The 84288-nt window shown below is 68.2% G+C and carries 85 protein-coding genes; 49 read left to right on the forward strand and 36 right to left on the reverse strand.

Annotated features, from left to right (window positions below):
- The first annotated feature begins 226 nt into the window (after positions 1-226).
- From OO71_RS38260 to OO71_RS38290, 7 genes are all read left to right on the forward strand, one after another.
- Positions 227-1030, forward strand: a complete 804-nt coding sequence (locus tag OO71_RS38260; RefSeq protein WP_051792758.1) for an acetoacetate decarboxylase family protein — start codon at positions 227-229, stop codon at positions 1028-1030.
- A gap of 27 nt (positions 1031-1057) precedes the next feature.
- Complete coding sequence (locus OO71_RS38265; RefSeq protein ID WP_245633913.1) at positions 1058-2107, forward strand: zinc-binding dehydrogenase; 1050 nt, start codon at positions 1058-1060, stop codon at positions 2105-2107.
- A gap of 38 nt (positions 2108-2145) precedes the next feature.
- Positions 2146-3318 carry an ROK family transcriptional regulator gene (locus OO71_RS38270; RefSeq protein ID WP_084145567.1) on the forward strand — a complete coding sequence of 391 codons (1173 nt, stop codon included), beginning with the start codon at positions 2146-2148 and terminating at the stop codon, positions 3316-3318.
- A gap of 90 nt (positions 3319-3408) precedes the next feature.
- A complete protein-coding gene (locus OO71_RS38275; RefSeq protein ID WP_033294934.1) occupies positions 3409-4680 on the forward strand; it encodes an MFS transporter in 1272 nt (423 codons plus the stop codon).
- A gap of 10 nt (positions 4681-4690) precedes the next feature.
- Positions 4691-6151: a carboxylesterase/lipase family protein gene (locus OO71_RS38280; RefSeq protein WP_051792760.1), complete on the forward strand. Its 1461-nt coding sequence runs from the start codon at positions 4691-4693 to the stop codon at positions 6149-6151.
- A gap of 16 nt (positions 6152-6167) precedes the next feature.
- On the forward strand, positions 6168-7064 hold the full coding sequence (locus tag OO71_RS38285) for an alpha/beta hydrolase (RefSeq protein WP_033294935.1): 897 nt from the start codon (positions 6168-6170) through the stop codon (positions 7062-7064).
- 108 nt (positions 7065-7172) lie between these two features.
- On the forward strand, positions 7173-8048 hold the full coding sequence (locus tag OO71_RS38290) for a thermonuclease family protein (RefSeq protein ID WP_033294936.1): 876 nt from the start codon (positions 7173-7175) through the stop codon (positions 8046-8048).
- Here the strand turns inward: OO71_RS38290 and OO71_RS38295 are convergent.
- The 3 genes from OO71_RS38295 to OO71_RS38305 are packed head-to-tail and all read right to left on the reverse strand — an operon-like array spanning position 7977 to position 11559.
- Entirely contained in the window at positions 7977-10361 is a 2385-nt protein-coding gene (locus OO71_RS38295; RefSeq protein ID WP_084145568.1) for a xanthine dehydrogenase family protein molybdopterin-binding subunit, read from the reverse strand. The genes OO71_RS38290 and OO71_RS38295 overlap by 72 nt on opposite strands.
- Positions 10358-10786 carry a (2Fe-2S)-binding protein gene (locus OO71_RS38300; RefSeq protein WP_033294937.1) on the reverse strand — a complete coding sequence of 143 codons (429 nt, stop codon included), beginning with the start codon at positions 10784-10786 and terminating at the stop codon, positions 10358-10360. Before OO71_RS38300 ends, OO71_RS38295 begins: the two co-directional genes overlap by 4 nt.
- Positions 10777-11559, reverse strand: coding sequence for an FAD binding domain-containing protein (locus tag OO71_RS38305; RefSeq protein WP_033294938.1), 783 nt, complete (start codon positions 11557-11559; stop codon positions 10777-10779). Before OO71_RS38305 ends, OO71_RS38300 begins: the two co-directional genes overlap by 10 nt.
- Before the next feature lie 142 nt (positions 11560-11701).
- Here OO71_RS38305 and OO71_RS38310 point away from each other — a divergent pair, with 142 nt between their 5' ends.
- The 4 genes from OO71_RS38310 (at position 11702) to OO71_RS38325 (ending at position 16830) form a co-directional block, all read left to right on the forward strand.
- Positions 11702-13183: a PucR family transcriptional regulator gene (locus tag OO71_RS38310; RefSeq protein ID WP_033294939.1), complete on the forward strand. Its 1482-nt coding sequence runs from the start codon at positions 11702-11704 to the stop codon at positions 13181-13183.
- Positions 13184-13310: 127 nt separating this feature from the next.
- Positions 13311-14882 carry a purine-cytosine permease family protein gene (locus OO71_RS38315; protein WP_033294940.1) on the forward strand — a complete coding sequence of 524 codons (1572 nt, stop codon included), beginning with the start codon at positions 13311-13313 and terminating at the stop codon, positions 14880-14882.
- Positions 14879-15841, forward strand: coding sequence for a carboxyltransferase domain-containing protein (locus OO71_RS38320; RefSeq protein ID WP_051792762.1), 963 nt, complete (start codon positions 14879-14881; stop codon positions 15839-15841). Before OO71_RS38315 ends, OO71_RS38320 begins: the two co-directional genes overlap by 4 nt.
- Complete coding sequence (locus OO71_RS38325; protein WP_051792765.1) at positions 15841-16830, forward strand: acetyl-CoA carboxylase biotin carboxylase subunit family protein; 990 nt, start codon at positions 15841-15843, stop codon at positions 16828-16830. Before OO71_RS38320 ends, OO71_RS38325 begins: the two co-directional genes overlap by 1 nt.
- Here OO71_RS38325 and OO71_RS38330 read toward each other — a convergent pair.
- Both OO71_RS38330 and OO71_RS47960 read right to left on the reverse strand, forming a co-directional pair.
- Positions 16824-19580, reverse strand: a complete 2757-nt coding sequence (locus OO71_RS38330; protein ID WP_033294941.1) for an FAD-binding and (Fe-S)-binding domain-containing protein — start codon at positions 19578-19580, stop codon at positions 16824-16826. The two genes, OO71_RS38325 and OO71_RS38330, sit on opposite strands and share 7 nt — an antisense overlap.
- Positions 19577-20389: a GntR family transcriptional regulator gene (locus OO71_RS47960; RefSeq protein ID WP_162186165.1), complete on the reverse strand. Its 813-nt coding sequence runs from the start codon at positions 20387-20389 to the stop codon at positions 19577-19579. The genes OO71_RS38330 and OO71_RS47960 overlap by 4 nt, the downstream gene beginning before the upstream one ends.
- Positions 20390-20462: 73 nt before the next feature.
- Between OO71_RS47960 and OO71_RS38340 the strand changes: the two genes are divergently transcribed.
- Genes OO71_RS38340 through OO71_RS38385 form a run of 10 tightly spaced genes read left to right on the forward strand, consistent with a single transcriptional unit; the run spans position 20463 to position 29981 of the window.
- The gene (locus OO71_RS38340) at positions 20463-21692 is read left to right on the forward strand and encodes an aconitase X (RefSeq protein WP_033294942.1); all 1230 of its coding nucleotides are present in this window, start codon (positions 20463-20465) and stop codon (positions 21690-21692) included.
- Positions 21692-22099, forward strand: a complete 408-nt coding sequence (locus OO71_RS38345) for an aconitase X swivel domain-containing protein (RefSeq protein WP_033294943.1) — start codon at positions 21692-21694, stop codon at positions 22097-22099. Before OO71_RS38340 ends, OO71_RS38345 begins: the two co-directional genes overlap by 1 nt.
- Before the next feature lie 29 nt (positions 22100-22128).
- Complete coding sequence (locus tag OO71_RS38350) at positions 22129-22926, forward strand: phosphosulfolactate synthase (protein WP_033294944.1); 798 nt, start codon at positions 22129-22131, stop codon at positions 22924-22926.
- A gap of 16 nt (positions 22927-22942) precedes the next feature.
- Complete coding sequence (locus OO71_RS38355; protein WP_063740167.1) at positions 22943-24412, forward strand: aldehyde dehydrogenase family protein; 1470 nt, start codon at positions 22943-22945, stop codon at positions 24410-24412.
- 27 nt (positions 24413-24439) lie between these two features.
- Positions 24440-25771 carry an MFS transporter gene (locus OO71_RS38360; protein WP_051792769.1) on the forward strand — a complete coding sequence of 444 codons (1332 nt, stop codon included), beginning with the start codon at positions 24440-24442 and terminating at the stop codon, positions 25769-25771.
- Positions 25772-25798: 27 nt separating this feature from the next.
- Positions 25799-26707: an NAD(P)-dependent oxidoreductase gene (locus OO71_RS38365; RefSeq protein ID WP_033294945.1), complete on the forward strand. Its 909-nt coding sequence runs from the start codon at positions 25799-25801 to the stop codon at positions 26705-26707.
- 21 nt (positions 26708-26728) lie between these two features.
- Positions 26729-27562: a ferritin-like domain-containing protein gene (locus tag OO71_RS38370; RefSeq protein ID WP_033294946.1), complete on the forward strand. Its 834-nt coding sequence runs from the start codon at positions 26729-26731 to the stop codon at positions 27560-27562.
- A 6-nt stretch (positions 27563-27568) separates the two neighbouring features.
- Positions 27569-27901 (forward strand): Rieske (2Fe-2S) protein, encoded by a 333-nt coding sequence (locus tag OO71_RS38375; protein ID WP_033294947.1) that lies wholly within the window; start codon positions 27569-27571, stop codon positions 27899-27901.
- Between the two features lie 2 nt (positions 27902-27903).
- Positions 27904-29703, forward strand: a complete 1800-nt coding sequence (locus tag OO71_RS38380; protein ID WP_033294948.1) for an FAD-binding protein — start codon at positions 27904-27906, stop codon at positions 29701-29703.
- The gene (locus OO71_RS38385) at positions 29688-29981 is read left to right on the forward strand and encodes a hypothetical protein (protein WP_084145571.1); all 294 of its coding nucleotides are present in this window, start codon (positions 29688-29690) and stop codon (positions 29979-29981) included. Before OO71_RS38380 ends, OO71_RS38385 begins: the two co-directional genes overlap by 16 nt.
- Positions 29982-30233: 252 nt before the next feature.
- On the opposite strand, the gene OO71_RS38390 is transcribed toward OO71_RS38385, so the two are convergent.
- Positions 30234-30578 (reverse strand): GntR family transcriptional regulator, encoded by a 345-nt coding sequence (locus OO71_RS38390; RefSeq protein ID WP_051792771.1) that lies wholly within the window; start codon positions 30576-30578, stop codon positions 30234-30236.
- 167 nt (positions 30579-30745) lie between these two features.
- Here OO71_RS38390 and OO71_RS50620 point away from each other — a divergent pair, with 167 nt between their 5' ends.
- Positions 30746-30895, forward strand: coding sequence for a hypothetical protein (locus OO71_RS50620; RefSeq protein ID WP_156096771.1), 150 nt, complete (start codon positions 30746-30748; stop codon positions 30893-30895).
- A gap of 28 nt (positions 30896-30923) precedes the next feature.
- Positions 30924-31763, forward strand: coding sequence for a fumarylacetoacetate hydrolase family protein (locus OO71_RS38395; RefSeq protein ID WP_245633914.1), 840 nt, complete (start codon positions 30924-30926; stop codon positions 31761-31763).
- Between the two features lie 781 nt (positions 31764-32544).
- Here the strand turns inward: OO71_RS38395 and OO71_RS38400 are convergent.
- From OO71_RS38400 to OO71_RS38415, 4 genes are all read right to left on the reverse strand, one after another.
- Entirely contained in the window at positions 32545-32922 is a 378-nt protein-coding gene (locus OO71_RS38400; RefSeq protein WP_033294951.1) for a nuclear transport factor 2 family protein, read from the reverse strand.
- A complete protein-coding gene (locus OO71_RS38405; RefSeq protein ID WP_033294952.1) occupies positions 32919-33734 on the reverse strand; it encodes a DUF1684 domain-containing protein in 816 nt (271 codons plus the stop codon). Before OO71_RS38405 ends, OO71_RS38400 begins: the two co-directional genes overlap by 4 nt.
- Before the next feature lie 21 nt (positions 33735-33755).
- Positions 33756-34598 carry a class I SAM-dependent methyltransferase gene (locus OO71_RS38410; RefSeq protein WP_033294953.1) on the reverse strand — a complete coding sequence of 281 codons (843 nt, stop codon included), beginning with the start codon at positions 34596-34598 and terminating at the stop codon, positions 33756-33758.
- An 81-nt stretch (positions 34599-34679) separates the two neighbouring features.
- Entirely contained in the window at positions 34680-35276 is a 597-nt protein-coding gene (locus tag OO71_RS38415; protein WP_033294954.1) for a helix-turn-helix domain-containing protein, read from the reverse strand.
- A 77-nt stretch (positions 35277-35353) separates the two neighbouring features.
- On the opposite strand from OO71_RS38415, the gene OO71_RS38420 reads away from it, so the two are divergent.
- Positions 35354-36952: an MFS transporter gene (locus OO71_RS38420; RefSeq protein ID WP_084145572.1), complete on the forward strand. Its 1599-nt coding sequence runs from the start codon at positions 35354-35356 to the stop codon at positions 36950-36952.
- On the opposite strand, the gene OO71_RS38425 is transcribed toward OO71_RS38420, so the two are convergent.
- From OO71_RS38425 to OO71_RS38435, 3 genes are all read right to left on the reverse strand, one after another.
- On the reverse strand, positions 36861-38189 hold the full coding sequence (locus OO71_RS38425; protein ID WP_033294955.1) for an MFS transporter: 1329 nt from the start codon (positions 38187-38189) through the stop codon (positions 36861-36863). The two genes, OO71_RS38420 and OO71_RS38425, sit on opposite strands and share 92 nt — an antisense overlap.
- A 188-nt stretch (positions 38190-38377) precedes the next feature.
- Positions 38378-39052 carry a peroxiredoxin-like family protein gene (locus OO71_RS38430; protein WP_162186166.1) on the reverse strand — a complete coding sequence of 225 codons (675 nt, stop codon included), beginning with the start codon at positions 39050-39052 and terminating at the stop codon, positions 38378-38380.
- 114 nt (positions 39053-39166) lie between these two features.
- On the reverse strand, positions 39167-39859 hold the full coding sequence (locus tag OO71_RS38435) for an IclR family transcriptional regulator (protein WP_033294956.1): 693 nt from the start codon (positions 39857-39859) through the stop codon (positions 39167-39169).
- A 126-nt stretch (positions 39860-39985) separates the two neighbouring features.
- Between OO71_RS38435 and OO71_RS38440 the strand changes: the two genes are divergently transcribed.
- Positions 39986-41572, forward strand: coding sequence for an FAD-dependent monooxygenase (locus tag OO71_RS38440; RefSeq protein WP_051792774.1), 1587 nt, complete (start codon positions 39986-39988; stop codon positions 41570-41572).
- Positions 41573-41699: 127 nt separating this feature from the next.
- On the opposite strand, the gene OO71_RS50625 is transcribed toward OO71_RS38440, so the two are convergent.
- From OO71_RS50625 to OO71_RS38460, 4 genes are all read right to left on the reverse strand, one after another.
- The gene (locus tag OO71_RS50625; protein ID WP_033294957.1) at positions 41700-42083 is read right to left on the reverse strand and encodes a hypothetical protein; all 384 of its coding nucleotides are present in this window, start codon (positions 42081-42083) and stop codon (positions 41700-41702) included.
- 354 nt (positions 42084-42437) lie between these two features.
- Positions 42438-43394 carry an MBL fold metallo-hydrolase gene (locus OO71_RS38450; protein ID WP_033294958.1) on the reverse strand — a complete coding sequence of 319 codons (957 nt, stop codon included), beginning with the start codon at positions 43392-43394 and terminating at the stop codon, positions 42438-42440.
- 27 nt (positions 43395-43421) lie between these two features.
- Positions 43422-44498, reverse strand: a complete 1077-nt coding sequence (locus tag OO71_RS38455) for a mandelate racemase/muconate lactonizing enzyme family protein (protein WP_051792780.1) — start codon at positions 44496-44498, stop codon at positions 43422-43424.
- Positions 44495-45619 carry an alpha/beta fold hydrolase gene (locus OO71_RS38460; RefSeq protein ID WP_033294959.1) on the reverse strand — a complete coding sequence of 375 codons (1125 nt, stop codon included), beginning with the start codon at positions 45617-45619 and terminating at the stop codon, positions 44495-44497. The genes OO71_RS38455 and OO71_RS38460 overlap by 4 nt, the downstream gene beginning before the upstream one ends.
- A 172-nt stretch (positions 45620-45791) precedes the next feature.
- Between OO71_RS38460 and OO71_RS38465 the strand changes: the two genes are divergently transcribed.
- Positions 45792-46988: a homogentisate 1,2-dioxygenase gene (locus OO71_RS38465; protein ID WP_051792782.1), complete on the forward strand. Its 1197-nt coding sequence runs from the start codon at positions 45792-45794 to the stop codon at positions 46986-46988.
- On the forward strand, positions 46978-47922 hold the full coding sequence (trxB, locus tag OO71_RS38470; RefSeq protein ID WP_033294960.1) for a thioredoxin-disulfide reductase: 945 nt from the start codon (positions 46978-46980) through the stop codon (positions 47920-47922). The genes OO71_RS38465 and trxB overlap by 11 nt, the downstream gene beginning before the upstream one ends.
- Here trxB and OO71_RS38475 read toward each other — a convergent pair.
- A complete protein-coding gene (locus OO71_RS38475) occupies positions 47906-49240 on the reverse strand; it encodes an alkyl sulfatase dimerization domain-containing protein (RefSeq protein ID WP_033294961.1) in 1335 nt (444 codons plus the stop codon). The two genes, trxB and OO71_RS38475, sit on opposite strands and share 17 nt — an antisense overlap.
- A 42-nt stretch (positions 49241-49282) precedes the next feature.
- Entirely contained in the window at positions 49283-50914 is a 1632-nt protein-coding gene (locus OO71_RS38480; RefSeq protein WP_051792784.1) for an AMP-binding protein, read from the reverse strand.
- 79 nt (positions 50915-50993) lie between these two features.
- On the opposite strand from OO71_RS38480, the gene OO71_RS38485 reads away from it, so the two are divergent.
- Positions 50994-52223, forward strand: coding sequence for a CaiB/BaiF CoA transferase family protein (locus OO71_RS38485; protein ID WP_051792787.1), 1230 nt, complete (start codon positions 50994-50996; stop codon positions 52221-52223).
- 6 nt (positions 52224-52229) lie between these two features.
- Here OO71_RS38485 and OO71_RS38490 read toward each other — a convergent pair whose 3' ends face one another.
- Entirely contained in the window at positions 52230-53387 is a 1158-nt protein-coding gene (locus OO71_RS38490; RefSeq protein WP_033294962.1) for a CaiB/BaiF CoA transferase family protein, read from the reverse strand.
- Between the two features lie 96 nt (positions 53388-53483).
- Between OO71_RS38490 and OO71_RS38495 the strand changes: the two genes are divergently transcribed.
- From OO71_RS38495 to OO71_RS38505, 3 genes are read left to right on the forward strand one after another with little or no spacing between them, the layout of a single operon-like run.
- Positions 53484-54272 carry a thioesterase family protein gene (locus tag OO71_RS38495; protein ID WP_162186167.1) on the forward strand — a complete coding sequence of 263 codons (789 nt, stop codon included), beginning with the start codon at positions 53484-53486 and terminating at the stop codon, positions 54270-54272.
- Positions 54269-55897, forward strand: a complete 1629-nt coding sequence (locus tag OO71_RS38500; RefSeq protein WP_033294963.1) for a class I adenylate-forming enzyme family protein — start codon at positions 54269-54271, stop codon at positions 55895-55897. The genes OO71_RS38495 and OO71_RS38500 overlap by 4 nt, the downstream gene beginning before the upstream one ends.
- A gap of 11 nt (positions 55898-55908) precedes the next feature.
- Positions 55909-57180, forward strand: a complete 1272-nt coding sequence (locus OO71_RS38505) for an alkyl sulfatase dimerization domain-containing protein (RefSeq protein ID WP_084145577.1) — start codon at positions 55909-55911, stop codon at positions 57178-57180.
- A 46-nt stretch (positions 57181-57226) separates the two neighbouring features.
- Here the strand turns inward: OO71_RS38505 and OO71_RS38510 are convergent, their stop codons facing one another.
- Genes OO71_RS38510 through OO71_RS38525 form a run of 4 tightly spaced genes read right to left on the reverse strand, consistent with a single transcriptional unit; the run spans position 57227 to position 60317 of the window.
- Entirely contained in the window at positions 57227-58153 is a 927-nt protein-coding gene (locus OO71_RS38510) for an HpcH/HpaI aldolase/citrate lyase family protein (protein WP_033294964.1), read from the reverse strand.
- A gap of 15 nt (positions 58154-58168) precedes the next feature.
- Positions 58169-58627, reverse strand: coding sequence for a MaoC family dehydratase (locus OO71_RS38515; protein WP_033294965.1), 459 nt, complete (start codon positions 58625-58627; stop codon positions 58169-58171).
- Positions 58624-59835 (reverse strand): acyl-CoA dehydrogenase family protein, encoded by a 1212-nt coding sequence (locus tag OO71_RS38520; RefSeq protein ID WP_033294966.1) that lies wholly within the window; start codon positions 59833-59835, stop codon positions 58624-58626. The genes OO71_RS38515 and OO71_RS38520 overlap by 4 nt, the downstream gene beginning before the upstream one ends.
- The gene (locus tag OO71_RS38525; protein WP_033294967.1) at positions 59832-60317 is read right to left on the reverse strand and encodes a MaoC family dehydratase; all 486 of its coding nucleotides are present in this window, start codon (positions 60315-60317) and stop codon (positions 59832-59834) included. Before OO71_RS38525 ends, OO71_RS38520 begins: the two co-directional genes overlap by 4 nt.
- A gap of 148 nt (positions 60318-60465) precedes the next feature.
- On the opposite strand from OO71_RS38525, the gene OO71_RS38530 reads away from it, so the two are divergent.
- From OO71_RS38530 to OO71_RS38565, 10 genes are all read left to right on the forward strand, one after another.
- On the forward strand, positions 60466-61701 hold the full coding sequence (locus tag OO71_RS38530; RefSeq protein WP_051792795.1) for an acyl-CoA dehydrogenase family protein: 1236 nt from the start codon (positions 60466-60468) through the stop codon (positions 61699-61701).
- A 31-nt stretch (positions 61702-61732) separates the two neighbouring features.
- Positions 61733-62923: a thiolase C-terminal domain-containing protein gene (locus OO71_RS38535; RefSeq protein ID WP_033294968.1), complete on the forward strand. Its 1191-nt coding sequence runs from the start codon at positions 61733-61735 to the stop codon at positions 62921-62923.
- A complete protein-coding gene (locus OO71_RS38540) occupies positions 62923-63819 on the forward strand; it encodes an SDR family NAD(P)-dependent oxidoreductase (protein ID WP_033294969.1) in 897 nt (298 codons plus the stop codon). Before OO71_RS38535 ends, OO71_RS38540 begins: the two co-directional genes overlap by 1 nt.
- Positions 63816-64235, forward strand: coding sequence for an FAS1-like dehydratase domain-containing protein (locus OO71_RS38545; protein ID WP_033294970.1), 420 nt, complete (start codon positions 63816-63818; stop codon positions 64233-64235). Before OO71_RS38540 ends, OO71_RS38545 begins: the two co-directional genes overlap by 4 nt.
- Positions 64235-64663, forward strand: a complete 429-nt coding sequence (locus tag OO71_RS38550) for a MaoC/PaaZ C-terminal domain-containing protein (protein WP_033294971.1) — start codon at positions 64235-64237, stop codon at positions 64661-64663. The genes OO71_RS38545 and OO71_RS38550 overlap by 1 nt, the downstream gene beginning before the upstream one ends.
- A 21-nt stretch (positions 64664-64684) precedes the next feature.
- Positions 64685-65797, forward strand: a complete 1113-nt coding sequence (locus tag OO71_RS38555; protein WP_033294972.1) for an acyl-CoA dehydrogenase family protein — start codon at positions 64685-64687, stop codon at positions 65795-65797.
- Positions 65798-65816: 19 nt separating this feature from the next.
- Positions 65817-67700: an alkyl/aryl-sulfatase gene (locus OO71_RS38560; protein WP_033294973.1), complete on the forward strand. Its 1884-nt coding sequence runs from the start codon at positions 65817-65819 to the stop codon at positions 67698-67700.
- 46 nt (positions 67701-67746) lie between these two features.
- A complete protein-coding gene (locus tag OO71_RS50630) occupies positions 67747-67923 on the forward strand; it encodes a hypothetical protein (RefSeq protein ID WP_156096772.1) in 177 nt (58 codons plus the stop codon).
- 103 nt (positions 67924-68026) lie between these two features.
- A complete protein-coding gene (locus OO71_RS50635; protein ID WP_162186168.1) occupies positions 68027-68191 on the forward strand; it encodes an FAD-dependent oxidoreductase in 165 nt (54 codons plus the stop codon).
- Positions 68192-68336: 145 nt separating this feature from the next.
- Positions 68337-68513, forward strand: coding sequence for a hypothetical protein (locus tag OO71_RS38565; RefSeq protein WP_156096773.1), 177 nt, complete (start codon positions 68337-68339; stop codon positions 68511-68513).
- Here the strand turns inward: OO71_RS38565 and OO71_RS38570 are convergent.
- From OO71_RS38570 to OO71_RS38615, 10 genes are all read right to left on the reverse strand, one after another.
- Complete coding sequence (locus OO71_RS38570; RefSeq protein ID WP_051792797.1) at positions 68491-69312, reverse strand: ABC transporter ATP-binding protein; 822 nt, start codon at positions 69310-69312, stop codon at positions 68491-68493. The genes OO71_RS38565 and OO71_RS38570 overlap by 23 nt on opposite strands.
- Positions 69297-70115, reverse strand: a complete 819-nt coding sequence (locus tag OO71_RS38575) for an ABC transporter permease (RefSeq protein ID WP_084145578.1) — start codon at positions 70113-70115, stop codon at positions 69297-69299. Before OO71_RS38575 ends, OO71_RS38570 begins: the two co-directional genes overlap by 16 nt.
- A 5-nt stretch (positions 70116-70120) precedes the next feature.
- Positions 70121-71143: an ABC transporter substrate-binding protein gene (locus OO71_RS38580; protein WP_084145579.1), complete on the reverse strand. Its 1023-nt coding sequence runs from the start codon at positions 71141-71143 to the stop codon at positions 70121-70123.
- 274 nt (positions 71144-71417) lie between these two features.
- Positions 71418-72644 carry a TetR/AcrR family transcriptional regulator gene (locus tag OO71_RS38585; protein ID WP_033294976.1) on the reverse strand — a complete coding sequence of 409 codons (1227 nt, stop codon included), beginning with the start codon at positions 72642-72644 and terminating at the stop codon, positions 71418-71420.
- A 265-nt stretch (positions 72645-72909) separates the two neighbouring features.
- Positions 72910-73734, reverse strand: a complete 825-nt coding sequence (locus OO71_RS38590) for a substrate-binding periplasmic protein (protein WP_033294977.1) — start codon at positions 73732-73734, stop codon at positions 72910-72912.
- Between the two features lie 26 nt (positions 73735-73760).
- The gene (locus OO71_RS38595) at positions 73761-74411 is read right to left on the reverse strand and encodes an amino acid ABC transporter permease (RefSeq protein WP_033294978.1); all 651 of its coding nucleotides are present in this window, start codon (positions 74409-74411) and stop codon (positions 73761-73763) included.
- Positions 74411-75049, reverse strand: coding sequence for an amino acid ABC transporter permease (locus OO71_RS38600; RefSeq protein ID WP_033294979.1), 639 nt, complete (start codon positions 75047-75049; stop codon positions 74411-74413). Before OO71_RS38600 ends, OO71_RS38595 begins: the two co-directional genes overlap by 1 nt.
- A 2-nt stretch (positions 75050-75051) precedes the next feature.
- Positions 75052-75846 (reverse strand): amino acid ABC transporter ATP-binding protein, encoded by a 795-nt coding sequence (locus OO71_RS38605; RefSeq protein WP_281178518.1) that lies wholly within the window; start codon positions 75844-75846, stop codon positions 75052-75054.
- A gap of 25 nt (positions 75847-75871) precedes the next feature.
- A complete protein-coding gene (locus OO71_RS38610; RefSeq protein ID WP_033294980.1) occupies positions 75872-76645 on the reverse strand; it encodes an SDR family NAD(P)-dependent oxidoreductase in 774 nt (257 codons plus the stop codon).
- Positions 76646-76704: 59 nt separating this feature from the next.
- Positions 76705-77631: an NAD(P)-dependent oxidoreductase gene (locus OO71_RS38615; protein ID WP_033294981.1), complete on the reverse strand. Its 927-nt coding sequence runs from the start codon at positions 77629-77631 to the stop codon at positions 76705-76707.
- A 124-nt stretch (positions 77632-77755) separates the two neighbouring features.
- Here OO71_RS38615 and OO71_RS38620 point away from each other — a divergent pair, with 124 nt between their 5' ends.
- The gene (locus OO71_RS38620) at positions 77756-78379 is read left to right on the forward strand and encodes a helix-turn-helix domain-containing protein (RefSeq protein ID WP_211260804.1); all 624 of its coding nucleotides are present in this window, start codon (positions 77756-77758) and stop codon (positions 78377-78379) included.
- On the opposite strand, the gene OO71_RS38625 is transcribed toward OO71_RS38620, so the two are convergent.
- Positions 78338-78928, reverse strand: a complete 591-nt coding sequence (locus tag OO71_RS38625) for a CGNR zinc finger domain-containing protein (protein ID WP_033294982.1) — start codon at positions 78926-78928, stop codon at positions 78338-78340. The two genes, OO71_RS38620 and OO71_RS38625, sit on opposite strands and share 42 nt — an antisense overlap.
- Before the next feature lie 66 nt (positions 78929-78994).
- Here OO71_RS38625 and OO71_RS38630 point away from each other — a divergent pair, with 66 nt between their 5' ends.
- The 6 genes from OO71_RS38630 to OO71_RS38655 all read left to right on the forward strand — a co-directional run bounded on the left by OO71_RS38630 (position 78995) and on the right by OO71_RS38655 (position 82714).
- Positions 78995-79399, forward strand: coding sequence for a carboxymuconolactone decarboxylase family protein (locus OO71_RS38630; RefSeq protein WP_051792802.1), 405 nt, complete (start codon positions 78995-78997; stop codon positions 79397-79399).
- Positions 79396-80283 carry a phosphotriesterase family protein gene (locus OO71_RS38635; protein WP_033294983.1) on the forward strand — a complete coding sequence of 296 codons (888 nt, stop codon included), beginning with the start codon at positions 79396-79398 and terminating at the stop codon, positions 80281-80283. Before OO71_RS38630 ends, OO71_RS38635 begins: the two co-directional genes overlap by 4 nt.
- Before the next feature lie 195 nt (positions 80284-80478).
- The gene (locus OO71_RS38640; protein ID WP_084145582.1) at positions 80479-80808 is read left to right on the forward strand and encodes a helix-turn-helix domain-containing protein; all 330 of its coding nucleotides are present in this window, start codon (positions 80479-80481) and stop codon (positions 80806-80808) included.
- A gap of 37 nt (positions 80809-80845) precedes the next feature.
- Complete coding sequence (locus OO71_RS38645; protein ID WP_033294984.1) at positions 80846-81121, forward strand: hypothetical protein; 276 nt, start codon at positions 80846-80848, stop codon at positions 81119-81121.
- A 212-nt stretch (positions 81122-81333) separates the two neighbouring features.
- Positions 81334-81927, forward strand: coding sequence for an RNA polymerase sigma factor (locus tag OO71_RS38650; protein ID WP_211260805.1), 594 nt, complete (start codon positions 81334-81336; stop codon positions 81925-81927).
- A 34-nt stretch (positions 81928-81961) separates the two neighbouring features.
- The gene (locus OO71_RS38655) at positions 81962-82714 is read left to right on the forward strand and encodes a hypothetical protein (RefSeq protein WP_051792807.1); all 753 of its coding nucleotides are present in this window, start codon (positions 81962-81964) and stop codon (positions 82712-82714) included.
- Between the two features lie 688 nt (positions 82715-83402).
- On the opposite strand, the gene OO71_RS38660 is transcribed toward OO71_RS38655, so the two are convergent.
- A complete protein-coding gene (locus OO71_RS38660) occupies positions 83403-83786 on the reverse strand; it encodes a RidA family protein (protein ID WP_033294986.1) in 384 nt (127 codons plus the stop codon).
- Between the two features lie 289 nt (positions 83787-84075).
- On the opposite strand from OO71_RS38660, the gene OO71_RS38665 reads away from it, so the two are divergent.
- Positions 84076-84288, forward strand: a 213-nt coding sequence (locus OO71_RS38665) for a hypothetical protein (protein ID WP_033294987.1), incomplete at its 3' end; no start/stop codon positions are given.

Here is an 84288-nt window from a genome sequence, read left to right on the forward strand (position 1 = left end):
TCACACGACCCTGCGGCCCCCGGCCCTCCCCGACCCCGATCACGGCAACCCCTGCACAACTCAGGCGTTGCAACAACCACTAGAACCCAAGCAGATTCCCTCGTGGTTCCCTTCACGGACTTGGCTGAGCGCTGCCTGCCAGTGAGGGATTTCCCTCCGCTTTCCCCGGCACTGTCGATCATCGCGGCGGGAGCGGTATGCAGGACGAAGCACAGAGGGGACGAGCATGCGCGAACGAAACCTGGTGCGGATGTCCGACGAGGGCGTCGCACCCGAGGGCGCCCGGCCGAGCTTCACGCTCGCCGAGGGGCTGGCCGACATCAAGCGGCGGCAGAACGCCAGCCAGGTCAAATACCGGGATGCGCGGTTCCTTTCCGCCACCGTGCCGGTGAACCGCGGCCAGTGCGATGCCCTGCTGCCCGCCGGGGTGCGGATGGGCGAGGACTCGACGGCGCTCGTGTTCGTCGCGGATTATCCGTGGACCAACTTCAACAGCGTCTACCGCGAAGCGGCGATCTTCCTCAACGTGCGGCACGGCCCGTTCCGCGCGGCGCACTGCCCGTGGATCGTCGTCGACGACGACACCGCGCTGATCGGCGGACGCGAAACTCTGGGCTTTCCCAAGAAAATCGCCGAGATCGACTGGGTCGAGGACGGCGACGAGGTCCGCGCGAGCGTACGCCGCCGCGGGGTCGAGCTGCTGCGCATGCACGGCACGCTGGGTGCGCCTGCGGTGTCACTGCCGCCGATTTTCAACCAGCCGTTCCGCAATGTGCTCGGGACGCTCGGGCTGTCCATCCCACGGCTGGTCACTTTCCAGACCACCGACGAACCACTCGAACTGCGCACCGCCGAGGTCGACCTGACCGTGGGCGGCTCGTTCACCGATCCGCTCGACACGATCATCGCCGGACCACCCGAGTCCGGGCATTTCCGGCGGGTGAACATGCGGGTCGGCCGCCTGCCGCTGCCGGTCGGGCTCGTGTCGCCCACGTTCCTCCTGCGCACGCATCCGCTGCGCGCCAGCTGAACCGTCCCGACGAAAGGGCCTCTCGCAGTGACGCACGACCTCCCGGGCACGATGCGTGCGGTCCGGTTCGACGCGGCGGCCAAAACCCTTGCCGTGCAGACGGTTCCGGTGCCGCGGCCGGGTCAAGGGGAGGTCGTGGTCAAGGTCGCCGCGTGCGGGATCTGCCAGTCGGACCTGAGCCAGCTCGACGGGCACATCCCGGCGCGGCTCCCGGTGATCACGCCAGGGCACGAGGCGGCCGGGACCGTCGCGGCGACCGGCGACGGCGTGGTCCATTGGAGACCCGGCGACCGGGTGGTGCTCGGCGCCGGCCGGGCGTGCGGGCGGTGTCCGGAATGCCGCGTCGGCGGGGGGACCAACACGTGTGAATCCCTTGAGGTGATGGCGTTCCACTACGACGGCGCGTGGGCCGAGTATGTACTGACCGACGCCGCGAGCCTGGCCGCCGTCCCGGAATCCGTACCGCTGGAACACGCCGCGGTGCTGGCGGATGCGGTGTCCACCCCGTACGGCGCGATCGACACCGCGCAGCTGCGCATCGGCGAGTCCGCGGGCATCTGGGGACTGGGCGGGCTGGGTACGCATTTGGTCCAGCTGGCGCGGATCTGCGGCGCCGCGCCCATCGTCGCGGTCGACCCCCTCCCGGCCGCCCGCGAACGCGCGCTGGCCCTCGGCGCCGACTTCGCCTTCGACCCGGCCGACGAGCGCACGCTCACCCGCATTGCGGAAGCAACCGGCGGCCTGCAGGTGGCGTTCGACTGCGTAGGCCGCGCGACGACGATGACCCAAGCCGACCGGGCCCTGGGCCCGCGCGGCCGCCTCGTGCTGGTCGGAATCACGCCGGACCCGGTGTCAGTCGGCCCGGAGATCCTGTTCGTCCGGAACCGGCACACAGTCGTCGGCCACACCGGGTACCGCATGCGGCACCTGGAAGAACTGGTGAAGCTGGTCGACCTGGGACGGCTGGACGTCTCGGGCTCGGTAAGCGCCGTGTTGCCGCTGGAGGAGGCCGAGGAGGGAGTCCGCCGCCTCCGCGACCACGACGGCAACCCGATCCGCATTCTCCTGCGTCCCTGAGCTGGCTTTGAACTCCGAAGTCATGACACACTGTCCGTATGTCGACTTCCTCCGGGGGTTCCCTTCGGGGGCTCCGCGAAGCGAACCGGGCTCGGGTGCTGCAGATTCTGCAAAGCGGGCCTCGGCCGCAGGTGCAGATTGCCGCTGAGGCGGGGGTCTCGCCGGCGACTGTCACCAGTCTCGTGCGTGAGCTGGTCGACAGTGGGCAGGTGGTGGTTGCGCCCGGGACTTCGTCGGGGCGGCGTGCGACCATCGTGTCGCTCGCGACGCAGCCGCCTGGGTCGTTCGTGGGCGTCAGTCTGCGGCGGGACGGCGTTGACGTCGCGGTCTGGGGCCGGGACGGGGCTCGGTTCGAAACTGCCACGTGGGTCGGTCTTCCCGAGCCGGACCAGCCGATTCGGGAGCGGATCGCCCGGTTTGTGGCGCGGCTGCTGCCGGAGCAGGCGATCGGGGCGACGGTCGCCGTACCGGCTGCGGTGCCGCTGGCGAGGCGGGAGACGATCGTTCTTCCGCCGGATTATCCGCTCGCCGAGTGGCTCGATGACGACGCGATGGTCCCCCTCGAGCAGGTGCTCGGCACGGCTGTCACGGAGAAGAACGACGCGAACCTCGCGGCGCTCGCCGAGCTGAGACTTGGGGCGGCGCAAGGGCTTTCGCATGCGTTGTACCTCGAACTCTCCGACGGCGTCGGCGGCGCGTTCATCCTGAACAATGAGATCTTCGAGGGCGACGGCGGAATGGCCGGGGAGCTCGGGCACCTGCAGGGTTCGGAGCACGGCCCGCGGTGCTGGTGCGGTAACCGGGGTTGCCTCGAACTCCTCGTGGGTGCGGACGCGCTGCTCCCCGGCCTGCGGGCGCTGCATCCGGGGGAGCAGATCACGCTGCGGACGCTCGCCGACGACGTCGCGGCCGGTCGGGACCTTGCCCGGCGGATTGCGGTCGAGGCCGGGCGCGATGCCGGGTACGGCGTGGCGCCGCTCGTCCAGGCGCTCAATCTCTCCACCGTCATCGTCGGCGGGCAGCTCGCTGCGTGTGGTGACCCGCTGCTGTCGTCGTTCACCGAAACGCTCAGTCATTTCTCGACGCTCGTCGGTCCCCGGGTCGAGACCCGGCTGGCGTCGCTCGGGGCTCCGGCGGTCGCGCTCGGGGCCGTCGTCGACGCGGCTGCTCGCACGGGATTGTATTCATTTTCTGAACTCAAACTCGGATAATCTCGCTTTTTAAATTCAAAGCTTGACTTTACGGCCGGTGGCGCCGTTCCATGGTCCTGCCCATCGTCGACGACGACGCAGGAGAATCCGATGACCACCGACCATCCCCCGGCGAGGGAACTCGCCCGGCCCCCGGCCGCCGAGGCGAGACCGCAGCGGCTCGCCGTCCAGTTCACGCTGCTGCTGCCCGCGACCGCGGCGATGTACTCCGTTTTCCAAGGGATGCAAGCGGTTCTGCTTCCCCAGCAGGTGGAACAGCTCGGTGGCGAAAACAAGGTCAGTGCGCTGGCGGTGCTCGCTGCGCTCGGCGCCCTCATCGCCACGGTGTTCGGGCCGATCGCCGGAGCGGTGTCGGATCGCACCCGCTCACGGTTCGGCCGGCGCGCGCCGTGGCTGCTCGTCACGCCGGTTCTCGCTGCGCTCGGGCTGCTTTTGCTTGCCGGGCAACGGCAATACTTCCTGCTCGGCGCGGTGTACTGCCTCGTGATGCTGGTGATGGGCTGCTACCAGGCGGTGATCACGGCCATCGTGCCGGACCGGGTACCGGTGGCGCGGCGGGGTGCGGCGTCCGCGGTGGTCGGCATTGCGCTGCCGGTCGGGGTGCTTTTCGGGGTCAACATGGTTTCGCGGGTGTTCACCACGCCGGTGGCCGGTTACGCCGTGCTGGGTGGCACGCTGGTGCTTTTCGCTTTGCTGTTCGTGTTTCTCACCAAAGATCAGCCCGTTCTCGTTGCGCCACCACGTCGGCGCGGGAACGCGGTCGCCACGTTTTTCTCATCATTCCGGGTCGCCGACTTCAGCTGGGCTTTCGCGGCCCGCGCGCTGTACATGTTCGGGTACTGGGGAATTGCGAGCTACCTGCTTTACACGCTGCAGGATTACGTAGTCAGGGACTCGATTCCCGGGGGCAATCCGGTCGCCGCGGTCGGCACGTTGACGTCGGTCGGCATGATCGCGTTGCTGATCGGGACCTTCCTGGGTGGCTGGCTTTCCGACCTGCTCGAGCGGCGCAAGGCAGTGGTGATTGCGTCGTCGCTCATCTGCGCGGTTGCGCTTGTCATCCCGCTGATGCAGCCGACGTTCACCGGGATGCTGGTCTTCGAGGCGATCAACGGCTTCGGATTCGGCGCTTACCTCGCCGCCGACACAGCGCTCATGACGCTCGTCCTCCCGGGTGCCGACGACAATGGCCGGGACCTGGGAATTCTCAACGTAGCCGCGACGATCCCGCAGGTACTCGCGCAATTCGTCGGCGCGCTGGTGATCACTTTTGCAGGTGGGTACCCGGCGTTGTTCGTGTTCTCGATCGTGTGCTCGATTCTCGGGGCCGCCGCGATCATTCCCATCAAATCAGTTCGCTGAAAGGCTTTCCATGAACGATGCGGTCGAGACCACCAGCGGAAGCGTGCGGGGGATTGCCGCCCCCGGGGTCACCGCATTTCTCGGAATCCCGTACGCCGATTCGTCTCGCTTTGCGCCACCGCGTCCGCGGAAGCCGTGGACCGGCACCCTCGACGCGACCGCGTTCGGCACGGCGAGTCCCCAGAACGATCCGCCGCCCGGAGCCGAGTACTACCAGGTCCTCCGGTTGTGCTATCCCGGCGTCCCGACCCCGCTCGAAGGACGGCCCAGCGGTGAGGATTGCCAGTACCTCAACGTGTGGACGCCAGGTCAGGGGAAACGGCCGGTGATGGTGTGGCTGCACGGCGGGGCGTTCGTGCACGGCACCGGCGCGGAGGGCTGGTTCCAGGGAGACCAGCTGGCCGCGCACGAGGACGTCGTGGTGGTCACCCTCAACCATCGGCTGGGACTGCTCGGATTCCTGGGTCCGGCCGACCACGAGGTGTCGGGAATTGCGGGGATGCTCGACATCGTCGAAGCACTTCGCTGGGTCCGGGACAACATTGCCGCTTTCGGTGGAGATCCGGGCAATGTCACGGTTTTCGGCCAATCCGGTGGTGGGGCGAAAGTCCTGGCCCTGCTTGCCATGCCCGCCGCGCAAGGCCTGTTCCATCGCGTAATTGTGCAAAGCGTTCCGACCGCCGATGCCGTGTCGCCGGAAGATGCCGCCCGGGTGCGGTGGGCGGTGGAAATGCTTTTGACCGCAGCAGGAACGAATCTGCACGACGCTCCGGTACCGGCGTTGCTGGCCGCGCAAAAGGCTGTGCTGCGCGAAAATGGGGTGCTCAGCCTCGGTCCGGTGCTGCATCCGGTGGAACTTCCGCAGCATCCGTTCCGCTGCAGCGCGCCGGAACAGGCGGCCACGATCCCCATGCTGATCGGCACGACAACCCACGAGTTCGCCTTGATGCTCGCGGAGAACAGTTGGTACCACCAGCTTTCCCGGGCCGATTTGCCCGCCCGTTTCGACACCCTGTTCCCGGAAAACGGCGACGGCGAACTCGACCGTTACTCGGCCCTCGAAGCCGGTGAACCGCCGCAGCTCGTCCTCGCCCGAGCCGCGTCGGACATCACCTTTCGCGCGGCCAGCGACCACGTCCGCGCCCGGAAAGCCGCGCAGAAGGCACCGGTTTACTCCTACCGCCTCGACTACCGCACCGAAGTCCTGAACGGAATCCTCGGTGCGCACCACAGCCTCGACCTCGCGCTCGTCTTCCGGAATGCCGACCGCGCCCCGATCACCGGGCAGCGGCCGGAACGGTTTGCCGTGTCTCGGATGATGAGTGCCGCCTGGGCGTCCTTTGCCCGCAGCGGAGCCGCGGAATGGCAACCGTTCACCGCCGAAGCCCCGGAACAAATGGTTTTCGACGCAGTCCCACAGCTCGAACTCGACGTTCCGGTGCAGCTGCCGGACAGCGCGCTCGCGATTTGAACTCAGGAGGTATGTCATGGAATTCGGCTTGCGCCCGCCACCGTTCCTGCCGCCGGTCGACCCGACCATCGACGCGGCCGGGGTCCGCCGTTACGACGGGAACACTTACGCCCAGACCACCGGTTATCGCCCGGTTCTCCTGGACGTGCACGTTCCGCCGTCTGCCGAACCCGTCGGCGCGGTCGTCTGGATCCACGGCGGGGCGTGGCTCGACGGAGACCGGCGTTACCCGCCGCCGACGGTCGATCCGGATGCGCTGTTCGGCGGAATCGTGCGTGCCGGACTGGCGCTCGTGCGGGTGGATTACCGGCACAGCCTCGAATCGCCATTCCCGGCGCAACTGCACGATGTCGAGGCGGCAATCCGGTACGTCCGCGAGTTCGCGGGTGAGTTCGGCATCGACCCGGCCCGGATCGGAGTCTGGGGTGAATCGGCCGGTGGGCACCTGGCGAGCTTGCTCGCCCTCGCCGACGGTCTCGAAGGAACAGTCGGCGTAACCGGACCGTCGAGTGACGTGTCCGCGGTGGTGAATTGGTACGGCGTCGCTGACGTTGCCGCGCTGCTGTCCCGGCTGCATTCCCCGGAACAGCCGGACCCGTGCGAAGCGCTGCTCGGGCCGCGACGGGACCAATGGCCGATGCTCGCCGCGGCCGCGAGCCCGATCAATTACCTCGACCGCGGCCGGGGACCGGTCATTCCGATGTTGATCCAGCACGGTACCGCCGATTCCGTTGTGCCTTTCGATCACAGTGAACGGCTGGCCAAGGCGTTGGCGGCGGCCGGGGTTCCGGTCACTTTCGTCCCGGTTCCCGAAGCTGATCATTGTTTCGCCGGGCATCCGGACGTACCGGAAATCGTCCAACGGGGGATTGCTTTCCTGCGTGAGCACCTCTCACCCTGCGCGCACGATTGATTCCGTTGCGCGACAAGGCCGGGTGATGGATGACGGGTGCGGTGCGAGCCGATGACGGCTTGGCAAACACGCGGCTTTCCGGCCGGTCCGGAGGTTACCGTTCCTGTCGTGCCGCTGAAAATGATCAAAGGTCGATTTCGGATTTCAGGTGCGTCCCCGGACGGGGATTCGGTCCGGTTCTACCCGGACCGGCTCGACGCGTTCCAGGTCGCCGGGCTGAAAGTGCGGACGAATTCCCAGGGCGGGGCGCAGTTGCGGCTCGACGGGATCGACGCGCTCGAAACGCACTACCGCCCGCGCGTCGCCGGGGCGGAGCTGTGGCGGCAACCGGCCGGGCTCGCCGATGCGGCGAGTGCGGAACTGTTGCGGTACCTGGGTTTCACGAAGGTCGAACGCGACGAGGGTGGCCGCGTCACCACGAGCACGCCCGGCGAAACGAGCGGGCACATCCTCACCCGGTTCGCGGACAAATACGGCCGCGCCGTCGCGTTCGCCTTCCCCGGCCAGCGCCCGGGGCGCTCCACCGACGGCGGCGACGTGCACCTGGACGTCAAGGCATTGACCGGGTCGGCGAACTACCGGCTCCTGGAAACCGGCCTCGCGTACCCGACGTTCTATTCCCTGCTGTACCCGGACATCCGGCAGGCCATGGCCGATGTTTCGGTCAAGGCCCGCAATTCCGGCAAAGGCGTGTGGGAACACGACGTCACCCTGAGCGGTTTCCGCTTGCGCAGCCGCACCCAGTTGCGCGACGACGTGGTCATCCTGCCCAAGCTGTTCCGCCGTTTGGTCGATTACCTCAGCCTCGACGAAACGGGTGGTGTGTCACTCGCCGGTTTCGCCCATTACATCGACACCCGCAACGATCGGCTGTTCACCATTTCCGACGGCCATGCGACGGAACTGCACACATTACTGTCGGTCCGCCGCCAGACGCTGAAGCTGACCACGCCCCCGGAGAACATCGTTTTCCAGGAATCTTGAGCCGAGTACATTCGCCCGCCAATCCGGCGGGATGTGCTTGTGCTGCACGGCAGGTACACCGTCGAGCAGTGCGAGTACCTCGGGTGGGGTGAGCGGAATCCGATCGACCGCACAGCCGGTCGCATCGGCGACCGCGCAGGCAATGGCGGCGGCCACATTCAAGATCGGTACCTCCCCGGCGCCTTTCACCCCGAGCGGCCCGATCGACGGCGCACCCTCGAACAGGTCCGCTGTCACCGCAACCGCGTCGGCCGCCAGCGGGACCCGGTAGGTCTCGAAACCGGACTGCGCGACCCGCCCGGAATCCTCGAACGTCACCGTCTCGTGCAGGGCGTAGCCGAGTCCCTGCACGACTCCACCCTGGATCTGGCTGCGGATCGCCCGCGGGTTGATCGCCCGGCCGACGTCCTGCACCACCCGGTAAGCGAGCACGTCCACCTGCCCGGTCTCCGGGTCGACCGCGACCGCGCAGTCGTGCACCGCGAACACCGGGATGTCGAGGGCGTCGATCATGTGCCCGGTGGCGCAGCCGGGAATCGCGGGCGTGCCGGGGCCGGTGAACGCGCCCGACCCGGAGATCGGTCCGGTCGTGGTTTGCGCGTGGGCGGCGACTTCGGCGAGGGTGACCGACCGGCCCGGTACCCCGGTGACGGAGATTCCGTCCCGGTCGATCACGATGTCGGCCGGGGCGGCTTCGAGCAGGTCAGCGGCGACCTCGGCGATCTTCTTCTTCGCATCGTCGCAGGCCGCGCTGCTTGCCGCGCCGAGGGAAACCGTGGTGCGGCCGCCGCCGACGCCCAGGTCGAAGCCTGCTGCATCGGTGTCGGCCGCGCGGACCACGACGTCCTCCGGGCGGATCCCCAGCGCCTCCGCGACCAGTTGCGGCAGTGCCTGCATGGTCGACCCGGACCCGATCTCAACCCCGGCTGTCACGAGCGTCGCGGACCCGTCGGGATTCACGTTGACGGTTGCGGCCGACGGGCCGACGAACACGAACCAGGTACCCACCACCGTCGCCCGGCCGACCAACGCACCCGGTGTTGGCTCAGTACGCAGCTCCGCCATTCGGTCCAGCATCGGGCCGAGGACGTCGCCCTCGAAAACCTGTCCAGTAGCGCCGAGATCCCCGTCGCCGAGCACTGCGCGGCGACGGAATTCGAAGCGGTCCATGCCGAGCGCGGCGCAGATCTCGTCGATGTGCCGTTCGAGCGCGAAGGTGTTGTAAGTGCCGTTGCAGGCGCGAAAGGCGCCGGTCGGGGCGGTGTTTGTGTACACCGCGCGGCTGACCAATCGGACAGAACCGAGCCGGTAATTGCCACCGAGGGTGTGTGCGGTCATCGTGGTGAGGAACGGTTGCTCACCGCCGTAAGCGCCGCAATCCATGAGCACCACGGCTTCGCGCGCGACGATCTCCCCTTCGCGCGTCACCGCCGAGCGCAGCCAGATGTCCGCGTTCTCCCGGAAAAGCGCGAGCCGCATTTCCTCGGCTCTGGTCAGGACGAGCCGCACCGGCCGGGCGGTGGCGCGCGCCAGCAGCGCGGCAATCGGCTCGACCGACGCCTCGAACTTCATCCCGAAACCGCCGCCGACCGCCGGTACCACCACGCGTACCTCAGACGGCCGAAGCCCCAGCAGCCGAGCGGTCGCGTTGCGGACCGCCCAAGGGTTCTGCGTCGACGTTTCCATGACCACGCGGCCGTTTTCTACCCAAGCGAGGCACGCCCGCGGTTCCAGCGGAGCCTGGTTCTGCCGTCCGCTGCGGTACGAGCTTTCCACCACCACAACGTCGTCCCGCACGAAGGCGGCGTCGGTGTCTCCGCGGACCACGGTGGCTTCCCAAGCGATGTTGCCGCCTCGCGCGCCGTCCTTGACCAGTTCTTCGTAGTCGCGCCAGCCGGGATGGATCTCTCTGGAACTGTCCGCAATAGACTGTTCCATCGTCAGGTTCGCAGGCAGCGGCTCGATCTCGACGACAATCGCGGCCGCGGCGGCTTCAGCCTGCTCCAGGGTTTCGGCGGCTACTGCGGCGAGCGGCTCACCGTGGTACCGGATGTCTCCGTCGGCGAAGAGTGGATGATCGGCGACGGCGATCCCATATCGGCCGGGTGCGTCAGCGGCAGTGACAATGCCGTGTACGCCCGGCATCTCTTGTGCGGCAGAGGTGTCCAGCCGGAGAATCCGGGCGGCCGCACAATCGGAGCGACGGATTGCCGCGTGTAGCATCCCGGGCTGCCGACGGTCCACAGTGAACTGGGTCCGGCCGCGCAGCTTGTCCTCGGCATCTCGGCGGGGTACATCACTGCCGATATTCATCGCGCCACCGCCTCGACGATCCGCTGGTATCCCGTGCAGCGGCAGATGTTCCCGCTCAGATGTGCTCGTACGTCCTCTTCGGACGGTTGCGGATTCTCCCGTAGCAAAGCAGTGAGTGAGATCGCCATCCCGGGAAAGCACATTCCACATTGGACAGCGTCGTTGTCCTTGAATGCTTGCTGTACCGGGGAGAGCGGAACGTAGCCCTCGATGGTCCGGACCTGCCGTCCGTCGAGGAGGCCGATCGGAACCTGGCAAGAGGGCACTGCGGCGTCGTCGACCTCGACCAAACATGCGCCGCAGAACCCTTCGCCGCAGACGAGTTTGGTGCCAGTCAAGGCAAGTTCGTCACGCAACACCGCACCCAGTGCGGTCATCGGCGGCGCATGCACCGTACGTTCGACGCCGTTCACGATCAGGCGCATGACACCGCCCGTCCTAACAGGACCGGAAGCACGCGTTCCCGGTACCAGCCAGGAGCATCGACGCCGTCGCGGCCACGCAGCCGACAGCCACGGGCAGCCTCGACCGCAGCCGCCGGATCGACCGGCTGCCCGACCAGCTGAGCCTCCACTTCGGACCACCGTCGCGCCACCGGCTCGACCGACCCGACCGCGACCCGGGCGTCCCGGACTATGCCGTCGTCCACCGTCAACGCAACGCTGACGATCGCCACCGGATAGTCCCCGGCCCGCCGCAGGGGGAGCCGAGCATGTCCGGACAGCCGGTTTCCGTTCGGTACCACCACCTCGGTCAGCAACCCGGGCGGCCGCTCGGCGAGGAAGTCCGCGAGCGGCAGTTCAGACCCGTTGAGCACGACCCGGGCGTCAAGACACAGCAGCGCAGGCACGAGGTCCGCCGCGGGAAAGCCGCGCGTGCACAGGTTTCCGCCCAGCGTCGCACGCTGCCGGACGCCCGGGTTGGCCGAATGCGCGGCGGCTTGGTGGAGCACGCGCAGGTCCGGGTCGTCGCGGGTGGCGGCAGCGAGCTCGGTGTGCGTCAATCCCGCGCCGAACGTTCGGGCGTCTCGGCGGCGGCCGGAGCCTCGCAGGAGTGGCCCCACCGACACGTACCCCGCGTGCCGCAACGGGCGCCGCATCAGCCAGGTCGCCCCGGCGAGTGGTGGGCAGTCGTCCGAGATCAGGGCCAGTGCTTCGGGCAGCGAGCCGGGCCGGTGCAGCTCCGGTGCGATTGTCATGTCGCCGGACCTCCTTCGCAGGCGAACGAAGTATCCGAGGCCGCGGCCGCCGGGCACCATGGTGCGATTCGCGCAGCGCCGTCGCCGGACTGCGCGATCCGGAGATCGGCGAACCACGCCGCCGGGACCGTAGACTCCGGCGATGGCGTGGACTCTCGCGGACCTGGTCAGCCAGGCTGACCTGGGCCTCGTGCTGCGTTCGGGCAACGAGGCGACGCCGGTGCGGTGGGCGCACGCGTGCGACCTGCCCGACCCGGCGCCCGCCGTCGATCGCGGCTGGCTCCTGCTCACCACCGGACTGGCGCTGTCCGCCGAGGACTGCCCGGCTTACGTCCAGCGCCTGGTCCGCGCGGGCGTCGTCGCGCTGGGCTTCGGGATCGGACCGGTGCACCCGGCGATTCCGGACGAGCTCGCCGCCGCCGCACACCGGTACGGGCTGCCGTTGCTCGAGATACCCGAACGCACGCGATTCAGCGACGTACTCCGCGTGCTGACGCAAGATCGGGTCCGGGCCGAGGAGCAGGGCCGGTTGCGAGTCGTGCTGGAACAACAACGGCAGCTGATCGACGCCGCTGAAGCCCGGCCGTCGCGCCGAGCGGTCGTCTCGCTGCTCTCGCGGCACCTCGGCGCATGGGCAATGGTGCTGACCCCGGACGGCCGGTTTCTCGTCGGCGCCCCGGAAACCGCGGCCCGGCATGCCGAACTCGTGGGCATGGAGCTGCGTGCGGGACCGGCCGGGCCGAGAGCGTTCGACGTCGCGGGCAAGCGGGTCACCCTGATGCCGTTCGGGGCCACCGAGCGGACCTGCGCGTGGCTCGCGGTGGGCCGGGCCGAGCCGTTGACCACGCTGGAGTCGGACCTGGTCGACACCGCGCTGACGCTGCTGCGGCTCGACAGCGCCCGCGCGATCGAACTGCTCGACGCCGAACGCCGGGAGCGGCGCATCGTGCTGGACCTGCTGCTGGCCGGCCGGGAGCTGCTCGCCGAGCGGGCGACCGACACGCTCGGCCTGCCGTTCCCCGACGGCGACCTGCGGGTGGCGCTGCTGCAGGAGGACGGCGACGGCCTCGCCCTGCTCGACCTCCTCGAAAACGACCGCAGCCTGCAGGTCGTGTCGGCGCTCGTGGCACCGGAACCTCGCGGGCGCGCGGCGGTCGTCGTACCCGATGTGCAGGGCATCCTCGACGTGCTGCACGGCGTCCTCAGCCAGGTCGCCGGTGGGCACGGGGTGGTCAGCGAGCCCATTGCGATCACCGGTGTCCCGCATGCCTGGCGGCGGCTCGGGATGCTGATCGACGCCGGTTCGTCCACCCGGTTGGCGGTGGCGAGCGACGTTGCGGCGGAGGGCGTGCTCGCGCATCTCGACAGCGCCGATGCCCGCGGCTGGGCCGACGCGTTGCTGAGCCCGCTCGACCAGAGCGGGCGGATCGATCTCATCGGGACCCTTCGGACCTACCTGGCGCACAACTGCAATGGCGAGTCCGCGGCCGCTGCGCTCGGCATCCATCGGCGTACCCTGGGTTACCGGCTCGACCGCGCGGAGGAAGCGCTCGCCCGGTCGCTCACCGACCCGGCTTTACGCGCTGAGCTGTGGATTGCCTTGCGCCTGCGCGATCTTGGCTGACTGTCTTCTCGCCACTGTGCGCAGAAGCGGGTCGCCGATGCGCCACAACGCGCACTACTGCAGGCGTGCGGCGCCGCTCACACTTCCAACTCATCGCGCCCCCTTCCGACGAGTTGCGAGGATCCCCATGCCGATCTCTCAAAAGCCGGCCCCGCTCGACGTCAGTTTCGCCGACGATCCGAGGGTGGTCCGCGCGGCGGCCACCGAGGACTATTCGACCCACGTCGTACCCCGGTCCTGGCGGTCCGGCCGCTGGTCGCTCGCCTCGGCGTGGTGGGCGCTCTTCTCCGCCATGTTCTGGCTCTACCTGGCGGTCGCGTCGGCCGACGCGGTCGGCACACCGAACACGCTCGTCGCAATGGCGCTCAGCGTAGCCACGTACGGCGGTATCAACCTGGTGCTGAGCCGGTACGCCGCGAAGACCGGGCTCACGGTTGCGCTGCTGTCGCGACGGCTGTTCGGCCTTCTCGGCTCCGCACTCGCACCGTTGATCCTTGCCGCGACGGCGATCTACTACGGCGTCTTCGAAGGCTCCATTGTGGCCACTGCGTTCCAGAAGTACTTCGGCGGCGACCTTCGGCTCTGGTACCTCGCAGTGGTCCTGTACGCGCTTCCGCTCGTGATCGGCGGCGTACGCATGTGGCTGGACAAGCTGAACGGCATTCTCCTGCCGTTCTACGCCGTGGGTCTGGTTGCCGTCGTCGTCGCCGCGACCGTGAAGCAGGGGTACCCGGGTAACTGGCTGTCGTCGGCAACCTCGGCGAGCCCGCTGCCCGGCTGGCTTACGGCGTACCTGATCTATATGGGCGTGTGGATCATGATGATGTACACAGTGGACTACGCGCGGTTCGGCAAGGAGCGTGACGCGTCCTTCCACGGCACGGTCACCTTCGGCTGGGTGTTCTACTTCTTCACCTTCGCGATCAACGGGGTCGTCGGGATCTACCTGCTGCGGGCCTGGCACATCGCCGGATCGGAAACCGGGGTCGTCGACGCGTTCGTGAACTCGCTGGGGTTCGCCGGGGTGCTGGTGATCTTCGTGTCGCAGACCCGGATCAACACGGCCAACTACTACCTCGCGTCCACCAACCTCGAAGCGTTCGCCGCCAGGGTGTTCCGGATCCGCCCGCCGCGGATCGTGTGGGTGCTGGTGGCCGGTGTGATCGCGTATCTGTTCATGCTCACCGACGTGCTCAGCTACCTGCTGATCGCCTTGGCGTGGCAGGGAGTGTTCGTCACCGCGTGGATTGCGATCGCGCTCGTGCACATCGCGACGCACCGCACCGGGCAGCCGGAGTTCCGGCCGGGCCGGCTTCGTCCGCTCACCGCTGGTGCCGGGGTGTGGGTCGTCGCGTCGGCGATCGGGATCGTGCTGACCGTGCAGAACTCGGTAGCGGTGCTCTCGCAGCTGGCGCCGCTGGTCACGGTCGCCCTCGCGGCAGCCGGGTACTACCTGGCGGTGCGCTTCGGGCGGACCCCGGTGCTCGCCCGCGGCGACGACCCCCGCACCGAGGTCGACGACCCGTGGGAGGCGCGAATCCGGTGTCACGCCTGCGACCTGTCCTATATTGCGGTGGAGATGGACCGCGATCCGGCGGCCGGCGGCGCGGCGATCTGCTCGGCGTGTGCCGCCGAGTCCCCGGGGATGCTCCGGGCAGCACGGGAGGAGGCCAGGATGACGGGGGACGGGCAGTCTTGAGCGGAATCGTCGCCCATCGCCTTGCGACGGACGGGCATCCGGCGGTCACCTACCGCAGCGCCGGTGACCGCTGCCTGCTCATCGAGTACGGCGAAATCGCGCTCGACCTCGAACTGAGCTTCTTCACGATCGCCATGCGGGCAGCGCTGGCCGAACACCTGCCCGCCGGGGTCGTCGAGGTCGCGCCGGGGTTCCGGTCGCTGCTGGTGAGTTACTCGCCGTCGGTGCTGAGCCGCAAGGCACTGGTCGGCGCCCTCGACGAACTGCACGACGCGCAGCAGCCGGTGCGGTCGCTGGCGCTGCCGAGCCGGTGCCTCAGCCTGCCGATCGCGTTCGACGATTCGGCCAGCCGGGAGGCCGCGCAGCGGTACGCCGCGGTCACCCGGCCGGACGCGCCGAACGTGCGGGATGGGTCCAACATCGGGTACCTGGTGGAGTACAACGGGCTCGACGGGCCGGAAGCGCTCTACGAAACGGTGCTCGGGACGGCCTGGTGGACTGCGTACACGGGGTTCTTTCCCGGCCTGCCGTTCCTGTACCCGCTCGACCCGCGGCACGCGATCACCGCGCCGCGGTACAACCCGACGCGCCGGTGGACGGCCGCCGGTACCGTCGGCATCGGCGGGCCTTGTGTGGCGGTGTATCCGGTCGAATCCGGTGGGAGTTATCAGCTTTTCGGCCGCACCGTGCCGATCTACGACCACCTCGCCCGCCACGACGCATTCGCCGACGACCCGCTGCTCCTCCGGCCGGGCGACCGCATCCGGTTCGAGCGGGTCACGGAGGACGAGCTGATGCATGCGCGCCGGGAGGTGCTGGAGAACCGGTACGCCTATTCGGTCAGCGATGAGGTGTTTGTGGTTGCTGATCATCTTGACCGGGTTGCGCTGGTGGCGGAGGAGGCAGCGCGGTTGCGGGCGGTTCGGGAGGCGGCGGCGTTGCGGACGGTGGTGCCGTGATGGTGCTGGAGGTGCTGACCCCGGGTTTGGAGACGACGATCCAGGATTGGCCGGGCCGGATCGGGGTGCAGTCGCGGGGATTCTTCCCGTCCGGTCCGGCCGACGACCTGGCTTTCCGGATGGCGAACGCGTTGGTGGCCAACGAACCGTCGGCGGCGGCGCTTGAGATCACCATGGGCCGTTGCGAGTTCCGGGTCCTCGCTGACGTCGTCGTGGCGGTCACCGGGGCGGCGGGGGCGGTGGTGAAATGCGACGGCCGTCCGGTGCCGATGTGGCAGACGGTCCGCTTGCCGTCCGGGGCGGTGCTCGAGTTTCCGAACGTCAAGGGGCCCGGGTGTCGCCTGTACCTGGCGATTGCCGGGGGCATCGACGTTCCCCTCGTGATGGGTTCGCGTGCCACGTACACCGCGGGTGGCATCGGCGGGATCGAGGGCCGCCGTCTGATTCGGGGGGATGTGATCCGCCGGTTCCGGCCGCCGGACATCCCCGCCCGGCGAGTTCCGCAGGACCTGCGTCCGGTGTTCACCGACACCTGGGAAGTGGAGGTGATGCGCGGCCCGCACGCCGACGAAACCCTGCTGACCGACGGGGATTGGCACGACTTCGTCACCCGCCGCTGGAAAGTGGACCTCAGCTCGGACCGCAGCGGCGTCCGGCTGAACCCGCACCGGTTCCGCTGGGCCCGGCCGACCGGCGGGGTCGCCGGGGCGCATCCGTCGAACATCCTCGACGGCCAGTTCCCCCTCGGCGGGATTGCCGCGCACGGAGACGTGCTGGTGATTCTGGGTCCGGAAGGCCCGACTTCCGACGGGTTCTGCGTGATTGCCACGGTCGTCAGTGCGGCGCGGTGGAAATCGGGGCAGGCTCGTCCGGGTCGGGATGAGGTCCGGTTTCGGGAGGTCTCGCTGGAGGAAGCCCTGCAGCTGGCCGAACGGACGGATTACGCCACCGATGCCGCGCACTACGAAACTCTCCCGGAGCATTACTGAACCGGTCGCGTGGCTTCCTCCAGTGACACCAGCACCGACCGGTACGGGCGCCCGGTTGCGCTGGTCAGGGCCATTTCGCAGGTACGGTTGGCGGAGAGATACCGGTCGTACGACGCCGCCTTGACCTCGGCGGCCTCCGCGGCGGTCGCCGACGCCGTCAGTTCCGGGTGCAGCAATCCGCGGTCTCCGGCGAACGCGCAGCAGCGCCAGTTGTCCGGGATTTCCACCGTGTCCGCGAAACATTCGGCGAGTTTGCGCAGCGTGTCCACCGCGCCGAGGTGGACCAGCGAGCACGTCGGATGCAGGACGACCCGCTGGAACGGGCGGGTGATTTCCAGCCTCGGCACGAGTTCGGAGTAGGCGAACTGCACCGAATCCAGCACCCGGACAGCACTACCGAGATCGGCCAAGCCGTGGGTGCACGAGGACGCGTCCATCACCGCCGGGAGCTTGCCGTCGTCGGTCCAGGTCTGCAGGCGGCGCCTCATTCGCTCCGCCATTGCCCGGTGACCGGACTCCATTCCCTTGGAATGCCACGGCGTCCCGCAGCAGGAACCGGCCAGGTCGTCCGGGATGCGGACCGGCACCCGAGCCCGTTCGCACAACGTGAGGAACGCGTCGACCACTGACGGCTCATGCGGGGTGTCGGGGCCGAACATCGCGTTCACGCAAGCGGGGAAGTACACCGCGCGGGCGTCGGGTGGGTTCCGGCCGCTGGGGTATTTCGCTGCGGCGGTGGGCATTGTGGACGTCCACTGTGGAATGGGTCCGAGGACGGCGCGGCCTGCTCGGGTGAGGGCTTCGGTCGAGCCTCCCAGCAGGTGTCCGGTGCGGATTCCGGTGCGCGCGGCGGCGGTCACGCCACTCCAGCCGCTGGCGAATCCCCGCCACGCGGCCTTCGCGGGTTGCGAAGCCGACTCCGCGCGCAGTTGCCGCACCAGGTCACCGGTGTTGATGTCGACCGGACAAGCCTGCTGGCACATTCCGTCCACGGCGCAGGTTTGCAGGCCTTCGTACTGGTAATCGGCAAGCAGTTCATCCGACTGCCGTCGCTCGAGCTCGCGGTGGACGACAATCCGTTGCCGCGGCGTGAGGGTGAGATCCGCGCTCGGGCAGACGGGTTCGCAGTACCCGCATTCGATGCAGCGGTCCACGACCTCGTCGACGGTCGTCGTGGTTTTGAGATCTCGCAGGTGGGCTTGCGGATCGTCGTTGAGGATGACCCCGGGATTGAGCACGCCGTCCGGGTCGAAGAGCTGTTTCACGCGCCGCATCACGCTGGTGAGACCGGCGCCCCACTGGCGTTCGAGGAACGGCGCCATGTTGCGGCCGGTACCGTGCTCGGCTTTGAGGGAACCGTCGAGCCCGAGCACCAGGTCGACCACGTCGTCGGTGAGATTCGCGTACTGCTGCACGGCAGTGTCGGTGCGGAAATCCTGGTTCACCAGGAAGTGGATGTTCCCGTCCTTCACGTGCCCGAAGATGATCCCGTCGTACCCGTGCCGGTCGAACAGGCCGGTGAGCTCATCGCACAAAACCGAGGTCGACCCGGTGGGCACGACGACGTCTTCGAGCACCGGCGTGGTGCCGGTCGGCCGGGGACCGGCGACGGCGGTGTACAGCCCGGAGCGCATCTGCCACAGCCGATCGTGCCCGGCGCGGCTCGCGTCCAGCGCGGCCGGGGTGGACAGCGGCAGCCCGGCGAGTGCTTTTTCCGCCTGGAGAAGCGTTTCGCGCAGGGATTCGTCGTCAGTGGTGCCCCATTCGGCGAGCAACCCGGCGGTGGCCGGGCCGACCGTCTCCCGCGCCAGCACCGGATCGGACATCCCGGCGGCAACGCGCAGGGAAGCGTTGTCGAGGAGTTCGAGCGCGACCGCGCCGGAGTCGCGCAAGGCGTCCAGCGCGGCGCAGGCTCGGCCCAGGTCAGGGAAAAGCAGAAGCCCGGTGGCGGTTTTGGGCAGGATCGGGACCGTGCGGAAGGTCCCTTCAGTAATGAACCCCAGCGTACCCTCCGACCCGACGAGCAGGTGCGCCAGCAGCTCAGCCGGACGTTCGTGGTCCAGGAACGCATTGAGGCTGTACCCGAGAGTGTTCTTCATCGAGAACTGGTGGCGGATCTTCCGGACAAACCCAGCGTTGTCGAGGATTTCCCTACGCAGCAGGACAAGCCCGTCGTGCAACGCGCGTTCCCGGGTGTACAACTGGTGGTCCGCGTCCGGATCGCCGGTGTCGACGACCGTACCCGACGGCAGCACGACGACGAGCGACTCCAACGTCCGGTAAGCGTTCGCGACGATGCCGCAGCTCTTCCCGCTGGAGTTGTTGGCCACCATCCCGCCGATCGTGCACGCCACCGCACTCGACGGGTCCGGCCCGAGCTGCCTGCCGTACGGCTTCAACCGCGCGTTGACCTGCGCGATCGTGAGCCCAGGTTGGACTCGCACGCGTGCCCCGCCGTCCAGTACCTCGCAGTCTCGCCAATGCCGTTTGACCTCGACGAGCACGCCGTCCGAAACTGCTTGCCCGGCAAGGGAACTTCCACCGGCCCGGAACACCAGTGGGACGCCGAGCCGAGAACCGGTACGCATCAGCTTCGCCACCTCGTCCGCGCCGGACGCGTGGACCACGGCCTGGGGGAGGAGGTGGTAGAAACTCGCGTCGGCGGCGAACGCGACCCGGTCGATCTCCCGCGAACGCACCCGCGACGGATCGGCAACGCAGGACCGGAGTTCGTCGTCGAGCGTGGTCATGAGTTCTTTCCGTTGACGCGGACCAGCCGGGTCGACGGGGCGGAGAAGTCGTAGGCGGCGCCCTGCAGGTCGGCGGCGTTGATCCGCAGCTGCAGCTCGATGGCGTCCGGTCGCAGGTACAGGTTCGTGCATTCGAGCATCGCGTCGTCCCGGTCGAAAGTGGTGCGCTGCAACACCAGCAGCGGTGAACCCAGTGGCGCGTCGAGTGCTTCGAGGTCTTCGGTGACCGCCAAGCTGCGCACGATCACGTCCGCGTGGTGCGGTTCGCGGCCCAGCTTGTTCTGGATCACCTGGTAAACCGGGTGATCCTCGAGGTCGGCGCGCGTGATGAGCAGGCCGAGCTGCTTGGGCACGAAGATGTCCGCAATGGACGTGGGGACCCCGTCCGCGCGGTAGAGCCGCCGGACGTGCAGTGCTTCCTGGTCGGTCTCCGCAATCGGCTCGGGAAGCCGGGCCGAATCGCTGACCCACTCGTGGATCAGCAGCTTTCCCTCGGGCTCCTGCCCGGCCTCGGTGAAGATCGTGACGAACGGGCGCAGCTGGTCGAGGCCGTGTACCAGGCGGTTGTGCCGGACGAAGGTGCCCTTGCCGCGCCTGCGGGTCAGCAACCCCTCGTCGACCAGGGTGTCGAGCGCGCGGCGGACGGTCGCGCGGCTGATCCCGTGCTCGGTCATCAGCTCCATTTCGGTGGGCAGCTGCCCACCCGGCCCGAGCTCCGCCGCGAGTGCGCGCAAACGCATGGAGAGCTGCTGGTGCACGGGTTCGGCGGACGCTCTCGTCAGTGCGTCCGCGGGATCTGGCCTCGTCACTCGGTCACCCCTAGGTATTGCAATGTCTGGTGTTGTGTGCATACATTACCATACAAATCGCGAAGGGGAAGTCATGAAGCTGACTGATGACGAGCGCGCGATGATCGGCGGCGAAGCAGGTCCGGTGCTGCAGAAAGCCCTCACCTACCAGCTGCGGCTCGCGGAGTTCTTCGGTGCGGACCACTTCGTGCCGGTCACCAACGCGCACTTCACCGGAGACTTCGAGGTCATGGACTCCGGTGGGCTCGCCTACGTCGAGGAGCTCGCCGCCGCGGGAGCCAAGGTCCGGGTGCCGACCACGCGCAATTCGACCTGCGTCGACCCGGCCGCGGCCGGGCAGCTCAAGCAGCGCTGCACGCTGGTCGACGGCGAGCTGCGGGTGGGTCCGATGCTGCGCCGGATGGGTGTGCTCACGGTGAACACCTGCATCGGGTACCAGACCGTGTACACGCCGCGCCTCGGCGAACACGTGGCGTGGGGCGACACCGGCACGGTGGCGTACGCGAACTCGGTGCTCGGCGCTCGTACCAATTACGAGGCCGGACCGGCAAGCCTGTTCGCCGGGATCACGGGCCGCACCGCCGCCTACGGGTTCCATCTCGACGAGCACCGGCGCGCCAACGTCGTCTGCCGGGTGGATGCGCCGATGACCGACCTGGCCGACTGGGGAGTTCTCGGACTCCTGGTGGGCAAACGGTTCCGCGGCTACTGGAACGTGCCGGTGTTCGAGTTCACCCGCGCCGAACCGACGCCGGATGCGCTGAAGCACCTTGCCGCCAGCATTGCGAGTTACGGCTCGATGGCGATGTTCCACGTCGCCGGGGTGACGCCGGAGGCCGATGATGCCGTCGGCGGGCGCGAGGTGCTCGAGCGGATCGTGTTGTCCAAAAAGGACATCGAGGATGTCTATGCGGAGCAAGGGAAAGACGACCAGGTCGTCGACCTGGTGGTGTTCACCGCGCCGCAGCAGTCACTGCTCGAAGTGCAGCAGATCGCCGACCTGCTCGACGGGCGGCGGGTGCATCCGGACGTGGACGTCATCCTCACCACGAACTCGATGGTCGCGAAGGCGGCTGCCGAGGAAGGGCTCACGAATGTGCTTTCCCGGTCCGGCGCCATGCTGCTCGTGGGTACCTGCTGGTATTTGATGGACCCGGCGGAAATGCGCGAAAGCTTCGGATGGAAGCGGCTGGTGACCAATTCCGCGAAGCTCGCGAACATCATCCGGGCGCACGGATACGAACCGGTCCTGCGGCGGACGGCCGAATGTATTGACGCGGCCGTTTCGGGAAAGGTACGGTAATGGAATTCACGGCGAAACAGGCCACCGGGCCGGTAGTTGTCGCGCCCGCGTTGGTCACGCGAATGCCGTTCAGCGCCCGGTACGACCTCGACCGCACCACCGGGGTGATTTCCCGCAACGACCACGAACTGCGCGGCGAATCCATTGCCGGACGGGTGCTCGTCACCCGCGGCGTGCAGGGCGGGGTGGCGGCCGGCTGGGCGCTGCTCGCGCTGGCCGCGCGGAAATGCGGGTTCGCCGGAATGGTGTTCGGGGACACGAATCCGGTGATGGTGCAGGGTGCCGTCGCCGCGGGAATTCCGGTGTTCGCGGGGATCGACCCCGAGTTCTTCGACGTCGTCCGGACCGGCGACACGGTGGAGCTCGACCCGGCGGCGCGGCTGGTGCGGATCGTGCCCGCCGCCTGAAACGCTTCGAAAAGAAAGGTGCATCGAGAATGAGCAACCGAGGATTCTCGGAAATCCCGCTCCCGGTCGAACGGGAGCCGAAACCGCGGAATTCCGCGATGACGATGATGATCGACTGGGCGCTGCCGTTGCGGTACCAGGCCGACCTCGTGGAGATGAACGGCGAATTCATCGACCTCGCCAAGATCGCGGTCGGCCTTTCCGGGCTGCTGGACCGTGACAAACTCCGGGCCAAGGTCGGGAATTATCAGGAAAACGGCATCGAGCCCTTTCCCGGCGGCATGTTCCTGGAGTACGCTCACCACATCGGCAAGGAAGAAGAATACTGGCGGGGCTGTGCCGAGGCCGGATACCGGCTGATCGAGGTTTCCGACAACGCCATTCCGCTCGATGCCGACACGAAGCGTCGCCTGATCAAGGAGGCGGCCGCCCGCGACCTGCGGGTGCTCGGCGAGGTGGGCAGCAAGCACACGGTCACCTCGGCCGACGCGCTCATCGCGGACGTCACGCAATGCCTGGATGCGGGTGCGTGGAAGGTGTTCATCGAGGCCGCCGAGCTCGTCGAGGACGGGAAGCTGCGCACCGACCTCGTCGACCGCATCCGCACCGAGCTCGACGCCGACCGGCTCCTGTGGGAGCTGCCCGGCTCGTGGATTTCCGGTACGCACGAATGCGACGTGCACGACCTGGCCGTGTACCTGCTCGAAAACCTCGGCCCGCACACGAACATCGCCAACGTGATGCCGCAGTGGATTGCCGAGCTCGAAACGCTGCGCACGCGCATCGGGGTCCGCACGCTCGCGGACGAAATGCCGCAGCACGCCTGAAGGGAGATTTTCTCGGATGACCCAGCAGCTTCAGCGACCGCAGGACCGGACATTGCCGGACGGGGACCTGGTGATCGGCGGCGAACATCGCGCGTCGTCGTCGGGGGAGACGTTCGACGTCTTCAACCCCAGCACCGGCGCCAAGCTCTGCTCGGTGGCGAAGGGCACAGCCGGTGACGTGGACGCGGCGGTACGCAGTGCCCGCGCCGCTTTCGCCGGATGGCGCGAGACGACGCCGCTCGAACGCGGCCGGATCCTCGCCAGGGCAGGCCGGATGCTGGCCGAACGCCAGGCCGAGTTCGCCGACGTCGAATGCCGTGACGCCGGAAAACCCAAGCGCCAGGCCGTGGTCGACACCGTGGTCGCCGCCCGCTACTTCGAGTACTACTCCGGCTACGCCGACAAGCTCCACGGCCGCACAATCCCGCTCGGGCCGGATTTCCTCGACTACACGGTCCTCGAACCCCACGGCGTCTGCGGCGTGATCACGCCGTGGAACTACCCGCTGGCCATTGCCTGCCGCAGCCTCGTGCCCGCGCTCGCGGTGGGCAACAGCGTGGTGTTCAAACCGGCGGAGGACGCGCCGCTCACCGGCCTGATGCTGGTCGACCTGCTGCACGAGGCCGGGCTGCCCGCCGGGGTGCTCAACGTGGTGCCCGGGCTGGGTACCGAAGCGGGGGCCGCGCTGGTCGAGCACCCGGACGTGGACCACATTTCGTTCACCGGCTCGGTTCCGGTGGGTCAGCGCGTGATGGCGGAATGCGCCAAGCACCTGCGCCCGCTCACCCTGGAGCTCGGCGGGAAATCGCCGCACATCGTGTTCGCCGACGCCGATTTCGACAAGGCGCTGCCGGTGATCATGAACTCGATCTTCCAGCACGCCGGTCAGACGTGCACCGCCGGTTCGCGGCTGCTCGTGCAGGAATCGGTGTACGACAAGTGGGTGGCGGCGGCCAAGGCACACGCGGCGAAGCTCGTCGTTGGCGATGCATCCGAAGACCTCGACCTCGGTGCGCTCATCAACGAGGCACAGCAGACCCGGGTCGCCGGATTCGTCGACCAGGCACGGGAATCCGGGGTCACGGTGGAAACCGGCGGCCGTCGTCCGGACGGGCTCGCCGGTGGCTGGTACTACGAGCCGACGGTGCTCAGCAACGTCGACCCGCTGTCGCCGATCGCCCAGGAGGAGGTGTTCGGCCCGGTCCTCACGGTGATCCCGTTCCGCGACGCCGAACATGCCGTCGAACTGGCCAACTGCACGGAATACGGGCTGGCCGCAGGGGTTTGGTCTTCCGATGTGGACACGTGCGTGCGCACCGCGGCGCAGGTCCGGGCCGGGCAGGTGTACGTGAACAACTTCGGGGCCGGTGGCGGCGTGGAACTGCCCACCGGCGGGTTCGGCAAGAGCGGTTTCGGCCGCGAGAAGGGCCTCGAAGCGCTGCTGAGCTTCACCAGTGTCAAGAACGTGAGTTTGCGTCTCGGGTAGATCCCCCACGACGAAAAGGTGGCAACAATGTCGTACCACCGGACGGATTCCGGGCCTGTCCAACGCAATCCGTTGCGGGCCTGGTCGATCACCGTGATGGCGATGGTCTTCATGCTCATCAACTTCGCGGACAAGGCCGTGCTCGGCCTGGTCGCGGTGCCGTTGATGAAAGACCTGCACATCAGTCCCGCGCAGTTCGGCTTCGCGGCCAGTTCGTTCTACTTCCTGTTCAACGTGGCTGCCGTGGTCTACGGGTTCCTGGCCACCCGGATGTCGCCGAAGAAAGCGTTGCTGCTGCTCGCGATCGTGTGGACGGTCGCGCAGCTGCCGATGGCGCTCAACGTCGGGTTCACCGTGCTGGTGCTCACCCGCGTACTGCTCGGGATCGGGGAAGGGCCGGCGTACCCACTGGCCAACCACGCGGTCTTCTCCTGGTTCCCGCCCAAGCGCCGCGCCCTGCCGAGCTCGCTGCTGACGGTCGGTGTCGGGCTCGGCGGCGTGGTGGCTGCCCCCGTGCTGGCCTACCTCATCGCCGAGCACGGCTGGCGCGCGGCTTTCCTGGCGATGGCCGCCGTCAGCGGGGTCTGGGCACTGCTGTGGATGGTCATCGGCAAGGACGGCACCGAAGCCGCTCCCGTCGAGGACCGTCCGGCGAGCGACCTGCGCGTGCCGTACCGGAAGCTGTTCCTGTCCCGGACCTTCCTCGGCGGCGTGCTCGGCGGGTTCGCGAGTTACTGGGGCCTGGCCACGATGATCTCGTGGCTCCCGGCCTACCTGGAGAACATCGGCGGCGTGAGCGCGCGGACCACCGGGGTGCTGCTGATGCTGCCGTGGGGCGCGATGGGATTGCTGACCCTGGTGTCCGGCTGGGTCGTGCACCGGTTGCTGCGCCGAGGTGTGCGCGGCAGGCTGGTCGTCGGCGTGGTCGGTGGCGGAATGCTCGCCGCGGGCGGGGTTTTCGTGCTCATTTTCGCGATGCTGTCGTACGGCGTGGTGCAGCTGGTGGTGATGACGGTCGGGTTCGGCACGCTGTCACTGCTGTATGCACTGCAGCAGACGTCGGTGTCCGAGATCTGCCCGAGTTCGCAGCGCAGTGCGGTGCTGAGCACGAGCAATGCGTTGCTGACCCTCGGCGGGATCGTCGCGCCGTTCGTCGCGGGATTGGTGATCGATTCCGCGAGTACGCCCGCGGCCGGGTACCGGTCGGTGTTCGTACTGGGCGGCGCGATCATGATCGTCGGCGGAATCATCTTCGCGGTGCTCGTGCGCCCCGACGCCGACGCGCGCAAACTCGGGACAGCGGCGGAGCCCCGGCCGAGCTCGGACGAAGCGGCGGACCTGCGTCCTTCGAACACCTGAAGCTGTGCAACAGAGAGGAATTGTGACATGACCACACCGCGGATCGGATTCATCGGGCTCGGCGCGATGGGTGCCCCGATGGCGATGAACCTGGTGAAAGCCGGATACGCCGTGACGGTGTTCGACCTCAGCCCGCCGGCGGTCAACCGGCTGCGTGACGCGGGTGCGACGGCGGCGACCACCGCCCGCGAGGTCGGCGAGAACAGCGACGTGGCGATCACCATGCTGCCGCGTTCGGCGCACGTCGAGGCCGCGGTGACGGGCGAGTACGGGTTGTACCGGGGGCTCGCCAAGGGCGCGGTGCACATCGACATGAGCACCATCGAGCCGTCGGCGAGCAAGCGGTTTGCCGAGCTGGCACAGGAAAACGGGCTGCGGATGTTCGACGCGCCGGTCGGCAAGTCCACCGCGGCGGCGGCAGCGGGCGTCCTCACGATCATGGCCGGCGGCGATCCCGCGGTCGTGGACGAATGCCGCCCGATCCTCGACGTGATGGGCGAGATCGTCTACCACTGCGGTTCGGAGGTCGGGGCCGGGGCGGCGGTGAAGGTCGTCAACAACCTGGTGTCCGGCGGGATTCTCGTGGTGGTGGCCGAGGCGATGGGGCTGGGTGTCAAGGCAGGCGTGCGGCCGGAGATCATGGTCGAGGTGCTCGGGGCGACCGGCGCGGCCAACTGGCAGCTGGCGAACACGCTGGCACAGAAGGCACTCAAGCGCGACTACGAACCGGGCTTCGCGATTTCGCTGATCCACAAGGACTGCGGTCTCGGCGCGCAGATGGCCGAGGACCTGAAGGTGCCGATGCCGGTGTCCGGGCTGGTCAAGCAGCAGTACGAGGCCGCGATGGCGGCCGGGCACGCGGGGCTGGACTGGGGTGGCTATCTGAAGGTGATCGAAGCGGCCATCGGCGAGGACGTGGCGTTCGGCGCCGCCTGAGCACGAAGGGAACGAAATCCGATGAGCAATTCAGCAGAGCTCGACCTGATCCTGTCCGGCGAGCGTGACGAACCCATGACGGGGGAGGAGTTCCTCTCCGCGATGTGGGAACGGCGGCAGAACTACTGGTGGTCGAAGCCCGCCGAGGAAAGGACGCACTACGTCGGTTTTTCCACCGACATCGAGCAGGTCAAGGAACGGCTCAAGATCCAGTGTCACGCCGAGCTGTTCGCGGCGTACGTGGCGGGGAACATGCTGGAGATCTGCCCGTGGCAGGATCTGCGCGGGGACCTGGCCAAACAGGCGTACGACGAATTCCTGCACTTCAAGCTGATCAGGGGCAGGCTGCGGCACCTCGGCGGCGAGTACGAGGAGGGATACCGGCCGCCGGTACGGGAATGGCGGGAACTGATCTCGAATGTCACGCTCACCGAGAACCGGTACTACAACGACCCGGTCACCTCGATGATCGCGATGTCGGCGAGCCTGCAGTTCGCCATCGAGGGCTGGGACGAGCTGTTCATCCACCCGCATTTCATGAAGGCGATCGAAACGAAGGACCCGGAACTGTACGAGATCTTCGACGAGCAGATTGCCGCGGACGAGGTCGTGCACCACGAAAACGGTCTGCGGGCCATGCTGAAGTGCGGCGACAATCTCGATTGGCAGCGCACCGCGATCCGGCATTTCGACAGTGCCGCCGACGGTTTGCACCAGGCAGGTCTCGGGTTCCGGAACTATTTCGCCGCGCAGGAAGGGATTCCCGCGTTCTCCGGGGAGGGCGACGACATCGCCGAGTCGATCCAGGAAGTCTCGTTCGAGAAGTTCTTCTCCGAACGCGGCCTGCCGCTGTGAGGGATCATGCGTCTCAAAGCCGCTGACCTGGCACAGCTTGCCGAGGACGGGTCGTGGGTCCGGGTTCGGCACGAGCGCCTCGACGTGCTCGTGGCGAACTCCGGCGGTGACCTCTACGCCATCGACAACCGCTGTTCCCACGCCAATATGCCGATGCACAAAGGCCGGATCCGCAAATGCGTGGTCACCTGCCCGTCGCATCTGGCGCAATTCGATCTGCGGGACGGGTCGATCCGGCGCGGCCCGATGGAGGGAGACCCGGAAAACGTCCGCCCGCAGGCCGTGTTCGCCGTGGAAATCGAGGGCGGCGAGGTTTTCATCGAGGTTCCGGGAGAGTGATCATGCTGGCACGAAACGGTCCGCTGACGGTGGTCTGCATAAAGCAGGTACCCGTTGCTGCCGCGGTGGAATTCGACGCGGAAACCGGGACGTTGCGCCGCGACGGAATTCCGGCGGAGGTGAACTCGCACGACGTTCGTGCCTTGCTTTCCGCCCTTGCCGTGCGGGAGCGGTGCGGCGGCTCGGTGGTGGTGGTCACGATGGGTCCGCCGGATGCCGCCTCCGCGCTGCGTTACTGTCTTGCGCTGGGGGCGGATCGGGCAATCCACTTGTGCGACAAGGCATTCGCGGGTTCGGACACTCTCGCGACCGCTCGTGCGCTTGCTCTCGCGATCGGCCGGGAAGAGCCCGATGTGGTCCTGTGTGGACGGAGCAGCACCGATGCCGAGACGGGCAATGTCGGTCCGGAGATTGCCGAGCTGCTCGGATGGCCGCAGGTCACCGGGGTGTGTGCGTGGGAGCTCGGGGACACCGTCGTCGCCCGCAGGGAGGTCGACGACGGGTTCGAGCAGGTCTCGGTGACCACCCCGGCGGTGCTGGTGGTCGGGGAGGATGTGGCGGAGGAGCGGTTCCCCTCGCGGGAGGCACGGTCGGCGGCAGCGTCGATGCCGCTTGAGGTGGTCGGGGTGACTGACCTGGGTGCCGATCCGGCGTTGTTCGGCGCGGCGGGTTCGCCCACCGTGGTCACGTCGGTGCAGGAGCAGCCGGGGGTCAAGCGCGCCAACGTGATTCTCGACGATTCTGCTTCCGCGCAGGCTGACGCGATCGTCGAATGGCTGTCGGCGCATGGCTCTTCGGGGGGCGATCGTCGTCTCCCGGCACCGGAAACCGTGCGGACCGAGGGTTCGTCGATCGCCGTGTACGTGGAGACTGGGCCTGATGGGATTACCCAGGTTTCGCGGGAACTGCTGGCCGCGGCCTCGGGGCTGGGACGGGTCGATGCGGTGCTGATCGGTGACCGGAAGCATTGCGCCGAGCTGGTCGCGTACGGGGCGGACCGGGTGCTCCACATCGACGCTGCCGGGTACGACACTCTGGTGCACACGGCCTTTGTCGTAGACGTGATCCGGGCGTACGCGCCGCGGGTGATGCTGTTCCCTTCCACCGGGCGTGGCCGCGACCTGGCGCCCCGTCTTGCCGCCCGGCTGGGGCTTGGTCTCACCGCCGATTGCGTCGGGTTGCACTTCTCGCGTGGACAGCTGGTGCAGCACAAACCTGCTTTCGGGGATGGGTTGCTGGCGATGATCACCTCGCGGACGAGTCCTGAGCTGGCCACCGTGCGTCCGGGGGTCTTTTCCTCGTTTCTTCCTCGATGGGACCGGCCGGTTCGAGTGGAGCGGCTCGCTCTTGATCATCGGCCGTCGCGCGGATATACTGTGCTGAAAGAAATTCCTGGCCTGCGGAGGTCCACTGTGGACCTTTTCGGGGCGGACATCGTGCTGGGCGTCGGCATGGGCGCGGCCGGTGTCCTGCCCGAGGTCGAGCGGCTGGCCGGGCTGCTGGGCGCCGGAGTGGCGTGCACCCGCAAGCTGGCCGACACCGGTGCCTTGCCTCGGCATGCGCAGGTCGGGTTGACCGGATGTTCGGTGTCGCCGCGTATTTACGTGGCGATCGGGGTCCGCGGGGCGTACGAGCACGTGGTCGGCCTGAGCCGCGCCGAGCACGTCCTGGCCATCGACATCGACGAGGACTCGTTCATGTTCGACCACGCCGACCTCGGCGTGGTCCAGGATTGCGGGATCCTGCTGCCACTGCTGGCGCAACGGCTTTCGCTGCTGGAGGAACAGTGCACACACGCGTGACGAAGTACCAGCTGAAACCGGGCCGGACCGCCGAAGCCCTCCAGCTGGTCCGCGACCATTGGCTGAACCTGATCACCGGCGCGGAGGGTTTCGTGTCCTTCGAAATGATCGAAACCGACGCCGACGAACTGGTCGGCCTCCTCACGTTCACCACGGCGGAGCAAAGCCTTTCCGCACTGGAACTGGCGCGGGAATGGGTCTTCGAGAACTTCGGCGACCTGCTGGCCAGCCCGTCGGAGATGACGATGGGAACGGTCCGGATCTCCACGATGCGCTGACGCCGGAGGGCGTGGCGGGTCACCGGGTCGGATCGCCGAGGTACTTTTCCCCGGTTGCCTGCCGCGCGTAGGCCCTTGAGACGTCCGCGAGCAAGATCGTGCGGGCGGTCGCGAACGCGGCGGCGAGGCACCCGCCGACCGCGCAGAGCCTGCGCCGCCGAATCGGGACCGGCTGCTAGTCGCCGCTCGGCCGCGGTTCGACCGGCTGCCCGGTGGCCGGTCATCCCTTCCCTTTCCGTTGCGGCCGCCCCTTCACCCGCGAGCGGCGGCTTCGACGAGCTGGTCGTGCGCGCGTGCCCGGGCTGCCGCGATCTCCGCCCGACAGGTCGACCGGGTCGAAAACAGCGTGCTCAGCAGCCGCAGGTCCCACGGAGTTGCGGCTGGGCTGATGAGCAGGGTGTGGAATTCGCGGTGGGAGTCCCAGCGGTGGTCGCCGGGGGCGGATTCGAACGTCTCGCGCTTGAGGGCGGCCAGCTCGGGTTCGATCATGAGCCGGAGCCGGTGGGTCGAGCGCAGGTCGTCGATGTCGAGTGGGGTCACGCAGGCACTGCGGGACGGGCTCAGCACCACGAGCCCCTGCGCTTCGAGGCGGCGCAACGGGATCGACCGCCGACGCCTTGCGGGCCACCACGGACCGGACTCCCTCCGGCTGTCCTGCCACGTCTCGTCTCCCGAAGCCCTGCGCTGCGTCCGGTCTGCGCACTCCTGGTTGACATCATATAGCATATATCCTAGCGTTTCGTCCTGGAAGACGAGGAGGGCGCATGGCTGCACGGCCGGGGCCGGACCGGCGGTTCCGGTGCTGCACGGCGTGCGGACCTCCCTGTCCTGCCGCGATCCGGACGGCAATTTTCGCCGAGCTCCAGGCGGACAGCCTCGCCGTCGGCCCGCTTCAGCCGTTCGCGCACGCCTGACCAGGAGAGACGGAACATCATGCGATTCATGAACCATGCCGGCCGGTTGACTCTCGTGGACCGCGAGGGGCGCGGCATCGACGTCAACCTGGCCAGCGGCGGCAGATTGCCTGCTGCCGTGGCCGAAGCCTTCGATCGGTGGGACGAGGTCGCCGAATGGGCGCGGACGTTTTCCGGTTCCGGGGACGTCGAGATCCGGCCGGACCTCGTCGGGCCGCCGTCCCCCGATCCGCGGCAGATTTTCGGAGTGGGCGTGAACTACGCGTCCCACGCGAAGGAAGCGGGCATGGAACTGCCGGAACATCCGTTGATCTTCACGAAACTTCGCGCGGCGGTGGCCGGTCCGTACGACGAGATCGAGATTTCCACCGATACCGTCGACTGGGAAATCGAGCTGGCGGTGGTGATTGGGGCGACCGCGCGGCGCGTTCCGGCCGAACGGGCGTGGGACCACGTCGCCGGGCTCACCGCCGGCCAGGATCTGTCCGATCGCGGGATTCAGCTGCGTCCCGCGTCGGCGCCGCAGTACACGCTCGGGAAGTCGCTGCCCGGATTCGGGCCGACCGGGCCGCTGCTCGCGACGGCCGACGAGTTCGCCGACCCGAACGACCTCGAGCTGGTCTGCCTCGTCAACGGGGAAGAAATGCAGCGAGCACGCACGTCGGATTTCATCTTCTCCATTCCGGAAATCGTCGAATACCTTTCCGGGATCACGATCCTGTACCCCGGCGACGTGATTCTCACCGGCACCCCGGACGGGGTCGGCGCCACCCGGACACCGCCCCGCTACCTGCAGGCCGGGGACGTACTGGAAAGCCGGATCGAGGGAATCGGCGAAATGCGGCACGTGCTCGTGGCCGCCGGATGAGAAACGAGCTCGCCCGGGGCAATAGCTCGGACGAACCGGTGGGAAGGCGGGAGCGAACACAAAATCGGACGCAGAATTTCACAGTTCCGCTCCGCCTCGGCCGCGCAGCCGCCCCGGCGGCGGCTGATCGCGGACTACCTCGCGCGGGAGGCAGGCGGGCTCACCGGTTCGCGCTGCGCACCGAAGCGATGACGGCCGATCTCGAACGGCTGGTGGACGGCAGTCCTCCTTACGCCGGGCCGATTGCCGCCGAATGAACCCTGGCCGACGGCACGGTCGTGAAACCGATAGCGCTACGGCCCACTCCGCAGCCGTGTCCCGCGATGCTGCCGGTGCCGGTCGAGCAGCACCGCCTGCTGCTCGACCAGACTCCGTCCGGCCCCCGGCCGCGCCTGACCTCGACGAAGTGGCCACCGTCCTCGGCCTGGACAGCACGTGCAGTTCGGTGGTGATCCCGCCGGTTCTCGGCTGCGGGATCCGCATAGTGGTCACCTCTGCCTGACGAAGATGAGGAGATGCCGGTGACCGTCGTCCCCGCCAGGAAATCCGTCACGACCCCGCGGTACCCCACCGGCTACTTCGAATCCGGACCGGCCGACAGTCGCTTTGCTCCATGGCTTACCTCGCCCCGGAACGCTGTCGGGGCGAGGTAAACGTAACCGTCCCGTACTTTCCCGGCGGCTTCAGAACTGCTCCCCGCTTCGGACCGTTGCACCTCCCAGCCGTAAGAACCCGCCAGGTCAGGAAGCGTAATTTCTCGATGACCGGTAGCACGCGTGGTTCACGGGGCAGCAGGTGCGTCCTGGCTCGGTACCCCGGCGTATTCCTCGATGCGCGTGATTCGGCCGTCCTCGAAGCGGAAGTACACGGCCGCGTCGAGGCGGAAATGTGCGCCGTCCTTCATGGTCACGTTCACGACGTGCTGCTGGAGGACTTCGCCGGGCCGGGAGAACTGGCGGATGATGTCGTAGCGCATCGACCGGATCGGATCGATCTGGGCTTTCATTCCCGCGATGTTCTCCTGGATCGTCGAATCGCCCTTTCCGTCGTTGTGCCACACGGTCGCGTGCTCGGTGCACAATGCCTGCGCGTCGGCCCATTCCCGGTTTTCCAGGTGGCGCAGGTAGGTGATCGCTGTGGTTTCGAGGTCCTTGCTCATCGCTGATTCCTTCGGTGTGGCTCGGTGTGGACGAGGGCGCGTTCTCCTGCCTCGACGCGCAGGGGCAGGTGGTTGCCGGGCGGTGGCAGCGGGCAGGTGAAGACGGCCGGGACCAGGTGGTGGTGCGACAGCGTTGCCTGGTTGAAGTCGACCGGCAGGGTGCTGCCGGGTTCCAGGAGGGGCAGGACCAGCCAGCGGCCGATGCCGGGGGTGTCCGTTCCGCTGGTTTCGTCGGTGAAGACCACCAGCCGCTGGCCCGGCATGTCTTCGAGCACGGTCAACACGTATTCGGTGCCATTGAGCGAGACGGCGAGGTCGGCCGGCGCCAGGATGGCTTCCGTGCTGCGGGGAGCCGTCAGGCGGCCCACCTCGATGCGGCGGCCTTCCGGCGCTGCCCGGTACTCGCCTTCGAAAACCCAGTCCGGGTCGTAGGGGTAGGTGTCGATCCCGCTGAGCCCCGATCGGGCGAGAGCTTCGTGGTCCATGACGACCACGCCGTAGAACCCGCCCGCGCCACCGGCGAAACCGACGCGTCCCCCGGAGAACTCGAGGGTGCTCCCGGAAGGTACTTCGACCGTTCCGTCGACTGCCTCGCCGTTGACCTTCACCGAGTCGCCTGCTGCTGCCGACACCGTCAGGGCACCGGCCTCGGTTGCCTGCCATTGCCCGGGTACGCCCGGGATGACCTGGCTGTCCGTACCGGCGATCCGGCCGTTGGCGACGACCTTCGCCTTGCCGTTCGGGCCGGCGATCTCGTCCCACCGCGCCTCGCGCCACGCGAGGTAGCCGGCCGGAATGTTGTTCGTGTCCATGAGAAGTCCTTGGGGTCGAAGTCAGGCGCGTGCGGCCCATACGGTGCGTTCGGTGCGCACTGCGAGGTCGCTGCGGCGGAGGATGCTGTGCGGGCCGGTGGTGTCGAGCAGCTGATCCAGTGCGGCGAGATCCTCGGCCGTGAGCATCTCGGACACGGCGTTGCGCATCCGGCGCAGTGCGCTGAGCGCGTAGCGGCCGACCGCAGCGGAGCTGGATTGCCCGACGTCGACGGTGACCGTCCGTTCGCCTTCGAGCGTGAATCCGGCAGCGGCCAGCTTCACGCCCCAGTCGGCTCCCCGGTGCGGTACGTGGCCGGCGTGCCGGCGATCGCTCGCGGCGTGGCAGCGCTTCTCCAAGCCGGGACGGTTCTCCGGGGCGTCGTCGGGCAGGAACCGGGGGAAACCGGCGAGTTCCACGACGGCGAACAGCCCGTCGTCGCCGAGCGTGTCGCGCACCTTGCGGAGCACGCGGTCAGGATCGGCCAGGTGGTGCAGGGAGGCCGACGCCCACACCAGGTCGGGCTTGTCGAGTTCCGGCCAAGCCGAGTCGAGGTCGGCCTCGACGGTGCGGACGCGGTCGGCGACCGCGTGTTCGCGGGCCTTTCCCCGCAACCGGCGCAGGAGGTCGGCCGAGGAGTCGACGGCGGTGACGTGTGCTTCGGGGAAACGGGAGAGCAGGGCGAAGGTCCCGGCCCCGGTCCCGCACCCCAGGTCCACGATCCGGCGGGGGCTCCGCGCGAGGGGCAGCCACGAGGTGATGGACGCGGTGTGCCCGGCGAGGACTTCCGCGTCGAGCTCCAGGATCTCCGCCTGGCCGTCCCCACCGTCCGGGAGGCCGTGCTGGTGCTGCGCAGTGGGCGTCATGGCAACGACGCTAGAGCGGTCATGCGCGAAATGCACGGGATCTTGCGCATGAGGCAAGTCGATGGTCGCCTGGGCTGCTGATCACGCAACCGGCCGATCCGCGCCCTTCGGGGCGGTCCGGCCGGGATCGTGCCCGCGGCGAGCCTCGCGGTCGAAGATGCCCATGATCTCGCACGGCCGGCCCGCGGCGCCGATTGCATGCGGGAGCATGGTCGGGAACTCCGCCGACTGGTTGGTCTCCACCCGGAAACGGCGGTTGCCCAGCATCAGGACAGCGGTCCCGGAGAGGACGACGAGCCACTCCCGGCCCGGGTGTGCGCGCATGGCGGCCGGATTGTCCGGTGGCGGGTCGGTCATGCGCTGGCGCATGACCGTCATCCCCGGCTCCGCCTTGATCGGCCACCGCATCAGGCCGTGGGTGCCGTCGATCATCGGATTGCCGATCACGTCCTCGGTATCCGTCTCGACCAGCTGGTCGAGCGACGTGTCCAGGGCCCGCGCCAGGGTGACCAGCTGGTCGAGCGCGAGACGGCGCTGTCCGTTCTCGATCCGGCTGAGCGACGACGGGCTCAGCCGGGCCCGCGTCGCCAGCTCGTCCAGCGACCAGCCCTGCGCCACCCGCAAGGCGCGGATGCGTTTGCGTACCAGGCCGTCCAGCCCGTCATCGTCTTGCGTCATAGGCATGACTGTATGCCGAAGTCGCAAACCGTGCTTACCGTCGACGACGGATTTTCCCTGCCTTCCGGAAGGACATCATGAACACCACCCTGGTTTCGGACGGCCGCCAGCGCCGCTCGATCCTCATTGCGGTTTCGATCGCGCTGATGGCCGTCATCGCATCCGTCACCGGGCTGAACGTCGCCCAGCCGGACCTCGCCGTCGACTTCGCCGCGTCGCAGAGCACCGTCCTGTGGATCATCAACGTCTACATCCTCAGCCTGGCTGCGCTGTTGCTGCCGCTCGGTGCGGTCGGGGATCGCTGGGGGCGCAAGCCGGTGCTCCTCGTGGGCCTTGCCGTTTTCGGGGTCGCGAACGTGGCCGCGGGTCTTGCTCCCACGGCGGGGATCATGCTCGCGGCACGGGTTCTCGCCGGGGTGGGCGCAGCGATGATCATGCCGGTCACGCTCGCCGTCATCACCTCGACCTTCCCGGAGAAGGAACGTGGCCGCGCGATCGGCGTGTGGACCGGCGTCGCCGGGGGCGGCGGCCTGCTGGGGATGTTCCTTTCCGCGGTCCTCATCGATGTGGCCAGCTGGCGCTACCTGTTCGTGCTTCCGGTCGCGCTCGTCCTCGTCGCGATCGCTGCGGCGTGGCGGTCAGTCCCGGACTCGCGCGAGGCGTCCTCGCATTCCTACGACACAGCCGGCGCCCTGGCGTCCGTCGTCGCGGTGGCCGGGCTTGTCTTCTTTCTCCACGAAGGCCCGGAGAAGGGCTGGGGCGCACCGGGCACCATCGTCAGCCTGCTCGCCGGTCTCCTCGGCACCGCCGGCTTCGTGGCGTGGGAGCTTCGCCATCGCGCCCCGCTGCTGGACGTCCGGCTCTTCCGCGAGCGCGGTCTGGCGACCGGATCCGTGGCGCTGCTGGCGGTCTTCGGAGTGCAAGCGGGAGTTTCCGTTGTCCTCTACCCGTTCTTCCAGACCGTCTTCGGCTGGTCGGGCCTGCTGTCCACGGTGGCATTGCTGCCGATGGCCGGGCTCATGATGGTCGCGTCCGGTCTCGCGCCACGGCTGGCCGAGCGGGCAGGTGCGCGGGCGACCATGGCCGCGGGGATCGTGCTGGCCGGCGCCGGACTGGCCCTGCTGGCGATTCTCGTCTCCGCCGACCGTGGCTACCTGGCGGTCCTGCCCGGCATGATCGCGATGGGGCTGGGGATGGGCTTGTCGATGCCGCCTGCCACCGAGGCCATCACCAGCGCGCTGCCACGGGAACGGCAGGGCGTGGCTTCCGCGCTCAACGACGTCACCCGGGAGTTCGGCACCGCGCTCGGCGTCGCGCTGCTCGGAGCGCTGCTGTCGGCCGGTTACCGCAGTGCCATCACTCCCCGGCTCGACGGCGTTCCGGCCGACCTCGCCGACACCGCCCGCGAAGGCATCGCCAATGCTGTCGAAGCCGCCCACGGCGCCGGTGACCGTGGGCAGGCTTTGGTTCGAGCAGCGCAGGAATCCTTCGTCGACGGCTGGCGGACCGCGATGTGGGCGGGTGTCGTCATCATGGTCGTCGTGCTCGGCTACGTCCTGGTGCGCAATCGGCCACTGTGGACAGTCAGGAAGCCTTTTCGTAGTTCTCCATGGCCTCTTCGGCATGCAGGTTGCGGTGCCGGGTTTCGCCGAGCAAGGCAATACAGATCAGGCTGACGGCCGACAATCCGACCAGGTATCCGCCGGTGGCCAGCGAGGAACCGGTCGAGGCGAACAGCGCGGTGGCGATGAACGGGGCGAGTCCGCCGCCGAGGACGGCGCCGATCTGGTAGCCCAAAGACGCGCCGCTGTAACGGACTTCGGTGTCGAACAGTTCCGCGAACAGTGCGGCCTGCGGTCCGTAGGTCGCCGCGAGAGACAGCGCCATCACGACCACTGCGAGCAGCATCAGCGGAAGGCTTGCGGTGTCGATCAAAGCGAACATCGGGATCGCCCAGGCCAAGCTCAGTACGCCGCCTGCGACGAAGACTGTGCGTCGGCCGAGGCGGTCGGACAGTGCCGAGAACACCGGCAGCGCGGCTAGCCAGACCACGCTCCCGACGAGCACGACAGCAAGCATGGCCTTGTCGTTGACCTTCAGCACCGTCCGTCCGTAGGAGAGGATGTAGACGATGATCACGTACCCGACGGCGTTGTTGGCCAGGAAGGTACCGCCGGCAAGGAGAACCTGTTTGGGGTGGCGGCGAAGTACCTCGATCACCGGGCTGCCGCGACGCGGGGTTTCCTTGCGCGACGCGGTGAACGCGGCAGTTTCGCCGATCCGCGAGCGGACGTAGAAGCCGACGCCGACGAGGATGATGCTGAGCAGGAACGGAATCCGCCAGCCCCAGTCGGCGAACTGCTTGGTACCCAGCGTGCCGACCACGATGAGGTACACCAGGTTCGCCAGTATCACGCCGATCGGAACGCCCATCTGCGGGAAGCTCCCGTAGAACCCGCGCTTGTGCTTCGGCGCGTTCTCCACCGCGAGCAGCGCGGCGCCACCCCATTCGCCGCCGACGCCGAGCCCCTGCACGAACCGCAGTACCACCAGCAGGATCGGCGCGGCGGCCCCGATGCTCGCGTATGTGGGGAGCAGGCCGATCCCGAAGGTCGCGAGCCCCATCAGCAACAGCGACAGCACCAGCATCGACTTGCGGCCGATCTTGTCGCCGAAGTGGCCCATCACCACGCCGCCGATGGGCCGGGCGAGGAAGCCGATCGCGAACGTGCTGAATGCGGCGAGCGTTCCGGCGAGGCCGGAGTACTGCGGGAAGAACTGGGGCGCGAACACCAGTGCAGCCGCGGTGCCGTAGACGAAGAAGTCGTACCACTCGATCGCCGTGCCGATGAGGCTGGCGGTCGCGGCTCTGCGCAACGTGCGGGGAGGGACGGGGGCATCGGGTGCGGCCATGGCACTACCTCTCCAAAGGTTACCGATAATCGGTCATTGCTACCGATTATGAAGAGGATGCGCTGCGGTCTTGCCGATGTCAACGGATTCACGGTCTCGATCTGCCGCGAAAACCGTTCTGGCGCATGGGAATGCGGACATGCCTCGAAGCGGCGCAAGAGCCTTGCGCCGCTTCGGGATCCGCCGGGTCAGGAGCCGTGGATCTCCCGGATCACCTGGAGCGCCTCGGCCGGTTCCATGCGGGTGCGGTACGCCATCGACACGTGCCGCGCCCGTACGACGCCGTCCTGGTCCAGCACGAACGTGGCCGGGACCGGAAGGCTGTAATGCCCCTCGGGCTGCTGTTTCGCCAATGCGGCCAGGGTGGTGTCGAGCATGTGCTCGGTGACGTGTGGCGGGAGGTCGAAGCGGACCTTGAACGCGGTCAGCACGCGTTGTTCGGTGTCGCTGAGAACGTCGTACTCGAGTTCGTGTTTCTCCGTCATGCTCAACGCGTCGTCGGGCTGTTGCGGGCTGATGGCGATCAACGCGGCGCCGGCTTCCCGGAACAGCGGCAGCGCCTGCTGGTACGCGCGGAGTTCGAGATTGCAGTACGGGCACCAGGATCCGCGGTAGAAGGTGAGGACGACCGGGCCTGCCGCCAGCCGGTCGGCCAGGCGGACCTCGGTGCCGCGCGCGTCGGGAAGGGTGAAGTCCGGCGCGATCTCGCCGACGTCCAGTCCCGGTACGAGCCCCTGCCGCTCGATCTCGTCGAAGGCGTCGTTGATGGCGGCTTTGGCGTTCTCCGGCCGCTTGACCGCCGCCGCGAAGTCGTCGAGCTGCTGCTTGAGGGAAGCCAGTTGGTCGTCGCGCAGGGTGCTCACCCGTACTCCTTCACCGATAAACGAAGATACTCGCCGATAACCGAAGACTACTCGCGCATGATTCGGTGTCAAGGCAGGGCAAAGCCGAGGTGTGCAGTGCAGGGCGGGGAAGGATCAGCCGCTGGCCAGCGAAAGCGCCTCGGCCAGTTTGAGCACTTCGGCGGCCAGTTCGGGTACCTCGTCGCCGCGCGCGGCGGGGATCACGAGGCCCACGCTGGCGGTCGCTTCGCCGCCGATGTACACCGGCGCGGACAGGCCGGTGTAGCCGGGAACGACTTCGCCGGTGGTGGTGGCGTACCCACGCTCGCGAGCCTGGCTGACCAGCGCACGTTCGCCGGGTTGCGCGGGGCGGCCGGCGAGAATGGCGACCCCGTGCGCGGCCAGGTCGAGCGGCCCGCGGGCACCGACCCGCATGCCTACCCGGAAGTTGGCCGACGGCGGTTCGATCGACAGCACGGTGACCACTTCGTCGCCGTCCGCGACATGCAGGACCGAGGTGGCGACGACGCGTTCGGTGGCGTCGCGCAGCATTGGGGTGGCGATGGAAATCAGGTCGCGCGACACCATCCGGGCCAGGCTGAACAGGCCGGTGCCGATCACGTAGCGCCCGTCGCTCATCCGGGTCGCGAACTTGCGGTGCGCCAAGGTGGCCAGCAGCCGCGCCGCAATCGACCGGTGGATCCCGACGTGCTGGGCGACCTCGGTGGCGGTGAAGCCGTTCACCGATGCGCCGAGGAACTCGAGGACCTGCAGGCCCCGGTCGAGCGTCTGGGCGAGCTCCGGCTGCGGTTTTGCCTCTTGAGTCACGGTCACCTCCTCCGGCTTCTCTTGTGTTGTTGTTCTACCAGCAATGCCGCCGGGGCTTGACAACCCGGCTCGCGCGAGCGCTAATACTCATTATACGAACAGGATAACCGATTATCGGAGATTGCCTTGGTTCTCGACACTGCTGTCGCCCCGGTTGTCATTGTCGGCGGGGGTCCGATCGGACTGGCGGCCTCGTTGCTGCTGGCGCGCCAAGGCGTGCGCAGCATCGTGGTCGAACGGCGGGAAACGGCGAGTTGCGGACAGTCCCGCGCGGTCACCATCCAGCGCGACATCCTCGCGCTCTACGACCGGCTGGGCATTGCCGGCGACATCCTCCGCCGCGGCAGCAGCTGGTCGATCGGCCGGACGTACTTTGGTGACGACGAGATCCTCCGGCTCACCTTCGACGACGACGGGTCCAGCGGCTATCCGCCGTTCATCAACTTCGCGCAGTACCGCGTCGAGGAGCTGCTGCACGAAGCGGTCCGGCAGCAGGAATGCGTGGACCTGCGGCACGGCGAGACGGCCGAGGTCGTGCACGACGGCGCCGACGCCGATTACGCCGTCGTGCGCATCACCGACGCTTCCGGGACGGCTCGCCTGGTCCACGCGTCCTATGTGGTCGCGGCGGACGGGGTCGGCAGCCGCACCCGCAAGGCACTCGGTATCGATTTCGACGGCTGGCGCACGAACGGCCGGTTCCTGGTCGCGGATTTCCGGGCGGAGCTGCCGTTTTCGGCCGAGCGGCGGCTGTGGTTCTCGCCGCCGTTCTATCCGGACGGCATTGTGCTGATGCACCAGATCGGCGACGACCAGTGGCGCCTCGACTGGCAGATCCCGCCGGAGCTCGACGTCGACGACGAGGTCGCGGCCGGACGTGTGCACCACCGGATCCGCGCCGTCCTCGACCACGCGGGAATCGGTGCGGTGGAGATCGAAATCCTGCGCTGCAACGGCTGGACTTTCCAGCAGCGCCAGGCTTCCCGGTTCCGGCAGCACCGGGTCTTCCTGGCCGGCGATTCCGCGCACGTGGTGTCGCCGTTCGGGGCGCGCGGGATGAACTCCGGGATGGAGGATGCCGAGAACCTGGCGTGGAAACTGGCGCGCGTGTTGTCCGGGCGCGCCCCGGACGCGCTGCTCGACAGCTATGCCACGGAACGCGAGTCGGCCGCCGCCCAGCACGTACTGGTCACCGGCGACTCGATGACGTTCATGACCCCCTCGACCCCGGAAGGGCTCGACGACCGCAACGCCATCCTCGCGCAGGCCGCCGCAGACCCGGCGAAGGCGCACCTCGTCGACGCCGGCAAGTTGTACGTGCCACACGCATATCCGGACTCGCCGCTCACGACTCCGGGCAGGGTGGATTCCTTGCCACAGCCCGGTTCTCTGGTCCCGGACTGCGTGCTTGTTCGTGGCGGCGAGCCGACGACCATCCGCAAGATCGTGGCCGGGCGGTTCACCGTGATCCAGGTCGACCCCGATGCCCCGGACACGCTGACGTTCTACGCGATCGACGAATCCGGGGTCACGCCGCTGCCACCGGCGCGCACTGCTGGCCTGCCACATCCGTTGAGCCACGCGCAGGCTGCGGTGTACCTCGTCCGCCCGGACTGTTATCTCGCTGCGGTACGGGAATTCGAGGACGACTGGGCGGATCACCTGCGCACCGCCTGGCACCGCGCGACGGCGGTGGCGCAGGTGAGCGCGTGATGATCGGCGGGTGGGCGCACCGGCTTCGCTGAGGCATGCCGGTGGTCACGGCCTGTACTGGGAGGCGGCGGTGCTGATGATCGTCACCCGTGATCGTCCGCACCGCCGCCCTGTCATTGTAGGTCGATCAGACGATCCGGATCTTTTCGATTTTCACTCCGCCAGGGTGATTGGGGAACGTGTAGGTGGTGTTCTTGCCGATCGGGTTGCTCGGCTGCCACCTTCCGTCGCCAAACCACTGAACACGGTTGTTCCCGGTGTGAATTTCGTGAAGCCACCATGTCATCGTCGGCAGCAGTGGGCTGCGCGGAAGGTTCATTTCTCCGCCGTTTGCGTAGCAGTATTCTCTGCGGCCATCCCTGGCTGAGTGCACACTGATCTTTGTGTACTCACTGCTGTTGCAAGGAATCTCGCTGATCAGCGTCGATGCGTCCGCCGTGGCAATAGGGCCGATTCCCATCAAAGCAGCGGCGGCGATCGTCACAACCGCCGATCTCTTCAATTTGGACATGGCTTTACTCCTCAGGCTGTTCGGTCGGGAGAACAAGGCGATTGGTCACTACGTCCGCCATGAATCACCGGCGAACGCGAAACGCTGTGAGTGACCGTCAAGATCGACATTACTGACGAGCGCAGTGCATGTACAGCCACGAGGACCACCCGGGCAAGAATGTTGCACGTCGGCTGAAACCCCTCGGAGAACAGTTCCGGATGTTCGTCGGCTGCACGATCGTCAGTGCGGCATCCACGTGAAGTACTGGCTGACCGGCCAGGTCATCACCGTGGACGGGTGACCACTCGAACTTCGGTGAGAAAAGAAAAGGACCGGCAGCGAATCCGCTGCCGGTCCCTTTCGCTGCACGGTTCAGGAAGTGAGCCGGTTCCACACCTCGTGGTCCCGGTCCACCGTCCAGATCGCCGGGGGTTCGCCGTTGAGTTCGTCCCACGCGCGCTGCACGTCGAACACCATCGCGTGCTCGAAGACCGGCATCTTGCCGTACTCCGCGAGCAGTTCGCTGCGTGCCGCCTGGTATGCGTCCTTGATGCTGCCGCCGCTGTTCTTCACCTTCTCCACCGTGGTGAACAGCCGCCCGATGAAGTCGCGCGTCAGCTCGATCGCCCGCGCGCATTCCTCCCGGGTCTGCGCGATCCGGCCGCGGCCGCCGACGAGTACCTCGGCGTCCAGTGCCGCCACGTTGTCCAGCGTGGTCGTGATCCAGTCGCGGTGGTAGGCGTCGCCGGTGTAGACCGCTGACCCGTTTTCCACCAGGTCTCCGGCGAACAGGACCTTCTGCGCCGGGACGTACGCGACGATGTCGCCGGACGTGTGGCCGTTGCCGAGCCACGACAGCTCGACGGTGCCGCGCTTGCCGCCCAGGTCGATGCTGTAGTGCTGCTCGAACGTCTTCGTCGGCCAGGTCAGCCCGGCGACCTCTTCGCTGCCCTCGGCGAGCCGGGGCATCCGGCCGAACTCGACATCCCAGTCCTCCTTGCCGCGCTCACCGACGAGCCGTTCGGTTTCCGCCGACGCCACGATTTCCTCGGCCTCGAACGCGGCGGCACCGAGCGCGCGCACCGCGTGGTAGTGCGACAGGACGAGGTACTTCACCGGCTTTTCGGTCTGCGTGCGCAGCTTTTCGAGCCACCGCCGGGCCATCGGCGGGGTCGCCAGCGCATCGAACGCGACGATGAAGTCCTCCCCCTCGATCGCGCCGACGTTCGGATCGCCTTCGGCGGTGAGCGCCCAGATCCCGTCGCCGATGACCTCTAGGGTCTCGGTCTTGGCTGCGGTGTCGCCGGAGGAGGCGAATGGCTTGGACACGGGTCAGCTCCTTGGATGTCGTCTCGGTCAGTGACGGTACTTGTCGAGGCCGTCGGGGTCGAACCGCAGCCCGTGCCCCGGACGGTCCGGCGGGACTGCGCGGCCGTCGCGGATCTCGATGGTTTCGAGCAGAACCTCGTCGATCAGCGGGAAATGCTCCACGTACGGGCAGTTGGGTACCGCGGCCGCGAGGTGGATGTTGAGCTCGGGCAGGAAATGCGGCGACAGCACGGCGGACCCGGCTTCGGCGATCGCGGAGATCCGGCGCCATTCGGTGATGCCACCACACAACGGCGGGTCCGGCTGGAGAATCGACGCCGCACCGCGCTGGAGGTACTGGGCGAATTCGAACCGGCCCAGCAGATGTTCGCCCACCGCAACCGGTAGACCGGTCTGTGCGGCGAGCTGGCGGTGCCCTTCGACGTCGTCCGAGCGCAGTGGCTCTTCGATCCAGTAGACGTCCAGCTCAGCCAGTTTCCGCGCGAACCACAGCGCGGTGGGCAGGTCGAGCCGTTCGTTGCAGTCGACCATAATGCGCACGGAATCGCCAACCGCCTCCCGCACGGCAGCGATCCGCGCGACATCGGTCTCCGCGGAGAAGGCGCCAGCGCGCAGCTTCACCGCGCGCAGGCCTTCTGCCACATACCGTTGGGTACCCTCGATGAGCTGGCTCACGTCCATCTGGTGCGTGGCCCGCCCACTGCCGTAGATCTCGACGGAATCCGTGTACGCGCCGAGATGCCGGTACAGCGGCAGGTTGCGGCGCTTCGCTTCGAGGTCGTGCACCGCAAGGTCCAAAGCGGACAGTGCGGGGAGCGCGTGGCCACGGCCGAGCCGGTGCGTCTTCGCCCACACCTTTTCCCAGGTCGACGGCCAATGGTCCAGCGCGGTCCCTGATGCGAGCGCGGTGAGTTCGTTGTCCAGCAACGACTTCACCGCACCCGCGCCGCCGGTGAGTCCGAAGGTGAAGCCGAGCCCGGTCGCGCCGTCGCTGTCGGTGATGGTGGTCAGCAGCAGGTCGACCTCGGTCGCCCCGGACCCGCCGCGGCCACTGCCCAGCGGGATCTGGTGCCAGGTCGTCTCGATCTTGTCCACGACGCTCATCCGAGCTCCTCGATCCAGCCGACCAGGACGTCGGCCATGGTCTCGGTGAGTTCCGGCTGGCCGTTCAGATAATGCTTGCCGCCCTTGATCGCGCTGAGCTTCTTGCGCTCGTGCGGCACGGCGTCGTACAGCTGCTGCGCGTGTTCCGGGAAACACGCTTGATCGGCGGTGCCGTAGATGACATGCACCGGCACGTTCGTGCGCGTGAGCCGTTCCGGCCCGTTCCCGTGGCTCGTGCGCAGCGACCACTGCGAAAGCCACGACTGCGCGGACGTGAAGTGGCCGAGCGTGGTCGGGATGAGGTTGGCGACCGCGGCCTCACCCCAGAGCGTGCCGGGCTCGCGGTCTGACGGATCGATGGTCAGGTCGAGGTTGCGCGGGTCGGCGCAGGTCGCGTGGACGAGCATCGGGACGTCGTTGACCTGGCCCTCGCTCAGCTCGCGGACCTGTTCGATGCGTTCCAGCGCCAGGTTGGTGAGGCGGTCGTTGCGGGCGAGCTGAGCGGCCCGGTACTGCGCCAGCCAAGCCGGGTCGTACGGCGGGCCGTTGTCCTTGGCGAACATGTCGAGTGCGGGATCGCGCAGCGCGGGCGTGCTTTCGTCCACGATCGCCGGGTCGAGCATTTCCGCCAGCAGGTTCGCGCGGCCCGGGTGGGCCATGAGCGTGACCAGTGCGTCGACCGGGGGTAGCACCGCCTGCGTCAGGTCGGGACCGATGCCGCCCGGGGACGCGGTGATGGTCGCCCGGGTGGCCTGTTCCTGGTACAGCGCAACCAAACCACCGCCGCCGGAGTTGCCCACGAGCACGACTTGCTGGTAGCCCTCGTTCCGCAGGTGGCCGACCACTGCGGCGACGTCGAGTACGCAGTTCTCCAGCAGCAGCGCGCTGTCGTTGCCCAGGTAGCGGGTGGTCATCGCGATGGCATCGACGCCGCGCCGGGCCCAGGCGTCCAGGGCGTAGTGCCCGAGGAAGTTCGACGACGGGTGCACGACCACGACCGCGGTCGACGCCGTTTTGCCCGGTACGGCGCGGGCGCGCGTGCACCAGAGCACGCCGGCCATCCTCGCCACTCCCGAGTAGACCTCACTGGCCTTGGCTCCCGTGCCCATCGGGACGGTCATCAGCTCTCGCACTGCGGGCCCTCTCGATAATCGAACGTCTTTACCGTTAATCGGCTACGACGCTAACGCGCTGGTAGCGGGTTGTCAATCGACTCCGGGGCTTGACAGCGGCTCCGATTGCTCGCAAGCTTCACCGTTATACGAGCTTAGCGACCGACTATCGGAGGCAGACGTGTTCTACCGGAGGCTGGGCGAGGTTCCTCGCCGTCGGCACACCCAGTTCCGCGACGCGGCGGGAAACCTGTACTACGAGGAAATGCAGGGTGAGGAAGGCTTCACCTGGAACCAGTCGTTCCTCTACCACCGCGACCTGCCGACGGTGATCACCGACGCGGCGGAGGTCGCCGACGAGGGCCGCGAGCAGGTCCGGAACTCGCCGCTGCTGCCGCGGCACATCCTCACCCACAAGCTCGGCGTGACGGGCGACCCGGTCACGTCGCGCCGTTTCCTCATGGGCAACAACGACTTGTCCGTGCTGTACGTGGCCGCGACGCGCAGCAGCGGCCTGTACCGCAACGCGGTCGGGGACGAGCTGTGTTACGTCGAATCCGGGTCCGCCGTGCTCGAATCCTCTTACGGGACCATGGAAGTCGGCAGCGGCGACTACGTCGTCATCCCGACGTCGACCACCCACCGCTGGACCCTGACGTCGGACGAACTGCGCCTGCTCGTCGTCGAATGCACCGGCGGCGGCCACCTCCGTCCGCCCAAGCGTTTCCTGTCTCCGCTGGGCCAGTTCCTCGACGGTTCGCCGTACAACGAGCGGGACATCCGCGGTCCGGAAACCCTCCCCGAACCGGCGACCGGCGAGACCGACGTCCTCGTGCGCACGCGGACCGGCGTCACCCGATACACCTACGCGTACCACCCGTTCGACGTCGTCGGCTGGGACGGCTACAACTACCCGTACGCGCTGAACATCCACGATTACCTGCCCAGCACCGGCGCCCTGCACCTGCCGCCGCCCACGTACATCACGTTCGAGGGCCCGGGTTTCGTGATCTGCTCGTTCGTGCCGAGGCTGTTCGACTACCACCCGGACGCGATCAAGGTCCCGTACTCGCATTCCAACGTCGATTCCGACGAAGTCCTCTTCTACACCGGCGATTTCATGAGCCGCGCCGGTACCGGCATCGGCCAGGGCTCGATCTCACTGCACCCCGCGGGGTACGTGCACGGCCCGCAGCCGGGCAGCCACGAACGCTCGATGTCGGTGACCTCCACCGACGAAACCGCCGTCATGATCGACACCTTCGCGCCGCTCCTGCTCGGCCAGGACGTCGCCGGGATCGAAGACCCGGGCTACGCATGGTCGTGGGCGCGGGGTTCCGGCAAGACCGCGAAGGGGGACGTCTCGAATGCCGGCTGACCCGGAGGTGCACGACCTGATCGTCGTCGGCTCCGGCCCGGCCGGTTACACCGCCGCGATCTACGCCGCCCGGGCGCAGCTGAGACCGGTCGTCCTCGAAGGCTCGGTGACGTCCGGCGGCGCGCTGATGACGACCACCGAGGTCGAGAACTTCCCCGGCTTCGAGGACGGCGTCGCCGGACCGGATTTGATGGCACGCATGCGAAAACAGGCCGACCGCTTCGGCGCCTGCCTGGTCCCGGAAGACGCCGTCGACCTCGCTCTGCAGGGGCCGGTGAAATCCGTGACCGACGGCTCCGGCCGCACCTACCACGCCCGCGCGGTGGTGCTCGCGATGGGCTCCGGCTACCGGCGGCTGGCCGTGCCGGGCGAGGACCGGCTGTCCGGCCACGGGGTCAGCTGGTGCGCCACCTGCGACGGATTCTTCTTCAAGGACAAGGAAATCGCCGTCGTCGGCGGGGGAGACAGTGCCCTGGAGGAGGCGACGTTTCTGACCCGCTTCGCCACGAAGGTCCACGTCCTCCACCGACGTGGCGAACTCCGCGCGTCGAAGGCAATGCAGGAGCGGGCGTTCGCGGATCCGAAACTGGAGTTCAGCTGGCACTCCCAGGTCACGAAGATCCTCGGCGACCAGCGGGTCGAGGCCGTTGCCGTGCGCGACACACAGACGGGTGCCGCGCGGGAACTGCCGGTGAACGGCGTATTCGTCGCCATCGGCCACGACCCGCGATCGTCGCTCGTGCGCTCCCAGCTGGACCTCGACCCCGCCGGTTACGTGCGGGTGCAACACCCGGCGACGCAGACCGGTGTCGACGGGGTCTTCGCGTGCGGTGACCTCGTCGACTCGCGGTATCGGCAGGCCATCACCGCGGCCGGGTCCGGGTGCAGCGCGGCCCTTGATGCGGAGCGGTACCTGGCTACCACCCCGTCGTGAGCCGTTTCAGCTGTGCGGCTGATTCCGCTGCTGCCGAGGCGTAAATGCCGGTGCCCATCACGGTGGGTTCGGCGTCCCGGCGTTGTGCGTACACGTCGTGGCGGGTTTGCTGGATTTCCGTGTCCTCGGGGGCGGCCTGGCTGGCCCACTCGGCGAGCTGGCTGGCGAGGCGCAGGTCTCCCGACGCGGCCAGTTCGCGGGCGCGGACGCTCAACGTGTGGGCGCCACCGGCGAGCCGGGTGACCTCCTCGGCCAGGCTCGCGTCCCGCGGGGGCTGCAGCCGCGCCGGGTTGCCGTCGTACCAGCCGCCGTACAGGCGCCAGATGTTGCGGACGACGAATTCCGGGGCGTCATACGCCGGAGTGAGGTAGGGGAGCGCCAGTTTCTCTGGCGGGACTTGGACTTTCGCGAGAATCTCATCGAGTGGCGCGCCGGTGTTCATCAGCGCGACCGTCTGCTCCACGAGATCTTCGAGCACGCTCGCCACGGTGCCGAGGACGGTGCGGATCCGGTCACGTCCGGCGAACGGCAGGCCGTGCGCAGGAAGGACCAGGTCCGGTTCGAGCGCGGCCATGGTCCGCAGCGCCGCTGCCCAATCGCCCGGATAACGCTGGACCTTCTGCGGATTGCCGCAGTTCGGGAACGACCATTTGACGAGGTCCCCGCTCACCACGGTGGAGTACTTCGGGACCCACGTCCAGGTGTGGTCGTCGGTTTCGCCCTTGGCGTGGTGCAGTTCGAAGGTGACGCCGCCGATGTCGAGCGTGAGCCGGTCGCGGTAGGTGACGTCCGGTTCGGCTACGTCCTCGGGCAGGAACGGGGGCAGCGTGGTGGTGGCATCACCGGTTTTCCCTGCCAGGTGCAGCAGGGTCTCCGGCAGCCAGCCGAACTGCCGCGTGTTGGCCGCCGCGTTGTACCCCTGCGTGGTGCGGTAGCGGGCAAACCGGCCGAGGACGTTCTCGTGTGCGACGAACCGCGGCCGCGCGTGCCCGGCGTCGGCGACGAACGCGGGGCTTCCGCCCACGTGGTCGACGTGCCCGTGGGTGTAGACGATCGTGTGGAACGGCAGGTCGCTCCACTCCCGGATCGCCTTGACGATGCCCGGCCCGGCAGCCCGGACCCCGGTGTCGAAGGCGACGAGGCCTTCGCCGGTACGGAAAACCACGCAGTGGCCGAACGAATGGACAACGGCGACGTCCTCGTTGATCACGTGCAGGCGGCTGCGTCCCTGCCCCTCGCCCTTGCGCGCCCGTTCGAACATCGCGAGCGGGGTGCGGCCGTCGAGGACGTCGCGGGACAAGGCAATGAGGTCGGTCATCGGGGTGCCTCCGAGGTCGTGGACGGAAACGGAAGAGGCCGGTCAGGCTTCGGCACAGGCGGTTTCCCTGGCCCAGACCCGGTCGATCTTCCCGGCGCCGGTACGCCGGATGGCGGGGACCCGGATGATGTCCTTGGGCAGCTTGTACCGCGCAAGGCGAGTGGCGGCACCGGCTTTGATGTCCTCGTCGGTGAGAGCGCTGTTTTCATCGAGGGCGACGATCGCCACCACCTCCTGGCCCCAGCGCGGGCTCGGCCGCGACGACACCGCGATGTCACGCACCCCGGGTACGGCCGCGATGGCGAGTTCCACTTCCTCGGCGAACACCTTTTCGCCGCCGGTGTTGATGGTCGCCGAGTCGCGGCCGAGTACCTCGACGAGACCGTCGGCGCGATGCCGGGCCCGGTCGCCCGGAATCGACCAGCGGGTGCCGGCGATGGTGCGGAACGTCGCCGCGGTCTTGGCCTCGTCGCCAAGATAGCCGAGGGGGAGCCGGCCGCTCTTGGCGAACCAGCCGGTTTCGGCGGCACCAGGGGAAAGCACGTGCGTGAGGTCTTCGGAGAGAATGGCCACGTCGGGCAACGGCCGGAAGACGGCTGTCTCGTCCCAGCCGGAACCGGTTGTCGCAGTGCGTTCGAGGGCATTGCCGGTTTCGGTCGCCATGAGCAGTTCGACCAGTTTGGCGGACGGCAGCTTTTCGAGGAGCGCGGCTTTGAGCCGGGGCGCCAAGGGCGCGCCGCCGGTGACGATGAGCCGCAACGACGAGGTGTCGTACGCGCGTTCGCCGAGTTCGCGAAGCAGTGGTGTCGCGTAGGCGTCGCCGACGATGGTGGTCGACGTGATGGCCTCGGACTCGATCAGACCGAGGAGCTGACGCGCGTCGAGCCGGCCGGACTGGGTCGCGAGCACGACCGTGTCGCCGTGGGCGAGCGCCGCGAGTGCCCCGGCCAGCCCGGACCCGTGCATCAACGGCGCGCTGGTCAGCACCCGGCCTTTCTTCCGTGCAGCCACGTACTCCACGAGTTGCTCCAGTGTGGCGTCGCTGAGGGTGCCGCGCGCGAGGGTGCCTGCCCAAACGTCACCTTGCCGCCAAAGCACTCCCTTCGGCATCCCGGTGGTCCCGCCCGTGTACATCAGGTAGACGTCGTCCGGGTTCGGGATCGGGAGTGCCGCCGCGGGCGCGGTGCGAAGAAGCTCGCTGTAGTCCAGGGCTTCCGGCAGCAGTGGCTCGCCGGAATCGTCGGCGACCTGGATCAGCAGCGGCCGACGGCGAAGGAGCGGCAGGGTTTCCTTGACCAGCGGGGCATAGGAGCTGTGGTAGACGAGCGCGGCGGCGTCGGCGTCGTCGAAGAGGTAGTGCAGTTCGGCGGCGACGTAAGAGTGGTTGACGTTGAAGGTCGCCGTTCGCGCGGCGTACCCGCCGAGGGTGGCTTCCAGGTATTCCACGCCGTTGCGCAGAAGCAGGCCCACGGTGCTCTGCCCGAGCTGCCACGGCGCGAGGGTCTCGCGCTCCGCGGTGACGCCGAGACCGTGGGCGGCCAGTACGGCGGCAAACCGGGACGAACGGTCCAGCAATTCGCCAAACGTGAATCGTCGTTCTCCATCGACGACGGCTTCATGATCCTTGATGGCCGTGCCGACGCCGCTGATCACTGTCCAGATGCCGAGCTCCATGGTCGGGTATCTTGCCTGAGGAGACGGCAATATGTAAACCTTTGTTTGGAGACAATCGGGTCGGTGGAGCGGAGTGGTGATGACCGGTGGGCACGGGTACGACGAGGAGAACACCGGACCGCTGGCCGGGATCCGGGTTGTCGAGATCGCCTCGGTCCTGATGGCGCCGTTCGGCGGACAGGTGCTCGCGGACCTCGGGGCCGACGTCGTGCGGATCGAGGGCGCCCGGCTCGACCCGGGGCGCATTCTCGGCAGCGGACCGCATCCGCAGCTGTCCGGGATGGCGCTGAACATGCATCGCAACAAGCGTTCGGTGCAGCTGGACCTGGCGTCCGCCGCCGGCCGGGAGGTGCTGCTGCGGCTGCTCGGTACCGCCGACGTACTCCTGACCAACTTCCGCCCGGCCGCCCTGCGCCGGCTCCGCCTTTCCTACGACGACCTGCGGCACGACCATCCCGGCCTGATCTACTGCGAGGCGCATGGCTATCACACCGCCACCGGGGAGGCCGACCTGCCGGTGTTCGACGAGATCGTGCAGGCGGCGGTCGGGCTGCCGAGCCTGATGGAGTCGGCCGGTCTGCCGGTTTCGTTCCTGCCGACGGTCGTCGCCGACAAGGTGGCCGGGCTGTATCTCGCGCAGGCGGTGCTCGCGGCGCTGGTGCACAAAGCCCGTGGCGGCGGCGGACAGCGGGTGGAGGTCCCGATGTTCGACGCGCTGCTCGCGTTCACCCTGTGCGAACACCTCGGCCGCGCGGTGACCCCCGGCCTTCCCGCGGGGTACCTGCGCATCCTCACCGCGCATCGGGGCCCGCATCGCACGAGTGACGGCCACATCGCGGTGCTGCCGTACTCCGACGAGAACTGGACCGATTTCTACCGGGCGGTCGGGCACGAGCACGAGCTGGACCAACCGTGGTTCGCGAGTCAGCGTGCCCGGCACACGCACCCGGACGAGGTGTACTCCAGTCTTGCGGCGATCCTCGCCGAGCGGACCACGGACGAGTGGATGGAGCTGTGCCGCAAGCTCGGCATCCCGTGTGCGCGGGTGCCGAGTCTCGACCGCATCGTCGAGGACGAGGAACTGCATCGCGGGGTCCTGCAGGAGCTCGACCATCCGGTGATCGGGCGGCACCGGAGCATCCGGTCCCCGTTCGGCTTCGAACGCACGCCGGTCGCGATGCGGCATCCGGCGCCGTTGGTGGGGGAGCAGTCCCTGGAAGTGCTGCGCGAACTCGGCTACGGCGAGGACGAACTCGACCGGCTGGTCGCCGATAGCACCGTCGGCGACCCGGGAAACCCGTTGCCGTAAGCCGTTTTACCCGGCGCCGATGGCACCAGCGCCGAGCAGAGTCGCCACTTCTTGGCGGTCCACCCCGAGTTCGGCCAGCACGGCAAGCGTGTCCGATCCGACGACCCGCGCGGCTTGCGGCCGACGCCGTTCGTGGGCACCGAACCGCGGCGCGGTACCCGGCTGGAGGATTCCCTCGTCGACGTAATAACTACCCAGCTCCGCGTTCTGCGGGTGCGTAGCCGCCTCGGCGAGCGACAGCACTGGCGTGACGCAGGCTTGCGCGCCTTCGAAGCACGCGACCCAGTGGTCACGCGGTCGTCCGGCGATGACTTCGGCAATCCGGTCGATCATCGCGGGCCAAGCGGCGCGATCGTTCTGCCGGGCGAGAACCGGGTCGTCGGACAATCCCAGCACCCGCAGGAAAGCCGTCCAGAACCGCCGTTCGACGCAGCCGACGGCGAGCTGCCCGCCATCGGCGCAGGCGTAGACGTGGTACCAGGGTGCTCGGCCGGTCATCGCGTTCGAATCGTGGCCCTCGTCCGCCCACTTCCCGTGGGACCGCACGGCAAGTACGACCGACAGCAACGACGCGACACCGGTAAGCATCGCGACGTCGACCACCTGCCCGCGGCCGGTGCGGTGCGCCTCCAGCAGGGCCGTGCTGACGCCGAAGGCCAGGAGCATTCCGCCGCCGCCCATGTCCGCGACCAGATTCAGCGGGATCGCAGGTACGCCTTCGGTATGCGGCATTTGCGCCAATGCGCCCGCCATCGCGAGGTAGTTGAGGTCATGGCCGACGTCCTGCGCGGCCGGGCCCTCCTGGCCGTACCCGGTCATCCGCGCGTAGACGAGGCGGGGGTTGCGGGCGAGCATTTCCTCCGGGCCAAGGCCCAGCCGTTCGGTCACGCCCGGCCGGAACCCTTCGATCACCGCGTCGGCCGATTCGATCAGCCGCGCGGCGAGCCCGGCGCCGCCGGGGGTCTTCAAGTCGATCGCGACCGAGCGCCTTCCCCGGTGCAGCACGGGTTCGAGCGGGCCTTTCCCGGCTGCGGCGGCGGGGTCGATGCGGATGACCTCCGCGCCTTGGTCGGCCAGCAGCATCGCGCCGTAGGGGCCCGGGCCGATGCCGCCCAGCTCGACGATCCGGGTTCCGGCGAGGGGGCCATGGCTTCGCAGGTGCATGACATCAACGTAATAAGTAAGACGTCGTTCGTCTATACGAGAGCGCATCAGCTGCGGTATCGTCCCGAATATCGAGCTGAAAGTGAGATGGAGTTCATGCTCAATTCGATTGGCGGCTTCCGGAGCGCGAGCGCCGTGGCAGAACGGGCGCCGGGACGCTTCGAGGCCGAGGTGCTGGACGCGTGGGGGTATCACCGGCGAGCCAACGGCGGTTACCTGCTCGCCATCGCCGCGCGGGCCGCGCTGGCCGCGACCGGGCGGGAGCACGTACAGGTGATCAGCGGCTCGTTCTGCAGCCCGGTTGCGCCGGGCCGCGTCGAGCTGGCGGTCGAACAGGTCAAGGGCGGGCGGGTCGACCAGCTCCGGCTGACGCTCACCCAGGACGCCCGTCCCGCGCTCGCCGCGCTCGTCACGGTGGGGGACCGGCCCGCCGGCCAGGAACTCTGGCCCGGCGTGATCACGTGTCCGCTGGCGCCGTACGAGGTGTGCGTTCCGGTCCGTGAACGGCCGGGGCTGCTGGAACAGGTCGAGGTCCGCTACGACCCGGATGCGACGCCACGGGCACCGCGTGGCCTCGGCGAGCGACCGGAGCTGCGGGCCTGGGTGAGTTTCCGGGACGGCTCGGCGCCCGACGAGACAGCGGTGTTGCTCGCCGCTGATCTGCTGGCTGCGTCGATTCACCGGCTGGGCATCGACGGATGGGCGCCGACCGTCACCATGACCACGTACCTGCGGCGTGCACCGGCGCCGGGTCCGCTCGGCGTCGTGGTGAAGGCGGGGCTGGTGGCGGACGGCTGGTTCGACGAGACTGCCGACGTCTACGACTCGGCCGGGGTCCTCGTGGGCCAGGCTCGGCAGTACGCGCTGGTCGGGGTGAAGGGATGACGGTGGCAGCACAGGAACTCGGCCGGCGGGAACTGCACTACGTCGATGCCGGGGTGGATGCCCTGCTGGCCGGAGCAGCGGCGGAGTACGGCGACGCCATCGCGATCAGCGACGGCCGGGACTCGCTGTCGTACCGCGAGGTCGAGGATTTCGCCCGCCGGATCGCCACCAGCTTGCGGAATCGGTCGGTCGGGCCGGGCGATGTGGTCGCGTTGCATCAGCCGAACTCGTTGGTGCTGCCCGTTCTCTACTACGGCATCCTGCTTTCGGGCGCGGCCGCGGCGCCGCTGAATCCGACGATGCCCGCTGCGGTACTGCAGACCCAGTTGAGCGCACTCGGTGCCACCGCGGCGATCATGCACTCGTCCGGTGCCGATCGCCTGCGGCCGGTGCTGCCGGACGGGATCGCGTGGGCCGTCGAGATCGACGACCTGGCGAGTGCCGGGGAATTCGCGCCGGTCGCGCGACAGTTGCCCGCAGCCGGCCCGGACGCAGTGGCGCACCTTCAGCTCACCGGCGGCACCACGGGTACTTCGCGGGGAGTCCGGGTGCTGCACCGCAATCTCGTGTCCCACACGATTCAGGCGCTGGCCTGGCGGATGGGGTACGAGGGCAGGCTCGACGGCTCCGGTGCGGTCCGGGTGACGCCGATTCCGGGCCTGGCCGAGATCGCGCCGGTGTCTCCCGGCAGTGGCGTCAGCAATGTCGTCGCGCCGATGTTCCACGCGCTGGCGCTGGTCGGGCTCACCTACAACCTCATGTCCGGGACGCGGGTCAACCTCGTCGGCCGCTTTGATCCGGTGGATTTCCTGGCAGGCATCGAACGCGACCGGGTCACGACGCTGAGCGGCACCCCCGCCTTCTACCACCGGCTGATCGGGGAACCTTCGCTCGCCGAGCGCGACCTGGGCTCGGTCCGGCTGATCAGCAGCGGCGGCGCACCACTCGACTCGGCGACGATGCGGCGGCTCAAAGCGGCTTTCGCCAATGCCGTGGTCATCCAGGGCTACGGGCTGAGCGAGGCGACCGCGACAGTGCTGTCGACTCCGGCCATTCCTCCGGCCGAGGTTCCGGAAGGGTGCGTCGGCGGTCCGCTCCACGACACGGAGATCGAACTCCGCGGCACCGACGGCCGATCGGTCGTCGGCGCCGGGCAGATCGGCGAGATCTGGGTTCGGGGGCCACAGGTCGCCGCCGGTTATCAGGGAGACCCGGAGATGACCGCGCACCAGTTTGCCGACGGCTGGCTCCGCACCGGCGACCTCGCCCGTCGCGACGAAGCCGGTCGCTACTACGTCGTCGGGCGGGCGAAGGAAGTGATCCTCTACAAGGGGTACAACGTTTACCCGGCCCCGCTGGAGGAGCTCATTGCGAGACATCCCGCGGTTGCGCGCGTGGCCGTCGTTCCGCAGCCGCGCGAGGGGGTCGGCGAGATCCCGGTCGCGTGTGTCGTGCCCCGCCGGGAGGTGGAACGGGCCGGGCTGGCCGACGAGATTATCGCCTACGTCGCCGGACAAGTTGCGCCGTACCAACGAATCCGCGCCGTCGTGGTGCTCGACGAACTGCCGACCAGCGCCGCCGGAAAGGTGCTCAAGCGCGAACTCGTGCGCATAGTGGACAAGTAGTCATCTCTGCCATGACAGTCAACTCCGCCAACCCGTTTTCCGCCCGCCGTGGTGCGCGCGACGAGTTTTCCGACGACGCCGGGATTTTCTGGCGCGGCGGAAGGATCGAGATCGCGCCGGGTACCTGGTTTCTCAGCCATTTCTCCGGTGTCACGGCGTTCGAGACCGCCGACGGGCTGGTGCTCGTCGACGCTTCATCCGAGCCGAGCAGCGGCCACATCGCCGACCGCCTCCGCGAAGTGACCTCGGCGCCGGTGCACACCGTGGTGTACACCCACGGTCATCGTGATCACGCCTACGGCCTGCCTGCCCTGCTGGCCGAGGGGCAGGCTCCGCCGGAGGTCATCGCACATCCGGCCATCCTCGACCGGTTCGACCGCTACGGCGCGCTGTCCGGCTACAACGAGGCGGTCCGCAACCGGCAGTTCGCAGGCGATCCGCAGAACGGGTTTCCGGGGCCGGTCACGTACGGCGCGCCCGAGCATCTGCCGACGCGGCTCGTCGAGTCCGCGACGATCACCGTCGGCGGCTGCACGTTCGAGATCCACCATGCCCGCGGCGAAACCGACGACGCGCTCTGGGTGTGGAATCCCGACCACGAGGTCGTCTGCACCGGCGATCTGTTCATCTGGGCCGTGCCGAACGCGGGGAATCCGCAGAAGGTGCAACGGTATCCCTGGGAGTGGGCGGCAGCACTCCGCGAGATGGCGGCAAAGCGGCCGCGGACGCTGTGTCCCGGGCACGGCGGACCGGTCGTCGATGATCCGGACAAGGTCCAGCGCATGCTGCTGGAGACGGCCGCCTATCTTGAGCAGATCGTGGAACAGACGATCGCTCTGCTCAACGATGGCGCGCCGCCGCACGTCGACATCGTGCACGCGGTCCGGCCGCCGGAGAGCGACGCGCCTTGGCTGCGGCCGGTTTACGACGAGGCAGAGTTCATTGTCCGCAACGTCATCCGCTACTTCGGCGGATGGTGGTCCGGTCGGCCGAGCGAGCTCAAGCCTGCGTCTCGCACGTCACTGGCGGCCGCGGTAGTCGGCCTGAGCGGCGGCGTCGAGCCGTTGCTGGCGGAAGCGGAGCGCGCAACCGCCGACGGCGAGCTCCGGCTGGCCTGTCACCTGGCAGACTGGGCACTGGAGCATGCGCGGGACGATCACTCGGTCCGAGCCCGGACGGCCGCGATCTACCTCGCCCGAGCCGAGTCCGAGACCAGCCTGATGGCGATCAACCTGTTCCGGTCGGCAGCCTCGTACGCCACCTTGGGCCGAGACTTCCGGTGAGCTGGCGGCCCCTGCGATCGGTGATCGCAGGGGCCATCCGCCGAAGTCATTCCACCCCGCAGCGCCGGGCGCGTTCGAGCACCGTCTCGAACAGCCGCACCGAGGCGACGTCGACCATGACCCCGTCGTGCGTCACTGCGCCGAGGCCCCGGTTTTCGGCTTCGGTGAAGGCATCGACGACCGCGCGGGCGTCGGCGACCTCGTCGGGAGTGGGCGAGAAGTCCCGGTTCGCGACCTCGATCTGGCTCGGGTGGATGCACCACTTGCCGACCGCGCCGAGTGCCCTGGCCCAGCTCGCTTCCCGGTGATAGCCGGGCCCGTCGGCGAAATCGGCGAACGGTCCGTCGATCGCGTCGAGCCCGTGCATGCGCGCTGCCCCGATCAGCCGGCAGCGCGCGTAATGCCAGATGTCGCCGGGGTACGCCGTCCCGTCCGCACCGCCGATGTGCCCGATGGGCATTCCCTGGCTGGCGGCCAGATCGCCGACGCCGAGGATGAGCGCTTCGAGCCGGGGTGAGCATCCGGCGATCTCCTCGACCCTGGCCAGCGCGTCGACCTCCTCGATGAGCACCTCGAGCCCGATCCGCCCCGGTTCGAGGCCGAGCCCCAGTTCGAGCTGGGTCAGCAGATCGTCGACGAACCACACCTCACGGGCCGATTTCACCTTCGGCACGATGACGACGTCGACCTGCTCGCCGGCGCCCGAGATCACCTCGACGAGATCGTCGTGACACCACGGGGTGTGCACTCCGTTGATACGGAAGGCTTTCACCTTGGTTCCCCAGTCGAGGGTGCGCAGCCCTTCGACGATGTTCGGCCGCGCCGCCGCTTTCGCCGCGGGTGCCACGGCATCTTCGAGGTCGAGGAAGACGAGGTCGGCGTTGCTTGCCGCGGCCTTGGCGATCATCTTCGGATTCGTGGCCGGGGTGGAGAGCTCACTTCGCCGCAGGCGCTCGGGATGACGTGCTGACACGAGAGTTCCAATCTGTCAGGGAGTGGGGCGGCGGCGGATCAGAAGAGACCGTTCGCCTTCGAAGACCACGACGCGGTCGTGGCGGCGCCCCCAGTGATGGAAGACGACCATTCCGGCGTCGTCCTCATCGGACGGGCGCACCGAGACCACCTCGGTGAATGCCTCAATCGTGTCGCCGTGGTGCACGGGCGCGCGGAACCGCAACCCGGTACAGCCCAGCTCGCGGATGGCATGCTCGGCCGTGTCCTGCGAAGCAAGGCCGAACACGACCGACGCGGTGAGCAACCCGTACACGAGCCGCCCCGAGCCGAGGCCGGGAATCTCCGGCAGATGGTCGTTCCAGTGCGCGTGCGCGGTGTTCATGACCAGTTTGGCGAGGAACGATCCTTCGACGTCGTCGATCGTCGCGGCCCGGGCGTGCCGCATCCGCTGTCCCGGAACGAAGTCCTCGAACCAGCCGTCGGGGGAGGTCATGACAGCGGACTCCGCGGCAGCATGCGGTCGGCGATGATCCGCTTCTGGATCTGGCTGGTCCCTTCGAAGATGGTGGTGAGCCGAGCGTCGCGCCAGTGCCGTTCCACCTGGTGCTCGGTCGTGTAACCGTTGCCGCCGAAGAGCTGCATGGCCTGGTTCGTGACCCGGACTGCCATCTCGGTCGCCGTGAGCTTGCACATCGCCGCCTCGCGTTCGCATCGTTCGCCGAGGTCGATGCGGTGCGCGACGGCCTGGTAGAACGAGCGCGCCTGCTCCACCGCGGCAGCCATCTCCGCCAGGTCGAAACGCAGCGCCTGGAAATCCGCCAGCGGATGGCCGAACTGCTCTCGCTGCTGGAGATAGGCGACGCAGTCCTCGACTGCCGCGCGTGCCAACCCGACCGCGCGAGCTGCCGTGTGTACCCGCGCGACGTTCAGTTGATGCTGCACGGCGCGGAAGGACTCGGTGCCGTTGCCGTCCTCGCCGAGCACGTTACCCGCGGGGACCCGGACGTCGTCGAGGTCGAGCTCCCAGGTGGTGAACCCGTGATAGCCGATCTTGTCGATGGGCCGTCCGGTGATGCCGGGCGGAAACGACCCGCGCTCCTTCGGCACGAGCAGGTTGACCAGCCCGGCGGCGCGCGGCTCACCGGGTCCGGGATCGCGGGTGCGGGCCAGTACCTGGATGAAGTCGGCCTTGAGCGCGAAACCCGTCCAGCGCTTGCGGCCGTCGATGACCCAGGAGTCCCCGGTGCGGGTGGCCCGCGTGGCGACCCCGGCGAGGTCCGATCCCGCGCCCGGTTCGGAGAACCCGGCGGCACCGATCCACCGTCCGGCCGCACTCCGCTTCAGCAGCTCGGCGCGCCGGTCCGGGTCGGGCACCGCGGTGCCCATGCCCTGTCCGCGCGCGATGATGCTGGCCACGCTCATCCAGGCGCGGGCGAGCTCTTCCGCGACGAGGCAGTACTCGAATACGCCGAGCCCGAGGCCACCGCCGGCCGTGGGCACCATGATCCCGAAGTAGCCCTGCTGTGCGATCCGGTCGAGGAACCCGTCGGGGAAATCGGCGCGCCGGGGGTCGAGTTCGTCGGCGACCGGGAGCACCTCGTCGCGGGCGAAGCGGCGGGCTTCGGCCTGGAGTTCGAGGCGGGACGGCGTTGCCCACGGAGAGGCGAGAACCGGGGGCGGCAGGGGACGGACGTCGGTCATGCGGGACTCCGATGCGCTACGAGATTGGTGCGGGTGAGGTGCAGGACGAGGTCGCCGCGCTGGTTGTGCGCCCGGGTCCGCCAGGTCACGATTCCTTCGGGGCGGCTGGCGGAAGCACGCATGGACAGCACGGTCGAGGACGCGGTCAGCGTGTCGCCGGGGTAGACGGGGCGGCGGAACTCGCAGTCGTCGACGCCGAGGAACGGGCCACCGGCCTCGCTGAGGTCCTCGACCGACAGCCCGATCACGGTGGCCAGCACGAGCATCGGGTTGACCGGGGGCTCGGGATGCCCGGCGGCGCGGGCGAACTCGGCGTTGAGGTAGAGCGGCAGCCAGGTACAGGTCGCGGTGGAGAACACGACGTTGTCGGCGGCGGTGAGCGTGCGGCCCCAATGGTGGTGCAGTACCTGGCCGTCGGCGAAGTCCTCGAACTTCCGTCCGCGCATGCGAACGGGGAAGGCGTCGAGATCGGGTTCGGGCATCGGGGTCCTGCTTTCGTCCGCTGGCGGCGCATTCGGCCAAACGTAAGAGCTTGTTTTGTCATGAATGTTCACGTGCTTCCGCGCTGTGTACCTGGACAGTATCCCAACTATGTTGACATGGCGAGCCGTAAGTGAAACTCTGTTTGGCATGAACGGAGCTGACGACATCCCCTCCCGGGAGTCCTTCGCCGCCGACGCGGAGGCCTGGCTCGAGCGCAATGCCACTCGCCGTCCGCCGCGTGCCGAACTCGAATGGGGCGTCGGCTCCGACGGCGTCTCGGTGTTCCGCAACACCAGTCCCGAGGCCGAGGCCGCGCTGGTCGAGGAAGCGGTTGCCTGGCAGCGGACCAAGTTCGACGCGGGTTACGGTGCGATCGGCTGGCCCGCCGAGTTCGGCGGCGCCGGGCTGCCCCGCTCGTACGAGGCGGCTTTCCGTGCCCTGGAACGAGGTTTCGTGCTTCCCCACGCGCCCGAGATCATCGGGATCAGCCTCGAGATCGAAGCCCCGACGATTCTCGAGCTGGGCAGCCAGGAGCAGAAGGAGCGATGGCTTCGCCCGTTGCGGCGGATGGACGTGATCTGCTGCCAGCTGTTCTCCGAGCCCGGCGCCGGGTCCGACCTGGGTGCCATCAGCCTGCGGGCGGACCGCGAGGGGGACGGCTGGGTCCTCAACGGCCAGAAGGTGTGGACCTCGGGTGCGCAGTTCGCCGATCTCGGGTGGGTGATCGCGCGCACCGATCCTCAGGCGGACCGGACGAAGGCGCTGACCGCGTTCGTGGTGCCGATGGACACGCCGGGCGTCACCGTCCGCCCGCTCCGCCAGATGAGCGGTGGCACCAACTTCAATGAGGTGTTCTTCGACGATGTGCACGTCGCCGACGAGGACCGGGTCGGCCCCGTCGGCGCAGGCTGGTCGGCGATGATGACCACGCTGGGCTTCGAACGCGCGTCGAGCGAGGGCAGCGGCGGTGGGCCCAACTTCGTGGGCCGCCTGCTGATGACCGCGAAACACTTCGGCCGCCTGGACGATCCTCTTGTCCGGCAGGCGATCGCGAACGTGCATGCCCGCAACCGGATGCGCTCGTGGACCGCGCAGCGCGCGGCGGCCGGGGCCAGGGCGGCGGGCGGGGTACCCGGGCCGGAGGGCTCGGCCGTGAAGCTCGCGATGACCGGTTTCCTCCGGGAGGTCAGCGAGGCGGCGACGATGCTGCTCGGTCCGTCGCTGGCGGTCGACACCGGGGAATGGGGCACGTTCGCGTGGTCCGAGCTGGTCTGCGGGTTCCCCGGCACGCGGATCGGCGGCGGCACCGACGAAATCCAGAAGAACACCATTGCCGAGCGCGTTCTCGGCCTTCCGCGGGAACCGAAGGCCGCCCGCTCCTGAGCGGCGCGGACCGTACGAGAGAAGGAAAAGGATGACCGCACGCACTTTTGTCATCGGGGTCGGCATGACCAAGTTCGTGAAGCCCGGCAGTGACTGGACGTACCCCGAGATGGGCGTCGAGGCAGGCCAGGCCGCGATTGCCGATGCCGGGATCGCGTACGACGTGGTCGGCCGCGCGTTCACCAGCTATGTGAACGGCGACTCCTGCTACGGCCAGCGGGTGATGTACGACCTCGGGATGACCGGTATCCCGGTCATGAACGTGCACAACAACTGCGCGTCCGGATCGTCGGCGCTCTACCTCGCCAACGAAGCGGTCCGCTACGGCAGCACCGAGGTCGCGATGGCGGTCGGCTTCGAGAAGATGAGCATGGGCGCCATCCCGAACATGTGGAAGGACCGCGAGTCCGCCAACCGGCGTGCGGTGTTCGCGATGTGGGAACGGCGCGGCCGCGGCAGCAAGGGTCCGGTGGCGGCGCAGACGTTTGCCAACGTCGGCCGCGAGTACCACGAGAAATACGGCATTTCGTGGGAGACGATCGCGAAGATCTCGGTCAAGAACCGGGCACACGCCACGAACAACCCGCGGTCGCAGTTCCAGCAGGCCGCGACGCTCGAGGAAGTGCTTGCCGCACCGATGGTCGAGGACCCGCTCACCCGCATGCAGTGCTGTCCGACGTCCGACGGCGGCGCCGCGGCAATCGTCGCGAGCGAGCGTTTCGTCGATGAGCACGACCTCTGGGACCGGGCGATCGAGATCGCGGGACAGTCGGTACGCACCGACGGCCCGAACATGATGGACGGCACCGACCGCGGCATTGCCGGGTTCTACATGGGCCAGGAAGCTGCTGTCGAGGCGTACGAACAGGCGCAGGTGGCGCCGTCCGACCTCGACGTCATCGAGTTGCACGACTGTTTTGCGCCCGCGGAGCTGATGGCGTACTCGGCGTTGGGGCTGTGCGAGGACGGCGACGTCGGCAAGCTGGTCGAGAACGGCGACACGACCTACGGCGGCAGTGTCGTGGTCAACCCGTCGGGTGGTCTGCTGTCCAAGGGACATCCGCTGGGCGCGACCGGGCTCGCGCAGTGCGCGGAGCTCACCTGGCAGCTGCGGGGCACGGCCGAGAAGCGTCAGGTCGAGGGCGCGACTGTCGGCCTTGCGCACAACGTCGGCCTCGGTGGTGCCGCAGTGGTCACGGTGTTCCGCAAGGTGGGTAAGTGATGGGCGCGCTCACGGGACGGGTAGTTGCGGTCACCGGTGCCGGTGGTGGTCTCGGCCGCGAGCACGCGTTGTTGATGGCGCGTGAAGGTGCGCAGGTCGTGGTCAACGATCTCCGTGGCGCACAAGGGACTGTCGACGAGATCGCCGCTGCCGGTGGGCAGGCGGTCGCGGTCGACGGCAATGTCGCCGACCTCAAGGTCGGAACCGAGATCGTCGCCGCCGGGGTGGATGCGTTCGGCGACCTGCACGCGGTGGTCAACAACGCCGGGTTCATCCGCGACGCGGTCATCTGGAACATGTCGGAGGAAGACTTCGACGGCGTGCTCGGCGTACACCTCAAAGGCACGTTCTCGGTGACCAAGGCGGCGGTCACGTACTGGCGCGAGCAGGCAAAGGCGGGTGCGACGGCCGACCGGTCGATCGTCAACACCTCGTCGGGATCGGGTATCCACGGCAACGCCGGCCAGTTCAACTACTCGGCCGCGAAGGCGGGTTCGGCGATGATGGCGGTGTCGGGGGCGAAGGAGTTCAAACGCTTCGGCGTCCGTTCCAACGCCATCGCGCCGGTCGCCCGCACCGCTCCGGTCATGGCGACCCCCGGGCTGGACGAGCTGATGGGCCAGGCGGACGACCCGGTGGTCTTCGACAAGTTCGACCCCGCACACGTTTCGCCCCTCGTCGCCTACCTCGTCACGGCGGACTGCCCGTTCACCGGACAGGTGTTTTCGGTGTACGGCGGTCATGTCGGCCTTTTCCGCGGCTGGTCGGTGGAGCACGAGATCAACGCGCCGCGGCAGTGGCCGGTGAGTGAGCTGGCGGCCGAGCTGGCCGCGTTCCCGCGCCACCTCAAGGTCAACCGCCAGCGGGTGTCGCCGAACGAGAAGGCGCCGTCATGAGCTGGACGATGCCGATCGAGTTCAGCAAGGTCCGGGAGTTCGCCCGGGCGGTGAAGTCGAAGAGCCCGGAGCACCGCAGTCCGGACGGGGTGATCCCGCCGACGTTCCTGGTGTCCGGACGGCTCAACTGGGAGCCGGGCCGCGAGAGCGCCGGTGCCGGGCTGGATTTCGACCTGCGCCGCGTTCTGCACGGCGAGGAGGAGTACGTCTTCTACGGCGAGCTCCCGCGGGTCGGCGACGTACTGACCGGTGAATCGCGGGTCGGCGACCGGTGGGAGAAACCCGGCAAACGCGGGGGCACCATGCGGTTCGCCCGGCTGATCACCGAATTCCGGGACGCCGCCGGGAATGTGGTCGCGACGCAGAACAGCACGATCGTCGAAACCGCGCGGCCGCCGAAGCGGGAGGGGGAGTGATGCCCGGGACGCTCGTCGACCCGTCGACCCTTGCGGTGGGCGGCGAACTGGAACCGTTCACGTATCCGCCGCTCACGCGCACCGATATCGCCAAGTACCAGGGAGCGTCCGGCGACTGGCATCCGCTGCACCACGACGAGGAGTACGCCCGCCGGGCCGGGTTCCCGACGGTGTTCTCGGTGGGGATGCTCCAAGCCGGGATGCTCGCGTCGTTCGTGACCTCGCGGTTCGGCGTCCGGGGTATCCGGCGCTTTTCGGTTCGCTTCGTCGAGCAGGTCTGGCCGGGTGACGAGCTGACCTGTTCGGCAACGGTCTCCTCGATTGCCGCGCAGGAGGACGGGCGGCGGCTGGTCGAGCTGGAGCTGCGCGCCATCCGCCAGACCGGAGGCGTTGCGCTCAGTGGCAAAGCGGACCTGATTCTCCCCTGATCCGCGGGAAAGGCAGGACAGATGGAATGGACCCTCACCGACGACCAGGAGGACCTGCGCCGCACTGTGCGGCGCTTCCTCCGGGACAAGGCACCCTTGAGCGCGTCGAGAAAGGTACTCGAGTCCGATGCGGGCTACGACCCGTCGCTGTGGCAGCAGATGGCCGGGCTCGGCCTGCATTCGCTGACGATCCCGGAAGAGCACGGCGGAGCGGGCTGCGGTCAGGTCGAGCTGGGCGTCGTCCTTCAGGAGTTCGGCCGGGCACTCACGCCGAGCGCGTTCTTCTCGACGGTCGTGCTCGCGGTCAACGCGCTCCTGCTCAGCGATGCCGTTGATGCGCAGGCGAAATGGCTGCCCTCGCTGGCCGCCGGAGAACTGACGGCCACCGTGGCGATCGGCGTGGACGGCGAGGACCAGCGGTGGGGACCGGCGGGAAATGCGGTCGCGGTGTCCGGCAGCACGCTGCTCACCGGCCGGGTCAACGCGGTCCTCGACGGCGCCACGGCCGATCTCGTTCTCGTTGTTGCCGAATCGGAAGCAGGCCCGTCGCTCTTCGCGGTGGACAGCGAGGCGCCGGGCCTGCGCCGTACCCCGTTACGCACCTTGGATCTCGTCCACCGGCAAGCCCGGCTCGAATTCGCCGACGTACCGGCCACGCCCATCGGCCTGCCCGGCACTGCAGGTGACCTGCTGGCCAAGCTCTTTCCCTTGGTCGCTGTCGCTGCGGCGAACGAACAGCTGGGCGCCGCGGAGCAGGTGCTCGAGAACAGCGTCGAGTACGCCCGCACCCGGGTCCAGTTCGGCAGGCCGATCGGGTCTTTCCAGGCGGTGAAGCACAAGCTGGCCGAGATGTTCCTCGACATCGAGCTGGCCAAGTCGGCGGTCCGGGTCGCGACGTGGACGGCCGACCACGACCCGGCGGAGCTCGCCCCGAACGCGAGTATCGCCAAAGCCTATTCGGCGGCGGCCTACTGGGCCGCGGCGGTCGAGTCGATCCAGGTCCACGGCGGCATCGGGTTCACCTGGGAGCACGACGCGCACCTGTACTACCGCCACGCCAGGTCGATGTCCGTGCAGTACGGCGACGGCGACCTGCATCGCGAGCTGATCATGTCGGCTCTCGAAACCGCCTGACCCGACCGGAGGACCAACCGTGCCTGCTGAACCGAACTGGGCGGATCGCACCGATTTCGAAAATGCCGGGCGCGGGCTGATCGACCGGCTCGAACCGTGCGTCATCCGCAACGCCGAGGGCCGGGTCGTCTGGGACAACGAAAGATGGGGTTTCCTCGACCACGAACCCTGTCCCGCAACCGTGAATCCCAGTCTGTGGCGGCAAGGCAGGCTCAACGCCGTGCAGGGGCTCTTCGAGGTGACGCCGGGGATCTACCAGATCCGGGGTCTGGACTGCGCGAACATGACGGTCATCGAGGGGGCGACCGGGGTCATCGTGGTCGACCCGCTGATCTGCACCGAGGTCGCCGCGGCGGCCTTCGAGCTCTACCGGCGGAACCGGGGCGACCGGCCGGTTCGTGCGGTCGTGTACTCGCACAGCCACGGCGACCACTACGGCGGCGTACTCGCACTGACCTCTGCCGCCGAGGTCGAGGCAGGCGAATGCCAGATCATCGCGCCGGAGGGGTTCACCGGCCATGCGGTGAGCGAGAGCATCATCGCCGGTCCGACCATGCGGGTACGGGGCACCTATCAGTACGGCTCGCTGCTCCCGGCCGGGCCCGAGGGCTGCGTGGGAGGGGGCCTGGCCCAGTCGTGGTCGTCGGGGACGAAGGGATTGATCGCGCCGACCGTCGACATCGTCGAGACCGGCCAGCAACTCGTCGTCGACGGCGTACCGATGGTTTTCCAGCTGACGCCCGAGACCGAGGCTCCGGCCGAGATGAACTTCCACCTGCCCGGCCACCAGGTGCTGCTGGTCGCCGAGAACGCCAATCACACCTTGCACAATCTGCTGACCCTTCGCGGCGCATTGGTGCGTGATGCCAAGGCTTGGGCGGGTTATCTCACCGAGACGATCCAGCTGTTCTGCGACGACGCGGAGATCCTGATCGGCTCGCACAACTGGCCGACGTGGGGTCGCGCCGAACTCACGGCGTTTCTGGAGCAGCAGCGCGACGGCTACGCCTACCTGCACGACCAGACCGTGCGGCTGATGAACCGCGGGATGACCGGAATCGAGATCGCCGAGGAACTCCGGTCGTTTCCCGGCGAGCTGGGCCGCGCCTGGCACCTGCGCGGCTACTACGGCACGATCAGCCACAACGTGAAGGCGATCTACCAACGCTACATGGGTTGGTACGACGGCAATCCCGCACATCTCTGGCAGCTGCCGCCGGCTGAGGCAGGCGAGCGGTACGTGTCTTTCATGGGCGGTGCGGACGCGGTGGTGCAGCGGGCCCGGGAGAGTTTCGAAGCCGGTGACTACCGCTGGGTGGCCGAGGTGCTCAACCACGTGCTCTTCAGCCAGCCGGAGCACCGCGAAGCACGTGAGCTGCAAGCGCAGACCTTCGAGCGTTTGGCCTGGGCGCAGGAAAGCGGAACGTGGCGCAACTGCTACCTCACCGCCGCCCACGAGCTGCGCGGGACCGGTCCGTTCGCTCCGGAACGGCGGACGCGCAAGCGGGGCGCGAGCCTGATGAGCCCGTCGATGCTGGACGCCCTTTCCGCGGAGCACCTGTTCGCCATGCTCGCGGTACGGTTCGACGGACCCCGCGGTGCCGATCTCGATCTGACGGTCCGGTGGGAACTCGACGGGCCGCGCGAGACCTGGACCACGCGAGTCAAGAACGGCGTCTTCACCCCCATTCGCGGCTCGATGGTGCCGCCCCGGGAGCCGGATGCTGTCGTGACTCTGAGCAAGGCGGCGCTGTGCCGGATTCTCGCGACGGCGGGCCGGTTCGGCGACGAGCTGGAACGCGGCACGCTGACCGTGACCGGTACCCGCGAGGTCCTGGCGGTCTTGGACGAGCTGTTCGAGGCTCCGGCGCGGGAGTTTCCGCTCGCCTCACCCCGGGGATAACCCGGCGGGTCCCGCCGGGGATCAGCTGTGTGGCAACGGTTTCGGGGTGTTCCGTCCCTCGCTCGGCGCCGCCTGGATCACCGTCCGGCTGTCCCGGCACATCACCACGACCGGCGGGCTGCTGACCGCGGTCGCGGCCATTCCGGCGGAGATCGTCATTTTCGTGAACCACGCAGCAGACTTCGTGCATCCGGACGGCACCTCGGGATCCGGTTTTCGGTGACCGTCCTGCTCGTGATCGAAGCGGCACCGTGACCCCGTTGCCGGACCGGTTCTCGGGTGGCGTGGCACGGCCGAACCGAGGGCTGCGGAAGGGGCGCGGAGGGGTGACGGTCCGGGCGCTGGAAGCCCGTGCCCTGGTCGGCGGCCGGACCTGGAATGCCGAGCTCGGCGACGGCAGCGCGCTCGAACTCGGCGGCGAGTGGGTGGGGCCGGGGCAGCGGGAGATCATGCGGCTTCCGGCCACGCTGAACGTGCCTTTTGCGAGGTGATGTGCACCGGGCACCACGCTGCCGCGAGCGCGGCGGTGAAACCCGGTCGGTCCGTCGCCGTGGTGGGCGACGGCGCGGTGGGCTTGTGTGCCGTAACGAGGGGCCGTGGCCCGCGTCGCGCAGCTTGCCGAGCCCGGTGGAGTCGATGCGTACGGCGTTCGCGATTGCGGCCTGCGGCTCGGTGGTGGGCACGGTCGGCCTCCCGCACCACGTGGCCGTTCCGATCGAGACGGTCGTCTTCAAGAACGGCGGCCTGCGCGGCGGGCTTCCGGGGAAGGGCACCTTCCCCGGAAGCACGTTCAGTTCCGCAGCAACGACCTGAGCTTGCGGAGCAGGCCGAGGGACTCGGTATTGGTCAACAGGCCGTCGGTGTCGTGCGCGGCGCCTGCCGGGGCTTCGAGGTCTCCGGTGATCCGGCCCCCGTCCAGTACGACAACGCGGTCGGCCAGGGTCACCGCTTCCTCGAGATCGTGTGTGACCAGCAGGACGGTCCGCCCGGGTGCGGTGGCGAGCAGGCTCCGGAACTGCTCCCGCACCGTCTCGCGGGTCTGCGCGTCCAGTGCGGCGAAAGGTTCGTCGAGGAGCAGGAGTTCGGGCTCGAGCGCCCATGCCCTGGCGAGCGCCACCCGTTGCCGCATTCCCTGCGAGAGCTGCCATGGCCAGCGGCCTGCCGCATCCGACAGGCCGACCATGTCCAGGTAGCGGCGGGCGACCCCCTTGCGTTCCCGGCGGCGCATGCCGCGCAGCTCCAGTCCGTACTCGACGTTGCGCAAAGCCGTGCGCCAAGGCAGAAGCGCATCGCGAGCCGGCATGAAGCCGAATCGGGAGCGAGCCTGTGCCGGTGCGATGCCGAGCACCTCCACGGTGCCCGACGCCACCGGGACGAGCCCGGCGATGCTGTTGAGGATCGTGGTTTTGCCGCTCCCGGAACGGCCGACGAGCGCGAGGAACTGGCCGCGCGGAATGGTGAGGTCGAGGTTGCCGAGGATCTCGGTCGTGCTGCCGTCGCTCTGGTCGAACCGGACGGTGAGACCGGAGATGGCCACTGCGTCCGCCGGTTCGGCGGGGGGACGGGTGGTTTCGGGCATGGCGGTCGCGGCCCTGGTCAGCGGGGTTGCCATCGGAGAAGCCGCCTTTCCAAAGCTGCCATGATCAGGTTGAGGATCGCCGCGATGACCGCGAGTACCAGGAGAATCCCGTACACGGCTTGCATCTGGAACGTCGCCGACTGCACCGCAATGACCTGGCCGAGCCCGTCCTGTGCCGAGATGAGCTCGGAGCCGACCACGCCGAGAAGCGCGTAGACCAGCCCGAGCCGCAGCCCGGTGAAGATCGCCGGCACCGACACCGGCAGCAGCACCTTGAAGAACAACTGCGGTTTCGTCACCCCGAGCACGGTGGACATCCGCAGCACCTCGGGATCCGCGCTGCGCACGCCTGCATTCGCGTTGAACATCACGGTGAACACGACCACGCTGAACGCGACGGCGATCTTCGCCGGCATCCCGATCCCGAGCCACACCACGAAAACCGGGGCGAGCGCAATCCGCGGCATCGCATTGGCGGCGTCGAGGAACGGCGCGAGCACGCGGTCGACCTGCGGCAGCAGCCCGAGCGCAACCCCGGCGACCACGCCGACCACGGACGCCAGCACGAACGAGATCAGCACGGCTTCCATCGTCGCGATGGTGTTGGTCTGCAGGTCGCCGCTTTCCCAGGCCGACTGCAGGTATTCGAGGACTTGCTGCGGGCTGCGCGCGATCACGCTGTCGATCAGGTGCAGCCGGACGGTCAGTTCCCACGCTCCGAGCAGACCCAGCAGCACCGCCAGCTGCCACGCCCGCAGCGCCAGTGAACCGCGGGTACGCCGTCGACGGCGGTCGGCGGCCGCGGGCGCTGCTTCTCGTGTTACCACGTCGTTCATCCGGCTCACCCCGCCTTGCCACAGGAGGTGGTGAACGAACTCTGATAGCTCGGCAGCGGACCGCCGGTTGCCCAGGTGGGCTGCTGCTTCCACAGCTCCTCGGTGAGGCTGGGGCGGTAGGTGGTTGCCATGTCCGGCCAGACCCGCTTCGCTTCTTCGACCGGGATGTTGATCCACTTCGCCAGCGTGGCGGCGGTCTGGTCGAGATTGGCCGGATCCTTCGCCCAGGTCGTGGCAGCGCTGATGGCGCGGCAGTACTTGCCGACCTCCCCGGGCTTCTCGCCTGCGAACTTCTTCGAGACGACATTGATGATGTTGAGCGTCGAGCTGACGCCCGGACCCGCGCTCTTCTCGTCGGTGGCCTCGGCCACCAGCACCACGGGCACCCCGGCAGCCTCGAGTTGCACCGCCGTGTCGGCTCCCGCGACGAGTGCGTCGATCCGGTGGTTCTTCACGGCCGCGATCGCAGTGGGCAGCGAGCCGACGGCGAGGATCGTGACGTCGCTCGGCTGCAGACCGGCCGCGGCCAGCTCGTGGAGCACGTACTGGTAGGAAATGCCGCCCAGTGCGTTGACGCCGATCTTCTTGCCCTTCAACGTCCGCACGTTCTGCGGGAACGACAGGTGCTGTGCTCCCGCTGCCTGCGCGGCCGGTACCAGCAGCGCAATGGGGAGTGTTTCGCTGTAGCTGTCGAGGATCGAGATCTGCGCGGAGCTCTTCAGCGCAGGCACGATGACGGAGGTCGACGCCATGGCTGCGTCGATGCTGTCCGCCGCAAGCCCGGCGACCAGGTCCGGCCCGGTGCCGTTGACGAACTTCACCTGCAGGCCTTCCTTCGTGAAGAAGCCTTGTTTCTGTGCGATTTCCCAGATCGCGCTGACGGCGGAGTTCGGGTAGATCCCGACGGTCATGTTCGCCGGGCCGCCGGTACTGCCGCTGCTCTGCGCGTCTGCTCCGCATCCGGCGAGCGCACCACACAGTGCAGTGGCTGCGACCACGCTGGGAACCACCTGCCGACGTGTTCTCATCCTGCGCTCTCCTTCGCTGTTAGGACTACCTTCACTCCAAACACGCTGATACTTTTACATGACTGCAGTGCTGTGTCAACGCTCACATGAGCATCGATTATCAAGCAAAACTGCTCGTGAAGTAGGGATTGTTCGCGGCGACCGGGTTCGGCAAGGCGTCGATCACGTTCTTACATAGCCGTGTTGCGTTGCCGAACAACGACTCGCAAAAGAGGGCAGGCTGCGCTCCCGGACGGGGAGCGGGTGGAGCCGGGCAGGCCGATGCCTGCCTCGCTCAGGCGGGGCCGGTGCCCGGCGCGGCCGTGAGCGCGATCAGCAGCAGATCGGCAAGGGCGGTGGCGCCGGGGACCAGGCGGTCGTCGAACCGGGCCAGTTCGTGCACGATCGACGTGGCCAGCAGGACCCGGCTGCGCGCCTCGTTTTCGCCGAGCCCGCTTGCCTCGGCAACGACGTTGGCGCAGGTCTGCACCTGGTCGTCGGCCGCACGCATGATCCGGGCGCGATCGTCGGGCGGCAGGGCCTCGTACTCGCGCGAGGTCAGCGCGAAAACAGCAGGCTTGTCGAGGTGGGCATGGGCGAGCCCGGAGGCGACCGCGTGCACGGCTTCCTCGGCCGAACCCGCGCTCACCAGCCGGGGCCGGAGGAAGGTGTCGATGCGGCCCAGCGACCGGTCGCAGGCGTCGATGAGAATCTCGAGTTTGCTGGTGTACGTACCGTAAATGGTGGGCCCGGTGATGCCCGCCGCCGTTCCGATGTCGTCGACCCCGACGCCGTGGAAGCCGCGCGACTGGAAGAGCGAGGCGGCCGCGTCGAGGATCTCCTGGCGGCGGGTCCGCGGAATCACCCAGGCGTTCGCGGCCGGTTCCTCGGCGCGCGGCTGCGGGGCGGCCAGCGTGATCGCGGTCAGGATGCCGACCGCGAGGTCGGTCAGCTGCGGCGCGGGCAGCGCATGACTGTCGGTGGCGAGCGAGACCTGGACGCCGTTGAGCACTCGCTGCCGGAGGTTCGCCTCGTCGGTGGTGAGGTCCGGCAGTACGGCGTGCAGCGCTTGGTGCCAGTTGCGCAAGGCTTCCCGGCCGTCGGCCCGCAGCTTGGTGCGCACCTCGCCGGAGAGCCGGTGCCGCTCCCGCAGGTAGACGGTGACGACCTGCGCGTCCGCCAGCGTTTCCTCGACGGTGCGGCGCAGGATGTGGACCACCCGGTCCGCCGGGGTGACGGGAGCATCGACCTCGCCGAGCAGACCGACGAACGGGACGAAGCTGTCCGCGAGAATCTCCTGGAGGATGTGCTCCTTGTTGCTGAAGTGCCGGTAGATCGCCCCGCCGGAAATGCCGACGCGCTCGGCGATGTCGCCGACCGAGGTCCCGTCGAAACCCCGCTCGGCGAACATCTCCGTGGCGACTTTGCTGATGATCTGCCGCCGCCCGCGCGGCCGCTTGCGGGAGGGGGCCGCCGGTTCTGCGGGCAGGTCGCTCGGTCCGTCGTGCGGTGTCGCCTTCATCCCGAACGGTCCCTTACCTACGTCGCGTAGCCTACCTGCCGGGCGACCATCAGCCCCAGCACATCGTAGCCATTGTCGCGCGCAGATAGCCACCTCGGTCCGCATCGTGTCCGGCGATCTTCTCGAACACGTCGTTACGTACCGGGACGCGGCCGGCGTCCGGTCACGGTCGGGCGCAGCACGGCGCCGACGCTGCCCAGCCCGATGTAGACGCCGAGCGCACCGGACGGGAAGAGTGCCATCGCGGCCGACGAGCACCGGTAGGTCAGGAGATCAACCGCGGCCCACCCGTATTCGCTGCCGAAGCAGGCAGCCCATTGGCCACCAGCAGATTCGCCAACGTGCCGTCCGCCTTGATCTTCGCGATGTGGGCGTTCAGGGCGGCCAGCAGTTCCGGCTCCGCCTTCGACACCGGGAACGCCGTCTGCGATCCGTTCTCTGTCGCCGGAACGGCCGCGTCCGGAGTGGCGACCTTGACGGTGTACGGCGTGTCCTTCATCGAGACCGTCGCCGCGCCGAAGCTGTCGATCGCGAAGTCGAGGCGGCCTGCCTTGAGGTCGGCGTACATCTGGACGTTCGACGGATACACGCGCAGCTCCCCGAGGTAGGTCCGCAGGCTGTCGACCCACATGTAGCCGTTCACCGTCCCCACCGCCTTGCCCTTGATCTTGGAGACTTCCGAGAAACCCTCCTGGGAGACCAAGGCCATCTGGTCGATGTACGTCGGGTCGGAGAGCGCGACGATCTCCGCCCGGGCGGCGGTTCGCGTCCAGTCACCCATGGCCACGTCGGCGCGGCGGGACTGCACCGACGGGATCGTCGCGGCTGCCGAGGTCGGCGTGGGCTCGATCGTGAGGCACTCGGCGGCGGCGAACTTGGTCAGGATCTCCCCGTCCACCCCGCTGATGCCTTCCTTGGTGACGTTGCCGAAGGGCGGCAGGGTGGTACCGGCGACCGTCAGCACGCCCTTCTTCAGCGTGGTGAACGTGTGCAGCGGCTTGCATCCGGACGCGTCGGTCGCGGCTTGGGGCGAGCTGCCGCACGCGGCCAGGAACAGCGGTGCTACCAGTAGACAGATCACCTTGCGCATGGGGGACTCCTCGGGGTGGTGGGTGTTCAGATGTGGCGGCTGAGCCGCAGGGTGAGCCGTTCGACGGCCAAACCGGCCGGAATCGCAACAGCCGCATAGAAAAGACCGGCGAGACTGAGCACGCTCAGGTACCGGAAGGTCGTCGACCCGATCGAATACGCCTGGCTCAGCAGCTCCGGTACCGCGATGGTGTAGGCGAGCGACGTACCCTGGAAGATCAGGATCGCCAGCCCCATGAGCGGCGGCAGAGCGACGCGAAGCCCTTGCGGCACAATGACATAACGCATGGTGTCGAGACGGCTCAACGCCAGCGCACTCGCCGCTTCTGTTTCGCCCGCGGGTACCGAGTTCATGCCGCCGCGCAGAATCTCGCAACTGTACGCCGCCGCAGTGATCGCGAGCGCAATCGCCGCGGCCGGGTACGCGTCGAGTTTCCAGCCGGCCGACGGGAGTCCGAAGTAGACCAGGTCCAGTACGACGAGCGCGGGCGTCGCCCGTCCGACTTCGACCACCGTCAGCAGCGCAGCCCGTACCGGCGCCGGTCCGAGCTGGATGCCGATGGCCGCCAGCAGCCCGAGCGGCAACCCGACGACCAGTGCGATGGCGGTGATCTGCAGGCTCACGCCCAGCCCGCGCAGGAGCTCCGGGTAGAACGCGCCCCAATCCTGGAACAGCATCAGCGGGCCACCCTCCCGGCTACGCGTGCGCCGAGGTACCTCGCGGCCATCGTGCACGGGATCGTGATCGCGAGGTAGATCAGCGTCGCCCAGAGGTACGGGCCGACCGGATTGGACTCGCGGGTCGAGATGTCGTTAGCGTAGTACAGGATTTCCGTGACGCCGATGACGTAGGCGATCGACGAGTCCTTCAGCAGGCTGACGCCGTACGTGACCGCGGCGGGGAGACAGACCCGGGCCACCTGCGGCATGATCACCGACCACAGGGTGGTCGACCGGCTCAACGCGAGCGCGGACGCGGCTTCCCATTGCCCGGCCTTGATGGCGTTGAGGCCGCCGCGGTAGATCTCGGCGAAGTAGGCGGCGGAAATGAGGCCGAGACCGAGCACCGCCGCCGTCATCGCCGTCAGCGAGGGTGCGTAGGTGCCGATGCCGAAGTAGAGGATGAACAGCCACACGATCGGCGGGATTCCGCGGACCAGGTCGATCAACGGACGGCAGACGACCCGCAGCGCGACGAAACGGCCAACGCGCGCGAGTACGAGGGGGATCCCGCCGACGATGCCGATCGCGAGGGCGCCGGCCGTGATCCCCAGAGTCGCGGGGACGCCCTGCAGGACGTCGGTGAACGTACTCATGGCTACCGCCCGAGTACGGCACGGAGGAACGTGCGCGTGCGTTCGTGGGCCGGTTCGCTGAAGATGACCTTCGGGTCGCCTGCTTCGAGGAGACCGCCGTCGGCCATCACGACGAGGTGGTCGGAAACGTCGCGCGCGAAGCTCATCTCGTGGGTGACGATCACCATCGTGGTCCCGGCCGCGGCCAGTTCCTTCATGACCGCAAGCACTTCCAGCCCGACTTCGGGATCCAGCGCCGAGGTCGGCTCGTCGAAGAGCATCACCCTCGGTTCGAGCGCCAGCGCCCGCGCGATCGCGACCCGTTGCTGCTGCCCGCCGGAACACCGTCCGGGATACTGCGTTGCCTTGTCCCCGACCCCGACTCGCTCCAGCAACGCCAGCGATCGGGCGTCGGCCTCGTCCCGACCGAGACCGAGCACCCGCTGCTGCGGCAGGCTCACGTTGCGCAGCACCGTCATGTGCGGGAACAGGTTGAAGGACTGGAACACCATGCCTGCCGTACGGCGCAGTGCCGCCAGCTCGCGCTTGGCCGGCGGGCGCGACAGGTCCAGGTCGAGGCCGCCGATCTGGAGGTGCCCGGTGTCCGGCGTCTCCAGCAGGTTGAGGCAGCGCAGGAAGGTCGTCTTCCCGGCGCCGCTGGGGCCGATGATGGACACGACCTCGCCCTCGGCCACCTCCAGCGACATGTCGTCGACGACGGTGTGCTCGCCGTAGGTCTTCGAAATCGACTGCGCGCGGATGGCCGGCCGGCGCGGTGGGTCCAGCTCGGACATCGGGGCACTTGCCGGGAGGCTCATCGGGGGCTCCATTCGCTTACGGGACCTACAGTTGCGCGGTCAAGCCGCCGTCCACCGGGATCGCCGCCCCGGTGACGTATCGGGAAAGGTCGGACGCGAGCCACGCCGCAGCTCCGGCGATCTCCTCGGGTTCCCCGCCACGAGCCATCGGGACCCACGACACCAGCGACTCGCGCACGGCCTCGATCCCGCCGAGCCGCTCGTAGTGCGGCAGGTTGATCGGCGTGTCGACGAAACCGGGGCAGAGGCAGTTCACGCGGATCCCGTCGGCCGCGTGGTCGAGTGCCATGGCTTTCGTCATCATCAGGATCGCGCCCTTGCTCGCCGAGTACCCCACCAGTGACTTCTCGGCTTGCAAGCTGTTGGCCGAACCGGTGTTGACGATCGATCCGCCGCCTGCCTCGCGCAGGTACGGGATCGCGTATTTGGCTCCGTGGAACGGCCCGAGCAGGTTGACGTCGAGCGTGCGCCGGAGGTCGGCCGTGCTGAGTTCGAGTGCTGTGCCCGGGAGGGAGATTCCGGCATTGCTGCACAACGTCGTCAACCGGCCGTATTTCTCGTACGCGAAGTCGATCAGGTGCTTGACCTGGTTTTCGTCGGACACGTCGGTGTGCTGCACGGTGACGTCGCGGTTTTCCCGCGCGAGTTCGGCGAGGCCGTCCTGGTCGACGTCGGCGGCGACGACCTGTGCGCCCAGCGTGGTGAACAGGTCGGCCATGGCCCGGCCGATGCCGCTGGCCGCTCCGGTGATGACCGCGACTTTTCCGGCCAGTAGCGGCTGGGGCTGTGAACGTGCCATGAATCTGCCTCCGGGGGGTCGAGACCCTGCGGCGGGGAGACACCGCAGGGTGCGAGGTCCTACTTGTGCAGCGACTGCCCGGCCTGTTCGGCGATGAAGAACGAGCTGTCGGCGATGTCGTGCTGCCCGCGGTTCTGCGCGCGCAGCCGCTCCCACGTCTGGATTGCCAAGGCGTTGAACGGAAGCGGCACCTTGACGTCGTGCGCGAGCTCCTGTGCCAGCCGGTGGTCCTTCACCTGGAGGTCGACCGTGAAGCCGGGAACCGTGTTGTGCGCAAGGATTCGCGGGATCAGGTAGTCGGTCATGATGTAGCTCTTCGCGTCGGTTTGCCGGAACACCTTCGAAAGTTCCTCGGTGCTGAAACCGCACGCGGCGCCGAGCGCGAACGCTTCGGCCGCGATGAGCAGGTGGATACCCGAACACAGGTTGCTGATCAGTTTCACGACCGTGCCGCTGCCGCTGGGGCCGAGCAGCATCGCGTGACTGCCGAGCACGTCGAACAGTTCCTGCGCCCGGTCGAAGTCGCTTCGCCCGCCGCCGACCATGAACGTCATCGTGGCCGCCTTGGCCCCCTCGACGCCTGCCTCGGCGGGCTGCCCGCCACTCACCGGAGCGTCGAGGTATCCGCCGCCGAGACCCTGTACCAGCGCACTCATCTCACGGTTGACCTCGGGCGACACGGTGCTCGTGTCCACCACGAGAGCCCCGGGACGCAGCCCGGCCAGCAGCCCGTCGCCGCCCTTGAACGCCGCCCGCACGGCAGGCGGGTTCGGCAGCGAAACCAGGACGACGTCGCATTCGGCGGCCAAGATCTTCGCGCTCTCCACGACGCGTCCACCGGCGACACTGGCCGCCTCCACCCGTCCCGCATCCGTGTCGAACACCGCGACGTCGCCGTAGTGCTTCACCAGGTTCGCCAGGTAGTGCTCACCGATCGAACCGGCACCGAGCAACCCGACGGACTTCTGTACTTCGTTGCGTTCCACCCATGACCTCCTGACCGTTTTTTTGCACGTTAGCCCGAAACATCGGTCAAGGCAATGCTCACGGAGTCACCGTTCCGCCACGCCTGCCGCCGGTGAGCGGGCAACCTGCTTCTAGGATCAGTGGGTGAGCGAAATTCGAGGGCGCGCCGGGGACATCCCCGAACCTGCCAACGACCAGCCACCCTTGCGACCGGACCCGGAACACGGTTTCCCACAGCCCGGCGCGGTTTTGCGCAGGCTGCGTGCGCAACGCGGGCTGTCCCTGCGCGACGTCGCCAAGCGGTCCGGCCTGTCCCAGTCCTTCCTCGGCGCACTGGAACGCGGCGAGACGGACATCGCACTGGAACGCCTTGCCCGCCTGGCCCGGGTTTTCGGCCACGACGTCGGCTCGTTCCTCGGCTACTCGGCACGCCAGTCGATCCCGAAGTTCATCGGCGAGGACGAGCGCCTGCGAATCGACCGCGGCCCCGGCATCGCGTATGAGGCGTACCGGATCATGGGTATGGGAGTGGAGGTCGTCCGCGTCACGCTCAAAGCGGGTACCGGCTTCAGCTCCCCGCTCTCCCACGAGGGCGTGGACGTCACGCTGGTCGTCGACGGTTCTGTTTGCGCCACCTACAACGGCGAGGATTACGACCTGGAGGAAGGCAGCTGCGTCGTGTGGTCGGGTGGCTACCCGCACTCGTTCCGCAACAAGACCCGCCGATCAGCCACCTACGTCGGCTTCGTCACGGCCACCGTTTACTGACCCCCGGCGGGCCCGAAGCGCCCGGACCCGGCCCCGGCTCGCGCACGCCGGAGACGGACACCACCGCCGACGCCCTGGTGGGTCCACGAAAACCCCGCGGCAGTCAGGTTCCGGGCAGCTTTTCAACGCCAGCCGGTCGGCGCTCGTCAGCTGGTCCACCGCTTGCCGGGCGATCCGGACCAACGCGTGTTCGGCCGTGGGAGGCCGTTCGCGCCGCAGCCGCCCGTCGACCACGAGCCGGATCGGATCGTCCTGCTCGGTCAGTGCGATCAACCCCTCGACTGCACTTGCGGGTGGCGGTTCCTCGGCTATGGTCGCCAGTGCAAGAACACGCAACGTCTCCCGCAACCGCCAGGCCGACTGCAGGTCGTCGTGATCCGGCGGCCGAACCGGTGACAGCTCGCAGATCTCCAGCCATTCCGCCAGCCGATCGGGCGTGGCCAGCCGCTCGACCGGATTCGCGCTGAAGGTGCGGCCCTTCGTGGCCAGCAGGTTCAGCCACCCGGCACCGCAGTCGAACCGGAAGGCAAGCATGTTCTCCGTCGCCATTTCCGCACTGTAACGCTTCACCCGTTACCCGTGCTAGCGTCCGCGTAACGCGCGAAGGAGTTGACCATGACGACCAACCGACCCCTGTCCGAGCAGCTGTCACCGGCCCCGCTCGATCGCGACGAGGGCTACCGCCTGCTCGATCTCCTGCAGGACCCCGCCACCCAGCAGACCGCACTGCCCGGCCTCGAGGAACTCGCGCCCGGCTACGCGGACTGGATCGTCACCACCCTGTTCGGCGGCATCTACCAGCGAGCGGGCCTGTCCCTGCGCGACCGGCAAGTAGCCAACCTCGCGGCCCTGACGGCACTGGGCGGGGTCGACCCGCAGCTGACCGGTCATGTCCGCACCGCACTGCGCGTCGGCATGACCCGCCAGGAGGTCATCGAGGTTTTCGTGCATCTGGCGCCGTACGTCGGAGTCCCGAAAGCGTTGGCAGGCCTGCGAGTTGCCGCCGCCGCCCTCTCATGACCCCGGCGATCCGAACCGTACTCGGCGATGTCCCGCCTGCCGAGCTGGGCGCGTGCAACGCCCACGACCACCTGTTCCTCCGTTCCCCGGCGCTGCCCGGCCAAGAGCTGGACGATCCCGCCGCCGCACTGGCCGAGCTGCGGTCTTTCGCCGCACTGGGCGGTCGAGCGGTGGCACAATGGACGCCATGGGGAATGGGGCCACGCAACGAAGATCTGCCCGAGTTGTCCCGGCAATCCGGCGTACATCTCATCGCAGCCACCGGAATGCACCAAGCAAAGCACTACGCCGGACTACCGCACGGCCCGCTCACTGACCTCTTCGTGCACGACTTGACCGCGGCACAACCAAAAGCCGGACTGATCAAAGTCGCCGGCGCCTTCCACCACCTGGACGAGCACGCCCGGCACACCCTCGCCGCCGCCGCCGAAGCCCACCACGCCACCGACGCCCCGATCGCCGTCCACCTCGAAGGCGGCACCGCCGCCCTGGACGTCCTGCACCTGCTCTGCGTCACCCATCTCGTGCCCCCGCACCGGATAATCCTCGGCCACCTGCTTCGCTTCCCGGACCCTCGAACCCACCGGCAGGCCGCAGAATCCGGCGCATTCCTGGCCTTCGACGGCCCGTCCCGAGCCCACCACACCACGGACTGGCTCCTGCTGGAGACCTTGTCCACCCTCGCAACCGCAGGCCACGCCGAGCAACTCCTCCTGGGCGCCGACACAACGACCGCAACGGCGAGATCCACCGCCGACGGCCCGGGGATGGCGTTCCTGCTGCGCTCGATCCAGCCCCGGATCGAACAGGAACTGGGCCGAGCTCTGGCATCCAAGATCTTCGTCGAGAATCCGTCACGAGCATTTGCGGCACATTGGCGTTGATGGTTCGCAAGCCGCGTGCGGCCGGGCGGCTTTGCGGATGGGTGAGTACCCATGGCTGATCAATCCGGCAAAGTCGGCCCCGTCGCCGGTGATCGTTGTTGCTTGGCACGCCGTTGTCCGCCTCTGATTTATCTGAAAGGAGAACCATCTTTCCAGATCTGTGCAATGATATAGTGTTTTGCTATCGGTTCCATCATGATTTCAGGCGTGCCCAAGCCGCCCCAATCTGTCATCGCCGAGATGTTCGGGCAGCGCCTTCGACAGCGCCGCGCGATGAGGAAGTTCACTCAGCTTGAGCTGTCCTGCCAAGCTGGCTGTACGATAGCCGCGATCAGCAACTACGAGCGCGGCCTGGTGTTGCCGAGCCTCAAGACCTTGCTCGATCTCGCCGTCGCCCTCGACACCGACCCAGGCAACCTGATCCGCAACCTCACACCTGCGCTACCGCGGATCGGACGGCAGGCTCCGGGTCTCGCTGCGCCACCTCGACGAGGCGCTCTCCACCGGGTTCCCGTCCGGAACTGAGGAGAAGCCGAGCCGGGGGAGCACGGTCGCCTTCCTCGTGGGAGCGACGACCATCGGGAACGTCTCGGCGCGCCCTCGGGCGGATCTCGCGCAGGTCGTCGCCCGCGTGGACGGCGATCTCGCCAAGCTGCGCGATCCCGGGCTGACGAACGTCGCCCGTTTCGTGTTCACCCTCGGCCGGAGTGCCGTGCGGGACAACGGAACGGAGATCGCGCCGGAGGTCCATCATCTACGGGTGAGGACACCGCGGCACTGGCCGCCACTGCGGATCCTCCGGTATTCGAGTCGCCGCCGTCCTGCCCGGCATCACTGACACGTGTCGGCAGGGACCCGATCGCCGGCCGCCGGGTGCGGTGGCTGCGGCCGCCGGTCTCATCGCGGGTAGCGGGTTGCCGCGTCCGGTGCTCGGCGGGGCCCGGTGGTCATCGTGAGGCCCGCGCGGCGGGCCGGGGTTTCGTGTTCGGCGGGGATGGTTCATGATGGCGCGGACAAACGCGGTGGGGCTGACCGCTAAGGATGCGTGTGGTGCTGGAGTCGGTCCCTGCCCGCGGCGGGTGTGCCCGGTCGGAGCCGGAGGTGGACGCCGGGGTGTCGGCGGCGCTCGGGCGGGCGTGCCGGGGTGACGAGGATGCCTTTCGGCTGCTCTATCGGGCGATACAGCCCGGATTGTGCCGGTATCTGCGGGTTCTGGTCGGGCAGGATGCCGAGGACGTCGCCTCGGAGGCGTGGCTGCACATCACCCGCGATCTGGCGTCGTTCCGCGGTGACCTGGACGGCTTCCGCGCGTGGACGGCGACGATCGCGCGGCACCGGGCGCTCGATCATCTGCGTCACCAGCGTCGTCGCCCTGCTGCCGAGGCGCCTGCGGAGTGGTTTCCCGAGCAGCCTGCGCCCGATGACACCGCCGCGGCGGCGATCGAGGCGACGACCACGGACGCGGCGCTGGCGTTGATCGCGACGTTGCCGCGGGACCAGGCCGAAGCGGTGGTGCTGCGAGCCGTGATCGGGCTTGACGCCAAGGCGGCTGCGGCGGTGCTCGGGAAGCGTCCGGGAGCCGTTCGCACCGCCGCCTACCGGGGACTTCGCACGCTCGCCGATCGTCTCGGCGGGCCGGTGTGACACTTTCGAGCCGCTGGACGCTGAGAGGTATGTGATGAGCAAGCAGCGAGGACGCCGGCTCGATCGGCACACCGCGGAGCAGGTCCTGCGGGGTGTACCGGTCGACGCCCCGGACGCGTTGGCCGGCCTGCTCGCCGCCGCGGCCGCCCCACCGCGCGACGGCGAGCTGGGTGGGGAGCCCGCGGCCGTGACGGCGTTCCTCGATGCGGCTCAGGTCCCTGCCCCTCGACCCCGGAGCCCCTCGATGTTGAAGACCACCTGGGCGAAGCTGCTCACCGTCAAGGCCGCTGCCGCTGCGGCGGCGATTCTCGCGGTCGGCGGAGTCGCCACGGCCGCCGCGACCGGCGCACTGTCGTCCCCGGCAGAGCACTCCACGACCGCCCCCTCGACGCCCGGCAACTCCCACCCGTCCGCCGGTTCCCCGACCGGATCCACCGCGGCCAAGGGCCACGAGGGGAACCGCCCGGAGGACCAGCCGGCGTCGTCGCCGTCGCCGTCGCTGGAGGGCTTGTGCCACGCCTACCGCGCCGGCGACAAGACCGAACACGGCAAGGCACTGGAGAGCCCCGCGTTCACCGCGCTGATCAAGGCCGCGGGCGACCAGAGCAAGGTCGACGGCTACTGCGATGTCCTGCTCAAGGACGAAGCCGCGAAACCGGTACACCCGACCGGCGCGCCCACCGACCCGGGCCGGTCCGACAGCGGCAAGGACCACCCGGCCGGTCCGCGGACCACCCACCCGGCCACGCGCCCAGCGGAGCCGCCGACGGCGCGCCCGACCCACTGATCCCGCGGCGACCCCACCCCTCCCCGAGGGGTCGCTGCACCCCCGGACGGACGGCGGCCACACACTCCCATCCCCGGCCGCCGTCCGTCCGTGAACCAGATCCATCGATCTGACGGGAGAATGGCCCGCACTGCGGCTACGCGCTCGTGATGCCGGTGGGCGCTGCGGCACGGCTTCGCCGGGCAGTGGCGGAACCTCACGTGCGCCATCCAGTTCCGGCGCCACATCGAGTACCTGCTGCTGTTGCCGGGGCAGACAGCATCCTCCAGCTGCTCGTTCCGTGCGGCAGCACCTCCCCGCCGGGCAGCCACAGCCTCGATCTCGGCCCACACCTGCGTAAAGCTGACCCGGCGCCGTCGTCGGCCGTTTTCCGGCAAGATCATCGTGGGTGCAGGTGACTTCCCGCAGCACCCCGATGCCGACGCGAGCCCGGCAGACGCCTTGCCCAGCTCGCAGTTTCTCCTTCGCCGACTCCCGCTCCGTCCGAGCCACGCTGCCGGACCGCGAGGTCATCCGGCACCAGATCGGACGCGAGCAGGTCCCTCAGGTCCAGAAGGTCACGGCGTTTCCCGGCTGGCACATGCATTTGGGCGTGGACGCTGGGCGAATGTCTCGGCGGGACAAAGAAACCACCCGGCTGATCGACGGACTGTTCGGCGACGTGGAGAACCCTCGGCTGTGCCCGGGTTCATTCGTCGGTGTCCCGCACGGCGATCGCGGTGATCTCGATGTTTGCGCCGAACGGCATGTCGTTGACGACCACCGCGGCTCGGGTCGGTGGTTCGCTGACGAAGTAGGTGCGGTAGACGGCGTCGAGGGTCGGCCAGTCGTCGAGGCTGCGCAAGTAGCACGTGGTGGATACGACGTCGGCCAGAGTGAATCCGGCTGCCTCGACCGTGGATGCGAGGTTCTTCAGCGCCTGGGTGATTTCTGTTTCGATGCCGCCGTCGACGAGCTGGGCGGTGCCGGGAAGGAGACCGCCCGTCCCGGAGACGTAGCAATGGTTGCCGATCACTACGGCGGAGGAGTAAGAGCCCTGGGCTGATCCGGTGTCGACAACTCTTTTTACCATGCTCTGGCCACCTTGGGGGTCGAGTGGATGTCGCTGCCTCCGAGGTCGGGAGGCGGTGCGGTGATCTCGACTTAGTGTAGAAAAACTCAACAGGATGTCAACCTCTGCGCGGAGTGTTCCTGGCAGGCGCGTGGTGAGTGCCGCTGTCATGATTGCTGAATTTTCGTTGCTGAGACGAGGATTCGGCTGGCCTCGGGTTGTTGACGAGGTTCAACAGTCTGACGATACTATAAACATTACGTTTATTACAGGCACTGGGTGACCTCACCCGGGAGTGGAGGAGTTCGCAATGTCAGTGGAGAATTTCGACGTCGTACTTGCCGGCTCGACCATCGGATCGATCGAGGTCAGGCAGGAGGGGGACCGGCTCGACATCACCTCGAACGTGGACAGCAATGGGCGCGGTGAGGGTTTGGTGGAGTGTGTGGGTTTGGGTGTGGGTGGGGTGCCGGTGTGGTGGCGGGTGTCGGGGGTGTCGTTGGCGGGTGCGGTGGTGTCGGAG

Source organism: Amycolatopsis jejuensis (genome assembly GCF_000717335.1).
Taxonomy (GTDB): Bacteria; Actinomycetota; Actinomycetes; order Mycobacteriales; family Pseudonocardiaceae; genus Amycolatopsis; species Amycolatopsis jejuensis.

Excerpts from the sequence above, each read along its gene's own strand:
- OO71_RS38260 (WP_051792758.1), top strand. The coding sequence starts at position 227 with ATGCGCGAACGAAACCTGGTGCGGATGTCCGACGAGGGCGTCGCACCC.
- OO71_RS38270 (WP_084145567.1), top strand. The coding sequence starts at position 2,146 with ATGTCGACTTCCTCCGGGGGTTCCCTTCGGGGGCTCCGCGAAGCGAAC.
- OO71_RS38275 (WP_033294934.1), top strand. The coding sequence starts at position 3,409 with ATGACCACCGACCATCCCCCGGCGAGGGAACTCGCCCGGCCCCCGGCC.
- OO71_RS38280 (WP_051792760.1), top strand. The coding sequence starts at position 4,691 with ATGAACGATGCGGTCGAGACCACCAGCGGAAGCGTGCGGGGGATTGCC.
- OO71_RS38285 (WP_033294935.1), top strand. The coding sequence starts at position 6,168 with ATGGAATTCGGCTTGCGCCCGCCACCGTTCCTGCCGCCGGTCGACCCG.
- OO71_RS38295 (WP_084145568.1), bottom strand. The coding sequence starts at position 10,361 with ATGAATATCGGCAGTGATGTACCCCGCCGAGATGCCGAGGACAAGCTG.
- OO71_RS38300 (WP_033294937.1), bottom strand. The coding sequence starts at position 10,786 with ATGCGCCTGATCGTGAACGGCGTCGAACGTACGGTGCATGCGCCGCCG.
- OO71_RS38305 (WP_033294938.1), bottom strand. The coding sequence starts at position 11,559 with ATGACAATCGCACCGGAGCTGCACCGGCCCGGCTCGCTGCCCGAAGCA.
- OO71_RS38310 (WP_033294939.1), top strand. The coding sequence starts at position 11,702 with ATGGCGTGGACTCTCGCGGACCTGGTCAGCCAGGCTGACCTGGGCCTC.
- OO71_RS38315 (WP_033294940.1), top strand. The coding sequence starts at position 13,311 with ATGCCGATCTCTCAAAAGCCGGCCCCGCTCGACGTCAGTTTCGCCGAC.
- OO71_RS38325 (WP_051792765.1), top strand. The coding sequence starts at position 15,841 with ATGGTGCTGGAGGTGCTGACCCCGGGTTTGGAGACGACGATCCAGGAT.
- OO71_RS38330 (WP_033294941.1), bottom strand. The coding sequence starts at position 19,580 with ATGACCACGCTCGACGACGAACTCCGGTCCTGCGTTGCCGATCCGTCG.
- OO71_RS38340 (WP_033294942.1), top strand. The coding sequence starts at position 20,463 with ATGAAGCTGACTGATGACGAGCGCGCGATGATCGGCGGCGAAGCAGGT.
- OO71_RS38345 (WP_033294943.1), top strand. The coding sequence starts at position 21,692 with ATGGAATTCACGGCGAAACAGGCCACCGGGCCGGTAGTTGTCGCGCCC.
- OO71_RS38350 (WP_033294944.1), top strand. The coding sequence starts at position 22,129 with ATGAGCAACCGAGGATTCTCGGAAATCCCGCTCCCGGTCGAACGGGAG.
- OO71_RS38355 (WP_063740167.1), top strand. The coding sequence starts at position 22,943 with ATGACCCAGCAGCTTCAGCGACCGCAGGACCGGACATTGCCGGACGGG.
- OO71_RS38360 (WP_051792769.1), top strand. The coding sequence starts at position 24,440 with ATGTCGTACCACCGGACGGATTCCGGGCCTGTCCAACGCAATCCGTTG.
- OO71_RS38365 (WP_033294945.1), top strand. The coding sequence starts at position 25,799 with ATGACCACACCGCGGATCGGATTCATCGGGCTCGGCGCGATGGGTGCC.
- OO71_RS38370 (WP_033294946.1), top strand. The coding sequence starts at position 26,729 with ATGAGCAATTCAGCAGAGCTCGACCTGATCCTGTCCGGCGAGCGTGAC.
- OO71_RS38375 (WP_033294947.1), top strand. The coding sequence starts at position 27,569 with ATGCGTCTCAAAGCCGCTGACCTGGCACAGCTTGCCGAGGACGGGTCG.
- OO71_RS38380 (WP_033294948.1), top strand. The coding sequence starts at position 27,904 with ATGCTGGCACGAAACGGTCCGCTGACGGTGGTCTGCATAAAGCAGGTA.
- OO71_RS50620 (WP_156096771.1), top strand. The coding sequence starts at position 30,746 with ATGGCTGCACGGCCGGGGCCGGACCGGCGGTTCCGGTGCTGCACGGCG.
- OO71_RS38395 (WP_245633914.1), top strand. The coding sequence starts at position 30,924 with ATGAACCATGCCGGCCGGTTGACTCTCGTGGACCGCGAGGGGCGCGGC.
- OO71_RS38400 (WP_033294951.1), bottom strand. The coding sequence starts at position 32,922 with ATGAGCAAGGACCTCGAAACCACAGCGATCACCTACCTGCGCCACCTG.
- OO71_RS38405 (WP_033294952.1), bottom strand. The coding sequence starts at position 33,734 with ATGGACACGAACAACATTCCGGCCGGCTACCTCGCGTGGCGCGAGGCG.
- OO71_RS38410 (WP_033294953.1), bottom strand. The coding sequence starts at position 34,598 with ATGACGCCCACTGCGCAGCACCAGCACGGCCTCCCGGACGGTGGGGAC.
- OO71_RS38415 (WP_033294954.1), bottom strand. The coding sequence starts at position 35,276 with ATGACGCAAGACGATGACGGGCTGGACGGCCTGGTACGCAAACGCATC.
- OO71_RS38420 (WP_084145572.1), top strand. The coding sequence starts at position 35,354 with ATGAACACCACCCTGGTTTCGGACGGCCGCCAGCGCCGCTCGATCCTC.
- OO71_RS38425 (WP_033294955.1), bottom strand. The coding sequence starts at position 38,189 with ATGGCCGCACCCGATGCCCCCGTCCCTCCCCGCACGTTGCGCAGAGCC.
- OO71_RS50625 (WP_033294957.1), bottom strand. The coding sequence starts at position 42,083 with ATGTCCAAATTGAAGAGATCGGCGGTTGTGACGATCGCCGCCGCTGCT.
- OO71_RS38455 (WP_051792780.1), bottom strand. The coding sequence starts at position 44,498 with ATGAGCGTCGTGGACAAGATCGAGACGACCTGGCACCAGATCCCGCTG.
- OO71_RS38460 (WP_033294959.1), bottom strand. The coding sequence starts at position 45,619 with ATGACCGTCCCGATGGGCACGGGAGCCAAGGCCAGTGAGGTCTACTCG.
- trxB (WP_033294960.1), top strand. The coding sequence starts at position 46,978 with ATGCCGGCTGACCCGGAGGTGCACGACCTGATCGTCGTCGGCTCCGGC.
- OO71_RS38475 (WP_033294961.1), bottom strand. The coding sequence starts at position 49,240 with ATGACCGACCTCATTGCCTTGTCCCGCGACGTCCTCGACGGCCGCACC.
- OO71_RS38480 (WP_051792784.1), bottom strand. The coding sequence starts at position 50,914 with ATGGAGCTCGGCATCTGGACAGTGATCAGCGGCGTCGGCACGGCCATC.
- OO71_RS38485 (WP_051792787.1), top strand. The coding sequence starts at position 50,994 with ATGACCGGTGGGCACGGGTACGACGAGGAGAACACCGGACCGCTGGCC.
- OO71_RS38490 (WP_033294962.1), bottom strand. The coding sequence starts at position 53,387 with ATGCACCTGCGAAGCCATGGCCCCCTCGCCGGAACCCGGATCGTCGAG.
- OO71_RS38495 (WP_162186167.1), top strand. The coding sequence starts at position 53,484 with ATGCTCAATTCGATTGGCGGCTTCCGGAGCGCGAGCGCCGTGGCAGAA.
- OO71_RS38500 (WP_033294963.1), top strand. The coding sequence starts at position 54,269 with ATGACGGTGGCAGCACAGGAACTCGGCCGGCGGGAACTGCACTACGTC.
- OO71_RS38505 (WP_084145577.1), top strand. The coding sequence starts at position 55,909 with ATGACAGTCAACTCCGCCAACCCGTTTTCCGCCCGCCGTGGTGCGCGC.
- OO71_RS38515 (WP_033294965.1), bottom strand. The coding sequence starts at position 58,627 with ATGACCTCCCCCGACGGCTGGTTCGAGGACTTCGTTCCGGGACAGCGG.
- OO71_RS38520 (WP_033294966.1), bottom strand. The coding sequence starts at position 59,835 with ATGACCGACGTCCGTCCCCTGCCGCCCCCGGTTCTCGCCTCTCCGTGG.
- OO71_RS38525 (WP_033294967.1), bottom strand. The coding sequence starts at position 60,317 with ATGCCCGAACCCGATCTCGACGCCTTCCCCGTTCGCATGCGCGGACGG.
- OO71_RS38530 (WP_051792795.1), top strand. The coding sequence starts at position 60,466 with ATGAACGGAGCTGACGACATCCCCTCCCGGGAGTCCTTCGCCGCCGAC.
- OO71_RS38535 (WP_033294968.1), top strand. The coding sequence starts at position 61,733 with ATGACCGCACGCACTTTTGTCATCGGGGTCGGCATGACCAAGTTCGTG.
- OO71_RS38540 (WP_033294969.1), top strand. The coding sequence starts at position 62,923 with ATGGGCGCGCTCACGGGACGGGTAGTTGCGGTCACCGGTGCCGGTGGT.
- OO71_RS38545 (WP_033294970.1), top strand. The coding sequence starts at position 63,816 with ATGAGCTGGACGATGCCGATCGAGTTCAGCAAGGTCCGGGAGTTCGCC.
- OO71_RS38550 (WP_033294971.1), top strand. The coding sequence starts at position 64,235 with ATGCCCGGGACGCTCGTCGACCCGTCGACCCTTGCGGTGGGCGGCGAA.
- OO71_RS38555 (WP_033294972.1), top strand. The coding sequence starts at position 64,685 with ATGGAATGGACCCTCACCGACGACCAGGAGGACCTGCGCCGCACTGTG.
- OO71_RS38565 (WP_156096773.1), top strand. The coding sequence starts at position 68,337 with ATGCGTACGGCGTTCGCGATTGCGGCCTGCGGCTCGGTGGTGGGCACG.
- OO71_RS38570 (WP_051792797.1), bottom strand. The coding sequence starts at position 69,312 with ATGGCAACCCCGCTGACCAGGGCCGCGACCGCCATGCCCGAAACCACC.
- OO71_RS38575 (WP_084145578.1), bottom strand. The coding sequence starts at position 70,115 with ATGAACGACGTGGTAACACGAGAAGCAGCGCCCGCGGCCGCCGACCGC.
- OO71_RS38580 (WP_084145579.1), bottom strand. The coding sequence starts at position 71,143 with ATGAGAACACGTCGGCAGGTGGTTCCCAGCGTGGTCGCAGCCACTGCA.
- OO71_RS38585 (WP_033294976.1), bottom strand. The coding sequence starts at position 72,644 with ATGAAGGCGACACCGCACGACGGACCGAGCGACCTGCCCGCAGAACCG.
- OO71_RS38590 (WP_033294977.1), bottom strand. The coding sequence starts at position 73,734 with ATGCGCAAGGTGATCTGTCTACTGGTAGCACCGCTGTTCCTGGCCGCG.
- OO71_RS38595 (WP_033294978.1), bottom strand. The coding sequence starts at position 74,411 with ATGCTGTTCCAGGATTGGGGCGCGTTCTACCCGGAGCTCCTGCGCGGG.
- OO71_RS38600 (WP_033294979.1), bottom strand. The coding sequence starts at position 75,049 with ATGAGTACGTTCACCGACGTCCTGCAGGGCGTCCCCGCGACTCTGGGG.
- OO71_RS38605 (WP_281178518.1), bottom strand. The coding sequence starts at position 75,846 with ATGAGCCTCCCGGCAAGTGCCCCGATGTCCGAGCTGGACCCACCGCGC.
- OO71_RS38610 (WP_033294980.1), bottom strand. The coding sequence starts at position 76,645 with ATGGCACGTTCACAGCCCCAGCCGCTACTGGCCGGAAAAGTCGCGGTC.
- OO71_RS38625 (WP_033294982.1), bottom strand. The coding sequence starts at position 78,928 with ATGGCGACGGAGAACATGCTTGCCTTCCGGTTCGACTGCGGTGCCGGG.
- OO71_RS38630 (WP_051792802.1), top strand. The coding sequence starts at position 78,995 with ATGACGACCAACCGACCCCTGTCCGAGCAGCTGTCACCGGCCCCGCTC.
- OO71_RS38635 (WP_033294983.1), top strand. The coding sequence starts at position 79,396 with ATGACCCCGGCGATCCGAACCGTACTCGGCGATGTCCCGCCTGCCGAG.
- OO71_RS38640 (WP_084145582.1), top strand. The coding sequence starts at position 80,479 with ATGATTTCAGGCGTGCCCAAGCCGCCCCAATCTGTCATCGCCGAGATG.
- OO71_RS38655 (WP_051792807.1), top strand. The coding sequence starts at position 81,962 with ATGAGCAAGCAGCGAGGACGCCGGCTCGATCGGCACACCGCGGAGCAG.
- OO71_RS38660 (WP_033294986.1), bottom strand. The coding sequence starts at position 83,786 with ATGGTAAAAAGAGTTGTCGACACCGGATCAGCCCAGGGCTCTTACTCC.